The sequence below is a fragment of the Pseudomonas sp. HD6422 genome (assembly GCF_025377065.1).
Taxonomy (GTDB): Bacteria; Pseudomonadota; Gammaproteobacteria; order Pseudomonadales; family Pseudomonadaceae; genus Aquipseudomonas; species Aquipseudomonas putida_U.
The window spans coordinates 56839-158327 of record NZ_JAHWIW010000011.1 but is presented as its reverse complement, the minus strand read 5'-3'; the positions used below and the strand labels follow the sequence as shown (position 1 = coordinate 158327).

At 63.0% G+C, this 101489-nt stretch carries 98 protein-coding genes, 1 other RNA gene and 1 pseudogene (1 of these 100 running past the window's edge); 49 read left to right on the top strand and 51 right to left on the bottom strand.

The features are described from left to right. Positions 1-310: 310 nt before the first annotated feature. The 6 genes from prpD to KY379_RS10625 all read right to left on the bottom strand — a co-directional run bounded on the left by prpD (position 311) and on the right by KY379_RS10625 (position 8679). The gene (gene prpD / locus KY379_RS10650) at positions 311-1795 is read right to left on the bottom strand and encodes a 2-methylcitrate dehydratase (protein ID WP_261241665.1); all 1485 of its coding nucleotides are present in this window, start codon (positions 1793-1795) and stop codon (positions 311-313) included. A gap of 64 nt (positions 1796-1859) precedes the next feature. Next, complete coding sequence (gene prpF, locus KY379_RS10645; RefSeq protein ID WP_133328462.1) at positions 1860-3050, bottom strand: 2-methylaconitate cis-trans isomerase PrpF; 1191 nt, start codon at positions 3048-3050, stop codon at positions 1860-1862. Between the two features lie 139 nt (positions 3051-3189). Then, positions 3190-5778, bottom strand: a complete 2589-nt coding sequence (acnD, locus tag KY379_RS10640) for a Fe/S-dependent 2-methylisocitrate dehydratase AcnD (RefSeq protein WP_261241659.1) — start codon at positions 5776-5778, stop codon at positions 3190-3192. A 78-nt stretch (positions 5779-5856) separates the two neighbouring features. Beyond that, positions 5857-6984: a 2-methylcitrate synthase gene (prpC, locus tag KY379_RS10635; protein WP_261241653.1), complete on the bottom strand. Its 1128-nt coding sequence runs from the start codon at positions 6982-6984 to the stop codon at positions 5857-5859. Between the two features lie 91 nt (positions 6985-7075). After that, a complete protein-coding gene (prpB, locus tag KY379_RS10630; protein WP_261241651.1) occupies positions 7076-7966 on the bottom strand; it encodes a methylisocitrate lyase in 891 nt (296 codons plus the stop codon). Continuing rightward, on the bottom strand, positions 7963-8679 hold the full coding sequence (locus tag KY379_RS10625) for a GntR family transcriptional regulator (RefSeq protein ID WP_133328471.1): 717 nt from the start codon (positions 8677-8679) through the stop codon (positions 7963-7965). The genes prpB and KY379_RS10625 overlap by 4 nt, the downstream gene beginning before the upstream one ends. Positions 8680-8973: 294 nt before the next feature. Here KY379_RS10625 and KY379_RS10620 point away from each other — a divergent pair, with 294 nt between their 5' ends. The 5 genes from KY379_RS10620 (at position 8974) to KY379_RS10600 (ending at position 14326) form a co-directional block, all read left to right on the top strand. After that, positions 8974-9510: an ATP-dependent zinc protease gene (locus KY379_RS10620; protein ID WP_133328473.1), complete on the top strand. Its 537-nt coding sequence runs from the start codon at positions 8974-8976 to the stop codon at positions 9508-9510. A gap of 5 nt (positions 9511-9515) precedes the next feature. Beyond that, on the top strand, positions 9516-11051 hold the full coding sequence (locus KY379_RS10615; protein ID WP_133328475.1) for an inactive transglutaminase family protein: 1536 nt from the start codon (positions 9516-9518) through the stop codon (positions 11049-11051). Then, entirely contained in the window at positions 11051-12031 is a 981-nt protein-coding gene (locus KY379_RS10610; protein WP_133328477.1) for an alpha-L-glutamate ligase-like protein, read from the top strand. Before KY379_RS10615 ends, KY379_RS10610 begins: the two co-directional genes overlap by 1 nt. A 135-nt stretch (positions 12032-12166) precedes the next feature. Then, complete coding sequence (gene pabB, locus KY379_RS10605; RefSeq protein WP_261241648.1) at positions 12167-13510, top strand: aminodeoxychorismate synthase component I; 1344 nt, start codon at positions 12167-12169, stop codon at positions 13508-13510. Positions 13511-13591: 81 nt separating this feature from the next. Further along, a complete protein-coding gene (locus KY379_RS10600; RefSeq protein WP_133328481.1) occupies positions 13592-14326 on the top strand; it encodes a phosphoadenylyl-sulfate reductase in 735 nt (244 codons plus the stop codon). Between the two features lie 81 nt (positions 14327-14407). Here the strand turns inward: KY379_RS10600 and cysB are convergent, their stop codons facing one another. Together cysB and KY379_RS10590 are read right to left on the bottom strand one after the other, a co-directional pair. Next, entirely contained in the window at positions 14408-15382 is a 975-nt protein-coding gene (gene cysB / locus KY379_RS10595; protein WP_133328483.1) for an HTH-type transcriptional regulator CysB, read from the bottom strand. Positions 15383-15516: 134 nt separating this feature from the next. Next, positions 15517-16014, bottom strand: a complete 498-nt coding sequence (locus tag KY379_RS10590; protein ID WP_133328485.1) for a universal stress protein — start codon at positions 16012-16014, stop codon at positions 15517-15519. A gap of 477 nt (positions 16015-16491) precedes the next feature. Between KY379_RS10590 and KY379_RS10585 the strand changes: the two genes are divergently transcribed. Next, positions 16492-17568 (top strand): 3-deoxy-7-phosphoheptulonate synthase, encoded by a 1077-nt coding sequence (locus tag KY379_RS10585; RefSeq protein ID WP_133328487.1) that lies wholly within the window; start codon positions 16492-16494, stop codon positions 17566-17568. Positions 17569-17686: 118 nt separating this feature from the next. Here KY379_RS10585 and KY379_RS10580 read toward each other — a convergent pair whose 3' ends face one another. After that, on the bottom strand, positions 17687-17968 hold the full coding sequence (locus KY379_RS10580; RefSeq protein ID WP_023379662.1) for a GNAT family N-acetyltransferase: 282 nt from the start codon (positions 17966-17968) through the stop codon (positions 17687-17689). Between the two features lie 505 nt (positions 17969-18473). On the opposite strand from KY379_RS10580, the gene oprI reads away from it, so the two are divergent. Further along, positions 18474-18725, top strand: coding sequence for an outer membrane lipoprotei OprI (oprI, locus tag KY379_RS10575; RefSeq protein ID WP_003259780.1), 252 nt, complete (start codon positions 18474-18476; stop codon positions 18723-18725). A 126-nt stretch (positions 18726-18851) separates the two neighbouring features. Here the strand turns inward: oprI and KY379_RS10570 are convergent, their stop codons facing one another. From KY379_RS10570 to KY379_RS10560, 3 genes are all read right to left on the bottom strand, one after another. Continuing rightward, entirely contained in the window at positions 18852-19829 is a 978-nt protein-coding gene (locus tag KY379_RS10570; protein ID WP_261241647.1) for a L,D-transpeptidase family protein, read from the bottom strand. Positions 19830-19945: 116 nt separating this feature from the next. Next, the gene (locus KY379_RS10565) at positions 19946-20227 is read right to left on the bottom strand and encodes a hypothetical protein (protein ID WP_133328491.1); all 282 of its coding nucleotides are present in this window, start codon (positions 20225-20227) and stop codon (positions 19946-19948) included. 58 nt (positions 20228-20285) lie between these two features. After that, on the bottom strand, positions 20286-20891 hold the full coding sequence (locus tag KY379_RS10560) for an arylesterase (protein WP_133328493.1): 606 nt from the start codon (positions 20889-20891) through the stop codon (positions 20286-20288). 10 nt (positions 20892-20901) lie between these two features. Here KY379_RS10560 and KY379_RS10555 point away from each other — a divergent pair, with 10 nt between their 5' ends. Then, entirely contained in the window at positions 20902-21588 is a 687-nt protein-coding gene (locus tag KY379_RS10555) for an ABC transporter ATP-binding protein (RefSeq protein WP_196172091.1), read from the top strand. After that, on the top strand, positions 21585-24092 hold the full coding sequence (locus KY379_RS10550) for an ABC transporter permease (protein WP_261241646.1): 2508 nt from the start codon (positions 21585-21587) through the stop codon (positions 24090-24092). The genes KY379_RS10555 and KY379_RS10550 overlap by 4 nt, the downstream gene beginning before the upstream one ends. A 19-nt stretch (positions 24093-24111) precedes the next feature. On the opposite strand, the gene greB is transcribed toward KY379_RS10550, so the two are convergent. The 3 genes from greB to KY379_RS10535 all read right to left on the bottom strand — a co-directional run bounded on the left by greB (position 24112) and on the right by KY379_RS10535 (position 26500). After that, complete coding sequence (greB, locus tag KY379_RS10545; RefSeq protein ID WP_261241645.1) at positions 24112-24585, bottom strand: transcription elongation factor GreB; 474 nt, start codon at positions 24583-24585, stop codon at positions 24112-24114. A gap of 11 nt (positions 24586-24596) precedes the next feature. Then, positions 24597-24905: a hypothetical protein gene (locus KY379_RS10540; protein WP_133328501.1), complete on the bottom strand. Its 309-nt coding sequence runs from the start codon at positions 24903-24905 to the stop codon at positions 24597-24599. Between the two features lie 188 nt (positions 24906-25093). After that, positions 25094-26500 (bottom strand): transglycosylase SLT domain-containing protein, encoded by a 1407-nt coding sequence (locus KY379_RS10535; protein WP_133328503.1) that lies wholly within the window; start codon positions 26498-26500, stop codon positions 25094-25096. A gap of 155 nt (positions 26501-26655) precedes the next feature. Between KY379_RS10535 and KY379_RS10530 the strand changes: the two genes are divergently transcribed. The 3 genes from KY379_RS10530 (at position 26656) to KY379_RS10520 (ending at position 29493) form a co-directional block, all read left to right on the top strand. Continuing rightward, a complete protein-coding gene (locus tag KY379_RS10530; protein ID WP_133328505.1) occupies positions 26656-27459 on the top strand; it encodes a TatD family hydrolase in 804 nt (267 codons plus the stop codon). A 111-nt stretch (positions 27460-27570) separates the two neighbouring features. After that, positions 27571-29049, top strand: coding sequence for a methyl-accepting chemotaxis protein (locus KY379_RS10525; protein ID WP_196172103.1), 1479 nt, complete (start codon positions 27571-27573; stop codon positions 29047-29049). Between the two features lie 75 nt (positions 29050-29124). Further along, on the top strand, positions 29125-29493 hold the full coding sequence (locus KY379_RS10520) for an Mpo1-like protein (protein ID WP_196172104.1): 369 nt from the start codon (positions 29125-29127) through the stop codon (positions 29491-29493). Between the two features lie 20 nt (positions 29494-29513). On the opposite strand, the gene KY379_RS10515 is transcribed toward KY379_RS10520, so the two are convergent. Both KY379_RS10515 and KY379_RS10510 read right to left on the bottom strand, forming a co-directional pair. Beyond that, complete coding sequence (locus KY379_RS10515; RefSeq protein WP_261241644.1) at positions 29514-30293, bottom strand: CHAD domain-containing protein; 780 nt, start codon at positions 30291-30293, stop codon at positions 29514-29516. Between the two features lie 14 nt (positions 30294-30307). Further along, the gene (locus KY379_RS10510) at positions 30308-30586 is read right to left on the bottom strand and encodes a hypothetical protein (protein WP_023379639.1); all 279 of its coding nucleotides are present in this window, start codon (positions 30584-30586) and stop codon (positions 30308-30310) included. 178 nt (positions 30587-30764) lie between these two features. Here KY379_RS10510 and KY379_RS10505 point away from each other — a divergent pair, with 178 nt between their 5' ends. After that, positions 30765-31805: a patatin-like phospholipase family protein gene (locus KY379_RS10505; RefSeq protein ID WP_133328513.1), complete on the top strand. Its 1041-nt coding sequence runs from the start codon at positions 30765-30767 to the stop codon at positions 31803-31805. Positions 31806-31939: 134 nt separating this feature from the next. Here the strand turns inward: KY379_RS10505 and KY379_RS10500 are convergent, their stop codons facing one another. The 9 genes from KY379_RS10500 to KY379_RS10460 form a co-directional block, all read right to left on the bottom strand. Beyond that, the gene (locus tag KY379_RS10500; protein WP_133328515.1) at positions 31940-33811 is read right to left on the bottom strand and encodes a SurA N-terminal domain-containing protein; all 1872 of its coding nucleotides are present in this window, start codon (positions 33809-33811) and stop codon (positions 31940-31942) included. Positions 33812-33992: 181 nt separating this feature from the next. Next, a complete protein-coding gene (gene hupB / locus KY379_RS10495) occupies positions 33993-34265 on the bottom strand; it encodes a nucleoid-associated protein HU-beta (protein ID WP_196172107.1) in 273 nt (90 codons plus the stop codon). Between the two features lie 152 nt (positions 34266-34417). After that, positions 34418-36814, bottom strand: coding sequence for an endopeptidase La (gene lon / locus KY379_RS10490; protein WP_133328519.1), 2397 nt, complete (start codon positions 36812-36814; stop codon positions 34418-34420). 154 nt (positions 36815-36968) lie between these two features. Further along, entirely contained in the window at positions 36969-38252 is a 1284-nt protein-coding gene (gene clpX, locus KY379_RS10485; protein WP_133328521.1) for an ATP-dependent Clp protease ATP-binding subunit ClpX, read from the bottom strand. A 108-nt stretch (positions 38253-38360) separates the two neighbouring features. Beyond that, entirely contained in the window at positions 38361-39002 is a 642-nt protein-coding gene (clpP, locus tag KY379_RS10480; RefSeq protein ID WP_003259400.1) for an ATP-dependent Clp endopeptidase proteolytic subunit ClpP, read from the bottom strand. 91 nt (positions 39003-39093) lie between these two features. After that, the gene (tig, locus tag KY379_RS10475) at positions 39094-40407 is read right to left on the bottom strand and encodes a trigger factor (protein WP_133328523.1); all 1314 of its coding nucleotides are present in this window, start codon (positions 40405-40407) and stop codon (positions 39094-39096) included. A 246-nt stretch (positions 40408-40653) separates the two neighbouring features. Beyond that, positions 40654-40953 carry a DUF6388 family protein gene (locus KY379_RS10470; RefSeq protein ID WP_196172110.1) on the bottom strand — a complete coding sequence of 100 codons (300 nt, stop codon included), beginning with the start codon at positions 40951-40953 and terminating at the stop codon, positions 40654-40656. A gap of 252 nt (positions 40954-41205) precedes the next feature. Beyond that, entirely contained in the window at positions 41206-42600 is a 1395-nt protein-coding gene (locus tag KY379_RS10465; protein ID WP_196171391.1) for a VOC family protein, read from the bottom strand. 141 nt (positions 42601-42741) lie between these two features. Then, positions 42742-43632: a LysR family transcriptional regulator gene (locus KY379_RS10460; RefSeq protein ID WP_133325399.1), complete on the bottom strand. Its 891-nt coding sequence runs from the start codon at positions 43630-43632 to the stop codon at positions 42742-42744. Between the two features lie 136 nt (positions 43633-43768). Here KY379_RS10460 and KY379_RS10455 point away from each other — a divergent pair, with 136 nt between their 5' ends. Next, positions 43769-45259 carry an aldehyde dehydrogenase family protein gene (locus tag KY379_RS10455; protein WP_133325397.1) on the top strand — a complete coding sequence of 497 codons (1491 nt, stop codon included), beginning with the start codon at positions 43769-43771 and terminating at the stop codon, positions 45257-45259. Between the two features lie 158 nt (positions 45260-45417). After that, positions 45418-46704, top strand: coding sequence for an NAD(P)/FAD-dependent oxidoreductase (locus tag KY379_RS10450; RefSeq protein WP_261239248.1), 1287 nt, complete (start codon positions 45418-45420; stop codon positions 46702-46704). A 57-nt stretch (positions 46705-46761) separates the two neighbouring features. Here KY379_RS10450 and KY379_RS10445 read toward each other — a convergent pair whose 3' ends face one another. Continuing rightward, complete coding sequence (locus KY379_RS10445; protein WP_261239245.1) at positions 46762-47868, bottom strand: mechanosensitive ion channel family protein; 1107 nt, start codon at positions 47866-47868, stop codon at positions 46762-46764. A 222-nt stretch (positions 47869-48090) separates the two neighbouring features. On the opposite strand from KY379_RS10445, the gene ycaC (KY379_RS10440) reads away from it, so the two are divergent. The 4 genes from ycaC (KY379_RS10440) (at position 48091) to KY379_RS10425 (ending at position 52587) form a co-directional block, all read left to right on the top strand. Further along, on the top strand, positions 48091-48720 hold the full coding sequence (gene ycaC, locus KY379_RS10440; RefSeq protein ID WP_261239233.1) for an isochorismate family cysteine hydrolase YcaC: 630 nt from the start codon (positions 48091-48093) through the stop codon (positions 48718-48720). A 103-nt stretch (positions 48721-48823) separates the two neighbouring features. Then, positions 48824-49132: a hypothetical protein gene (locus KY379_RS10435; protein WP_133325389.1), complete on the top strand. Its 309-nt coding sequence runs from the start codon at positions 48824-48826 to the stop codon at positions 49130-49132. Between the two features lie 241 nt (positions 49133-49373). Continuing rightward, positions 49374-51215 (top strand): amidohydrolase, encoded by a 1842-nt coding sequence (locus KY379_RS10430; protein WP_165976037.1) that lies wholly within the window; start codon positions 49374-49376, stop codon positions 51213-51215. Between the two features lie 109 nt (positions 51216-51324). Then, on the top strand, positions 51325-52587 hold the full coding sequence (locus KY379_RS10425; protein WP_261239231.1) for an OprD family porin: 1263 nt from the start codon (positions 51325-51327) through the stop codon (positions 52585-52587). A 17-nt stretch (positions 52588-52604) separates the two neighbouring features. Here KY379_RS10425 and KY379_RS10420 read toward each other — a convergent pair whose 3' ends face one another. Beyond that, on the bottom strand, positions 52605-53516 hold the full coding sequence (locus KY379_RS10420) for a LysR substrate-binding domain-containing protein (RefSeq protein ID WP_133325383.1): 912 nt from the start codon (positions 53514-53516) through the stop codon (positions 52605-52607). Between the two features lie 142 nt (positions 53517-53658). Between KY379_RS10420 and ycaC (KY379_RS10415) the strand changes: the two genes are divergently transcribed. Beyond that, positions 53659-54288, top strand: coding sequence for an isochorismate family cysteine hydrolase YcaC (ycaC, locus tag KY379_RS10415; RefSeq protein ID WP_133325381.1), 630 nt, complete (start codon positions 53659-53661; stop codon positions 54286-54288). Between the two features lie 1130 nt (positions 54289-55418). On the opposite strand, the gene KY379_RS10410 is transcribed toward ycaC (KY379_RS10415), so the two are convergent. Together KY379_RS10410 and KY379_RS10405 are read right to left on the bottom strand one after the other, a co-directional pair. Then, on the bottom strand, positions 55419-57209 hold the full coding sequence (locus KY379_RS10410) for a monovalent cation:proton antiporter-2 (CPA2) family protein (RefSeq protein ID WP_196171293.1): 1791 nt from the start codon (positions 57207-57209) through the stop codon (positions 55419-55421). A gap of 150 nt (positions 57210-57359) precedes the next feature. After that, on the bottom strand, positions 57360-58331 hold the full coding sequence (locus KY379_RS10405) for a GlxA family transcriptional regulator (protein ID WP_133325377.1): 972 nt from the start codon (positions 58329-58331) through the stop codon (positions 57360-57362). Between the two features lie 159 nt (positions 58332-58490). Between KY379_RS10405 and KY379_RS10400 the strand changes: the two genes are divergently transcribed. Next, the gene (locus tag KY379_RS10400; protein ID WP_133325375.1) at positions 58491-58856 is read left to right on the top strand and encodes a helix-turn-helix domain-containing protein; all 366 of its coding nucleotides are present in this window, start codon (positions 58491-58493) and stop codon (positions 58854-58856) included. A gap of 179 nt (positions 58857-59035) precedes the next feature. Further along, a pseudogene (locus KY379_RS10395) lies at positions 59036-59404 on the top strand (transcriptional regulator); the annotation flags it as partial. Between the two features lie 67 nt (positions 59405-59471). On the opposite strand, the gene KY379_RS10390 reads toward KY379_RS10395, so the two are convergent. Next, a complete protein-coding gene (locus tag KY379_RS10390) occupies positions 59472-60959 on the bottom strand; it encodes a YifB family Mg chelatase-like AAA ATPase (RefSeq protein WP_133325371.1) in 1488 nt (495 codons plus the stop codon). 174 nt (positions 60960-61133) lie between these two features. After that, complete coding sequence (locus KY379_RS10385) at positions 61134-61397, bottom strand: accessory factor UbiK family protein (RefSeq protein WP_133325363.1); 264 nt, start codon at positions 61395-61397, stop codon at positions 61134-61136. Positions 61398-61782: 385 nt separating this feature from the next. Between KY379_RS10385 and glnK the strand changes: the two genes are divergently transcribed. The 3 genes from glnK (at position 61783) to sutA (ending at position 64258) form a co-directional block, all read left to right on the top strand. Further along, positions 61783-62121 carry a P-II family nitrogen regulator gene (gene glnK, locus KY379_RS10380; protein WP_002555808.1) on the top strand — a complete coding sequence of 113 codons (339 nt, stop codon included), beginning with the start codon at positions 61783-61785 and terminating at the stop codon, positions 62119-62121. A 47-nt stretch (positions 62122-62168) separates the two neighbouring features. Beyond that, positions 62169-63500: an ammonium transporter gene (locus tag KY379_RS10375; protein WP_261239224.1), complete on the top strand. Its 1332-nt coding sequence runs from the start codon at positions 62169-62171 to the stop codon at positions 63498-63500. Between the two features lie 428 nt (positions 63501-63928). Then, complete coding sequence (gene sutA / locus KY379_RS10370; RefSeq protein WP_133325359.1) at positions 63929-64258, top strand: transcriptional regulator SutA; 330 nt, start codon at positions 63929-63931, stop codon at positions 64256-64258. Positions 64259-64647: 389 nt separating this feature from the next. Here sutA and KY379_RS10365 read toward each other — a convergent pair whose 3' ends face one another. The 6 genes from KY379_RS10365 to lptM are packed head-to-tail and all read right to left on the bottom strand — an operon-like array spanning position 64648 to position 69273. Next, entirely contained in the window at positions 64648-65343 is a 696-nt protein-coding gene (locus KY379_RS10365) for an HAD family hydrolase (protein ID WP_133325357.1), read from the bottom strand. Beyond that, positions 65340-66239 (bottom strand): tyrosine recombinase XerC, encoded by a 900-nt coding sequence (gene xerC, locus KY379_RS10360; protein WP_133325355.1) that lies wholly within the window; start codon positions 66237-66239, stop codon positions 65340-65342. The genes KY379_RS10365 and xerC overlap by 4 nt, the downstream gene beginning before the upstream one ends. Beyond that, on the bottom strand, positions 66239-66946 hold the full coding sequence (locus KY379_RS10355; RefSeq protein ID WP_133325353.1) for a DUF484 family protein: 708 nt from the start codon (positions 66944-66946) through the stop codon (positions 66239-66241). Before KY379_RS10355 ends, xerC begins: the two co-directional genes overlap by 1 nt. Before the next feature lie 13 nt (positions 66947-66959). Further along, entirely contained in the window at positions 66960-67790 is an 831-nt protein-coding gene (gene dapF / locus KY379_RS10350) for a diaminopimelate epimerase (protein ID WP_133325350.1), read from the bottom strand. A gap of 4 nt (positions 67791-67794) precedes the next feature. Then, on the bottom strand, positions 67795-69042 hold the full coding sequence (gene lysA / locus KY379_RS10345) for a diaminopimelate decarboxylase (RefSeq protein ID WP_133325348.1): 1248 nt from the start codon (positions 69040-69042) through the stop codon (positions 67795-67797). A 9-nt stretch (positions 69043-69051) separates the two neighbouring features. After that, complete coding sequence (lptM, locus tag KY379_RS10340) at positions 69052-69273, bottom strand: LPS translocon maturation chaperone LptM (protein ID WP_133325346.1); 222 nt, start codon at positions 69271-69273, stop codon at positions 69052-69054. 252 nt (positions 69274-69525) lie between these two features. Here lptM and cyaY point away from each other — a divergent pair, with 252 nt between their 5' ends. The 3 genes from cyaY to rnk all read left to right on the top strand — a co-directional run bounded on the left by cyaY (position 69526) and on the right by rnk (position 70632). Beyond that, a complete protein-coding gene (cyaY, locus tag KY379_RS10335) occupies positions 69526-69858 on the top strand; it encodes an iron donor protein CyaY (protein ID WP_133325343.1) in 333 nt (110 codons plus the stop codon). Position 69859: 1 nt separating this feature from the next. After that, positions 69860-70078: a DUF1289 domain-containing protein gene (locus tag KY379_RS10330; protein WP_133325341.1), complete on the top strand. Its 219-nt coding sequence runs from the start codon at positions 69860-69862 to the stop codon at positions 70076-70078. 143 nt (positions 70079-70221) lie between these two features. Further along, positions 70222-70632: a nucleoside diphosphate kinase regulator gene (gene rnk / locus KY379_RS10325; RefSeq protein ID WP_133325339.1), complete on the top strand. Its 411-nt coding sequence runs from the start codon at positions 70222-70224 to the stop codon at positions 70630-70632. 15 nt (positions 70633-70647) lie between these two features. Here the strand turns inward: rnk and KY379_RS10320 are convergent, their stop codons facing one another. The 4 genes from KY379_RS10320 to KY379_RS10305 form a co-directional block, all read right to left on the bottom strand. Further along, the gene (locus KY379_RS10320) at positions 70648-71490 is read right to left on the bottom strand and encodes a hypothetical protein (protein ID WP_261239212.1); all 843 of its coding nucleotides are present in this window, start codon (positions 71488-71490) and stop codon (positions 70648-70650) included. A 78-nt stretch (positions 71491-71568) separates the two neighbouring features. After that, positions 71569-74430 (bottom strand): class I adenylate cyclase, encoded by a 2862-nt coding sequence (locus tag KY379_RS10315; protein WP_261239210.1) that lies wholly within the window; start codon positions 74428-74430, stop codon positions 71569-71571. A gap of 201 nt (positions 74431-74631) precedes the next feature. Next, positions 74632-74877 carry a TIGR02647 family protein gene (locus KY379_RS10310; RefSeq protein ID WP_133325333.1) on the bottom strand — a complete coding sequence of 82 codons (246 nt, stop codon included), beginning with the start codon at positions 74875-74877 and terminating at the stop codon, positions 74632-74634. Between the two features lie 70 nt (positions 74878-74947). Then, entirely contained in the window at positions 74948-75250 is a 303-nt protein-coding gene (locus KY379_RS10305) for a hypothetical protein (protein ID WP_261239208.1), read from the bottom strand. 141 nt (positions 75251-75391) lie between these two features. Between KY379_RS10305 and KY379_RS10300 the strand changes: the two genes are divergently transcribed. From KY379_RS10300 to KY379_RS10280, 5 genes are all read left to right on the top strand, one after another. Next, on the top strand, positions 75392-76054 hold the full coding sequence (locus tag KY379_RS10300; protein WP_196171298.1) for a glutathione S-transferase: 663 nt from the start codon (positions 75392-75394) through the stop codon (positions 76052-76054). 447 nt (positions 76055-76501) lie between these two features. Beyond that, complete coding sequence (locus tag KY379_RS10295) at positions 76502-76768, top strand: hypothetical protein (RefSeq protein WP_133325327.1); 267 nt, start codon at positions 76502-76504, stop codon at positions 76766-76768. Next, complete coding sequence (locus KY379_RS10290) at positions 76765-77028, top strand: DUF3077 domain-containing protein (protein WP_133325324.1); 264 nt, start codon at positions 76765-76767, stop codon at positions 77026-77028. The genes KY379_RS10295 and KY379_RS10290 overlap by 4 nt, the downstream gene beginning before the upstream one ends. A 149-nt stretch (positions 77029-77177) precedes the next feature. Then, complete coding sequence (locus tag KY379_RS10285; RefSeq protein WP_196171299.1) at positions 77178-79118, top strand: FTR1 family protein; 1941 nt, start codon at positions 77178-77180, stop codon at positions 79116-79118. Positions 79119-79253: 135 nt separating this feature from the next. Next, positions 79254-79706 (top strand): YaiI/YqxD family protein, encoded by a 453-nt coding sequence (locus tag KY379_RS10280; RefSeq protein ID WP_133325320.1) that lies wholly within the window; start codon positions 79254-79256, stop codon positions 79704-79706. A gap of 26 nt (positions 79707-79732) precedes the next feature. Here KY379_RS10280 and elbB read toward each other — a convergent pair whose 3' ends face one another. Beyond that, positions 79733-80401 (bottom strand): isoprenoid biosynthesis glyoxalase ElbB, encoded by a 669-nt coding sequence (elbB, locus tag KY379_RS10275; RefSeq protein WP_133325318.1) that lies wholly within the window; start codon positions 80399-80401, stop codon positions 79733-79735. Between the two features lie 56 nt (positions 80402-80457). Continuing rightward, positions 80458-81054, bottom strand: coding sequence for a DedA family protein (locus KY379_RS10270; protein WP_133325316.1), 597 nt, complete (start codon positions 81052-81054; stop codon positions 80458-80460). Positions 81055-81269: 215 nt separating this feature from the next. Between KY379_RS10270 and ppk1 the strand changes: the two genes are divergently transcribed. After that, positions 81270-83495, top strand: a complete 2226-nt coding sequence (gene ppk1, locus KY379_RS10265) for a polyphosphate kinase 1 (RefSeq protein WP_133325314.1) — start codon at positions 81270-81272, stop codon at positions 83493-83495. Here the strand turns inward: ppk1 and ppx are convergent. Beyond that, positions 83482-84984 (bottom strand): exopolyphosphatase, encoded by a 1503-nt coding sequence (gene ppx, locus KY379_RS10260; RefSeq protein WP_133325890.1) that lies wholly within the window; start codon positions 84982-84984, stop codon positions 83482-83484. The two genes, ppk1 and ppx, sit on opposite strands and share 14 nt — an antisense overlap. A 244-nt stretch (positions 84985-85228) precedes the next feature. Here ppx and trxA point away from each other — a divergent pair, with 244 nt between their 5' ends. The 5 genes from trxA to KY379_RS10235 all read left to right on the top strand — a co-directional run bounded on the left by trxA (position 85229) and on the right by KY379_RS10235 (position 90591). Further along, positions 85229-85558 carry a thioredoxin TrxA gene (gene trxA, locus KY379_RS10255; RefSeq protein WP_133325312.1) on the top strand — a complete coding sequence of 110 codons (330 nt, stop codon included), beginning with the start codon at positions 85229-85231 and terminating at the stop codon, positions 85556-85558. Between the two features lie 227 nt (positions 85559-85785). Then, positions 85786-87045, top strand: coding sequence for a transcription termination factor Rho (gene rho / locus KY379_RS10250; RefSeq protein ID WP_023382978.1), 1260 nt, complete (start codon positions 85786-85788; stop codon positions 87043-87045). Positions 87046-87247: 202 nt separating this feature from the next. Beyond that, positions 87248-88714, top strand: a complete 1467-nt coding sequence (ubiD, locus tag KY379_RS10245; RefSeq protein ID WP_261239202.1) for a 4-hydroxy-3-polyprenylbenzoate decarboxylase — start codon at positions 87248-87250, stop codon at positions 88712-88714. After that, entirely contained in the window at positions 88714-89682 is a 969-nt protein-coding gene (locus KY379_RS10240) for a CDP-6-deoxy-delta-3,4-glucoseen reductase (RefSeq protein WP_261239201.1), read from the top strand. Before ubiD ends, KY379_RS10240 begins: the two co-directional genes overlap by 1 nt. Before the next feature lie 258 nt (positions 89683-89940). Then, a complete protein-coding gene (locus KY379_RS10235) occupies positions 89941-90591 on the top strand; it encodes a gamma-glutamylcyclotransferase (protein ID WP_133325306.1) in 651 nt (216 codons plus the stop codon). A gap of 101 nt (positions 90592-90692) precedes the next feature. On the opposite strand, the gene KY379_RS10230 is transcribed toward KY379_RS10235, so the two are convergent. Next, a complete protein-coding gene (locus KY379_RS10230) occupies positions 90693-91670 on the bottom strand; it encodes an NADPH:quinone oxidoreductase family protein (RefSeq protein ID WP_261239198.1) in 978 nt (325 codons plus the stop codon). Positions 91671-91828: 158 nt separating this feature from the next. Here KY379_RS10230 and KY379_RS10225 point away from each other — a divergent pair, with 158 nt between their 5' ends. Both KY379_RS10225 and KY379_RS10220 read left to right on the top strand, forming a co-directional pair. After that, positions 91829-92233 (top strand): flagellar basal body-associated protein FliL, encoded by a 405-nt coding sequence (locus KY379_RS10225; protein WP_133325302.1) that lies wholly within the window; start codon positions 91829-91831, stop codon positions 92231-92233. Positions 92234-92423: 190 nt separating this feature from the next. Continuing rightward, the gene (locus KY379_RS10220) at positions 92424-92852 is read left to right on the top strand and encodes a type II toxin-antitoxin system PemK/MazF family toxin (RefSeq protein ID WP_306466388.1); all 429 of its coding nucleotides are present in this window, start codon (positions 92424-92426) and stop codon (positions 92850-92852) included. Positions 92853-93052: 200 nt separating this feature from the next. On the opposite strand, the gene KY379_RS10215 is transcribed toward KY379_RS10220, so the two are convergent. Continuing rightward, positions 93053-93505: an EVE domain-containing protein gene (locus KY379_RS10215; RefSeq protein ID WP_261239197.1), complete on the bottom strand. Its 453-nt coding sequence runs from the start codon at positions 93503-93505 to the stop codon at positions 93053-93055. A gap of 181 nt (positions 93506-93686) precedes the next feature. On the opposite strand from KY379_RS10215, the gene KY379_RS10210 reads away from it, so the two are divergent. Beyond that, the gene (locus KY379_RS10210; RefSeq protein WP_165976032.1) at positions 93687-93839 is read left to right on the top strand and encodes a hypothetical protein; all 153 of its coding nucleotides are present in this window, start codon (positions 93687-93689) and stop codon (positions 93837-93839) included. A 7-nt stretch (positions 93840-93846) separates the two neighbouring features. On the opposite strand, the gene KY379_RS10205 is transcribed toward KY379_RS10210, so the two are convergent. The 4 genes from KY379_RS10205 to KY379_RS10190 all read right to left on the bottom strand — a co-directional run bounded on the left by KY379_RS10205 (position 93847) and on the right by KY379_RS10190 (position 95229). Next, a complete protein-coding gene (locus tag KY379_RS10205; RefSeq protein ID WP_261239323.1) occupies positions 93847-94455 on the bottom strand; it encodes a 5-formyltetrahydrofolate cyclo-ligase in 609 nt (202 codons plus the stop codon). 80 nt (positions 94456-94535) lie between these two features. After that, positions 94536-94715: non-coding RNA, 6S RNA (ssrS, locus tag KY379_RS10200), on the bottom strand. Between the two features lie 17 nt (positions 94716-94732). Beyond that, on the bottom strand, positions 94733-95050 hold the full coding sequence (locus KY379_RS10195) for a cell division protein ZapA (protein WP_133325298.1): 318 nt from the start codon (positions 95048-95050) through the stop codon (positions 94733-94735). Next, positions 95047-95229, bottom strand: coding sequence for a TIGR02449 family protein (locus KY379_RS10190; RefSeq protein ID WP_033693939.1), 183 nt, complete (start codon positions 95227-95229; stop codon positions 95047-95049). Before KY379_RS10190 ends, KY379_RS10195 begins: the two co-directional genes overlap by 4 nt. Positions 95230-95411: 182 nt before the next feature. On the opposite strand from KY379_RS10190, the gene KY379_RS10185 reads away from it, so the two are divergent. The 7 genes from KY379_RS10185 to KY379_RS10155 all read left to right on the top strand — a co-directional run. Next, positions 95412-95966 (top strand): YecA family protein, encoded by a 555-nt coding sequence (locus KY379_RS10185; RefSeq protein ID WP_133325296.1) that lies wholly within the window; start codon positions 95412-95414, stop codon positions 95964-95966. A 23-nt stretch (positions 95967-95989) separates the two neighbouring features. Then, the gene (gene pepP, locus KY379_RS10180) at positions 95990-97324 is read left to right on the top strand and encodes a Xaa-Pro aminopeptidase (RefSeq protein ID WP_261239187.1); all 1335 of its coding nucleotides are present in this window, start codon (positions 95990-95992) and stop codon (positions 97322-97324) included. Further along, on the top strand, positions 97321-98520 hold the full coding sequence (gene ubiH / locus KY379_RS10175) for a 2-octaprenyl-6-methoxyphenyl hydroxylase (protein ID WP_133325292.1): 1200 nt from the start codon (positions 97321-97323) through the stop codon (positions 98518-98520). Before pepP ends, ubiH begins: the two co-directional genes overlap by 4 nt. Then, the gene (locus KY379_RS10170; RefSeq protein WP_133325290.1) at positions 98517-98999 is read left to right on the top strand and encodes a DUF4442 domain-containing protein; all 483 of its coding nucleotides are present in this window, start codon (positions 98517-98519) and stop codon (positions 98997-98999) included. The genes ubiH and KY379_RS10170 overlap by 4 nt, the downstream gene beginning before the upstream one ends. A 9-nt stretch (positions 99000-99008) precedes the next feature. Beyond that, positions 99009-100226 (top strand): 2-octaprenyl-3-methyl-6-methoxy-1,4-benzoquinol hydroxylase, encoded by a 1218-nt coding sequence (locus tag KY379_RS10165; protein WP_165976036.1) that lies wholly within the window; start codon positions 99009-99011, stop codon positions 100224-100226. Between the two features lie 157 nt (positions 100227-100383). Continuing rightward, positions 100384-101385: an extracellular solute-binding protein gene (locus KY379_RS10160; RefSeq protein WP_133325286.1), complete on the top strand. Its 1002-nt coding sequence runs from the start codon at positions 100384-100386 to the stop codon at positions 101383-101385. 66 nt (positions 101386-101451) lie between these two features. After that, a protein-coding gene (locus tag KY379_RS10155; protein WP_261239183.1) for an ABC transporter permease crosses the window boundary here: on the top strand, positions 101452-101489 show its 5' portion. The gene runs 1585 nt beyond the window's last position; the window shows 38 of its 1623 coding nt (coding positions 1-38); the start codon lies at positions 101452-101454; its stop codon lies beyond the right edge, outside the window.

Here is a 101489-nt window from a genome sequence, read left to right as displayed (position 1 = left end):
GCCGTATGTGGGAGCAAGCGGTTTTGCGCTCCTTTGTCCAAGAACAAAGGAGCCCGCCGTAAAGGCGGAAGGGGCCACTAGCGCCGCTACATCCCTTGGATCAGCCACACAAGCCCAAAGCCCCAACCCCCCAGAGAACCCAGAGAGCCCAGAGAGCCCAAAACCAAAACCCTGCCCCCACTAATCCGTGAAGAGCCTTTTTTTTGTTTTAGTCTGTGCCGGCCTCTTCGCGGGCAAGCCCACTCCTACAAGGACAGTGATAAAACCTGTGGGAGCGGGCTTGCCCGCGAAGAGGCCGGCACAGACAACCTCAAATCACGAACAAATCCATAAACCTGTGCACCGCCATACCTTCCAGCCGCTGCTGGTCCTTGCACACCCCAAGGATCTGCTCACACCGCTGCCGGGCAAACCGGGTCGCCAGGTTCTCTCTGAACTTCGCCTCCAGCAAAGGAATCCCCTCCCCCCGCCGCCGCCGGTGCCCTACCGGGTACTCCACCACGACCTGCTGGGTACTGCTGCCATCCTTGAAGAACACCTGCACGGCATTGGCGATCGAACGCTTGTCCGGCTCCAGATACTCCTGAGTGAAACGCGGCTCCTCGATCACCTCCATCTTCTCGCGCAGGCGGTCGATGCTCGGATGGGCAGCATGGAAGGCGTCTTCATAGTGCTCAGCCACCAGATGCCCGAAGATCAGCGGCACGGCGACCATGTATTGCAGGCAATGGTCGCGGTCTGCGGCGTTGGCCAGGGGGCCGACCTTGGAAATGATGCGGATCGCCGATTCTTGGGTGGTGATGACGATGCGATCGACCTCATGCAACCGGTTGCGTACCTGTGGGTGCAAGGTCACAGCCGCCTCGCAGGCGGTCTGGGCATGGAACTCGGCCGGGAAGCTGATCTTGAACAGGATATTCTCCATCACGTAGCTGCCCAGTGGCTGCCCGAGGCGCAACTCACGTTGTCCGGCGGGCTTGAGTGCCAGATCCTTGTTGGTGTGGCTGAACGACACCTCGTGAAAGCCCCACTGTGGCGCCGTGAGTGCACTGGGCACGCCCATCTCGCCGCGCAGGGCGATGTCGGCCAGACGCACGCCACGGCTGGAAGCATCACCCGCGGCCCAGGACTTGCGCGACCCCGCGTTAGGCGCGTGGCGGTAGGTACGCAGCGCCTGCCCGTCGACGAAAGCATGGGACAAGGCAGACAGCATCTGCTCGCGATTGGCGCCCAGCAGGCGGGCACAGATGGCCGTAGACGCCACCTTGACCAGCAGCACATGGTCCAGGCCGACCCGATTGAATGAGTTTTCCAGCGCCAGGACACCTTGGATTTCATGGGCCATGACCATGCTTTCGAGCACGTCACCCATGAGCAGCGGCGCCTCGCCAGCGGACACGCGCTTTTGCGACAGATGATCGGCCACGGCCAGGATGCCGCCGAGGTTGTCCGAGGGGTGCCCCCACTCGGCGGCCAGCCAGGTGTCGTTGTAATCCAGCCAGCGCACGCTGCAACCAATGTCCCAGGCAGCCTTTACCGGGTCTAGCCGATAGTCGGTGCCAGGCACGCGGGCGCCATTGGGCACCTGGGTGCCTTCCACCAGCGGGCCCAGCAGCTTGGTGCATTCGGGAAAGCGCAAGGCCAGCAAGGCGCATCCGAGGGAATCCATCAGACAGTTGCGCGCGGTATCCAGCGCTTCGGGCGATTCGACCCGGTAATCGAGGGCGTAATCGGCGAGGGTTTGCAGCAGCCGGTCGTAGTCCGGGCGATCGTTCAGGTCAACATTGGCGCTCATGGCAAGCTCCTGTAGGGGGGCTGCCTCGCAGCCCCATCAACTCCAACCGAGCGATCGTGGTGCCTCAGAAGCAATCGCCAGGCACCCTCACCCAGCCTTCCATCAACACCCGTGCACTGCGGCTCATGATGGCTTTGGTCACCGTCCATTCACCCTTGACCTGACGAGCCTCGGCCCCGACCCGCAAGGTGCCGGAGGGGTGACCGAAGCGCACCGCGCTGCGTTCGCCGCCGCCGGCGGCGAGATTGACCAGCGTCCCCGGAATGGCTGCCGCGGTGCCGATGGCCACCGCGGCAGTGCCCATCATCGCGTGGTGCAGCTTGCCCATGGACAACGCACGCACCACCAGGTCGATGTCACCGGCTGCGACAGCCTTGCCACTGGAGGCAGTGTAGGCGCTCGGCGGCGCGACGAACGCGACCTTGGGGGTGTGCTGACGCCCGGCAGCCTGGTCGACGTGTTCGATCAACCCCATGCGCACCGCGCCATAGGCACGAATGATTTCGAAACGCTGCAGGGCCTGGGCATCGCCATTGATCGCATCCTGCAACTCGGTACCGGTGTAGCCGATATCGGCGGCGTTGACGAAGATGGTCGGGATACCGGCATTGATCATCGTAGCCTTGAAGGTACCGACGCCCGGCACTTCGAGGTCGTCCACCAGATTGCCGGTGGGAAACATCGACCCGCCGCCAGCGTCCTCGTCGGCGGCCGGGTCGAGGAATTCAAGCTGCACCTCGGCCGCGGCGAAGGTCACGCCGTCAAGCTCGAAATCGCCTGTCTCCTGCACTTCGCCGTCGGTGATGGGCACATGGGCGATGATGGTCTTGCCAATGTTGGCCTGCCAGATCCGGACGGTGGCCAGGCCGTTGCGTGGGACGCGGGCCGGGTCGACCAGGCCGCCACTGATGGCGAACGAGCCGACCGCAGCGGAAAGATTGCCGCAGTTGCCGCTCCAGTCGACGAAGGCCTTGTCGATGGCGACCTGACCGAACAGGTAGTCGATGTCGTGCTCTGGCCGACTGCTTTTCGCCAGGATCACGGTCTTGCTGGTGCTGGAGGTGGCACCACCCATACCATCGATCTGCTTGGCGTAGGGGTCGGGGCTACCGATCACCCGTAGCAACAGGGCGTCGCGGGCCGGACCAGGCACCTGAGCGCGCTCGGGCAAATCCTGCAGGCGGAAGAACACGCCCTTGCTGGTGCCACCGCGGATGTAGGTGGCGGGGATCTTGATTTGTGGTACGTATGCCATCGTCTTGGGTGTCCTGTAGAAGAATGCGAAACCCCTGGGGCCGCTGCGCGCCCCATTCGCGGGACAAGCCCGCTCCCACAGGCTGTGTGCCTTACTCGCGGGCAGCGCTGTACCTGTGGGAGCGGGCTTGCCCCGCCACTCAGGCCGAGGCCTCGAGGAAATCCTGGGCAAAGCGCTGCAACACACCACCGGCCTCGTAGATCGACACTTCCTCCGCCGTGTCCAGACGGCAAGTCACCGGCACTTCGAAGCGGTCGCCATTCTTGCGCGTCACCACCAGCGCCAAGGTCGCACGCGGCGTGCGCGCCCCCAGGACGTCATAGGTCTCGCTGCCATCTAGGCCCAGGGTGTTGCGGTCGGTGCCCGGCTTGAACTCCAGCGGCAATACACCCATGCCCACCAGGTTGGTGCGATGGATACGCTCGAAGCCTTCGGCGACGATCGCTTCGACACCTGCCAGTCGCACGCCCTTGGCCGCCCAATCGCGCGACGAACCCTGACCGTAGTCGGCACCGGCAACGATGATCAGCGGCTGCTTGCGTTGCATGTAGGTCTCGATGGCCTCCCACATGCGCGTCACCTTGCCCTCCGGCTCGATACGCGCCAGCGACCCCTGTTGCACGCTGCCGTCTTCCTTGCGCACCATCTCGTTGAACAGCTTGGGGTTGGCGAAGGTGGCGCGCTGCGCGGTCAGATGATCGCCACGGTGGGTGGCGTAGGAGTTGAAGTCCTCTTCGGGCAGGCCCATTTTCGCCAAGTACTCGCCCGCGGCGCTGTCGAGCAGGATAGCGTTGGACGGCGACAGGTGGTCGGTGGTGATGTTGTCCGGCAGCACCGCCAGCGGACGCATGCCGCGCAGAGTCCGCTCGCCGGCCAGAGCACCTTCCCAGTAAGGCGGCCGACGAATGTAGGTGCTCATCGGGCGCCATTCATACAGCGGCGGCACCTGCGGCCCGCGGTCCTCCTCGATGGCGAACATCGGGATGTAGACCTTGCGGAACTGCTCGGGCTTGACGGCGGCGCGCACCACTTCGTCGATTTCGGCGTCGCTCGGCCAGATATCCTTGAGGCGGATCTCCTTGCCATCGACCACGCCCAGCACATCCTTCTCGATGTCGAAACGGATGGTCCCGGCGATGGCGTAGGCCACCACCAGCGGCGGCGAAGCCAGGAACGCCTGCTTGGCATACGGATGGATACGCCCGTCGAAGTTGCGATTGCCCGACAACACCGCGGCGGCGTACAGATCGCGATCGATGATCTCCTGCTGAATCACCGGATCCAGGGCACCCGACATGCCATTGCAGGTGGTGCAGGCAAAGGCGACGATGCCAAAGCCCAACTGCTCCAGCTCTTTTTCCAGCCCTGCCTCTTCCAGGTACAACTGCACGGCCTTGGAGCCCGGCGCCAACGACGACTTGACCCAAGGCTTGCGGGCCAGGCCGAGTTTGTTGGCGTTGCGCGCCAACAGACCTGCGGCGATCACGTTGCGCGGATTGCTGGTGTTGGTGCAACTGGTGATGGCGGCGATGATCACCGCGCCGTCGGGCATCTGTCCGGGTACTGCTTCCCACGCCCCGGCAATGCCCTTGGCCGCCAGATCGCTGGTGGCCACACGGGCGTGCGGGTTGGACGGGCCGGCCATGTTGCGCACCACGCTGGACAGATCGAAGTGCAGCACCCGCTCGTATTCGGCATTGATCAGGCTCTCGGCCCACAGGCCGGTCGCCTTGGCATAGGTTTCCACCAACTGCACCTGCTGCGCTTCGCGGCCGGTGAGCGTGAGGTAATCGAGGGTCTGCTGGTCGATGGCGAACATCGCGGCAGTGGCGCCGTACTCCGGGGCCATGTTGGAGATGGTCGCGCGGTCGCCCAGGGTCAGGGCACGAGCGCCTTCGCCGTAGAATTCGAGATAGGCGCCGACCACTTTCTGCTTGCGCAGGAATTCGGTCAGGGCCAGTACCAGGTCGGTGGCGGTGATGTTCGGCGCCAGTTTGCCGCTCAGTTCGACGCCTACGATTTCCGGCAGACGCATCCACGAGGCGCGGCCCAGCATCACGTTCTCGGCCTCGAGACCGCCCACCCCGATGGCGATCACACCCAAGGCATCGACGTGGGGGGTGTGGCTGTCGGTGCCGACACAAGTGTCCGGATAGGCTACGCCGCGATCGCTGTGAATCACCGGCGACATCTTCTCCAGGTTGATCTGGTGCATGATGCCGTTGCCAGGCTGGATCACGTCGACGTTCTTGAAGGCTTTCTTGGTCCAATTGATGAAATGGAAGCGGTCTTCGTTGCGACGGTCCTCGATGGCGCGGTTCTTGTCGAACGCCTGGGGATCGAAGCCACCGCATTCCACAGCCAGCGAGTGATCGACGATCAGCTGCACCGGCACCACAGGATTGACCTGGGCTGGGTCGCCGCCCTTGTCGGCGATGGCATCGCGCAGCCCGGCAAGATCGACCAGGGCGGTCTGGCCGAGGATGTCATGACACACCACCCGGGCCGGGAACCATGGGAAATCGAGATCGCGCTTGCGTTCGATGAGCTGGCCGAGCGAGGCGTCCAGAGTGGCCGGATCGCAGCGGCGCACCAGGTTCTCGGCGAGCACGCGGGAGGTGTAAGGCAAGCCGTCGTAGGCGCCAGGCTTGATCGCCTCGACTGCCGCACGGGCGTCGAAGAAGTCCAGGTCGGTGCCTGGCAGAGGTTTACGGTAGGTCGTGTTCATAGCGTTATCAGGCTCGGTCACAAGGGGCGGAAGGCGGCTCCGTCCCTGTGGGACCGGGCTTGCCTCTCAGTGTTGCTTTCAGCGCTGATCGATCGGCACGAACTGGCGCTGGTCGACGCCGGTGTACTCGGCGCTCGGGCGAATGATGCGGTTGTTGGCACGCTGTTCGTAGACGTGCGCCGCCCAGCCGGTCAGGCGCGAGCAGACGAATATCGGGGTGAACAGCTTGGTCGGAATGCCCATGAAGTGGTACGCCGAGGCATGGTAGAAGTCGGCGTTGGGGAACAGGCGCTTCTGTTCCCACATGGTCTTGTCGATGGCTTCGGAGACCGGATACAGAACGGTGTCGCCCACTGCATCGGCCAACTGCTTCGACCAGCCCTTGATCACCTCGTTGCGCGGGTCGGACTCCTTGTAGATGGCATGCCCGAAGCCCATGATCTTGTCCTTGCGCTCGAGCATGCGCAGCAGTTCGGCCGTCGCCTCCTGTGGGCTATGGAAGCGCTCGATCAACTCCATCGCCGCCTCGTTGGCGCCACCGTGCAGGGGCCCGCGCAGTGCGCCGATGGCTGCTGTGATGCAGGAATACAGGTCGGACAGGGTCGAGGCGCAGACCCGTGCGGTGAAGGTCGAGGCGTTGAATTCGTGCTCGGCGTAGAGAATCAGCGACACGTTCATGACCTTGACGTGCAGCTCGCTGGGCTTCTTGCCGTGCAACAGGTACAGGAAGTGCCCGCCCAGGGTGTCTTCGTCGCTGCTGCAGTCGATGCGCACGCCGTGGTGGGTGAAGCGATACCAATAGCACATCATCGCTGGGAACAGCGCCAGCAGTCGGTCGGTCTTGTCGCGCTGTTGCTCGAAGGTCAACTCGGGTTCGAGGGTGCCCAGCACCGAGCAGCCGGTACGCATCACATCCATCGGATGGGCGTCTCGCGGAATGCGCTCGAGCACCTCCTTCAGCGCCTGGGGCAGTTCACGCAAGCTCTTGAGCTTAACCTTGTATTCGGCAAGCTCGGCCTTGCTCGGCAACTCGCCATACAGCAGCAGATAGGCCACTTCTTCGAATTCGGCGCCTGCGGCGAGGTCACGAACGTCGTAGCCACGGTAGGTCAGGCCGGCGCCGGCCTGGCCGACCGTGGACAGTGCAGTCTGGCCGGCCACCTGGCCACGCAGGCCTGCGCCACTGAGTACTTTTGCTTCGGCCATGGTGCTTCTCCTTTCTTGAACTTGTTATGGAATTCTTCTGGCTAATCAGCTTTGCCTGTGCCAGCGAAGAGGCCGACACAGGCACGATCACTCAACCTTTCTTCTGCGCGAACAAGGCATCCAGGCTCTGCTCGAAGGCGTGATAGCCAATGGCATCGTAGAGCTCCATGCGGGTCTGCATGGTGTCGATCACGTTCTTCTGCGTACCATCACGGCGCAGCGCGGTGTAGACGTTTTCGGCGGCCTTGTTCATGGCACGGAAGGCCGACAGCGGGTACAGCGCCAGCGACACATCGGCCGAGGCCAGTTCTTCGGTGGTGTACAGCGGCGTGGCGCCGAATTCGGTGATGTTGGCCAGGATCGGCGCACCCACGCGCTCGGCGAAGGTCTTGTACATCGACAGCTCGGTGATAGCCTCGGGGAAAATCATGTCGGCCCCGGCCTCGATGCACGCTGCAGCGCGATCCAGGGCGGCGTTCAGGCCCTCGACGGCCAACGCGTCGGTGCGCGCCATGATCACGAAGCTGTCGTCGCTGCGCGCATCCACCGCAGCCTTGATGCGATCGACCATCTCCTGCTGAGTGACGATTTCCTTGTTCGGCCGGTGACCGCAACGCTTGGCTCCGACCTGGTCTTCGATGTGAATCGCGGCGGCGCCGAACTTGATCATCGACTTGACGGTACGCGCGACGTTGAAGGCCGAAGCGCCGAAGCCGGTGTCGACATCCACCAGCAGCGGCAGGTCGCACACGTCGGTGATGCGGCGCACGTCGGTGAGCACGTCATCCAGGCCAGTGATGCCAAGGTCCGGCAACCCCAGGGAGCCTGCAGCCACGCCACCACCGGACAGGTAGATGGCCTTGAACCCGGCGCGCTTGGCCAACAGGGCATGGTTGGCGTTGATGGTACCGACCACTTGCAACGGATGTTCGGCGGCGACGGCATCGCGGAAACGCTGGCCGGGCGTGCTCTTCACAGTCATGAATCACCTCGGGGGCTGTTGTTGTTGGCGTCCAGGTAATGACGCTGAATGTTGCGTTTGGAGGCGCCGATATGGCGGCGCATCAGGAGTTCGGCCAGCTCACCATCACGCTCGGCGATGGCGTCGAGGATGCGGTGATGCTCGGAAAAAGCCTGGCGCGGCCGGTTGGGCGTGGCGGAGAACTGGATGCGGTACATGCGCACCAACTGGTACAGCTCACCACAAAGCATCTTGACCAGCGTCTGGTTGCCGCTGCCCTGGATGATGCGGTAGTGGAAGTCGTAGTCGCCTTCCTGCTGGTAGTAGCCGACCCCGGCCTGGAAGGCCGCATCGCGCTCGTGGGTATCGAGAACCCGACGCAATTCGTCGATCTCGGCCTGACTCATGCGCTCGGCGGCGAGGCGACAGGCCATGCCTTCGAGCGACTCACGAATCTCGTACAGCTCGACCAGCTCGGCGGGGTCCAGCGACACCACCCGCGCTCCCACATGCGGCACCCGCACCAGCAGGCGCTGGCCTTCCAGACGGTGGATGGCCTCGCGCAGCGGGCCACGGCTGATGCCATAGGTACGCGCCAGCTCCGGTTCGGAGATCTTGCTGCCAGGGGCGATCTCACCCTTGACGATGGCCGCCTGGATGCAACGGAAGACATGCTCGGACAAGGTTTCCGTTTCGTCTGATTGCGCAAGGCTGGAGGGAGAAACGTCGAGCATATTGTCAACACCTTTTAAATCCATAAGGCGAAAATTAGCGAATCAACTCCACCTAGTCAAAGAAAAATTCAATATTGTCGACAATCGTCTAAGAGCGAACTTAACCCGTTTCGCTGCTGTCAGATCGCGAGGCGCTGGCGCCCAGGCGTTGCCGTGATAGAATGCCGCGCCTCCCACGGAGTATGGACAGTGTGTCCGTCGGCAGCCGCAGGTTGTCGACAGATGAACGAGGAAGCTTGCGCAGTACTTGCCAGTCGCCTTGCCCCGAACTTTGCACAGCACCGCGCCAGGACTATGAGACTTACACCCGTTTTATTGCTGTTATGCATGTCCCTGTTGCCGGCCCTCGGCCAAGCCGCAGGCAAGACCGTCTACGGTCTCAACGAATATGCCCGACTGGGTGGCCTCGACCTCGAAGTGGCCGCCAAGCTCGACACCGGAGCCAAGACCGCTTCGCTCAGCGCCCGCGACATCAAGCGCTTCAAGCGCGACGGGGAAAGCTGGGTGCGGTTCTACCTGGCCATCGATGCCGCCCACTCGCATCCGATCGAACGCCCCCTGGCCCGCGTCAGCAAGATCAAGCGCCGTGCCGGCGACTATGATGCAGAGTCGGGCAAGGCCTATACGGCCCGCCCGGTCATCGAACTCGAAATCTGCATGGGTCAGGCCCTGCGCACCATCGAAGTCAACCTCACCGACCGCAGCGCGTTCCAGTTCCCGCTGCTGATCGGCTCCGAGGCGCTCAAGCACTTCGACGCGCTGGTCGACCCAAGCCTTAAATACGCGGCCGGCAAACCTGCCTGTGCCACCGACGCTCCCAAAGCAGAGTAACCCCGATGCGCTCCCTTACCCTCCATTTGAAAGTCCTCATCACCGTGCTGGTGCTACTGGGCGTGGCGGTCACGGCTTATCAGATCTTCGTCCTCGGCATTCCGGTGACCGAAGACGAAACCGACGACCTGTGGAACATCGACGCCAAGGTCGAATTCGTTGCCAGCGCCAAGGACCCGGTCAAGGTGCAGATGTTCGTGCCCCCGCTGAACCGCGACTACGTGAGCCTCAACGAGAGCTTCATCTCCAACAACTACGGGGTGAGCGTCAACCGCGCCGACGGCAACCGCAAGGTGACCTGGTCGGCACGCCGCGCCAGCGGCAATCAGACCCTCTACTATCGCTTGGTGCTGACCAAGCGCTACAGCACCGAGAAGAGCACGGTCAAGGGCCCGACTTTCCGCGACAGCCTGGCCGTCGAAGGCCCCGAGAAGATTGCCGCCGAGGCTCTGATGGCGCCGATTCGCCAGCACTCGGCCGACGTCGAGACCTTCGTCAGCGAAACCATCAAGCGGGTCAACAACCTCAACGACGACAACGTCAAGTTGCTGCTGGCAGGCGATACCTCGTCGATGAAGAAGGCCCAGGTCATCGACCTGCTGCTGTCGATCGCCCATGTGCCGATGGAAAAGGTCCACACCATTCGCCTGGTGGCCGACACGCCGCAATCCCCTGAACTGTGGCTGCGCAGCTTCAACGGCAACGACTGGCTGTACTTCAACCCCGACACCGGCGAGCAAGGCCTGCCGAACGACCGCCTGCTGTGGTGGACCGGTGACGACAATCTGGTCACCATCGATGGCGGCAAGAAGGCCAACGTCACCTTCAGCATGAACAACAGCGAGATGAACGCCATCCGCCTGGCCAAGCTGACCGACGAGAATACCGACGCCGACTTCCTCGAGTACTCGCTGTACGGCCTGCCGCTGCAGACCCAGCAGACCTTCATGATCATGGTAATGATCCCGATCGGCGTCCTGGTGATCCTGGTCCTGCGCAACCTGATCGGTATCCAGACCCTGGGCACCTTCACCCCGGTGCTGATCGCCCTGGCCTTCCGCGAAACCCAGCTGGGCTTCGGCATCGTGCTGTTCACCGTGATCACCGCACTGGGCCTGTCGCTGCGCTCCTACCTCGAACACCTGAAGCTGCAGATGCTGCCGCGCCTGTCGGTAGTGCTGACCTTCGTGGTGGTACTGATCGCCGCGATCAGCCTGTTCAGCCACAAACTGGGCCTGGAGCGTGGGCTGTCGGTCGCACTGTTCCCGATGGTGATCCTGACCATGACCATCGAGCGCCTGTCGATCACCTGGGAAGAGCGTGGCGGCGGCCATGCCATGAAAGTGGCCATCGGCACCCTGTTCGCCGCATCCCTGGCGCACCTGCTGATGATGGTGCCGGAGCTGGTCTACTTCGTCTTCACCTTCCCGGCGGTACTGCTGATTCTGGTGGGCTTCATGCTGGCGATGGGTCGCTACCGTGGCTACCGCCTGACTGAGCTCGTTCGCTTCAAGGCATTCGTCAAAAAGGGCGACGTGTGATGTTTGGCCTGATCAAGACGTGGAAAGCCCTGGAGGCCCGGGGCATCATGGGTATCAACCGGCGCAATGCGGACTATGTCCTGAAGTACAACAAGCGCAACCTGTACCCGATCGTCGACGACAAGATCATCACCAAGGAGCGCGCACTCGCAGCCGGGATCCATGTGCCTGAGATGTACGGCATCATCGAGACCGAGAAGCAGATCGAGAAACTCGACGAGATCATCGGTGGGCGCAACGACTTCGTCATCAAGCCGGCCCAGGGCGCCGGCGGTGACGGCATCATGGTGATCGCCGACCGCTTCGAGGACAACTACCGCACGGTCTCGGGCAAGATCATCAGTCACGAGGAGATCGAGCACCAGATCTCCAGCATCCTCACCGGCCTCTACTCGCTGGGCGGCCATCGCGACCGGGCGCTGATCGAGTACCGGGTGACCCCGGACCAGATCTTCAAGAGCATCAGCTATGAAGGCGTACCGGATATCCGCATCATCGTGTTGATGGGCTATCCGGTGATGGCCATGCTGCGCTTACCGACCCGCCAGTCCGGAGGCAAGGCCAACCTGCACCAAGGCGCCATCGGCGTGGGTGTCGACCTGGCGACCGGGGTGACCCTGCGCGGCACCTGGCTCAACCGCATCATCAGCAAGCACCCGGACACCACCAATGCGGTGGACGGCGTGCAATTGCCGAACTGGGATGGCTTCATGAAGCTGGCTGCCAGCTGCTATGAACTGTGCGGGCTGGGCTATATCGGGGTGGACATGGTACTGGACCAGGAAAAGGGCCCATTGATCCTCGAACTCAACGCCCGCCCGGGCCTGAACATCCAGATCGCCAACGACTGCGGCCTGACCCAGCGCACCCACGCCATCGAGGCCCACCTCGAGGCACTGGCAAAGGATGGCGTGACCGAGGATGCCGAGCAGCGCGTACGGGTTGCCCAAGGGTTGTTCGGGCACGTGCAACCTCGCTAGGCCTGCAACGCCCCTTCGCGGGACATGCCCGCGAAGGGGGCGGAACACGATGGTCGTATGTCGCGCCAAAGCTAGGCGCATCTCCCTCACAGGTCTACAATCGCCCTCCTCGCTTTTACATCGCCGTCCATACTGATGCCGACCTGTACGCTCCACCCCCTGCCCTACCAACCCGACCCCGCTGCCTTCTTCGCCCGCCTGCGCCAGGCGCCCGGCGCGATCCTGCTCGACAGCGCCCGCCCCGGCGCCGAGCGCGGACGCTTCGACCTGCTCAGTGCCTGGCCGCTGCAACACCTGCAAGCCCAGCCTGACGAAGATGGCCGTGGGTTCCTCCAGCGCCTGCGCGCAGCCCTGGCGCAGCTGGGCGAGGCGCAACTACCCGAAGGCTGCGAACTGCCCTTTGCCGGCGGTTTGATCGGCTACCTCAGCTACGACTTCGGGCGTCGCCTGGAAGAGTTGCCGAGCGTTGCCAGCGACGACCTCGGCCTGCCGGATGCGCAATTGGGTGTGTACGCCTGGGCGTTGATCAGCGACCACCAGCAAGCCACCAGCCAACTGGTGCTCCACCCCAGCCTGGCCAAGCATGAGCGCCAACGCCTGATTGCCCTGTTCGGCGCCGACACAACCTCCACCACCGGCGAGTTCCGCCTGCTCGCCGCCATGCGTGGCGACTTGCAACCCGGGCAGTACCGCGCCGCTTTCGACCAGGTGCAACGCTACATCCAGGCAGGCGACTGCTACCAGATCAACCTCACGCAACGCTTCCGCGCCCCCTGCCAGGGCGACCCGTGGCGGGCCTACCAGGCTCTGCGCACAGCGTGTCCGACGCCCTTCTCCGGTTACCAGCAACTGGCCGATGGCAGCGCGTTGCTGAGCTTTTCACCCGAACGTTTCGTCCGCGTCAGCCAACGCCAGGTGGAAACCCGTCCAATCAAGGGCACCCGCCCACGCGCCAGCGACCCGGGCGAAGATGCACGTAACGCCGAGGAGCTGCGGCACAGCCCCAAGGACCGCTCGGAAAACCTGATGATCGTCGACCTGCTGCGCAACGACTTGGGGCGCACTTGTGAAATCGGCTCGGTCAAGGTGCCGGAGCTGTTCAGCCTGGAGAGCTATCCCAACGTCCACCATCTGGTCAGCAGCATCACCGGGCACTTGGCCGAAGGCCGCGACGCCCTGGACCTGATCGGCGACAGCTTCCCCGGCGGTTCGATCACCGGAGCTCCGAAGATCCGCGCCATGCAAATCATCGACGAGCTCGAACCCAGCCGCCGTGCACTGTATTGCGGCTCCTTGCTATACGTCGACGTACGCGGCGAAATGGACAGTTCAATCGCCATCCGCAGTCTGCTGATCAAGGATGGCCAGGTCAGTTGCTGGGGCGGTGGCGCGGTGGTAGCCGACTCGAACTGGGAGGACGAGTACGAAGAGTCGGTCACTAAAGTGCGAGTATTGATGGAAACGCTGCAGGGGCTGTAGCAGCGGGCCGGCCCGGCCATTTTTTGTTACCATCACTCCACTACGAGCGCACAGCGCCACAGCCAAGATGGAAACCGCCTGATGAGCCAACCCTTCGATGTCGCCGCCCTCGCCGCGACCTACGCCAACAAGTCCCCCCAGGACATCCTCAAGCTCGCCTTCGAACACTTCGGCGACGATCTCTGGATCTCCTTCAGCGGCGCCGAGGACGTGGTGCTGGTCGACATGGCCTGGAAACTGAACAAGCAGGTCAAGGTCTTCAGCCTTGACACCGGCCGTCTGCACCCGGAGACCTATCGTTTCATCGACCAGGTCCGCGAGCAGTACAACCTGCCGATCGAAATCCTCAGCCCAGACCGCGACAAACTCGATCCGTTCGTCAAGGAAAAAGGCTTGTTCAGTTTCTACAAGGATGGCCACGGCGAGTGCTGCGGCATCCGCAAGATCGAACCGTTGCGCCGCAAGCTCGCCACTGTGAGCGCCTGGGCCACCGGCCAGCGCCGCGACCAGAGCCCAGGTACCCGCAGCCAGGTGGCGGCCCTGGAGATCGACAGCGCCTTCTCCACCCCCGAGCGGACCCTGTACAAGTTCAACCCGCTGGCGCAAATGACCAGCGAGGAAGTCTGGGGCTATATCCGCATGCTCGAATTGCCCTACAACAGCCTGCACGAGCGCGGCTTTATCAGTATCGGCTGCGAGCCCTGCACCCGCCCGGTGCTGCCGAACCAGCACGAGCGCGAAGGCCGCTGGTGGTGGGAAGAGTCGACACAGAAGGAATGCGGGCTGCACGCCGGCAACCTGATCAGCAAGGCTTGAAGAGCAGCTGCAAGCTGCAAGCTGCAAGAAAAAGCAGCCCGCCGTAGCTTACGGCTTGTAGCTTATGGCTTGCAGCTGTTCTCAGTGCACCGGTAGTTCGACGCCCTCGAACAACTCTTCGAGCTCTTGCTTGTTATGGCACTGGATGGCCTTGGCCATCACTTCACGGGTCAGGTGCGGGGCGAACTTCTCGATGAAGTCGCACATGAAACCGCGCAGGAAGGTGCCACGACGGAAGCCGATCTTGGTGATGCTGGCTTCGAACAGCTCGCTGGCATCCAGGCAGACCAGATCAGGATCCAGCTTGGCATCCACCGCCATCTTGGCCACGATGCCGACCCCCAGGCCCAGACGTACATAAGTCTTGATCACGTCCGCATCGGCTGCGGTGAACACCACTTTCGGGGTCAGGCCGCGGTGATTGAATGCCTCGTCCAACTTGGAACGGCCAGTGAAGCCGAACACATAGGTGACGATCGGGTATTCGGCGACTGCCTCCAGGGTGAGTTTCGGCAGCTTGGTCAGCGGGTGCCCCTGCGGCACCACCACACAGCGATTCCACTTGTAGCACGGCATCATGATCAGGTCGCCGAACAGCTCCAGCGCCTCGGTGGCGATGGCGAAATCGACCGTGCCGTCGGCCGCCATTTCAGCAATCTGCATGGGCGAACCCTGGTGCATGTGCAGCGACACTTCTGGGTACTGCTTGATGAAGCTGCTGATCACCGGCGGCAACGCATAGCGCGCCTGGGTGTGGGTGGTGGCGATCGACAGCGTCCCTTTCTTCTCGTTGGAGAATTCCTGGGCGATCTGCTTGATGCTTTCGACCTTGCGCAGGATTTCACCAGCGGTATTGATGATCCGCTCACCAGCGGGAGTGACCCGCGTCAGGTGCTTGCCGCTGCGGGCAAAGACTTCAACACCCAGTTCATCCTCCAGCAGGCGAATCTGCTTGCTGATCCCTGGCTGGGAGGTATACAGACTCTGCGCCGTCGCGGAGACGTTGAGGTCATGGTGCGCCACTTCCCAGATGTAGCGCAGTTGTTGAAGCTTCATAGGTTTCCCTCGGGTCAGCAGTAATTCACCGGCGGCACACTGCGGGCTGCGATGAGATATAACTATATTAGTGGTAATCGCAATAAATCTAGAACTATTTTGTTACACGCCCCGGATGCGTCCTTCGAGTAGTTTCATGCCTTCCTACGGCCAAGATGCTGGGCCAACGGCACCATATAGACCGGCACCGGTGACAGCTGCAGCAGGCGCACCGCCGTGCGCCCAAGCGGCACATCTCCACCCGCTCCTGTGCTGTGGGTACCGAAGATCATCAGGTCGACCGCCAGACGCTGGGCCTGCTCGAGAATGACCTGCGCCGGATCGCCCTGACGCACGCGCACGGCCTTGATCAACGCCAGGTCGGCCTCCTCACCCAGCTCTTCACGGAAGTTCTCGAGCACGCGCTGCTCGATGTTGGCCATCACCGTATTGACCCCCTCGCTGTGCAATTCATCCAGCGTCTGCTCATCGAGATAGCTCTGCAGCAGCGATTCGGCGAACTGGCCCATCGGCTCCACGGCGTGTATCACGTAGAGTTCAGCACCGAAGGTGCGCGCCAAGGCCAAGGCATGCTGCATGACGTAGGGCGCGTACACCCCGAGGTCGGTGGCGTACAACATGGAACGGATCATTCGACCTCCTCGGCTGTCGCGACGACAGAGCAAGCTTCAGCTTAGCAGCGCGCCGCGCAGCCGCCTTGCCGTCCAGCCGCTGGAGCTGCGGGCTGGCGCGGATCAGGCGAGGCGGCTCTGGGCTCTGGGCTCTGGGCTCTGGGCTCTGGGCTTTGGGCTTTGGGCTTTGGGCTTTGGGCTTTGGGCTTTGGGCTTGGATGGTCGATCCGAGAGGTGTAGCGCCGCTACACAAAATGGATCGCCCCCCCCCAATCTCAATGCCCACCCAAGCCAAATCCGTGAAAACCCCATTTCCGCGCGCCAGCAAAGCGCAACCAGCACACAAAGACCCAGGGAAAAACCTTGCGCCGAGCAGGCCAACCCATTGTCGCCACCCCTGTAACGCGCTAAGGTTCCGCTCCCCGCTGCGAACATTCTTGCTGCTGGGCCGCACGGGGATTGCTGGCGGCCGGCACCCGTGACCTGACGAGTAACACGATGGCTGATTTACCGATCGACGACCTTAACGTTGCCTCCAACGAGACCTTGATCACCCCCGATCAGCTCAAGCACGAACTCCCTCTGAGCGCCAAGGCCCTGCAGACTGTGATGGCTGGCCGCGAAGTGGTGCGCAATATCCTCGATGGCAAGGACCATCGCCTGTTCGTGGTGGTGGGCCCGTGCTCGATCCATGACATCAAGGCGGCGCACGAGTATGCCGAACGCCTCAAGGTGCTGGCCGAGGAAGTTTCCGACACCCTGTACCTGGTGATGCGCGTGTACTTCGAGAAGCCGCGCACCACCGTGGGCTGGAAAGGCCTGATCAACGACCCCTACCTGGACGACTCCTTCAAGATCCAGGACGGTTTGCACATCGGCCGCAAGCTGTTGCTGGACCTGGCGGAAATGGGCCTGCCGACCGCAACCGAAGCGCTCGACCCGATTTCGCCGCAGTACCTGCAGGATCTGATCAGCTGGTCGGCGATCGGTGCACGTACCACCGAGTCGCAGACCCACCGCGAAATGGCCTCGGGCCTGTCGTCGGCCGTGGGCTTCAAGAATGGCACCGACGGCGGCCTGACCGTCGCCATCAACGCCCTGCAGTCGGTCTCCAAGCCGCATCGTTTCCTGGGCATCAACCAGGAAGGCGGCGTCTCGATCGTCACCACCAAGGGCAACCCCTACGGCCATGTGGTGCTGCGTGGCGGCAACGGCAAGCCGAACTACGATTCGGTCAGTGTCGCCCTGTGCGAGCAGGACCTGGCCAAAGCCAAGATCAAGGCCAACATCATGGTCGACTGCAGCCACGCCAACTCCAACAAGGATCCGGCCCTGCAGCCGTTGGTGATGGAAAACGTCGCCAACCAGATTCTCGAAGGCAACCAGTCGATCATCGGCCTGATGGTCGAGAGCCACCTGAACTGGGGCTGCCAGTCCATCCCCAAGAATCTCGACGAACTGCAATACGGCGTGTCGATCACCGACGCCTGTATCGACTGGTCGGCGACCGAGAAGACCCTGCGCAGCATGCGCGAAAAGCTCAAGGATGTTCTGCCGCAACGTAAACGCGGCTGATAAAACAGCGGGGCCGCTTGCTGCCCCAATCCCCCAAGCCGCGCCTATTCTCGAATAGGCGCCGGTTTGTTGGCGATTGGGGCAGCAAGCGGCCCCGCTGCGTTTGTCCTGGCAGAATTCAGACTTTGCTCGAGTGCCGCTGCTGACGCTCCATGTAGCGCTCCACGTACGAGCACGAAGGGATCACCGTGTAGCCCATCTGGTCGGCGTACTCCAGGGCCTTCTCGGTCAGCGCCGCAGCGATGCCGCGCCCACGCAGGGCGTTGGGAACGAAGGTGCGATAGATATCCAGCGTCTGCTTGCCCAGGTCCATGTACGTCAGGTAGGCACGATGACCGTCCACGTTGGTCTCGAACTGATGACCGGCCTGGTCATGGTGGATGGTCAGCGCTTCACTCATCACTACTCCTTGCAGGTCTTGCGGCAGACCCTGGCCTTAACCGATGGTGGTATGTCCGGCGAAGGAACCTCTACGCCACCCTTTGCCCCTTCGACCGCAGGGCCATGTCAATCGTTCTGCGGGCAGGCACCCCAAATAGTAGGCACCCTCGCCCGGATTGCTCAAGGTGGCAGCGGTTAAAAAGTGGCGCGTAGGGCTACGATTCCCCAAGACCTGCACTCACAACAGCAGCCGGATGTTCTTGGGCTTAAGACGTTGGTCGACAGTTAAAGTCACCGTTAGTTCAACAAAAAAGTTCCCGCACTACAGTCGCTTGCGGCGCCTGCACAGGTTTTTCACAAATGCCTACGCAAATCTTGTCGGCGCGCCCTCCAGCAACAAATTTTTTTGCTGTTCTTGCGCTTGGTCAGTTTACTTACTACAAGTAATGGGTACTATGTACGCCGGCCAGTTTCTCTTTTCCGAGAGATGGCTCTTTAATAGAAAGTCCTTGAAGGGGAACACGATGAACAACGTTCTGAAATTCTCTGCTCTGGCTCTGGCCGCAGTTCTGGCTACCGGTTGCAGCAGCGTATCCAAAGAAACCGAAGCTCGTCTGACTGCGACTGAAGACGCAGCAGCCCGCGCTCAAGCTCGTGCTGACGAAGCCTACCGTAAGGCTGACGACGCACTGGCAGCCGCTCAGAAGGCTCAGCAAACCGCTGACGAAGCCAACGAGCGCGCTCTGCGTATGCTGGACAAAGCCAGCCGCAAGTAATAATCCTCACGGATTGTTAAGAAGCCGACCCACTTGTGGGTCGGCTTTTTTATTGGCGTGTTAAACCGATGTGACACAAACGAAGAGGCCTGCGCAAGGCAGGCCTCCAGATTACCCATTTAACCCTTACTGCAGTTCGGCCGGGATGCTCGACACCATCGACTCACTGCCCTGGTTATTGGCAGGGACGGCGATTTCCACCGGCATGCCATCTTCGGCGGCAACCACATCGCGGACCATGTCCCAGTTCATACGCAGGTTATTGGCGAGATCTTCACGCTTGAGCAGCGCATTGATCACCGCAGTGTGCTTGTCGACCACCGACGGATCACCGTGATCATCGAGCGGCGTGTGGGCTTCGAGGTAGACCTTGCCGCCACTGACGCCGAACTTGTACGGTTCGTTGATGATCCGCACCGAGGTGCCGACCGGGACCATCTTCGACAGCGCCAGCACGTTGTTGTTGAACATGCGGAAGCAACCATGACTGGTGCGCATGCCGATGCCGAACTTCTTGTTCGAACCATGGATCAGGTACCCCGGCACGCCCAGGGTGAACTTGAACGGCCCCAACGGGTTGTCCGGCCCTGCCGGCACCACTGTGGGCAGGATGTCACCATCGGCGGCATGCTCGGCGCGAATCGAGGCGGGCGGCGTCCAGGTCGGATTCGGCGTCTTGGCGGTGATCTTGGTCTGGGCGATCGGCGACCCCCACCCTTCGCGCCCGATGCCAAGCGGATAGGTGTACACCTTGTTCTCCCCTTTGGGGTAGTAGTACAAGCGGTACTCGGCGAGGTTGATGACGATACCCTCGCGCGGCCCCGGCGGCAGGATGTACCGGGTCGGCAGGATGATCTCGGTACCGGCGCCCGGCAGCCACGGATCGACGCCTGGGTTGGCGGCGATCATTTCCAGATAACCGAGGTCGTTGGCCGTGCCGATGTCGGCGAAGGTATCTTCGTACTTGGCCTTGATGACCTGCACCTGGCCTACCACGTCTTCACCGGGCGGCGGCAACGGCAGCTCAAGTGCAGCAGCGGGGCCCGCTACCAGCAGGGCGGCCAGGGACAGGCAACGGGTGACGGCGGGAAAGCGCGGCAACATCCGGTAAATCCTTCGAAAGATGAGTCAAGACGGTCGATTGTACACCCGCCCCGATACAAGCGGGAGGCGTCGGCGGTGCACAAGCGTTTCAGATGATGAAAGGCGCCCGCTAAGCCCTACAACTGCGGCCACACCGGGCGCATGCCACGCCTCTGGGCCTCGAGTATCGCCCGGCACAGCGGGCACAGCCGGCCGTCACGGTAGACCGAGCGCGCTACCCCGGACCAGCGTGGTTGCGCGGGCAGCAGACCGCCACACAAGGTACGATCGGCCGGCACGCCCAGCTCGAGCTGACGGGCCACCAGATGGACGCGGATTTCCTGGCAGGCGAACAGGTCGAGCTGCTCATCGGGCTCGATCAGTTGATAGGCATACAAGGACCAGGCAGGGCGCGGCATTGGGGGCTCTCGAAACGGGGGGCGCAACATTAGCCGAAAGCCGCCCCCGTTTAAAGCATCAGAGCAAGGGTTTTATCACCGGCCAGGCATTTTCCAGCAGGCGCTGCTGCGCGCCCTGCGCCGGATGGATGCCATCGGCCTGCATCATTTGCGACACGCCACCGATACCTTCGAGGAAAAACGGTACCCATGCCACCTGCTTGTCCCGTTGCAGTTGTGCGTAAACCTCGGCGAAGGCAGTGGTGTAGCGCGCGCCATAGTTCGGTGGCAGACGCATGCCCAGCAACACGACCTTGGCACCCGCTGCACGTGAGCTGTCGATCATCGAAGCAAGATTTTGTTGCAATTGCGCCGGCGGCTGCCCCCGCAAGCCGTCATTGCCCCCAAGCTCCAGCACCACCACGCTCGGCTTGTGCGCCGCAAGCAGCGCCGGTAGCCGCGCGCGACCGCCCGCACTGGTATCGCCACTGATCGAGGCATTGACCACCTGGTCGTCGAAACCTTCCTCCTTGAGCCGTGTCTGCAACAGAGACACCCACCCCTGGCGGGTATCCAGGCCAAAACCTGCGCTGATACTATCGCCGACGACCAGCAGTGTTCCCGCCGCCGCGCTCTGGGCCAGGCAATACAGGGCCAGACCGGCACTCAACCACCACACTCGCATTGGATTCTCCATGGGCCCCAGCATTCTCGTTGCGCAGAACCTTAGCAAAGTGGTCCCCAGCGCGGAAGGCGACCTGACCATCCTGCATGCCCTTTCCCTCGACCTGAGCAAAGGCGACAGCCTGGCCATCGTCGGTGCTTCCGGCTCGGGCAAGTCGACCTTGCTCGGCTTGCTGGCTGGGCTCGACCGCCCAAGTGCCGGCAAGGTCATCCTCGCCGGGCACGACCTCGGCCCCCTGGATGAAGACCAGCGCGCGCGAGTGCGTGCAGAGCACGTCGGTTTCGTGTTCCAGTCGTTCCAGTTGCTCGACAGCCTCGATGCCCTGGAGAACGTCATGCTGCCCCTGGAGCTGGAGGGTCGCCGCGATGCCCGCGAACACGCCCGCACCCTGCTCGAACGGGTCGGCCTCGGCAAGCGCTTGAGCCACACGCCACGCCAGTTGTCCGGCGGCGAGCAGCAACGCGTGGCCATCGCCCGCGCCTTTGCCGCCCAGCCATCGGTGCTGTTCGCCGATGAGCCCACCGGCAATCTCGACAGCCACACCGGCGAACGCATCAGCGACCTGCTGTTCGAGCTGAACCAGGAGCGCGGCACCACCTTGGTCCTGGTGACCCATGACGAGCGCCTGGCCCGCCGCTGCCGGCGCCAGATCCGCCTTGAGGCCGGCCAGATGGTCACACCGGAACCTGCCCTATGACCGGCATGCCGCTGACCCGCCTGTGCGGCCTGGCCCTACGCCAACTGCTGCGAGACATCCGCGCCAGCGAAGTGCGCGTGCTGTTCTTTGCCCTGCTCGTGGCGGTGGCGGCAAGCACCGCCATCGGTTACTTCGGCGCGCGCCTCAATGGCGCCATGCAACTGCGGGCTAGCGAGTTCCTCGGGGCCGACCTGGTATTGCAAGGCACTTCGCCAGCCCGCGACCGACAGATCAGCGAAGGCCTCGCCCTGGGCCTGACCCACGCCCAGGTGGTGGAGTTCACCAGCGTGGTCGGCGCCGATGCCGGCATCCAACTGTCCAGCATCAAGGCGACCGATAGTGCCTACCCCTTGCGCGGACAGGTGCGCAGTGCCGCCGCCCCCTATGGCGAGGAGACCCCAGGCGGCGGCCCGGCAACCGGCGAAGCCTGGGTCGAGCCGCGTCTGCTGGCCGCGCAGGGCCTGAAGATCGGCGACAGCATCGAGGTCGGCACGAAAACCCTGCGCATGAGCCGGGTGCTGACGTACGAGCCAGACCGCGCCAACAATTTCTACAGCCTCACACCCCGGGTGATGATCAATCTCGCCGACCTGAAGGCCACCGGCGTGATCCAGCCAGGCAGCCGAGTGACCTATCGCGACCTGTGGCGCGGCGAAGCCGAGGCACTGGCCCAATACCGTCAGACCGTGGAAAAGGACCTGGCCGCCAACCAGCGCCTGCGCGACACTCGCGATGGCAACCGGCAGATCGGCGGCGCCCTGGGCAAGGCCGAACGCTACCTGAACATGGCCAGTCTGGTAGCTGTGCTGCTGGCCGGCGTGGCAGTCGCCCTTTCGGCCAATCGCTACGCTGCCCGACGCCTGGATGCCAGCGCGCTGCTGCGTTGCCTGGGCCTGTCTCGCCGGGAAACCCTTGGCCTTTATTGCGTGCAACTAGCACTGCTGGGAACGGCGGCGGCACTCAGCGGTGCGCTGCTCGGCTGGCTGGCGCAGCTGGGGCTGTTCCGTCTGCTGCACGGCCTGCTGCCCAGCGTGGTTCCGCCCGGCGGCCTCCTTCCAGCCCTGGCCGGAATCGCCACCGGCCTGGTGGCTTTGGCAGGCTTCGCCCTGCCACCCCTGGCCGCCTTGGGCAAGGTCCCACCGCTGCGGGTGCTGCGGCGCGACCTGCTGCCGGTGCCACCGAGCAGTTGGCTGGTCTACGGCGCCGCCCTGTTCGCTCTGGGCCTGATCATGTGGCGCCTGAGCCTCGACCTGCTGCTGACCTTCGCCCTGCTCGGCGGCGGCCTGGTCGCCGCACTGCTGCTGGGCGGCCTGCTGCTCCTGGGCCTGCGCAGCCTGCGGCGCCTGCTGACTGGCGCACCCTTGGCCTGGCGCCTGGGCCTCGGCCAACTGCTGCGCCATCCCACGGCCGCCGCTGGTCAGGCCCTGGCCTTCGGCCTGATCCTTCTGGCGATGGCCCTGGTGGCCTTGCTGCGCGCCGAACTGCTCGATACCTGGCAGGCGCAACTGCCCAAGGACGCACCCAATTACTTCGCCCTGAACATCCTTCCCGACGACCGCGCCCCCTTCGCCCAGCACCTGCGCAAGGTCAATGCCGCTTCTGCGCCCCTGTACCCGGTCACGCCGGGGCGGCTCATCCAGATCAACGATCACCCCGTGCAACAAATCGTCAGCAAGGACTCGGCCGGCGAACGCGCCGTGCAACGCGATCTCAGCCTGACCTGGGCCGCCGAGTTGCCCGCCGGCAACTGCCTGACCGCCGGCAGCTGGTGGCAGGCCGCCCCCACTACCCCTCAAGTGCCCGGTGTCTCGGTGGAGGCGGAGCTGGCCAGTAGCCTGAAACTGCAAGTGGGCGACCTGCTGACCTTCGACGTCGGTGGCGCACAGCACCAGGCCCGCGTCACCAGCCTGCGCAGCGTGCACTGGGACAGCTTCCAGCCGAACTTCTACATGATCTTCCAGCCCGGCACTCTGCAAGGCCTGCCGACCACGTACCTGACCAGCTTCTACCTGCCGCCAGGACACGACCTCGACGTAGTCGCCCTGTCCCGCGCGTTCCCGGCAGTGACCATCCTCCAGGTCGACGCATTGCTGGAGCAACTGCGCAGCATCCTCGCCCAAGTCACCCTGGCCGTCGAATATGTGCTGCTGTTCGTGCTCGCTGCGGGCCTGGCAGTGCTGTTCGCCGGGCTGCAGGCCACACTGGATGAGCGCATTCGCCAGGGCGCCCTGTTGCGCGCCCTTGGCGCAGCGCGCCCCCTGCTGGTCAAGGCGCGGCGCATTGAGTTCGGCTTGCTGGGTGCAGCCAGCGGCTTGCTGGCGGCGCTGGGCTGCGAGCTGATCACCCTGGTGCTCTATCGGTATGCCTTCGACCTGCCGTGGAGCCCCCACCCCTGGCTGTTGCTGTTGCCGGTGGCAGGCGCACTACTGGTCGGTGGCGCGGGGGTGCTGGGCACCCGCCGGGCGCTGAACGCCAGCCCGCCGACGGTGCTGCGCGAGGGCTGAACGAATCTGAGTGTTCACTTCATTGGCCGTAGGCAATGCTGTCGACGTACCAGACAGCCTCGCCGGTCGGCGTCTGCACCACCACCTCGTCGCCCTCCTCCTTTTTGAGCAGGGCGCGGGCCATGGGCGAGTCGATCGAAATATAGTCATTGCGGCCATAGATCTCGTCATAACCGACGATGCGAAACTTCATACGCTCGCCGTCGTCGTTCTCGATCTCGACCCAAGCGCCGAAGAACACCCTGCCTTCCTGTTGCGGCGAATAGGCCACCACCTTCACATCCTCGAGGCGTTTACGCAGGTAACGGACGCGACGGTCGATCTCGCGCAGCAGCTTCTTGTTGTACTGGTAGTCGGCATTCTCGCTACGATCCCCCAACGAAGCCGCCCAGGCGACCTTTTGGGTGATCTCAGGACGGTACACCCGCCACAGATGGTCCAGCTCTTTTTTCAGGGCTTCATGACCTTCGGTGGTGATGATGTTGGTGCTCAACGGCGCTCTCCTCAACGGCGGGTGATCAGGCCCTGACGAGCGATGCGGGTCAGCTGGCCGATGACCTGGGCCGCATCGCAGGCCAGGGGAGCCTGGATCACCGCCAGGTCGAAGCGATCGCTGGCGTATTGTTCGAGCGGGGCCACGCCGTCGATGAACTGGATCAGAAACGCCCGGGCTTGGCCCTTGCGCCGGGAAAGGCCTTCAAGGTGGCGCAACAGCGTGGGTTGATGCTGGCCGCCGAGCAGAATGCGCGGGGTGCGGGAAGCCTGGCTGGCAGGCAGGGGGGTCAGGCAGACACTGGTACGTGGACAACTCATGGTGGATTCTCTACGCCTCGCAAAACCCGCTGGGCTGCGGTGGGAGGCATCACCGAACCAGCGCTTTAGCGGTATTTCGGACGCGCATCGATGGGGCGTGTCCCGCGCCCCGCAAGTAGCTGTTTAAATCGGCGCAGGCAGTATCCTAGAGCCTAGCGTCACCGGCCGCAAGCCCACCTTCATCGTGCCTAGCGCCGCACCACCCGTTCCAGCTGCGAGCGCTGGCGATTGAAAGCCAGGAAGTACTTGTTGACGCTGTTGACGAAATTCACCGGGCCCATGCCCACCTGCTCCATGGCGATGCGCTCGGTCTGGAAGAACCACTGGTTGCCGTTCAGTCCGCGCCGGCGGGCCTCAGCGCGCATGGCCTGAACCCGCTCCGGACCGAGGTTGTAAGCCGCCAGGGTGAACGCCATGCGCTCGCGCTCGTTGATCTTGGGACTGGCGAAGAACATGCGACGGATCAAGGCCAGGTAACGGGCACTGGCCTGGACATTGCCATCGACCGTCGCAGTGTTGCTGACGCCAACGCGCTGCGCCGCCGCAGGCGTGATCTGCATCAGGCCATGGGCCCCGCCCGTGCCCCGCGCAGCCGGGTTGAGCGTCGATTCCTTGAACGCCAACGCTGCCAGATTGAGCCAGTCGATCTGCTGTGCCTGGCCATGTTTCTGCAACACCGGGCGTAACGATGCCAGACGCTGGCGATCCTTGCGCGCCAAGGGGTTGTGCACCCGGTACTGGCGCCGGTAGATGCGCTCGAAGGCAGCGTCCTGGTTGCCCGGTGCACGGTAGCCCTGGAGGAAGCGGTCGACCGCACCGAGCAGCAGTGTGGCGTCCTTGCGCACGTACCAGCGCATGGGCTGAGGCTTGCCCAACTGCACCCGAGTGTCCAAACGCAGCCGTGGCATCACCCGGGCCCAACGCTGGGCGATCGGCTGTTCGACCACGGTCAGTGGGTAGATGCCGGCCTGGACCATTTCCAGCACATCTTCGACCGCCAGCGTTGAATCGACCCACTCGATCTTGATCGGCGGACGCTTGCGCAGGGCCAAACGCTGGTTGATCTGGGCAATCGCCGCGCCCGCGGCGCTGGCCGAAGTCAATGCCACGGTGCGCCCGGACAACTGCTCAGGGCGGCTGAAACGCCGCTCGCCCTTGCGCCCGACCAGAATCAATGCAACCTGATCGCGGACCGGAGCGCTTTCGCCAACGTGTCCCACTACGCTCGGATCGAGCAGTTCGCCCGGCGCGGCCAGGTCGCCTTCGCCACGCTGCAGGGCGCCCAGCAGTTGCTCTTTGGCCCGGGGGATAATCTTGAGCTCGATCCGTTGACCGTCCTCCAGCCGGGCATTGAGGTAGTGCTCGAAACTGCGCAAACGGTAGTACTCGATACCCACCGGCTCACCCTTGACCTCCCCCGAGCTGTTACGGCTCTGGTTGACTAACACCCGAAGCACCTTGCTGCTGCGGATCTGCTCGAGGTCGCGCACCTGGGTCGCCGGTGCATGCGGCTGCGGACCGGCCAGCCCTGCCAGGGCCGGACCTGCGCCAAGCAGTGCGAACATCAGCAGCAGGGTGAGCAAAGGTCGCAGCATGAAACGTATCCGAGGTGGTGGGCGGCGCCAGCAAGGCGCGGTCATACCCTGAGAAATGAGGCTAAAAGACCGCGGCAACCGCCTGAAGTTCTTGGCTTTTTCCCGAAAATCGCGTTTTTTGCTATGCTGGCCGCCCCGCGGCACGAGGTAGCACCATGCAACTGATCGATATCGGCGTCAACCTGACCAACAGCAGCTTCCACGGCCAGCAAGCCGCCATCGTCGAACGCGCCGTCGAAGCCGGCGTGTCGCGCATGGTGCTGACCGGCACCAGCCTTGAGGTCAGCGAACAGGCACTGGCGCTGTGCCACGAACTCGACGCACCGGGCCAGCACCTGTTCGCCACCGCCGGCGTGCACCCCCATGACGCCAAGTCATGGACCAGCGACAGCGAACGCCAACTGCGTCAGTTGCTGGCCGAGCAGCGGGTGGTGGCGGTCGGCGAATGCGGGCTGGACTTCAATCGCGACTTCTCCCCTCGCCCGCTCCAGGAAAAGGCCCTGGAGGCACAACTGGCACTGGCCGCCGAGTTGCAACTGCCGGTGTTCCTGCACGAGCGCGATGCCAGCGAGCGACTGCTGGGGATTCTCAAGAACCTGCGCGACCATCTGCCAGCGGCGGTCGTGCATTGTTTCACCGGCGAGCGAGCGGCGTTGTTCGCCTACCTCGATCTCGATCTGCACATCGGCATCACCGGCTGGATCTGCGACGAACGCCGCGGCACACACCTGCACCCCCTGGTGGGCAACATCCCGACCGGCCGCCTGATGCTGGAGAGCGATGCGCCCTACCTGCTGCCGCGCAGCCTGCGGCCCAAACCGAAGAACGGTCGCAACGAGCCGGCGTTTCTCCCCGAGGTCCTGCGCGAGGTGGCATTGCACCGTGGAGAAAGCCTGGAGCAGACCGCCGCCCACACAACCGCCACGGCCGAGGCATTCTTCCAATTGAGCCAAGGCTGACACTGCCTGGCCATGGTTTGTTGACTCATATCAAGGCCTCTCTGACGGGCGCGGGCACAATGATGGCACCTTGCCAACAATGTTTCCGCTCAACTCAGAGAAGACCTACCCATGGGTGCCTGGCTTAGCAATGTTTCCCTGAAGTACAAATTCTGGGCCGTCAACGCGGTGGCCTTCGTCACGACCCTGCTTCTGGTGCTCTATGCCGTGCACCTCGAGCAGCGTGCCCGCATCGATGCCGCACGTACCCAGGCCGAGGCCCAGGCGCAGTTACTGGCGGCCTGGCCGGCTGGGCAGCCGCTGCCGAGCCAGGCCGACGTGATCACCTGGCAAGCCGGACAGACGCCTACCCTGGGCGGCGAGCCACTGCCAGCCTTGCGCAACGCCCAAGGCTGGGTCGAGCTGCCTGCGGCCTGGGTGGTGGGCAAGCAGCCGCTGTACGGCGCCCAGGTGCTGCAACATGGCCCGCAGCAGGTCGCCGTGCTGGCCCACGCGCCCAGCCTGCGCCAGGTGTTCTTCGACCGGTTCGGCAACTATGCGCTGTGCGTACTGGTGCTGATGTTGGCGATGCTCGGCGCATCGCAGTTGCTCATCCGCTTTCTGCTCAGCCAGCTCAACACCCTCAAGGACGTGATGCTGCACGTCGAGAAGACCGGCGACCTGTCCGCCCGCGTACCGCTGGCCTGTGGCGATGAGGTCGGCCAGATGGCGGGCGCCTTCAACGCCATGCAGGCGACCTACCATCGGGTAGTCGGCACTGTCGCCCGCACGGCCGCGCAACTCGACGCCGGCGCGGCGCGCCTGGCGGCGAGCATGAGCGAAGTGCGTCACGGCATGCTCGGCCAACAAAGCGAAACCGACCAAGCGGCCACGGCGATCAACCAGATGTCGGCCACCGTACACCACATCGCCCAGCATGCTGGGGCCACCCGCGATCTCTCCCAAGCCGCCGACACCCTGGCCGGCGATGGTCAGCATGTGGTCAGCCGCGTGCAAACTTCCATCGCCGGACTATCCAGCGGGGTGCAGCAGACCGCACAGATGATCAATCAGCTGGCCGAGGACAGTCAGAAGATCAACGGTGTGGTCGGGGTGATCCATAGCATCGCCGAACAAACCAACCTGCTCGCTCTCAACGCCGCTATCGAGGCCGCCCGTGCCGGCGACCTGGGACGGGGTTTCGCGGTGGTCGCCGATGAAGTGCGCAGCCTGGCCAAGCGCGTGCAGACCTCCACCGACGAAATCACCCGCATGGTTGCCGACCTGCAGGCGGGCACCCGTGACGCCGTGGAGTTCATGCAGGAGAGTTCGTACAAGGCTGACGATTGTGTGCGCGAAGCACGCGAGGCAGGCGAAGCCCTGGCGCAGATCACCGGTGCGGTGGCACAGATGCGCGAAAGCAACACGCAGATCGCCGTGGCCGCCCAGCAACAGAGCCAGGTCGCCGAAGAAATGAACCGTGCCGTGGTCAGTATCCGTGATGTCACCGAACAGACCGTGCAACAGACTGTCGGCTCGGCCACCACCAGCGACGAATTGGCGACCCTGGCCGGCGAGCTGAACAAGGTCATCGGCCAGCTCAAGCTATAACCACCATAGCCAGCCTCGATTGGCCCCCGTCCGGGGGCCGCACTAAGCTTGGGGCATGATCTGGAGGAAATGCCCATGAGCAAGCGACTGCCCAATCTCCACGCCTGGCAATGGCGCGGATACCACCACAACCACCGTCACCCGACCAACCTGGTGCTGCACCTGATCGCCGTGCCGCTGTTCATCCTCGGTGCATTGCTGGTGCTCTCGGGACTGTTCGGCCTGGACCTCGGACAGATCGCCGTCGGTATCATCGCCCTCCTCGCGGGCCTGGGCATGCAACGCCAGGGCCATCGCCTGGAGACCGAGCAACCCGAACCCTTTGCCGACCGCAAGGATGCCGTGAAACGCTTGCTGACCGAGCAGTTCATCACCTTTCCGCGCTTCGTGCTCAGTGGCGCCTGGTGGCGAGCCTGGCGTGAACGGCACAAGCATCGCCACTGATACGCTGCCCAGCGGCGGAACTACTTGCCCGCCTTGACCCGCCGCAATGCCTTGAGCAAGGCTTCCAAGGTCGTATCGGCCGTCTGTTCGGCCTCGTGCAGCTCGCGCTCCCATTGCTCCAGGCACGGCTCCAGGTCGGCTTGATCGCGTCCCTGAAGCAGCCATTGCAGGCGGTCATGCCAGTCCCCTAGATCGCCTTGAGCACGCTTCAACAACTTCTGCAGCTTCTCGCCTGCATGTCCCAATTGCGGATAGGCCTCGTCACCGTAGCGGGCGCGCTTGATCAGCAACCGCAGGCGATGTCTGTCATGGGCAGGGTCGCGCAGGGCATCGTGCAGCTTGTGCAATTGCTTGACCAGGCGTCTGTCGATGCGCTGAGCCAACTTCGGCGTCAGACCTTCGCGACCCGCCGCGCGCAGGAACAGAGGAAACGCATCGAGAATCGCCAGCACCCGGGTCAGTTCCGCGCTGCCCGCGACCCTGGCGAAGGTCTGCGCACGTCCAGCCAGACGCCGCCGCCCCGCCTCCACTTGACCCCGACGCAACAGCTCGGCTGCCAATACCTCGCGGTCGCGCAGCGGCGTGGTCAGCGCTCCCAGCGACTTGCACGCCCCCTCCAGCTGCTCCACTCCTGGCAGCCCACGCAAGGGGCGTAACAGGCTGCGCAGGCGCCGTACGTTGGTGCGCAGGTCATGCAGCGCCTCGCTGTCGGTATCGGCGGCTAGGCGTTCTCTGCAGGCCAGCAGGCGCACCTGCAGGGTCAGTACCTGGGCAACCACATGATCGAGCATGGCAGCCATGGAAAGCTCCTTGGTCAGCGACCGGCACGCGACTCACGAATGTAGAAACGCGCCTTCTCGGCCTTCCTGGTGCAACCCTCGAACCCTTCGAACTGCTGCTGGGTCTTGGCACCGGTGAGCAGCGACAACGCCTTGGAATAACTGACGGTACCGGCGAAGCCCTCGGCCTTGGCCAGGTCGAGCTCTTTCCAGGCGGCATCCAGCTGGGTCGCACAGCTGTCACGGTAGGCCGTCTTGCCGGCGCAGCCAGCCAGCGCCAGAGCAATCAGAGGAAGGCAGATCCAGGCTTTCATCGGTGTTACCTCAAAGGGAAAAAGAATGGCTGTTCGACGCCCAGGCAGACGAAAAGTGCCGTGCTGGGCAGGTGCTGCCGGGCATGCTTTGCTTAGGGTAGCTCAGCCCGGCGCGCATTGAAGCACACCGCGCGAAGGTGCATTGTGGGACCATGGTTGCACAGGTGGGGGAAAAACGATGAGCAAACGCGTGGCGCTGGTACTGGGTTCGGGGGGCGCCCGAGGGTATGCCCACATCGGGGTGATAGAGGAAATCGAGCGGCGCGGCTACGAGATTGCCTGCGTCGCCGGCTGCTCCATGGGCGCGGTCATTGGCGGCATCTACGCCGCCGGCAAGCTCGAAGACTACCGCAGCTGGATCGAGAGCCTCGACTACCTGGACGTATTGCGCCTGGTCGATGTCAGCTTTCGCCTTGGCGCCATTCGCGGCGACAAGGTATTCGGGCAGATTCGCAAGATCGTTGGCGAGATCAATATCGAGCAATTGCGCATTCCCTACACGGCCGTGGCGACCGACCTCACCAACCAACAGGAAATCTGGTTCCAGGAAGGCTGCCTGCACCAGGCCATGCGCGCCTCGGCGGCGATTCCCAGCTTGTTCACCCCGGTGATGCAAGGTAACCGCATGCTGGTCGACGGTGGCATTCTCAATCCGCTGCCGATCGTGCCAGTGGTGTCCAGCCATAGCGACCTGATCATCGCAGTCAACCTCAACTCGACCAACCAGAAGCAGTATCAGTTGCCAGTGATCGAACGCCCGGCAGCGTTCAAGATGCGCTTCGATGCACTGATCAGCTCGCTCGGTTCGCGCCTGCCGTTTCGCCGCAAGCCTGCCGAGGAACTCATCCGCATCGAACAGGAAATCGTCAGCGAGGGGCTGGCCCCGCCGAGCCCCTGGCTGACCGACGAAGCCGACCCCGAGGCCCAGCAACCGGCGGCAGCGCCGGAGCACAGTGGCGCACCGAAATCGGCGACGGGCTCGTTCATCATCGACAACGTCGGACCCGCATCGCTACTGGACCTGATCAACCAGAGCTTCGAAGTGATGCAGACGTCGCTGGCCCAGTACAAGATCGCCGGATACCCACCGGACGTGCTGATCAACGTGCCGAAACGGGTATGCCGGTTCTTCGAATTCTACAAGGCACCGGAGCTGATCGCGCTGGGACGGGAAATCGCACGCGATACGTTGGACAACTACGAAGGGCAGAAGCGCTAAGGCGTTGCCTGGGAGTGCTTGTGTTGAGTGTTGAGTGTTGTGTGCGGCGCTCGATCGCATAGGCGCAACATCCTCCCGCCGAGCCCAAAAAAACAGGCCGCATATAGCGGCCTGTTTGGTCATGCATCCAGCACTCAGTAACGCGTGATATCCGCGCTGCCTTCGAGCTGCTTGCGATACGCAGCGAAGTCCTGCTGGCCGGCACGCGAAGCGAGGTAGCGGCGGATCTGCTGCTTCTCCTCGTCGGTGGCCGCAGCGCCATCGTTGACGCCCTTGAGCTGCAGCACCACCAGGCTACCGTCGGCCAGGACCACGCTGCCGTAGACAGGTTTGTCCTTGGCCTGCGGCTTGGGCAGGCGGAACAGCGCCTGCAGCTCGGCCGGGTCGATACCGTCCTGGGCACGGGTGACCGCTTCGGCTTGCTTCCAGACCTGGCCTTCATAGGCCTCGGCACCGGCGATGGAGCCGTCCCGCAGGCCGGCGATCAGCTTGTCGGCCTTGGCCTTGAGCTCGGCGGTGGCCTTTTCCTTGGCCAGGTGATCGGCGATGTTGCCGGCCACGGCTTCCAGCGGCAGCTGCTCTGGCTTACGGTGTTCCTTGACCCGCAGTACCACGGTGGTTTCCGGGTCCAGCTCGATGGCAGTGCTGTTGGCGCCCTCCTCGAGGACCTCCTCGGAGAACGCGGCCTGCACCACCTGACGGTTGGCAGTGATGCCGTCGCCACCTTCACGGCCAAACGGTGCCGAGGTCTGCACCTTGAGGTTCAGGTCCTGGGCTGGCTGGGCCAGGTCGGAAGCCTCGTAGGCGGCATCCTGAAGCTGCTTGCTGGCGTCCACGTAGCGCTGTTCGACCAGAGGTGTCTTCAGGTCGCGGATCAGTTTGTCCTTCAGGCTGGCGAAGCTCGGCACCTCGGGCGCCTCGACACCCAGCAACTTGATCAGGTGATAGCCGTACTCAGTCCGGACCGGTGCCGATACCTGGCCCTTGTCGAGCTTGTACAGTGCGGTCTCGAAGGCCGGGTCATACACGCCCGGGCCAGCGAAGCCGAGATCACCACCGCTGCTGGCCGAACCCGGGTCCTGGGAGAACTCCTTGGCCAGCGCGGCGAAATCCTCGCCTTTGGCCAGACGTTGCTGGATTTCCTCGATGCGAGCCTTGGCCTGGGCATCGCTGACCTTGTCGTTGACCTCGATGAGGATGTGCGCGGCGTGGCGCTGCTCGGCAAGGTTGGCGATTTCCTTCTCGTACTGCGCCTTGAGCTCGTCGTCGCTGACCTTGACCTGATCGAAGAACGCCGATTTCTTGAGCTCGACGTAGTCGATGACGACCTGGTCGGGGCTCATGAATTCCTTGGCGTGCTGGTCGTAGTGCGCCTTGATCTCCTCATCGCTGATCTTGATCGCGGCCGGGTTGGCCTTGAAGGTCAGGGAAGCGAAATCACGGGTCTGTTTTTCCAGGCGGGCGAAGGCGTCCACCTGCTGGTCGGTAACGAAGCTGCTGCCGGCGATGCCGGTGCGCAGTTGGCCGATGAGCATCTCTTCGGCCAGCATGGCGCGGAATTGCATGCGGCTGTAGCCCATCTGGCGAATGACCTGGTCAAAACGGTCGGCACTGAACTTGCCATCCACCTGGAACTCCGGCGTCTGCAGGATCACCTGATCCAGCGCGGCCTCGGAGAAGGCGAACTTGGCATCGGCAGCGCCCTGCAGCAGCAGCTTGCGGTCGATCAGCCCCTTGAGCGCTGCTTCGCGCAGCATTTTCTCGTCCAGCAAGGCCGGGTCGAAATCCTTGCCCAGCTGTTGCATGAGCTGGCGGCGCTGCATCTCAGCCGCCTGGCTCAGCTCGCTCTGGCTGATGGTCTCGCCGTTCACCTTGGCGGCGTCCTGGCTATGGGTGGCAGCCTGGAAAATGGCCTCGAAACCGGTCAATGCCATCAGCATGACGATAAGGCCGATGATGGTCTTGGCAATCCAACCTTGTGAATTGTCCCTGATATTTTGCAGCATGCGTCCCCCAGAAACGGCTGTACCACTGCGTCGACAACCGCGGAGCGTGGGTAGAATCCTGATAAAAGAAAGGCGCATCCGAGGATGCGCCTTTTCTTAGCAAACGTTTCAGGCGGGAACGTTTGCGTCCCGCCGTCACCGTGCTCGGACCTGGCCAGGCCGGGTCCGGCTGAAAGACGACTTAGTTGACGGCGTCTTTCAGGCCTTTGCCAGCCTTGAAGCCTGGAACCTTGGCAGCGGCGATCTTGATGGCCTTGCCGGTTTGTGGGTTGCGGCCGGTGCGCTCGGCGCGCTCTTTGACCGTGAAGGTACCGAAGCCAACCAATACCACGTCGTCGCCTGCTTTCAGGGCGCCGGTGACGGATTCGATGACTGCATCCAGCGCACGGCCGGCTACAGCTTTCGGGATGTCTGCAGATGCGGCGATAGCGTCAATCAGTTCCGACTTGTTCACTCTAAGTCCCCTTATATCTCTATTGAGTTTGTTTCTAAGTATGTAATGAAAAGCTTATGAAACGTGCGCTGAGTGGCTTACTGACAATAGCGTGCCGCTTTATAGCAAGGCCCCGAAAAAACTGTCAAGGAAAGCCCCCCAGCCAAAAACTACTAGTGCGTGCTGATTCTTTCCTTAGCATCGCCGTCGCGCTTTTCATCTTTCGCGACAATCTCGGGAGCCACATCTGGCAAGGGCTCCGGGGCGTATTGCAGCGCAATTTGCAGGACTTCGTCAATCCATTTAACCGGTTTGATTTGCAGATCCTGTTTGATATTTTCAGGAATTTCCTTCAAATCGCGAACATTTTCCTCCGGAATGATCACCGTCTTGATACCACCCCGGTGCGCGGCCAGCAGTTTTTCTTTCAGGCCACCAATGGCCAATACCTGCCCCCGCAGGGTGATTTCACCGGTCATGGCCACATCGGCACGCACAGGAATCTGGGTCAGCGCCGACACCAACGCGGTGCACATGCCGATACCGGCACTCGGGCCATCCTTGGGCGTGGCGCCTTCGGGCATATGGATATGCACGTCGTGTTTCTCGTGGAAATCGGCAGCGATACCCAGGCTGCGGGCTCGGCTGCGGACCACGGTCTGCGCGGCGGTGATCGATTCGACCATGACGTCGCCGAGCGAGCCGGTCTTGATCAGTTGCCCCTTGCCGGGAATCACCACGGCCTCGATGGTCAGCAGTTCGCCGCCTACCTGGGTCCAGGCCAGGCCGGTCACCTGGCCGATCTGGTCCTGTTGCTCGGCCAGACCATAGCGGAACTTGCGCACACCCAACAGGTGCTCGAGCTGCTCGCTGGTGACCTTGACCCGTACCTGTTTCTGCCCGGTGTGCTCTTTGACCACCTTGCGGCAGACCTTGGCGATCTGGCGCTCGAGGCCCCGCACCCCGGCTTCGCGGGTGTAGTAACGAATGATGTCGCGGATGGCCGAGACGTCGATCTCGAGCTCTTCCTTCTTCAAGCCGTTGGCCTTGACCTGCTTGGGCGTCAGGTATTTGACCGCGATGTTGATCTTCTCGTCCTCGGTGTAGCCCGGCAGGCGGATGATTTCCATCCGGTCCAGCAGCGCCGGCGGAATGTTCATCGAGTTCGAGGTACACAGGAACATCACATCCGAAAGGTCGTAGTCGACTTCCAGGTAGTGGTCGTTGAAATTGTGGTTCTGCTCGGGATCGAGCACCTCCAGCAAGGCCGAGGCCGGATCGCCACGCATGTCGCTGCCCATCTTGTCGATCTCGTCGAGCAGGAACAGCGGGTTGCGTACACCCACCTTGGTCATTTTCTGGATCAACCGACCCGGCATCGAGCCGATGTAGGTGCGACGATGGCCACGGATCTCGGCCTCGTCACGCACGCCACCGAGGGCCATGCGCACGAACTTGCGGTTGGTCGCCGCGGCGATCGATTCGGCCAGCGAGGTCTTGCCCACGCCAGGCGGGCCGACCAGGCACAGCACCGGACCACGAATTTTCTTCACGCGCTTCTGCACGGCGAGGTACTCGAGGATCCGCTCCTTGACCTCTTCCAGACCATAGTGATCGGCATCGAGGATTTCCTCGGCCTTGGTCAGGTCCAGGCGCACCTTGCTCTGAGCCTTCCAAGGCACTTGCACGAGCCAATCCAGGTAAGTACGGACCACGGTGGCTTCGGCCGACATCGGCGACATCTGCTTGAGCTTGTTCAGCTCAGCCTGAGCCTTGGCCAGGGCATCCTTGGGCAGCCCCGCGGCGTCGATACGCTTTTTCAGCTCCTCGACTTCGTTGTGGCCTTCATCGCCATCGCCGAGCTCTTTCTGAATGGCCTTCATCTGCTCATTCAGGTAGTACTCGCGCTGGCTGCGCTCCATCTGTTTCTTGACTCGGCCGCGGATGCGCTTCTCGACCTGCAGCAGATCGATTTCGGCATCCAGCAGCGCCAGCACGTGCTCGACACGCGCGGCCAGGTCGACGATTTCGAGGATTTCCTGCTTCTGCTCGATCTTCAGGGCCATGTGCGCGGCCATGGTATCGACCAGGCGGCCAGGTTCTTCGATGCTGTTGAGCGACGACAGGACTTCAGCCGGCACTTTTTTGCCCAGCTGAACGTACTGCTCGAACTGGGACAGCAAGGTGCGCACGAAGACTTCCGACTCGCGCTCGGCGGCGTCGGTTTCATCGATCAGGGAGACTTCGGCACGGATGTGCCCGTCCACTTCGTTGAAGCGCTCGACCGCGCCGCGCTGCTCGCCTTCGACCAGTACCTTGACGGTACCATCGGGCAGCTTGAGCAGTTGCAGCACGGTGGCGACGGTGCCGACCCGATACAGGGCGTCTTCGCCCGGATCGTCGTCGGCTGGGTTCTTCTGGGCCAGCAGGAGAATCTGCTTCTCGCCCGTCATCGCTGCCTCGAGGGCTTCGATGGACTTTTCACGCCCCACGAACAGCGGGATGACCATATGCGGATAGACGACGACGTCACGCAATGGCAAAAGAGGCAAGTCGAGGGTGGTCTTCATGATTTCGCCTCTACAGCGGCCTTGTGGCCGGAAACCGTTGGAAATGTTGCTTGGAGCTAATGTGGGGGCATGCCTGGGAAATTACAAGCGCTAGTGCAGGAAAAGCAAAAAGGGGCCCGCAGGCCCCTTGTTTGCTCGCCACCACAGCTCCGACTCAGGCGTCGGGAGCAGCCTTGGCTTGCGGCTCGCTGTTTTCATAGATCAACAGCGGCTGCGACGTGCCATCGATGACACTCTCGTCGATCACCACCTTGCTGACTTCCTTCTGCGAAGGAATCTCATACATGGTGTCGAGCAGCACGCCTTCGAGGATCGAACGCAGGCCACGGGCGCCAGTCTTGCGCTCCAGGGCCTTGCGCGCAACGGCCTTGAGTGCATCGCTGCGGAACTCGAGGTCGACGCTCTCCATCTCGAACAGCTTGGCATACTGCTTGGTGAGGGCGTTCTTCGGCTCGGTGAGGATCTGCATCAGAGCAGCCTCATCCAGCTCGTCGAGGGTCGCCAAGACCGGGAGACGGCCCACGAACTCAGGGATCAGGCCGAATTTGACCAGATCGTCCGGCTCGACCTCACGCAGGGATTCCCCGACCTTCTTGCCCTCTTCCTTGCTGCGCACTTCGGCGCCAAAACCGATGCCACCCTTGGTGGAGCGGTTCTGGATGACCTTTTCCAGGCCCGAGAACGCGCCACCGCAAATGAACAGGATGTTGCGGGTATCGACCTGCAGGAATTCCTGTTGCGGGTGCTTGCGCCCCCCTTGCGGCGGAACGGAGGCCACGGTGCCTTCGATCAGCTTCAGCAACGCCTGCTGCACGCCTTCGCCCGAGACATCGCGGGTGATGGACGGGTTGTCCGACTTGCGCGAGATCTTGTCGATCTCGTCGATGTAGACGATGCCCATCTGGGCCTTTTCCACATCGTAGTCGCACTTCTGCAGCAGCTTCTGAATGATGTTCTCGACGTCCTCACCCACGTAACCGGCTTCGGTCAGGGTGGTGGCATCGGCGATGGTGAACGGTACGTTCAACAGGCGTGCAAGGGTTTCGGCGAGCAGGGTCTTGCCCGAGCCGGTCGGCCCGATGAGCAGGATGTTGCTCTTGCCGAGTTCGACTTCGTCACCCTTCTTGTCACGCTGGTTCAGGCGCTTGTAGTGGTTGTACACCGCTACGGACAGCACCTTCTTGGCACGCTCCTGACCAATGACGTACTGGTCAAGGATGCCGCTGATTTCTTTCGGCGAAGGTAATTTGTGCGCGTTGCTCTCGGCCTGGGCTTCCTGCACCTCCTCGCGGATGATGTCATTGCACAGGTCGACGCACTCGTCGCAGATAAATACCGAGGGCCCGGCAATCAATTTGCGCACTTCGTGCTGGCTTTTGCCGCAGAAGGAGCAATAGAGCAATTTGCCGCTGTCCTCGCCGTTACGGGTGTCAGTCATTCGATCGATCCAATCCGGTAGGCTTGCAACACAAGATGAAGGCAATTGCGGGCTTTTTCAAGTCCGCAGGTAGGCGCTTTCGACGCCTACCTGCTCTGGCGCCTGGGTTCAGGAGGCCAGTTGCCGCTTGTCGTAGACCGAGTCGATCAGGCCGTACTCGGCCGCGCGCGAGGCGCTCATGAAGTTGTCACGTTCGGTGTCGCGCTTGATGGTCTCGAGGTCCTGGCCAGTGTGGTAGGCCAGCAGCTCGTTCAGGCGTGCCTTGATATTGAGGATTTCCTGGGCATGGATCTCGATATCGGTAGCCTGCCCCTGGAAACCGCCCAACGGCTGGTGAATCATCACCCGCGAGTTCGGCAGGCAGTGACGCTTGCCCTTGGCCCCGGCAGCGAGCAGGAACGCGCCCATGCTGCAGGCTTGGCCGATGCAGATGGTCGACACGTCCGGCTTGATGAACTGCATGGTGTCGTAGATCGACATACCAGCAGTGACCGAGCCACCAGGGGAGTTGATGTACAGATGGATATCCTTGTCCGGGTTTTCCGCTTCAAGGAACAAGAGCTGCGCCACGACCAGGTTGGCCATGTAGTCCTCTACGGGACCCACCAGGAAGATTACGCGCTCCTTCAAAAGGCGCGAGTAAATGTCATAGGCGCGTTCGCCACGGGCGGACTGCTCGATAACCATCGGGACCAGGCCGCCTGCAGCCTGGATGTCAGAGCTCTGCTGAATATAAGAATTGCGGGACATGTCCTGCGCTCACTCCCAAATAGTCATGGCTTGATAACGCACAAGCCAGCGCGAAGGCTGGCTTGTGGGGGTTTCCTACGAGAGAAACGTATTACTCAGCTTCGGCAGGAGCCTGTGCTGGTTTTACGGCTTCTTCGTACGAGACCGATTTGTCGGTCACAGTCGCTTTCTGCAGAACAGTATCTACAACTTGTTCTTCCAGCACAACCGAACGCACTTCGTTCAGCTGCTGGTCGTTTTTGTAGTACCAGGCGATGACCTGCTCAGGCTCCTGGTAGGCGGAAGCCATTTCCTCGATCATCTCGCGGACCTTGGCGTCGTCCGGCTTGAGTTCGAACTGCTTGACCACTTCGGCGACGATCAGGCCCAGCACAACGCGGCGCTTGGCTTGCTCTTCGAACAGCTCGGCTGGCAGTTGCTCGGGCTTGATGTTGCCACCGAACTGCTGAACGGCCTGCACGCGCAGACGGTTGACTTCGTTTTCCAGCAGGGCCTTCGGCACTTCGATCGGGTTGGCGGCCAGCAGACCGTCCATGACCTGGTTCTTGACCTTGGTCTTGATGGCCTGGCGCAGTTCACGCTCCATGTTCTTGCGAACTTCGGCGCGGAAGCCTTCCAGGGTCGACTCCTTGATGCCGAACTGGGCGAAGAAGGCTTCGTTCAGCTCCGGCAGCTCAGGGGCAGCAACGCTGTTGACGGTGATGGTGAACTCGGCGGCTTTACCAGCCAGGTCCAGGTTCTGGTAGTCCTCTGGGAAGGTCACGTTGACAACGCGCTCTTCGCCAGCCTTGGCGCCTACCAGGCCGTCTTCGAAGCCAGGGATCATGCGACCCGAGCCCAGCACCAGCTGGGTGCCCTTGGCCGAACCACCGGCGAAGGCTTCACCGTCGATCTTGCCGACGAAGTCGATGTTGACCTGATCGTCGTTCTGCGCAGCGCGCTCGACGTTCTCGAAACGTACGTTCTGCTTGCGCAGCACTTCCAGCATGTTGTCCAGGTCGGCGTCGGCCACTTCGGCGCTCAGACGCTCGACGCTGATCGACTCCAGGCCGGCAACGGTGAACTCAGGGAAGACTTCGAAGATCGCGACGAACTCCAGGTCCTTGCCCTTTTCGAAGGACTTCGGCTCTACGGCCGGAGCGCCAGCCGGGTTCAGCTTCTGCTCGACGATGGCTTCGTAGAAGGAAGCCTGAACCAGGTCACCGAAGGCTTCTTGGCGGGCGTCGGCTTCGAAACGCTGACGGATCACGCTCATCGGCACCTTGCCTGGGCGGAAGCCCGCGACCTTGGCACGCTTGGCAGTCTGTTGCAGACGCTTGTTGACTTCGTTCTCGACGCGCTCGGCCGGAACGGCGATGGTCATGCGGCGCTCGAGAGCGGAAGTGTTTTCAACAGAAACTTGCATGGATATTCCTCGTTGCACAGACGTTAGCCGGCGATAGCCCGACTCCAGAATCAAGGGCGAACATTCTAGTGAGTCACGCACCAGAAGTCACCCCACCCGGGACGACGGGAAACCACGCCGGTCGATTAACTTTGCAAGGCCCGTGCACCAAGGCAACGGGCTTCTTTATATACAGTGGCCGCGCACCCTCGCTCGAGCACGCAACCGAAATAACTTGTCAAACAACTGCAAGCGACGAAATCGCCCCTACTGCGGGTCGATTTCGTTGAACTGGCAGTACTCTTCCCACTCCATACCCAACGCCTCGGCCACCTCGCGGTGCGTCTCCAGGCGCATGGCATGCAGTTGCTCAGGGCTCTCGGCGATCAGTTGCAGTGCCAACTCCCAGGGCTGCAGGCCCTGCTCCTCGGCAGCATCCTCGAATGCCCACTGAATCTGCTGCTCCTGCTCACGGGCATCGAGCTCGCGGATCTCCTCGAGCAGCTGCGGATTGGCTTCGGCGAAGCGCTGCAGCGCCAAGACCTGGCGGGCTTCTTTTGCAATCATCGGCTCGCTCCTCTGCCAGCCCATTGGGCCGGTGTTTCAACCGGCTGAAATCTAACAGCTTTTATTGGGGTGCCACCAGAGGATTACAAGGCGAAACCGAGCAAAGGCGGCAAGGTTTTGAGCGTTGGGGTTGTGGGGGGGGGGGGGGGGGGGGGGGGGGGGGGGGGGGGGGGGGGGGGGGGGCGGGGGGGGGGGGGGGGGGGGGGGGGGGGCGGGCCCCCCCCCGCGAAGAGGGCAGCGTGGTAGTCCTGGTTAAATACCTGGCAGCCCCAGCGCCTGCGCACAGGCTTGCACCGACCGCTGCTCGCTCTGCGCATACAATGTCAGCTCATCCTGCACCTGCAGTCCCAATGCCGCCTCGAAGGCCTCGCGGTTGGCATTGCTGCCGTATTCGGCCTGGGCGTCATCGCCCAGATTGGACTGGAAGATCCCCGCTGCACTGACCGGCAGGAAGTCTTCGTACACCAACGCTTCGAAATGCACGTGGCCGGCTTCGATCAGGCCTTCCAGGGTTGCCGGACGGTCTTGCTGACCACGGGCCGCCAGGCCTTTGTCGGTGGGGAAGTAGCGGAAGTACGCCAGGCCCTGTTCACGCATCTGCGCGAGGTCGTCGGGGAAGGTGGCGAAGCTTTCCTGCAGCAGTGCCATGTAGCGCTCGGCATTGGCCTCGGCGGGTGCGCCACCGAGGGCGGCGCGGGTAGCGTCCAGCAGCTGGTCGTAGAGCTGACGGCCCTTGGGCGTCAGCGCTGCGCCGCGTTGCTCGATCTCGCCGAAGCGTGCTGTGTGGCTGCCTTCGTTACCGTGCTGGCCGCTGAAGGCGACCTTTTCCTGCAGGGCCTTGAAGCTGGTCTGGCGTAACAGGATCGGGTGACGGCGGGTGGGGGGGCCTTCGACTACCGCTTTGGGTGGAATGCCCTTGGCCGGCATGCCGCGCTGAATGGCGTCGATGTCCAGGGTGCGCGGGGTCAGATGGTTGATATGCGGGCCTTTGAAGGCTACCACGTCGGCGATCAGACGGTGCTGGTCGTGCAGTTGTTGGTACTGCTCGGCGGTGACCGTGGCGTCCTGGTGCCAGCGGAAGGTGTGCAGGGCCTCCTGCACGAATGCGTCGGCATCTTCGGCGTTCAGGCCACCGTCACGTTCGGCTTGGGCGATCAGCTCGAGCGCACGGGGGGTGAAGATCTTGCGTTTGGCCAGAATGTCCTCGGCCAGGGCTCGCAATTGCGGGCTGTCGATCAGTTCCAGGCGCAACAACGAGGTGAACACGCGGAACGGGCTGACATGCAGCGATTGCTCGTGCACGGCGCGGAAGGCGGTGGAGTGCACTGGCACGCCGGCCGAGCTCAAGTCGTAGTAGCCGACCGGCTGCATGCCCATGACCGCGAACAGACGGGCGATGGTCGCCAGTTCTTCGGGTGTGCCGACGCGGATGGCGCCGTGGCGTTCCTGGTCGAGGCGTTCTATTTCGCCGGTCCAGCGCAGGGCCTGGGCAACCTGGGGTTGCTCGGCCATGACCTGCTGGTTGATTTCGCTCACCAACTCCAGCAGCGTGCCGTACAGCGGCACTTCCTGTTTGTACATGAGCGACATGGCGGCAGAGAACTGCGCGCGGATGCTGTCGGGGCTGACGAAATCGTGGGCGGGCATCGCTAGCTTCCTGGTTGGGTTCGGACACTTACATGAAAGCTGGGAATGCACTCTGGCCACAAGCGAAAAAAAGTGCGTGAGTCATTCCTTTTATGATCGACCTTGATGGCCTCTTCGCGGGCTTGTCCCGCGAAGAGGCCATCAAGCCGGGAACTGCTCGCGAATCCACTCCACCAATGCCCGAACCTTCGGCACCTCGGCCGCATGCTCGGCATACGCCAGGTAATGAGCCCCCGCGCTGCGCATCGGATGATTCCAGGGAATGACCAGGCTGCCTTCTGCCAGCTCCTTGGCTGCCAGATAGCGCGGCACCAAGGCCACCCCGCAGCCGGACTGCGCCGCGCTCAAGGCCATGTAGAAGGTGTCGAAGCGCGGCCCGTGGTAAGCGCTGACGCTGTGCAGCTCCAGCTCCAGAAACCACTCGTGCCAGGCCTCGGGCCGTGAGGTGCTCTGCAGCAGCACCAGCTCGGCCAGCTCTGCGGCGCTGCCAAGCTCACGCCCGGCCAGCAGTTCTGGCGCGCACACCGGCACCACTTCTTCACCGAACAGTTCCACGCAGGTGGCGCCCGGCCAGGTGCCCTGGCCATAGAAGAACACCACGTCCGCCGAGCCCTGCAACAACGCGAACGGCTCCATCTCGTTGCGGATGTCCAGATGAATGTTCGGGTGGCGCTTGCCGAAGCCCTTCAGGTGCGGGATCAACCAGCGCACGCCGAAACTCGGCTGGGTGGCTACCTTCAATATCTCGGTCTGCTCGCCATACGTCAGCACATAGCGACTGGACATGTCGACCTGGGTGAGGATCTTGTTGACCTCGGCCAGGTACAGGCTGCCGGCCGGGGTCAGTTGCAGGCGCCGACGGATGCGCAGGAACAGGTGATGGCGCAGCATCTCTTCAAGCTGCGCCACCTGTTTGCTGACTGCGCTCTGGGTCAGGTGCAGTTCTTCGGCGGCACGGGTAAAACTCAGGTGGCGGGCTGCGGCCTCGAAGCATTGCAGCGCGGTCATGGAGGGCACCAGGCGTTTGGACATAGCGGTCTCTGTGGCTCGAATCATTACCTGACGGAATGATATGCGGAATAAAGGTCGTTTGTTGCACCAGAGTGATCGGATTAATACTGATCCCCATCAATTTTCCACCCCATCACCCGATGTAGGAGATGCACAAATGGTTGCTGGATTGCTCGAGCGCCTTGGCGTTGCCGCCGAGGCTTACACCCAGGGCGACTACCCTGTTCACACGCCGATCGACGGCAGCCAGATCGCCTCGGTGAAACTGCTTGGCAAGGCCGAGACCACTGCTTGCATCGATCAGGCCCACAGCGCTTTCGAAGCCTGGCGCAGCGTGCCGGCTCCGCGCCGGGGCGAACTGGTGCGCCTGTTCGGTGAAGTGCTGCGCGCCCACAAGGCCGATCTTGGCGAGCTGGTCTCGATCGAAGCCGGCAAGATCACCCAGGAAGGCCTGGGTGAAGTGCAGGAAATGATCGACATCTGCGACTTCGCCGTCGGCCTGTCACGTCAGCTCTATGGTCTGACGATCGCCTCCGAGCGCCCGGGCCACCACATGCGTGAAACCTGGCACCCGCTGGGCGTGGTCGGTGTGATCAGCGCGTTCAACTTCCCGGTGGCCGTATGGGCCTGGAACACCGCCCTGGCGCTGGTGGCCGGCAACGCGGTGGTGTGGAAACCGTCGGAAAAGACGCCATTGACCGCGTTGGCTTGCCAGGCGCTGTTCGAAAAGGCCCTGAAGGCCTTCGGCGATGCTCCTGCAGGCTTGGCGCAGTTGGTGATCGGTGGCCGTGAGGCCGGCGAAGCCCTGGTCGACGACCCGCGTGTTCCGCTGGTCAGCGCCACCGGCAGCACCCGCATGGGCCGTGAAGTCGGCCCACGGGTGGCAGCACGCTTCGGCCGCAGCATCCTCGAATTGGGCGGCAACAACGCCATGATCCTGGCGCCGAGCGCCGACCTTGACCTGGCCGTGCGTGGCATCCTGTTCTCCGCCGTCGGCACCGCCGGTCAGCGCTGTACCACCCTGCGTCGTCTCATCGTGCACCGCTCGATCAAAGACGAGGTAGTGGCTCGGGTCAAAGCCGCCTACGGCAAGGTACGCATCGGCGACCCACGCAAGGACAACTTGGTCGGCCCGCTGATCGACAAGCAGTCGTTCGACGCCATGCAAGGCGCACTGGCCAAGGCCCGTGACGAAGGTGGCCAGGTGTTCGGCGGCGAGCGCCAACTGGCCGAGCAATACCCGAACGCCTATTACGTGTCGCCGGCCATCGCCGAGATGCCCGGGCAGAGCGACGTGGTACGCCACGAGACGTTTGCGCCGATCCTCTACGTGCTGGCCTACGACGATTTCGAAGAGGCCCTGCGCCTGAACAACGAGGTGCCCCAAGGCCTGTCGTCGTGCATCTTCACCACCGACATTCGCGAGGCCGAGCGCTTCCAGAGCGCCTCGGGCAGTGACTGCGGTATCGCCAACGTCAACATCGGCACCAGCGGTGCCGAGATCGGTGGTGCGTTCGGTGGCGAGAAGGAAACCGGCGGTGGGCGTGAGTCCGGCTCCGATGCCTGGAAAGGTTACATGCGTCGTCAGACCAACACCGTGAACTACTCGCGTGAGTTGCCGCTGGCGCAGGGGATCGTGTTCGACTGATGCTGCATGGCCGGGGGCATTGCCCCCGGTTCGCGGGTAAGCCCGCTCCCACAGGCGCCACACAGGCCTCAAGGGCAGTGGAGGTCCTGTGGGAGCGGGCTTGCCCGCGAATGGGCTGCAAAGCAGCCCCAACAAGAACAAATTGCTGGAGCCGGGCCATGGCCGAACTGCGTCAACAATGCTTGTGGGAATTCGTCAGTAAACCTGCCGTCGCCGTTCAGGCCCTGGCCGGTGAACACAAAACCGACGTATGCGTCATCGGCGGGGGCATCACTGGCCTGTCGGCGGCCATCCACCTGCTCGAACAGGGCAAGTCGGTGATCCTGCTGGAGGCCTGGCAGATTGGCCATGGCGGCTCCGGGCGCAACGTCGGGCTGGTCAATGCCGGTACCTGGATCCGTCCCGACGATGTCGAGGCGACCCTGGGCCACAAGCAAGGCGGTCGTCTGAACAAGGTGCTTGGCGAAGCCCCTGGTGAAGTGTTCGCCATGATCGAGCGTCTTGGCATCGACTGCCAGGCGCAGAACAAGGGCACCCTGCACATGGCGCACAACGCCACTGGCATCGCCGACCTCGAGGCGCGTCACACCCAGTGGAGCCGTCGCGGTGCCGACGTCGAGCTGCTGACTGGCGCCCAGTGCCAGGAATACTGCGGCACCGACAAGATCTCCGCCGCGCTGCTCGACCGCCGCGCCGGTACCATCAACCCCATGGGTTATAGCCAAGGCCTGGCGGCTGCCGTGGTACGCCTGGGCGGCAAGCTGTTCCAGCAGTCCTCGGTCGAAGGCCTTTCACGTGAAGGCGATGCCTGGCGAGTGAAGACCGCTCACGGCTCGGTGCGTGCCGAGAAGGTGGTGATTTCCACGGGGGCCTACACCGAAGGCGACTGGAGCAACCTGCAAAAGCAGTTCTTCCGAGGTTACTACTACCAAGTGGCCTCCAAGCCGCTGCAAGGCGCCGCCGCCGACAAGGTCCTGCCCCATGGGCAAGGTTCGTGGGACACGCGCACGGTGCTCAGCAGCATCCGCCGCGATGACCAAGGGCGCTTGCTGCTCGGCAGCCTCGGCCGGGTCGACAACAAGCCGGCGTGGTTCGTGCGTAGCTGGGCTGACCGGATCCAGCGCCATTACTATCCTGAATTGGGCAAGGTCGAGTGGGAAATGCACTGGACCGGCTGCATCGACTTCACGCCGGATCACCTGATGCGCTTGTTCGAGCCGGCGCCGGGGCTGGTGGCGGTGACTGGCTACAATGGTCGTGGCAATACCACCGGGACCGTGATCGGGCGAGCATTCGCCGAGTTTCTGCTCAAGGATCAGCCGGACAGTCTGCCGATCCCGTTCTCGCCGATGAAGGGTGTGAGTGCGCCTTCGCTGCGCACTGCGTTCTATGAATCGGGGTTCTCGCTGTATCACGCGGGGCAGTGTTTGCGGGTGGTGTTGTAGCGGCGGGCGTCATCGCCGGCAAGCCGGCTTCTGCAGATCCGCGTTGGCCGGTCCAGGCTATCTATGCAACCAGCTGAGAAAGCCGCCTTTCTTGATTGAAGGCGGCTTCTGCAACAGCAACGACTCCCGGCTCTGTCGGCGAAACCGTTGCAGCTTGGTCAGCGCCACCTGCACCTCGCCTCGCTGCTCCAGGCAGCTCTTTACCTGGGCCTTGTCGATGCGGTACAGCACGCAGCTGGTCAGTGTCCTGAATTCGGCCAGCGAGTCGTCCTCGTCGACGATGCCCTCGATCCCCAGCACCTCCCCCGGCCCCATGCGCCCCGCTTCGAGCAGTTTGTCGCCATCGCGCACCGAGGCTGATACCACGCCGCTACCGATCACCAGCAGATAGTCGGAGTGCGCTCCCACTTCGAGGATCACCTGGTCGGCCAGGTATTCCACGGTGGTCATGCGCTGGCTCAAGGCATCGCGCTCGTCCTCGCTCAGCGAGCGGAACACCCGCACCTCGTCCAGCACGTCGCGTTGGCGGCTGCGCGGCGGCATCGCCAGGTCGGCGTTCCACACCACGCCGCTGGCCTCCAGGTGGCGGTGCGCCAGGTCGAACAGCTGATTGCGTGCCTCGCCCTTGCCGGCCATGTCGGCGATGAAACCGCTGGCCTCGTATTCCACCGCGCCGAGGGATGACGTCTTCACCGAGACTCTGGGCGGCGGAGAGGGGAGGATCGCCCGGGTGCCCTGCAGAGCCTTTTCCAGGGCATCGAACACCCGCCGGGGGCGTACCTTGGCCGGCACCACCACGCTGATCGACACCCCGTGCACATCCGGCGGGCGGCTGTGGTTGAGCAACCGCGCCTTGGCCGCCACCGAGTTGGGGATCACCGCCAGACTGCCGGTGCCGGTGAGCAGGCGCGTGGCGAACAACCACCAGCCGATGGCCAGCACCGTGGCCATGAGATTGCGCGCCAGGTCGTCTGGCCAGGGGGGTGGCTGCAGCGGGCTCATCCCGGCAGCCAGCAGCACCGCGCTGAACAGCAGGAAGATCGCTAGCCGTGCGCCGATGCGCCAGAGCCTTCGGTGGATGGGGATCAGCTGCCAGAGGATGAGGTCGAGCAGGATCAAGGTAGCGCCGAGCAACAACGGGGAAGACTGGATGAACGCCAGCATGATCGTCTCGGTACAGGGGAGGGCTGTGGGTAGTAATAGAGCAGGTTCGTGCGCCAGGCAATGGGCTTGCTCGCGAAAAAACCGCCGCCGATCTATCGTTCACAAAATAGAACGCTAAAGCCAAAAAAAGCAGTCTACCGCTCCAAAGGTCCCGGTTTTAATCTTCTCCCATCAACGCGAAACACCCAACTACTGAAAATCGACACCTTAGGAGCTACGACCATGAGCAACTTCAAATACAACCGCCTGAACAAAGACGACGCCGCTGTTCTGCTGGTCGACCACCAGGCTGGCCTGCTGTCGCTGGTCCGTGACATCGAGCCGGACAAATTCAAGAACAACGTGCTGGCCCTGGCCGATCTTGCCAAGTTCTTCAACCTGCCGACCATCCTCACCACCAGCTTCGAGCAAGGCCCCAACGGCCCGCTGGTGCCCGAACTGAAAGCGCTGTTCCCGGATGCCCCGTACATCGCCCGCCCAGGCCAGATCAACGCCTGGGACAACGAAGACTTCGTCAAGGCGGTGAAGGCCACCGGCAAGAAGCAGCTGATCATCGCTGGTGTAGTGACTGAAGTGTGCGTGGCCTTCCCGGCCCTGGCGGCCCTGGAAGAAGAGTTCGATGTGTTCGTGGTCACCGATGCTTCCGGCACCTTCAACGAAATGACCCGCGACGCCGCGCACAACCGCATGAGCCAGGCCGGTGCGCAACTGATGACCTGGTTCGGCGTGGCCTGTGAGCTGCACCGCGACTGGCGCAACGACATCGAAGGGCTGGCAACGCTGTGCTCGAATCACATCCCGGATTACCGGAATCTGATGACCAGCTACAACGCCTTCAACGCCGGCAAGTGAGCCGACCCTGCCCCGGGCTCGTCCGGGGCAGCATTTTCCATTGATCACTACGCCCGTCTGCCGTTGCACAGTGGGTGCGGGCACGCTCATCCAAGGAACACCGATGAACACCGCACTCCAGAACAACCGCGAAGTGGTAACCGTCTGTCTGCAACAGCAGATCCTTGAAAGCCCGCCCGGCACCACGGCCACGCAGCCCCCACGCTGGAAGCAGGCGCTGCTGACCTACCTGGTGATCTGCCCGATGACCATGATCATCCCGCAACTGCTGGCGCCGTTGTTCGCCCGCTTTCCACAGCTCGGGGGCCTGATTGTCGGCAACCTGATCGTCAACTTGTTCGTCATCTTGCCCGTGGTCTTCTACATCATGCCCTGGGTGACCCGACGCAGCGCCAAGTGGTTGCAGGGCTAAGCTTCCTCCACCTGCACCGCACATCCATTCAATCCATGGCTGCACCGCAACCGGCATGATCCGCGGATGCAGCAGCCGCCGGCGCCACACGGAGATGACCATGACCCAGGACCCCAACGACAAGAGCCGTCGCCAGTTCCTCGCCACCAGCACCGTGCTCGGTGCCGCCGGCGCGCTCTGGTCCGCTTTGCCCTTCGCCGGCGCTGCCGGTTCCGCCCATGCATCCACCCAAGGAGGCTCCATGACCGCCGACCTCATCCTGTTCAACGGTAAACTGCACACCGTCGACCGCGAAAAGCCCACCGCCACCGCCGCTGCCATCAAGGACGGGCGTTTCATCGCCGTGGGCAACGATGCCGAGGCCATGGCCCACAAGGGTGCGGCTACGCAGATCATCGATCTCAAGCAGCGCACGGTCATTCCTGGCCTCAACGATTCGCACCTGCACTTGATCCGCGGCGGCCTCAACTACAACCTGGAGCTGCGCTGGGAAGGCGTGCCATCGGTGGCCGATGCCCTGCGCATGCTCAAGGACCAGGCGGCACGTACGCCAACCCCGCAGTGGGTCCGTGTGGTGGGTGGCTGGAACGAGTTCCAGTTCGCCGAAAAGCGCATGCCGACCCTGGAAGAAATCAACCAGGCCGCCCCCGACACCCCGGTGTTTCTGCTGCACCTGTATGACCGCGCGTTGCTCAATCGCGCCGCTCTCAAGGCCGTGGGCTATGACAAGAGCACCCCGAACCCACCGGGGGGCGAGATCCAGCGTGACAAGTTCGGCAATCCGACCGGCATGCTGATCGCCCGTCCCAACGCGATGATCCTCTACGCCACCTTGGCCAAAGGGCCGAAACTGCCGCTGGAATATCAGGTCAACTCCACCCGCCAGTTCATGCGTGAACTCAATCGTCTGGGTTTGACCAGCGCCATCGATGCTGGCGGCGGCTACCAGAACTTCCCTGACGATTACTCGGTGATCCAGGAACTGGCCGACAAGGACCAGCTGACCGTGCGCATCGCTTACAACCTGTTCACCCAGAAGCCAAAGGAAGAGCTGGACGATTTCCGCAAGTGGACCGCCAGCGTCAAGCTGCACAGCGGTACCGACTTCCTGCGCCACAATGGCGCTGGCGAGATGCTGGTGTTCTCTGCCGCTGACTTCGAAGACTTCCTCGAACCGCGTCCGGACCTGCCGCAGACCATGGAGCAGGAACTGGAGCCGGTAGTGCGCCACTTGGTCGAGCAGCGCTGGCCGTTCCGCCTGCATGCCACCTACAACGAATCGATCACGCGCATGCTCGACGTGTTCGAGAAGGTCAACCGCGACATTCCGTTCAATGGCCTGCCGTGGTTCTTCGATCACGCCGAAACCATCAGCCCAGAGAACATCGAGCGCGTACGTGCCTTGGGCGGCGGTATCGCCATCCAGGACCGTATGGCCTTCCAGGGTGAATACTTCGTCGACCGTTACGGCGCCAAGGCTGCCGAGCAAACGCCGCCGATCAAGCGCATGCTCGAGATGGGCGTACCGGTGGGCGCCGGTACCGATGCTACCCGCGTGTCGAGCTACAACCCCTGGACTTCGCTGTACTGGTTGGTCAGCGGCAAGACCGTGGGTGGCATGGAGCTGTACCCGGAAGGCTTGGACCGTGCTACCGCGCTGCAGTTGTTCACCCAGGGCAGTGCCTGGTTCTCCAGCGAGCAGGGCAAGAAAGGCCAGATCAAGGTAGGTCAGTTGGCCGACCTGGCGGCGCTGTCGCTGGACTTCTTCAGCGTCGAGGAAGAAGCGATCAAGGGCATCGAGTCGGTGCTGACCATCGTCGATGGCAAGGTGGTGTATGCAGCAGCCGAGTTCGACCGCCTCGGCCCACCCCAGGTGCCGGTGCTGCCCGAGTGGTCGCCGGTGACCAAGGTGCCAGGGCACTGGCGTGTGGGCACGCCGTCGCTGGCGGCAGTGGCGCACCAGTGCGTCGGGCCTTGCGGGGTGCATGCACACAGCCATGAGAAGGCGCGGCATTCGAGCGTGCCGGTGAACGACTTCCAGGGCTTCTGGGGCGCGTTGGGTTGTTCGTGCTTCGCCTTCTGACCTGAGCTGTCAGTCGTCTGTGCGGGTCTCTTCGCGGCGGTTCGGCGCGAAGAGGCCAGCATAGCCACCCCAAGCCTTCTGGAAACACCTCTAAAACCGGACGCCCGCCATGACCCCCACCCTACAAGGCCCAGGTCGTGCCCTGTTGGCCACCGTGGCCCTATGTCCGGTGCTTGGCCATGCACAGGATGCCGAATGGTCTCTGCTCAGCCGTAACTACTTCCTGCACAGCGACTTCCGTTCCCCGGCGGGTGCCCGGCAGAACTACCGCCAGGAATGGGCCCAGGGCTTCATCGGCGAAATCCGCTCCGGCTTCACCCAAGGCACCGTGGGCCTGGGGCTGGATGCCCATGGCTTCATCGGCATCAAGCTCGATGGTGGCCGCGGCCATGCAGGCGCTGGTCTGCTGCCGCGTGACAGCGAGGGGCGGGCCGAGTCGAATTATTCAAGTGCAGGCGCTGCGCTGAAGCTGCGCTTGGGTGAGACCCAGTTGCGCTTGGGCGAAATGACCGTGGAAACACCCGTGTTCGACACTGGTGACAAGCGCCTGCATCCCGAATACGCCACCGGCTGGCTGCTGGAGAACACCAGCCTGCCTGGCTGGCGCTTGCAGGCCGGGCGATTCACTGCCTTCAACAACCAGGACAACAGCGCCACCCACGGCGATTTCAGCGGCTACGGCGCCACCACCGAAGGTCGCGCCATGAGCCTGGTCGGAGCCACCTTCGCACCTGGGGGCCGGTTCGGCGGGGCGCTGTACGCCGGGCAGTTGCAGGACACCTGGCGCCAGGCCTATCTCAACTTGAACTGGACCCAGGGGCCCTGGCGTCTCGATGGCAACCTGTACCAGACCCGCGACACCGGCGCCGCCCGCGCTGGTGCCATCGACACCTTGGCCTACAGCGTCGCCGCCAAATACCTGGCCGGTGCTCAGGCATTTACCCTGGCCTACCAGAAGATCGAAGGCGATACGCCGTTCGACTTCGTCGGTGGCGACTCCATCTACCTGGCCAACTCCATCAAGTATGCCGACTTCAACGGCCCCGGCGAGCGCTCGTGGCAACTGCGCTATGACCTCGACTTCGCCACTCTGGGCGTGCCCGGCCTCAGTCTGATGGGGCGTTACGTCAGCGGCAGTGGCATCGACGGCACCCATGCCCCGGCCAGTGGGGCGTACGTAGGGCAGCAAGGGCAGGGTGGGCGGCATTGGGAGCGTGATATCGACCTCAAGTACGTGGTCCAGGCTGGTGCCGCCAAGGACCTCAGCCTGTCGTTCTCCCACGTCAGCCACCGTGCCAACCAGGCTCAGGCGGGTGACGATATCGACCGTATCTACCTGATCGTCGAATACCCGCTCAAGGGGCGCTTTTGAGCAGCGCCCGGGCCTGGTCAGGCCATGTCGCTGACGACGAACTCCTCGGCGAGATGGTCGATCAGCGAACGTACCGAGGGCAACAAGCCGCGGCGCGATGGGAAGATCGCATGGACGATGCCACAGCGCGGATGCCAGTCGGGCAGCAATTCGACCAACCGGCCTGCCGCCAGGTCGTCGCGTACCGCGACCCGCGGCAAGTGGGCGATGCCCAGGCCGGCGACCACGAAGTGGCGCAGCGCGAACAGATCGTCGGTCACCACGCGCGGCGTGTGCGCGATGACGATGCTGCGGCTGGTGTCCTCGCCTTGGAACAGCTCCCACTGATACTCACGCTGAGCGCCGCCCCAATGCAGGCTGGGCAGTTGGCCGAGCTGCTGCGGGTCGAAGCCCTCGGGCAACTGCTCCAGGTACTGCGGGTGGCCGACCAGGCACTGGGTACTGTTGCTCAGCACCTTCATCACCATGTCGGTGTTTTCCAAGGGTGGAAAGCGCACACGCAAGGCCACGTCGAAGCCTTCATGGAGCAAGTCGACGCGGCGGTTGGTACTTTCGATGAACAGCTCGACCTGAGGGTACTTGGCCATGTAACGCGCCAGCATGGGGCCGACCCAGGCATTGAGCAGCGTGGTCGGGCAACTGATGCGCACCAACCCACGCGGTTCGCTGCGATTGCGTTCGATGATTTCCGCGGCGCCTTCGGCTTCGACGCGCATGGCCAGGCAGCGGTTGTAGTAGGCCTGACCGATCTCGGTGAGCGAACACAGCCGACTGGTGCGGTGCAGCAAACGGACGCCGAGACGTTCCTCGAGGTCGGCGATACGCCGACTAAGCTTCGACTTGGGCATGTTCAGGGCCCGACCCGCAGGGGCGAAGCCCCCGTGTTCTACCACTTGGGTGAAGTAGTACAGGGAGTTGAGGTCTTCCAATGATCGCTCTCCGGATCGTTCACGAAATAGAACGCTAAGGACAAATTCTGCCGTCTACCGCCCAAATGTTCCAGGTTTTAATCTTCTCCCATCAACGCGAAACACCAACTTACTGAAAATCGACACCTGAGGAGCTACGACCATGAGCAACTTCAAATACAACCGCCTGAACAAAGACGACGCCGCTGTTCTGCTGGTTGACCACCAGGCTGGCCTGCTGTCGCTGGTCCGTGACATCGAGCCGGATGCATTCAAGAACAACGTGCTGGCCCTGGCCGATCTTGCCAAGTTCTTCAACCTGCCGACCATCCTCACCACCAGCTTCGAGCAAGGCCCCAACGGCCCGCTGGTGCCTGAACTGAAAGCACTGTTCCCGGATGCCCCGTACATCGCCCGCCCAGGCCAGATCAACGCCTGGGACAACGAAGACTTCGTCAAGGCGGTGAAGGCCACCGGCAAGAAGCAGCTGATCATCGCTGGTGTAGTGACCGAAGTGTGCGTGGCCTTCCCGGCCCTGGCGGCCCTGGAAGAAGAGTTCGATGTGTTCGTGGTCACCGATGCTTCCGGCACCTTCAACGAAATGACCCGCGACGCCGCGCACAACCGCATGAGCCAGGCCGGCGCGCAACTGATGACCTGGTTCGGCGTGGCCTGTGAGCTGCACCGCGACTGGCGCAACGACATCGAAGGGCTGGCAACGCTGTGCTCGAATCACATCCCGGATTACCGGAATCTGATGACCAGCTACAACGCGCTGACGGCTGGGAAGTAACACTCTGTAAAGCGATGGGCGTTTTAACTGAGCGCGAAACCAGCAGCCATTCAGCGGCGATTGCTGGTGGAGGAACCCCGTCGATGGCTGAATCATCAGCATAGGGTGAGACCTCCACACCCCGGCTTGAGGGTGTGTATACGAATATCAAGCGTGTTTTCGGGGCCACTGGTGACAGTGGCCCATTTCTTTGCTTGGCAAAAATGTGGGATTTATATGGGGTTCAGCAAGCCTTTTCCCACGAGATTTTACCCCTGGCATGGCTAATGCAGTACCTGTGGAGGATCGCCCAGCCCTTCTGGGCTGAGCTGTCACGCAGAGAACCGTGGTCACTGTGGGAGCGGCCAGTTAAATCGATGAGTCATGTTTTGTTCTATGAGGCCGGCTTGCCCGCTATGCGCCGCGCGGGCGGCGCTCTATGGCATGCGCCTGGAGGCCTCGAATAGGATTCACGTCATACATCAAACCGAGCAGGCCGGTCTGCACGCCCTGCCCAGCGAACCTGTGTCACAAACTCACATTAGGGGTTGTGACTCAATGCCATCCAACAGCACCTCGACCTATATCTGCCAATTCCACTGCGTGCGGATTGACCTGCATCGCAGCGGTCGAGAGCGTGTTGGGTGGTTGGGCGAAGCGGGGGATCTGGAACAATCTTCTTCATTTCAACACCTTCTTTGGTTAGGACTGCAACCATTCGTTTTCCAAGCGAAAGGCGGCAGTTGTACGCGGGTGGAAAACCGGGAAGAAGGTGACCCGGTAGGTCTGACGACCTCACGCGCACAACTGCCATCACGGCAGGCCTCCCAACCATCCGGGTTTCCACACCCGATCGCTGAACCAACAGCGACCGGGTCAGCCTAGAGATCAGGCTTCCCCTGGACAATCAGACGGGCGTCGACACGGTTTGTAGGGTAAATCGCGGGGCAAATCGATTCCGTAAGAAGTGGTGCGTGGTTATGTAGGATGCTGCTGAACTAGTCGCGAATTGGACCGATGCGGATGGGCCTAATTGGAAATCGGGCTGGGCGGGTAGGTGCATGACTCAGGTGATGTGGGTGGGCAGACATCGAGCGCCGCGCGGGCGGCGCTCGATCTTGAGGCCGCTAAAAATCTACCGCCATGCCCCGTCAATCCACATCCGCCTCGAACAACCGCTCCAACTCCACCCGCGCCTCCTTGGCCGTCTGCATCACCTTGGCGCGGTCATCGCGCACCTGCCCCTGGGCCGCCAGCACTTCTTCATCGTGCTGGGTGAAGCGCGCGATGCGATCAGCCGCCTGCTCATCGCTCAAGCCCAATCCAACCAAGGCACGGCGGGTCAGCTCCAGGCTGGAATAGAACGTCTCGCGAATCGGCTCGGCGCCGACGTCCACCAGTTTGTGCACATGCTGGCGGTTGCGCGCACGGGCCAGCACCTTCAGGTGTGGGTACTGGCGCTTGACCTGCCCGGCGGTGCGCGTGGTCAGCTCAGGGTCGTCGGTGGTGATGATGAAATACTCCGCTTCGCCGACCTTGGCCGCATGCAGCACCTCCGGGCGCAACGGGTCGCCGTAGAACACCGGCACCTGCTCGAACATGCGCGTCATCTCGATGTTGTCGACCGAGGTTTCCAGGGCGATGAACGGAATTTTCTGCGCCCGCAGGATCCGCGCGACGATCTGGCCCATGCGGCCCATGCCGACGATCACCACCCGCGGCGTATCGGTCTGGATCTGCTTGTACTGCTCGGGTACTTCACGCGGCGCCGGCTGCGGGCGTTTGAGGGCGCGGGCGCAACCGAGCATCAGCAACGGCGTGATGGCCATCGACAAGGTGATGGTCATCAGCAGCAGGTCATAGGTCTCGGTGTCGAACAGCCCCTGGTCCTTGCCCAGCTTGAACACCACGAAGGCAAACTCACCTCCTGCCGCCAACACCATGCCCAGGCGCAGCGCGCTGGCCTTGTTCAGGCCTCCGGCCAGGCGCCCCACCAGAATCAGCAGGGTCAGCTTGACCAGGATCAGCAGCAGCGTCAGGCCCAGCAATACCAGTGGCATTTCCAGCAGCAGACGCAGGTTGGCGCCCATGCCGACACTGATGAAGAACAACCCCAGCAGCAGCCCCTTGAATGGCTCGATCTGCGATTCGAGCTCGTGGCGGTACTCCGAATCGGCCAACAGCAAACCAGCCAGAAACGCCCCCAGCGCCATGGAAATACCAGCCTCTTCCATCAGCCAGGCCGTGCCGATCACCACCAGCAGCGCGGTGGCGGTGGACACCTCCGGCAGGCCAGTGCGGGCCACGGTGCGGAATACCGGACGCAGCAGATAACGACCGCCGACGATCACCACGGCGATGCTGGCGAAGACCTTCAGGCCATGTTGCAGGCCGTCGCCATGGCTGGTGTCCGGACCGTTCGCCGCCAACAGAGGCACCAGGGCGATCAGCGGAATCGCGGCGATGTCCTGAAACAACAGGATGGCGAAGGCCAGGCGGCCATGGGGCGCATTGAGCTGCTTGCCTTCGGCCAGGCTCTGCAAGCCCAGGGCGGTGGACGATAGCGCCAGGCCCAGGCCCAGCACGAGGGCTGCTGGTAGGGACTGGGCGAAGCCGAATAAAGCGATGGCGCCGATGACCGCACCGGTCAGCAACACCTGCGCGCTACCGACGCCGAACACCGACTTGCGCATCAGCCACAGGCGCTTGGGCGACAACTCCAGGCCGATGATGAACAGCAGCAGGACCACCCCCAGCTCGGAGATATGCGCGACGCTTTCGGTATCGCGAATCAGGCCCAGGGCCTGGGGGCCGATGGCGACGCCCGCCAACAGGTAGCCGATCACGGCACCCAACTGAAGGCGCTTGGCCAGAGGGACGGCAAGGACCGCGGCGACCAGAAAGATCACCGCGGTTTGCAGAAGGCTGCCTTCGTGTGGCATTGGCTCTTACTCCATGAGCTGCCGGGGCAGCGGTTGAAAAATGGGGAGGACCATTCTGGGGATGGCGGCAGTCTTAGACAATCTGTTGGTCGGTAGACACATTGTCCTAGCAGAGGTGACAGTCAGTGCCGACCTGCTCGCCAACGTCGATCAGCTGGTTCCACCGAATTGAGCTCGGTATTGGGCAGGCGTCATACCGATCCGCTCACAGAATACCTTGCGCATGTGCCGGTCACTGCCGAATCCACATTGCGCCGCCACCACCTTCAAGGGCAAGTCACTGCTCTCGAGTAGCTTGCGTGCCTGGTCTATGCGTGCGTTCTGCAAGTACTGCAACGGTGTGATGCCAACCTCACGTTGGAAGATCCGTGCAAAGTTGCGGCTGCTCATCGCCACCAGCCCGGCCATTTTCTGCACGGTGAAGGCCTGGTCGATGTGATCGACGATGTAGGCCTGGACCCGCGCCACCGGCGAGCCATCGCGTGGCACCGCGGCCAGCAGCGGGCCGTACGGCGTCTGGCCACCCTGGCGGTGGCGGGCGACCAGCAATACCTTGGCGACTTCCAGGGCGAGGGACTTGCCGTGATCTTCGGCAATCACCGCCAAGGCCAAGTCGATGCCTGCAGTGATGCCGCCGGAGGTGATCAGATTGCGGTCGATCACGTAGATGTGCTCGGTCTCGACCTTCGCTTGCGGAAAGCTGCTCGCCAGGCGCTGCACGTAATTCCAGTGGGTGGTGCAACGGTAACCGTCCAACAGCCCGGCCCGACCCAGCAGGAACACCCCGGTACAAATGGCTCCGAACCGTTTCGCCGAGCGCGCCGCCGGGCCGAGCCAGCTTTCCAGTGCGGGCAGGGCGACGTTATAGGCCCCTGGCCCGCCCGGTACCAGCAGCAGGTCGACAGCCGCAGGCAAGTTGTCCAGGCATTGGTCGGCCAAGACTCTCAGCCCGCATGAACTGCGGATCGCCTTGGCTTCTTCGGCGAAAGTCAGCAGCTGGTACTGCCGTTCGGGGGGCAAAAAGCGGTTGGCGATGGTGAAGGCGTCCATCGGCCCGGTCACATCCAGCAACAGCACATCGTTGAACAGCACCATGGCCACGGTGCGGTGTGCGCGACTCATATTTCTCTCGCCTTGGCGTTGGCCGTTTCAGCGGCACGAAGCGGAACACGTCGGACATCTTACGGCACAGCGCGTCGCAATTAAGAACTTTTCAGCTTTCGCTCAGGACTTCGTCACTGCCCGCGCGGCAGACTGCGGGCATTCGACAGGAGGACCGCGATGACTACAGGTATGGCCCTGGAGCGCTCGCCCGTACCTGGTGGGCTTACCTCTGTGCGACTGCGGCGGGCCAAGGCATTGATGCTTCATGGCAGCTTTTCGATCATCGAAATCGCCGCCATGTGCAACCTCACACGCAGTCATTTCTCGCGCGCGTTCAAGGTCGCGACGGGTTTGTCGCCGCAAGCGTGGCGACTATTGGCGCGCATGGAAAAGGCCAAGCGGTTGCTGACAACCGATACGCCGCTCACCGACATCGGACTCGAATGCGGGTTCTGCGACCAGGCCCACTTCACCCGGGCTTTCAGCCGACTGGTCGGCCAGCCACCCAAGGCTTGGCGTCTGGCAGCACGCGCCAGCGCTTGAGCGCTTGCGGGATCGGCGCCAGGGCTAGGTGTCGAGAACGGTCAAGATGGTTCCCGTTTCTGCCAAGCCGCCGGTGCCTGAGCCGGGTATGGAGTGTCGCTGCTTATACTGACAGGCCATGAAGCCCGCGGCAGAGCAGCCCGACGCTGCGGGGTGCCAACCTGGAAGGTGTGAGAAGCATGATCGAATCAGGCAATGTCCGGGTGTCGCTGGAGCGCCGAGAAGCCTTTCTCGATGGCCGGCCGGTGGCGTTGGGGGGAAGGGCATTCGAAGTGTTGGCGGCGTTGATTCGGGCCAACGGCCAGGTGGTCGGCAAGGAGCAGTTGTTGCGCGAAGTCTGGGCCGGCACGGTGGTGGAGGACAACAACCTGCAGGTGCAGGTGTCGTCGCTGCGCAAGGCCTTCGGTGATCGTGGTTTCATCCAGACCGTGGCGCGGCGCGGTTATCGACTGGCAGGCGCGGTATCGCTGGAGCCCCCTGGCCATGGCCTGGCAGTTGAAAGTGAGGCCAAGGTGGAAGTCACGATCAAGGTACGCGATCGGGAGCTCGTCACCACGTTGCAGGCGCGCGTGCTGCTGGAGCTGCTGGCTCACTGTCAGGTCGAGTAACCGTCGTTCAGCTCCCGGGCCGATACTGCAGGGCCTCAGCCAGATGCGCCCGGGTGATCGATTCAGTGCGCTCCAGGTCAGCAAGCGTGCGCGCTACCTTGAGTAGCCTGTGGGCAGCACGCAGGGACAGGGTCAGGCGCTCGCAGGCGTTTTCCAGCCAGGTTTGGTCCGCTTGCGTGAGTGCGCAATGCTTGCGCAGCCCGTGCAGGTCGAGAAAGGCATTGGCGCAGCCCTGGCGGCGCTGCTGCAGCTCCCGGGCCTCGGCAACACGGGCACCGACGGCGGCGCTGGTATCGCCGCTGGGATCGCTGGTCAAGGTGGTGCTTTCGCGGGCGACGGTCAGGTGCAAGTCGATGCGGTCGAGCAACGGACCAGACAGCTTGTTGCGGTAGCGCTGGATCTGTTCGGTGCTGCAGCGGCAACGCCCGGAGGGATCGCCCAGGTAGCCACAGGGGCAGGGGTTCATCGCTGCTACCAGTTGGAAGCGGGCCGGGAAGCGCACCTTGTCACGAGCCCTCGCGATAACGATCTCACCCGATTCCATGGGTTCGCGCAGCACCTCAAGCACCCGCCTCTCGAACTCGGGCAGTTCGTCGAGAAACAGTACGCCATGGTGGGCGAGGGTGATTTCGCCGGGTTGCGGTCGGCTGCTGCCGCCCACCAGTGCAGGCCCCGAAGCCGAATGATGCGGGTGACGAAACGGTCGCTGGGGCCAGCTGCGCAATGGCGCGCCACCGCACACCGAGCGGATGGCCGCTACTTCCAACGCCTCGTTCTCGTCCAGCGGCGGCAACAGCCCTGGCAACCGGCTGGCCAGCAAGGTCTTGCCGGTGCCCGGTGGTCCGGTGAACAACAGGTTATGTGCTCCAGCTGCCGCCAGCAGCAGCGCACGCTTGGCGGCTACCTGGCCCTGGACCTCGCTGAGATCGGGATAGGGCCGTTGTTGCAGCAGCAGGCCGTTGGCCGCATAAGGTGCCAACGGCACCTGGCCGTTGAGGTGGGCCACCAGTTCCAGCAAGTGGCCCACGGCGTAGACCACCAGCCCTCCGGCCAGACTCGCTTCCTCGGCGTTTTCTGTGGGCACCACCAAGGCGCGTCCGGCCTCCCGTGCTGCCAGTGCCGCCGGAAGCACGCCCTGCACGGGTCGTAACTTCCCGGACAGCGCCAGTTCACCGAGGCATTCGAGGTCGTTCAGCCCGGCCACCGGGACCTGTCCGCTGGCAGCGAGAATGCCCAGGGCAATGGCCAGGTCGTAGCGTCCGCCGTCTTTCGGCAGGTCGGCGGGGGCGAGGTTCTGGGTGATGCGCCGGGCAGGGTAGTCCAGCTTCGAGTTGACGATGGCACTGCGTACCCGGTCTTTGCTTTCTTTGACCGTGGTTTCCGGCAAGCCGACCAGGGTGAGATTGGGCAGGCCGTTGGCCAGGTGAGTTTCGACGCTGACAGCCGGCGCCTGCACGCCTACCTGGGCGCGGCTGTGGACGAGGGCGAGGGACATGGACGCTCCGTTGTCGCTGTTGGGGGACCGCTTCCTGCGGCTTGCTCCCAAGCTTAGTTGCCGGCTGCTGGAGGGCCGGCAGAAGAGTGCGTCAACGTTTTGCAGGCATACGGGGGATGCTTGTCGTAAGGTGTTTGGCGCCTGTGAGATCGAGCGCCGCACGCGTGGTTGTGGTTATTCCTCGGTGCTCGGCCGCAACCGGGCTTCCAGCTCGGCGACCTGCTTTTCCAGCGCTTCGAGGCGTGCCCGGGTACGGGCCAGTACGACCATCTGGCTGTCGAATTCTTCCCGGCTGACCAGGTCCAGCTTGCTGAAGGCCCCTTGCATCAGCACCTTGAACTGGCTCTCCAGTTCGGCGCGAGGCTGGGCGGTGTCGTTGCTGAACAGGCGCGAGGCCTGGTCGCTGAGGGCGTCGAGTAGGGCTTTTGGCGCGAGCATGTTCGGCGGTCCAGGGCAAATGAGAAATGGCCCGCAGTGTAGCACGGACGCCCTTTGGCTTCGTGGCGCCCGGGTCGGACCACCGTTGCACATTTTTCGAGCAGTGCAGCGGCTGGGTACGCACCGAAATCGTGCATCTTTTCAATGCTGGCGACTGGCCAATGCCGACAAATGCGCTCAACTAGTTGTTTTTTCGGGGCTTCACCAACCTGGCAAGGTTTCTGCAATGACCTTAGCGAGCCATGCACTGATGCAGTTCCTTGTGACCAGGCAGTGCGCACGCGGAGCCGGATGCCGACGACGCGTTACAAAGCCAACCGCTGCGCTTAGACTTGAGACGGGTTTGTTTTCCTGGGGCAAGTCCACCAAATCGGGAGAGAGTTTCATGAAGCTAGTCACAGCCATCATCAAGCCGTTCAAGCTGGACGACGTGCGCGAGTCGCTGTCGGAAATCGGCGTGCAGGGCATCACCGTTACCGAAGTCAAAGGCTTCGGCCGGCAGAAGGGCCATACCGAGCTGTATCGCGGCGCGGAATACGTGGTCGACTTCCTGCCAAAGGTCAAGATCGATGTCGCCATCGATGACAAGGACCTCGATCGGGTGATCGAAGCCATTACCAAAGCGGCCAACACCGGCAAGATCGGTGACGGCAAGATCTTCGTGGTGAATCTGGAGCAGGCGATCCGCATCCGTACCGGCGAGACCGATACCGACGCGATCTAAGCGACAACCAAAGCCTCACCAAACCCAACGCCCCAGGAGAAAACAACATGACTCTGCGTCAGATCGCAGGGCTAGGAGCCCTATTGTCCCTCGTAACGCCTGGGCTCGCCCTGGCAGAGGAAGCTGCCCCAGCGCTGAACTCCGGCGACACCGCCTGGATGCTGACTTCTACGGCGCTCGTGCTGTTCATGACCATCCCCGGTCTTGCCTTGTTCTACGGCGGCATGGTGCGTTCCAAGAACGTACTGTCGGTGATGATGCAATGCTTCGCCATTACCGGCCTGATGAGCATCCTGTGGATGGTCTACGGCTACAGCATGGCCTTCGATACCACGGGTATGGAGAAAGGCGTGCTGAACTTCAATTCCTTCGTCGGTGGCTTCTCCAAAGCCTTCCTCAGCGGTGTCACGCCTGACAGCCTGACCTCGGCCGCCGCGCTGTTCCCCGAGGCGGTGTTCATCACCTTCCAGATGACCTTCGCCATCATCACGCCGGCGCTGATCGTCGGTGCTTTCGCCGAGCGCATGAAGTTCTCCGCGATGCTGGTGTTCATGGGCATCTGGTTCACCCTGGTCTACGCGCCGATCGCACACATGGTCTGGAGCGGTGACGGTGCTCTGATGTGGGACTGGGGCGTGCTGGACTTCGCTGGCGGCACCGTGGTGCACATCAACGCCGGTATCGCGGGTCTGGTCTGCTGCCTGGTGCTGGGCAAGCGCAAGGGCTACCCGACCACCCCGATGGCGCCGCACAACCTGGGCTACACCCTGATGGGCGCCGCCATGCTGTGGGTCGGCTGGTTCGGCTTCAACGCCGGTTCCGCCGCCGCGGCCAACGGCACTGCCGGCATGGCCATGCTGGTCACCCAGATCGCCACCGCTGCCGCCGCCCTGGGTTGGATGTTCGCCGAGTGGATCGGTCACGGTAAGCCGAGCGCTCTGGGCATCGCCTCCGGTGTGGTCGCCGGCCTGGTCGCCATCACCCCGGCAGCCGGCACCGTCGGCCCGATGGGCGCGCTGGTGATTGGCCTGGTCTCGGGTGTGGTCTGCTACTTCTGCGCCACTACCCTCAAGCGCAAGCTCGGCTATGACGACTCGCTGGACGCCTTCGGCGTGCACGGCATCGGCGGCATCATCGGTGCGATCCTCACCGGCGTGTTCGCAGCCCCGGCCCTGGGTGGCTTCGGCGCAGTCACCGACATCGGTGCACAGGTCTGGATCCAGGCCAAGGGCGTGATCTTCACCGTGGTCTACACCGCCATCGCCACCTACGTGATCCTCAAGGTGCTGGACGTGGTGATGGGCCTGCGGGTCAACGAAGAAGAAGAGTCGGTCGGCCTCGACCTGGCTCAACACAACGAACGCGGCTACAACCTGTAACTGCGACGCTGGAAAAACTTGCCCGGTTCGCCGGGCATTTTTTTGCCTGAAATTCGCCTTTTGCCGACGCGCAAACGGTTGATCACATCTGTTCGTGACGTAGGTTGAAAACTTACAACTATTGGCGCGTTTATGGAGCTTTGCTTTTTCTGCAAGCGCGCTAGAATGCGCGCCGAAGGTGTTTTAGAAGCAGTCCACACGCTTCGCCAGCCTTTGCTAGGCTTGCCAATGGCGCGTGGCCAGCAAGGTATCAAGGATTTCGTCAGGCTCTGCCAGGAGCAGGGCCTGCAGGGCGGCAGCTCCCACCAGGAGCGCGGCTCAAGGGCAGTGGCCTAACCCACGGCCAGTTGAATTTTCACTGGTGGTCGCCGGTCTACGGCACCACTGGTCTATAACTAACCTGCTTTTCGCAAGTCATGAGGTAGAACATGAGCGACGACGATCTGGAAAATGATGACCTCGAAGTAGGCGACGAAGACGAGGGTGATGAAGGCCTCGAAGCCGCCGCTGACGACAGCGTCGAAGACGCCGGCGATGACGACAGCAGTCCTGCTCCGGCTGCCAAGGGCAAATCCAAGGCGGCAGTCTCGGTAGACGAGATGCCGAGCATGGAAGCCAAGCAGAAGGAGCGTGACGCCCTGGCCAAGGCCATGGAAGAGTTCCTGGCCCGTGGCGGCAAGGTTCAGGAAGTCGAGGCCAACGTGGTCGCCGACCCGCCCAAGAAACCGGACAACAAGTACGGTAGCCGCCCTATCTGAGGGGTGGCATGCAAAGAAGCCCGCCGTCGCTGCGGGCTTTTTTGTGCCTGGCGTTATCGCTGTGGGAGCGGGCTTGCCCGCGAAGCCGACACCGTGGTGGATGGCACGGGCTTCGCCCGTGTTCGCGGGGCAAGCCCGCTCCCACAGAATAAAACATAACTCATTGATTTAGCGGGGATCTGTGGGAGCGGGCTTGTCCCGCGAACACCGGCGAAGCCGGTGCCATCCACCGCGTCCCCCCATTCGCGGGACAAGTCGGGGCGCCGAACCGCCGCTCCCACAGTGGCCACAGTTCTCTGCGCGACAGCGCAGCCCAGAAGGGCTGGGTGATCTCCCACAGAGGTCGCGCCAGCTTTTAGAAATTGAGCAAGACCGTTGCTCCCACACTGTCAGCGCCAGCGCGCAATCACCTCGGGCAATTGCGACAGCCTTTGGATCTCGGCATCCGGGGCCTGCTCGCCGTTCCAGTCCTTGCCCTGGGGGTTGAACCACACTGCGCGCAGGCCAGCGCGCTGCGCCCCGGCGATGTCGTCGCCGGGGTGGTCGCCAATGTGCACGGCCGCGCTGGCCTCGGCCTCGCCGCGCTTGAGCGCTTCCATGAACGGCGCCGGGTCTGGCTTGCCGATGCCGAGGTCTTCGGCGCACAGGGCGAACTTGAAATAGTCCGCCAGTCCCAGGCGACTCACATCTGCGTTGCCATTGGTGACCACGCCCAAGGTGTAGCGATGGCGCAAGATCTCCAATACTGGCTGCACCTCAGGGAACACCTCGACCTGATGTCGGGCATGGAGAAACACTTCGAAGCCCTCGTTGGCCAGCTCCTGCGCGTGTTTCTCGCTGTAGCCGACCTCTTCCAGGGCGTGGAACAACACCCGTCGGCGCAGGGCGCTGATGCGATGCTTGAGGCCAGGCTCGTCCTGTACCAGACGCTCGCGGATGGCGAACAGGTGCTCGACCGGTACGCCGCCGAGTAGGGGGGCGTTGGCCTCGAGCCAGTCGCGCAGGACGACCTCGGCACTGGCGATGACCGGCGCGGTATCCCACAGGGTGTCGTCGAGGTCGAAGGTGATCAGCTTGATGCTCATGATTCTGTGCCTTTGCTGCGTTTGGCCCGAGGATGGGCGCTGTCGTACACCTTGGCCAGGTGCTGGAAGTCCAGGTGGGTGTAGATCTGCGTGGTGCCGATGTCGGCATGGCCGAGCATCTCCTGCACGGCGCGCAGGTCCTGGGATGATTCCAGCACATGGCTGGCGAAGGAGTGGCGAAGCATGTGCGGGTGCAGGTGTTGCCCCAGCTCCCGCTCGCCGGCGGTCTTGACCCGCAGTTGGATGGCCCGTGGGCTCATGCGCTTGCCCTGGCGGGTGATGAACACCGCGCCATCACGCGGGCTACCGATGCCGCGCAGCTTGAACCACGCCTGCAGTGCCTCGCGGGCCTTGCGTCCGACCGGCAGCACCCGAGCCTTGCCGCCTTTGCCGAGCACCTGGACCAGGCCGGCAGTGAGGTCGAGCTGCTCGATGTCGAGGTTGTTCAGCTCGGAAAGGCGCAGGCCGGAGGAATAGAACAGCTCGAGGATGGCCTGGTCGCGACGGGCGATGAAGTCGTCGTCGACGCCGCCATCGAGCAGTTGCAAGGCGCGGTCGGTGTCCAGCACCTTGGGCAGCCTGCGTTCGCCCCGTGGAGCGCTCAGGCCGGTAGCGGGGTCGTGCTGACAGAGACCTTCACGATTGAGGTAGCGGTACAGGCCGCGCACCGCCGACAGCAGGCGGGCCAGGCTGCGTGGCGATTGGCCGTGGTGATGCTGCCGGGCGACCAACTGGCGCAGTTGCTGGATTTGCAGCTCGCTCCAGCCGGCGATGCCCTGGCTGTCACAGTATTCGATGACTTTGGTCAGGTCGCGTCGGTACGCCAGCAGGGTGTGTTCGGACACCTGGCGCTCGTTGCGCAGGTGCGCGCAATAAGCGTCCAGTTGGCGCTCCATCAGCGGACCGGGCGCAGGGTCTGGGTCACCCGCGGGACGACACGCCCGAGCACTTCGGCAATGTAGCCGAGGAACAACGTACCGACGCTGCTCTTATAGTGCTGCGGGTCGCGGCTGCCGATCGCCAGCACACCGTGCAGTCCCTGGTGTTCCAGGGCGGCAACGGCGCTGGAGCCGACCTCGTGGCGCTCCTGCTCGCCGAACAGGAAGGCCAGCTCGTGCTCGCGCAGGTTGCCACTGACCGTCTTGCCGCCACCGAGCAACCCGCCGATGGCTTGTTGCGCCTCGGCGCCGCTGACCCAGCGACCCACTGGCGCCGCGTTGTCGCCAAACAGGATCAGGCTGACGAAAGGCACCTGGAACTCCTGGCGCAGGCTGTCTTCGACGGCCATCACCACTTCTTCCAAGGTAGCGGCATCGAGCAGGTCGAGGATCAGCCGGCGGGTCTTGTCGAATAGCCGGTCATTGTCCCGGGCCACGTCCATCAGCTGCGACAGACGATGGCGCATCTCGATATTTCGCTCACGCAGCAGCGTGAGCTGGCGCTCCACCAGCGACACACTGTCGCCGCGCTGGTGGGGGATGCGTTGTTCGACGAGCAGTTCGTCGTGCTCGGCGAAGAAGGTCGGGTGGGCGCGCAGGTAGGCGACCACCGCCTCGTCATCGAGGGCATCGGTCTGCGGTACAACCTTTGGCTGATCGGTCATGGCGGATACTCGCTTAGAGACGAACCTGTCCTTCGTAGACGCGCACGGCTGGGCCGGTCATCAGCACGGGCTTGCCGGGGCCGGCCCATTCGATGTTCAGGCGCCCGCCAGGCAGGTCGAGGGAAACCGGGGAATCCATCCAGCCCTGGCTGATTGCCGCCACGGCCGCGGCGCAGGCACCGGTGCCGCAAGCCTGGGTCTCGCCCGCGCCGCGCTCCCACACCCGCAGGTTGGCGCGGTGGCGGTCGATGACCTGAAGGAAACCGGCGTTAACCCGCTGTGGGAAGCGTGGGTGGTTTTCGATTTTCGGGCCGAGGGTGTGTACCGGAGCGCTGTGCACGTCATCGACGCGCAGCACCGCATGGGGGTTGCCCATGGACAAGGCGGCGATCGGGTAGACCTGGCCGTCGACCTCCAGCGGATAACTGGTGGCCTGGGCGTCGGCGACGAACGGGATGTCGGCCGGGACGAAGCGCGGCGGGCCCATGTCGACACACACCTGGCCGTCGTTCTGCACGTCCAGCTCGATGATGCCGCCCTTGGTTTCGACGCGGATACGCTTCTTTGCGGTCAGGCGCTTGTCGAGCACGAACCGGGCGAAGCAGCGTGCGCCATTGCCGCACTGTTCCACTTCGGATCCGTCAGCGTTGAAGATCCGGTAGCGGAAGTCCACTTCCGGATTGCTCGGTGCCTCGACGATCAGCAGTTGGTCGAAACCGATGCCGGTATGCCGGTCGCCCCATTGCTTGGCGTGCTTGGGCTGGATATGCGCGTGCTGGCTGACCAGGTCGAGGACCATGAAGTCGTTGCCCAGCCCATGCATCTTGGTAAAGCGCAGCAGCATGGGTTCACTCCGGCAGCAGGCTTTCGCCGGCGAACAGTTCGGCAATGGTCTCGCGGCGGCGTACTTCGAAGGCCTGGTCGCCGTCGACCAGCACCTCGGCGCAGCGGCCACGGGTGTTGTAGTTCGAGCTCATGACGAAACCATAGGCGCCAGCGGACTGCACGGCCAGCAGATCGCCTTCGGCCAGGTTCAGTTGACGGTCCTTGGCCAGGAAGTCGCCGGTCTCGCAGATCGGCCCGACCAGGTCGTAGGGACGGCCTTCACCTTCGCGCGGGGTAACGGCGCTGACGCCCATCCAGGCTTGGTACAGGGCCGGGCGGATCAGGTCGTTCATCGCCGCATCGACGATGGCGAAGTCCTTGTGTTCGGTGTGCTTGAGGTATTCCACGCGGGTCAGCAGCACGCCGCCGTTGGCCACGATGTAACGGCCTGGCTCGAACACCAGGGCCAAGTCGCGCTCGCCGACGCGCTCACGAATGGCCTGAATGTAGTCGGCCACCAGGGGCGGTTCTTCGTCGCGGTAGCGCACGCCGACTCCGCCGCCCAGGTCCAGGTGGCGCAGGTGGATGCCGCATTCGGCGAGGCGGTCGACCAGGGCCAGCAGGCGGTCGAGGGCATCGAGGAACGGCGCGACGGTGGTCAGCTGCGAACCGATGTGGCAGTCGACGCCGACCACGTCCAGGTTAGGCAGTTGCGCGGCACGCACGTAGATGGCCTCGGCGTCGGCGATGGCGATGCCGAACTTGTTTTCCTTGAGGCCGGTGGAGATGTACGGGTGGGTACCGGCATCGACGTCCGGGTTGACCCGCAGCGAGACCGGCGCGACCTTGCCCATCTCGGCAGCCACGACTTGCAGGCGCTCCAGCTCGTCGGTGGACTCGACGTTGAAGCAGTGCACGCCCACTTCCAGAGCACGGCGCATGTCTTCGCGGGTCTTGCCGACGCCGGAGAAGACCACGCGATCGGCACGCCCGCCGGCGGCCAGCACACGCTCCAGCTCACCGCCGGAGACGATGTCGAAGCCCGCCCCCAGGCGTGCCAGCAGGTTCAGCACGCCGAGGTTGGAGTTGGCCTTGACCGCGAAGCACACCAGGTGCTCGGTGCCTTGCAGGGCGTCGGTGTAGCTGCGGTACTGGGCTTCGATGTGTGCGCGCGAGTACACGTAGGTCGGGGTGCCGAAGCGTTCGGCGATGGCCGACAGGGCCACGCCTTCCGCGAACAGTTGGCCGTCGCGGTAGTTGAAAGCGTTCATCTGATTTCCTTACTGCGCTGGCGACTGCTCGGGCTCGGCATCGAGCTCAGGCTGCTGGTCTTGCGGCTCGGCCTGTTGTACAGGTTGGGCGTGCTGATGCTGGTGCGACGAATGGCTGCCTTTGCCGTCCTTGCCGTCTTCAGGCAGGTACAGCGGGCCTTTCTGGCCGCAGGCCGAGACGAGGCAGGCAACAGCGACCAGCGCCGCGAAGGAGGAAATCAGGCGCTTCATTGGTGAAATCCTTTGAAATAAGCAGTATTGCGCCCGAGTATACCGAGCGGCCGGCGGATTGCCTACGCAAGAGCCGGTCCGTCGGGCGGGGTAGCCGGGAGCGCAAGTTGCAAGCTACAAGCGGCAAGCAAAAGCTGAGCGGTGTACGCTGGGCTTTTTCTAGCCGCTTGTAGCTCGCGGCTTGCGGCGGGTGCCTTGCGCCCGTATCTTGCCCGGCTTGCCAGTCACGCAGTCAATATCGAGGTTCTTGCAATGAGTTTGAGCGAAGCGCGTTTTCATGACTTGGTCGACGCTACCCAGCAGGCACTGGAAGACCTGTTCGACGAAAGCGACCTGGACCTGGATATGGAGAACTCCGCCGGTGTCCTGACCGTCAAGTTCGATAACGGTGCTCAGCTGATCTTCAGCCGCCAGGAACCCCTGCGTCAGCTGTGGTTGGCCGACCGCTCCGGTGGCTTCCACTTCGATTACGACGAAGAAAGCGGCAAGTGGGTCTGCGAGAAAAGCGAGGAACTGCTCGGCGAGATGCTCGAGCGGATCGTCTGGGAGCGGGCCGGCGAGAAGCTGGACTTCGACGAGATCTGACATGAGCACCCAGGCGCGGCCACCCAAGCCGCTTTACAGCAACGTCAGCCCGGCAGTGCCGTCGCCGTGCATCAGTGTCTGCCGGCTGGACGAGCAGCGGGTCTGCACCGGTTGCCACCGCCACGTCGAGCACATTCGCGAGTGGCGCTCGGCGGACGACCAGCGCCGCCGGCAGATCTGCGCCGAGGCTCGGGCATTGCGCGACAAGGCATCTGGTTGACGGCACAGGCTTGAGTATTTGCCTGGCTGTGTTAGTGTCGGGTTATGCGTCGGTGACGCCAAAAGCATTCACAAACCCCGCCCTTGGGCGGGGTTTTGCTTTATCTGCCCATAGAAAACCTTTCGAAGGAGCCTGACAGGATCATGAGCACCAAGCCTTCCCTCATCCTCACCCGCTTGGACGTGCAGCGTCTGGAGCGCCTGATCGACAGTCTCGACGAATCGACGCCGGGCGTGCTCGCCTTGCAGGAGGAGCTGGACCGCGCCGAGCAGGTGGTCGGCCATGAGGAAGTACCGGCGGGTGTGGTGACCATGAACTCCCGGGTGCACTGCCGCGAAGAAGCCAGTGGCAAGGACTACCACCTGACCCTGGTGTATCCGAAGGATGCCGGCGGCGACGGCAAGGTCTCGATCCTGGCGCCGATCGGCTGCGCGCTGCTGGGCCTGTCGGTGGGCGAGCAGATCGACTGGCCGGCGCCTGGGGGCAAGACCTTGAAGCTGAAGTTGCTCGAGGTGGAGTACCAGCCAGAAGCGGCGGGCGATTTCGATCTCTGACCGCCCGCACGGTGCTCAAGGAATGCTCAGCGACCTGACGTGGCAGGCGTGGATGCAATTGTCGACGATCCGGCTGCGCAGCGACCAGTCGGTATTGATGATGTGAAAGCCCTGGATGTAGCTCTGCAGATCCACTGATGCGAACCACTCATCGATCTTGTCGGAGAAATCGTCCGGGGTGAAGACGATCCTGTTGTACTTGGCGCACTGGATGGACCGCAGGACGTAGTCTGGTTTGTAGCTGCCGGCCAGCGTGTCCATGAAGGCCTTCAGCGCCTCGGTGGACGGCGTGTCCTCTCCGATCCAGTTTTGTCTCACCCCATCCCAGTGTTGGCCCCGCGCTGCGTTGTTGTACGCCACCACCACGGTTTTGCCGGGGTGGTCATGCCACAGTTGGTCCAAGGTCAGGCGGCGCAGCGCCCAGGGGATGATGCGCTGCCCCAGATGCCTTTCCACCAACTCGAGCAACCAGTGATGTTCCTGGTGGCTGAAATTGTCGAATTGATGGAAGTCGAGAATGACGATTTCCCGCGCATGGTCAGGTTCGTCATAGAAGCGCTGCAGCTCCAGTAGCACGTCACCCAGGACGGTGCGGCCGGATGTGCTCATGTGGTAGAGCTTGTATCTGTAGGGCGAGGCGGGTGGGTATTCGCGGTTGGCCCGCACGCGCAGATCGAGCACGCGGATGCCACCGCGGATCTGCTCGATGCAGGAGACGTCCTGGGTGACTTCCTGCGGCGGGACGATATTGTCTGCCTGTTTATCCATGCCGGAGTCGTGGCTGCCCGGAAGGACCAACTGATCGATGCGTAGGCGACCCAGTGCAGGCAGGGCGCCCATCCAGTTCTGCTTGTTCATGATGCGCTCCAAGGGTGGGTGGAGTGCAGAGCATGTTCGCGCGTCGACCGGAGGGGCAGGGGGAAGCGCCGGCCTGGGTCAGTGGGGGCGTAGGGCCTGCAGCCGCTCCAGCCCCAGGTTCAGGGCATGTTCGAGCTCGCGCTTGTAGCGCAGGTAGAGCAGGGTCGACCCCTGTTCGTCATCGAGCAGTTCGGACAGGTCCAGGTCGGTGATGTAGCAGCGGTAGTGACCGGCGCTGCGCCGCCGACCGAGGATCTGCCGGGCAACCGCTTCGTATAGCTGGTCGCCATGGTCCAGCTCGGAAAACTCCTGCTGGTCGCAGTACAGCGTGACGTGCACCTCGCCCTGCGCTCCGGCCTGCAGGATTGCCTGCACTTCGTAGTAGGGCTGATCGACGCCAGCGTTGGGGACCACCCGTGGCTCGATGCTGCGCGCCTTGCCTGGCCCCGAGGGGAGCAACTGGGCGTAGTGGATTTCCAATGACGCCTGCGGACTGTCCAGCGCCAGCCTGGCGTCGTGGCGCATCACCACCGAGCGCAGGAAGCGCTGCAGCGGCAGCAGCAGGTGGTTCTCGTCGTGCAGCGGCAGGCGTTGTTGCCACAGGGCATTGTGCTCGTCCAGCACGTACAGGTCGGCCCAGCCATCGAGCAGGCGATAGAACACCTGGATGCACTCGGGCAGCCCCTGCTCCAGCAGCAGCGGCAGGTCGTGGTCCTGCAGCGCCTGAGGGTCCAGGTGCAGGGGGCTGTAGCAGGTGCGCGGTAGACCCAGATGATCGAGCAGGGCATCGTGGTCGCCCAGGGTGGTCAGCGTGACCTGGCCGGGCAGCAGTTCCAGCACATGGGTGTGCTGCGCGACCTGTACCAGGTATCGGTGGCCGGCCCCCTGGTCGAGCAACTGCCGGGCGGTGACGAACAGCTCCTCGACCCGCTGGCTGATGGCCTGTGCACGGTTATGGCAGAAGCAGCGAACCCGCAGCCGAGGTCGATGGCTGCGCTGGCCGAGGCTGTTGAGGTAGTCGCGCAGGCAACGCAACAACGCGTGCTCGCCGTCGAACCGCTGTACCAGGACCTCGTTCCAGCTGTTGAGGGTGACCTGGTCCACGGTCAGCACCAGGTTTTCCCGGACCCCGGCGTAGCTGAGCGAGTCGGTGCGCTCAGTGGTCATCAGGATGTTCAGGTCGCGGTGGTGGTGCAGAGGGTCGACCCCGACGTTGACCAGCAGCAGGATCTCGTCAGCCGCGCTCGGTTGCAGCAGGCGCGCCTCGCTGACCGGCTGCAAGGGCAGTGGGATACCTTGCTGCAGGCAGCCGAGCAGGCTGAACAACTCGAACTCGCTCAGATCGCTGGTGCCTGGGTGCAGGGCCAGTCGGGTGCTGCTGTCGATCACGCCGTTGCGGTGGGCCCAGGTCAGCAATTCGAGCAGCTCACGGCAGCGCTTGATCGGGCTGAAGTGCTCCCATTCGTGCACGCCCAGATTGCCGTGGTACAGGCCCCAGTGATGGCTGCCCGGCTCCTTGCGATTGGGCGACTGGACCAGGGTCAGGGTGTCTTCAGCGAGGTCGGGGGCGATGCCGGGATTGATCACTTCTATCTTGCCGGCGCGCCGCTCGAATGCGGCATACAAGCGCCGGCCCAGCACGTTGAGGTCGCGCTGGTCGGCGCAACTGCTGGCGCCCTGGTGCTGGGCGAACTGACCGAGAAAACGGTAGCTGTGGTTGAGTTCGGCAACCAACTCGCGGCGCTCGGCTGCCACCTGGGCGACCTTCCACTGGCTGCGGCTGTCGAGCAGGGCCAGTTGCCGTTCGTCCCAGCCCCACTCATCGGCCAGGCGCTGCAGCAACTGGCGCTGCCAACCGCTGGCGCGGGCATTGCCCCACTCGCTGAGCTTCTTGTTGACCTTCAGGTACAGGCTGCGCCGCACCAGCTCCAGTCGTGCGGTCTCGCCGCGTTGCTGCAGGTAGCGCTCGATGCGTCGGTACACCATCACGTAGGGGTCCAGCTCGTCGAGGTCGAGCCGGTTGGCGAACACTGCCTGCTTGTAGTCCAGGCTCAGGCAGCGCACCCCAGGATGCTCGCTGGCGTAGACCTCGGTCAGCAACAACTTGAGCAGCGACTTGTAGGGCGAATCGATACCCTTGAACAATTGCCACAACCCCGCGCCCACATATTCGCCAGGCGGAATGTGCGCCAAGTGGCCCAGGTCCAGGTCGTCCTGGCTGCGGATGAAGCGCTTGGACAACAAGGTCTGGGTGTAAGCCTGGTAGTTGTGCTCCTGGTAGTCCGGCACCAGCCACCACAGCGGCGTGCGTCCGGCGAGCCAGATGGCGGTGCGGTAGAACTCGTCCAGCAGCAGGTAATGCTGGGTGGTGCCGCAGTCGTCGGAGCTGAGCTGGCTGTCGCGTTCGCCCTGGGCGAAGCCCTCGGTGTCGATCAGGAAGAAGTGCGCTTCGGCGCCCATGCTGTCGGCCCAGGCCTCGAGCAGTTGGCACTTGCGTCGTAGCTCGGCGAGCGGGCCTTCGCCCAGGCCTGGGCTGTGGCAGACCCACAGGTCCATGTCGCTTTGTTCGGCTTGGGCCAGCGAGCCCAGGCTGCCCATCAGAAATAGGCCATGGATCGGCCTTGGCGGGTTGCCCAGGCGGGTCTTGCAGGTAAACGAGCGGGCCAGTCGCTGGCCTTCAGCGATCAGCGCAGCGTCTGGCTCGAAGTTCGAAACCCCGGCTGGCGTGCTGCCCGAAACATAGCCGGGCAGCAGCGGGTGATTGACGTGGAACAGTAGCGGCAACAGGGTCAGTACCTGCTGCTGGCGTGTCGAAAGCCCTTCCATCGCCCGCTGCCGACGGCCTTGGTTGAGCTGCATGAAGCGCGCCCGCAGCTTGGTCAGCTCCTTGCGGTCGATGCCTTGGTCCAGGTCGGGGCGGATTTCATGGGGGTGGTTCATTACGCGCTCAGGTTGGCCACGGGGGAGCTGCGGCGAGTTTAGCCTGAGTGGGGCAGTCGGATAAGCACTATATGGCTTTTTGACGTCATTTTTTTAGCGCTGCGGACGGCCCTTTCGCGGGGCAAGCCCGCTCCCACAGGACATGCATTGTCATCAGAACCTGTGGGAGCGGGCTTGTCCCGCGAAACGGACAGTGCAAACTCACGCCGGCTGCGGTTCGCGCAGAATGCTCAGCAACAGCTGCACGCTTTCCACCGCATCATGGCCGAGGCTGGTCAGATAACCCCCGTCGGGCTGGTCGGTAAGCTGTTTGTCGTACAGGCGTTGTGCGGCGGCAACGAGGGCGGGCGAGGCGTTTTTGTGGATCTTGATGCCTTCCTGGCTGCTGTCCAGGTTGAACAGGGCAAGCACTTCAAGTTCGGCGATCAACTCGGGGGTGAAGGACATGGCGACTCCTGACGTCTGGACAAGGATGGCGGCACCGCCAAGGGTGCCTGATCCTGGAGTGTAGTCAGGCTTATTCGTTGTCGCCTTGATCTGCCTCAGGCGGCAGCTCGGGCAGGGCGCGCAGGGCGGCCTCGTACCACGCGCCGTCGAATGGGCGGTCCTCGTCGAGCATGTTGTCGATCTCGATGGCCAGCACGTGGGCCATCAGGTTGAGGATGTCCTCGCGTTCGTAGCCGACCAGCGTCAGCTTGTTGAAAACGGCTTTGGCCGCAGCGGGCTCGCCGCTCTCGATCTGGTTCTCGATGGCCTGGGTCAGCGTCGCCTCGGCGAAGGCTTCGTCGTCGTCGTTGTCGATGTCGGTGGGCTCGCTCATGGCGGTGCTCCTGAAAGGGGGCTCACAGTGTGCCACGCTGGCAATGGCGGGTCATCGACCGGGTGCATGAAGCTGGTCAGGGGCCTGGGATCGGTCTATAAAAGGGCGGCCATTCCTACACGGCCTGGAGGCTGTAACCCCATGCTCAAGCTTCACGGTTTTTCGGTCAGTAACTACTACAACATGGTCAAGCTGGCGCTGCTGGAAAAGGGCCTGCCGTTCGAGGAAGTGACTTTCTATGGCGGCCAGACGCCGAACGCACTGGAAGTCAGCCCGCGGGGCAAGGTGCCGGTGCTGGAGACCGAGCAGGGCTTTCTCAGCGAGACCAGCGTGATCCTCGACTACATCGAGCAGACCCAGGGCGGCAAGGCGTTGCTGCCGCCTGATGCCTTCGGCCAGGCCAAGGTCCGCGAGCTACTCAAGGAAATCGAGCTGTACATCGAACTGCCGGCGCGCACCTGCTACGCCGAGTCGTTCTTTGGCGCTGCGGTGGAGCCGCTGATCAAGGAACGTGCCCGCGCCGAATTGCTGGCCGGTTTCGCCACGCTCAAGCGCAACGGCCGATTCGCGCCGTATGTGGCCGGCGAGGAATTGACCCTGGCTGACCTGATGTTCTGCTTCTCGGTCGACCTGGCCTGTGCGGTAGGCAAGAAGGTGCTGAACATCGACTTCCTGGCGGACTTCCCCCAGGCCAAGGCCTTGCTCGACCTGATGGCGGAAAACCCGCACATGGCGCGCATCCGGGCAGACAGGGAGGCCGCGATGCCGGTGTTCATGGAGCTGATTCGCAGCGGCAAGCGCTGACACTGTGGGAGCGGGCTTGCCCGCGAACACCGGCGAAGCCGGTGCCATGCACCGAGGTGTCTGCTTCGCGGGCAAGCCCGCTCCTACAGGGGATCTTTGCGGGGTCGGGAACCTATAGGGTTCTGGAATCGTGGGGCTTTTCTGATCTTGAGACCAAATGCTTCAGCTCAGATTAGCAATCGAATTATCCTACGGCCCATGTCGAATGCTGCTGGCTATCTAGGCCAGTGCCTCGGGACTACTGTCGTCGGGTCGCCTTGAAGGGCGATCGGGCGTGAGACACCCGGTTAACATTCGGTAAGCGTCGCCTCATGGCGGTCGTGTGCGGACAGGCTTCGGCCTGGCCGGGGTTACCGTATGTCCCGGGTCTCACACCGTGCACGACTGCCACCCTAATCCGTGAGACGAAACGGATGGCAGCTCCCAGCCTTCATACGGAGTTTCGCCATGAAAAAGATAGTCCCCGATCCACCCGACCTTCTCCTGACCGACGCCCCCACGGTCACCCTCGCATTCCCCGACTCCATCACCGATGGCCCAGTTTTGCAAGACGCCCTGCTTCTGACCATCACCCAGACCGGCGAGGTGCTTCGCGAAACCGGGCCAGGCTTACGTCATGACGCCCTCTGCATGGCCATCCGCGTGATGTGCGCGGTGCTCGATGCCGTGACCGACCACTGCACCGCGATGCGCAGGAAGGAGCTGGCACCATGAGAGAGCCCAACCACGGCGTCACCGCCGGCAAGGAAACCTTCGACCTGTTCCGCCTGCAATCAGGCGTCCCCTTCGATCACGCCTTCTCGCAGCTATCGACGTTGCTCGGCTGCATCCGCCACCTGACCACCGAAGCGGAAATGGAAAACGACCGCATGGCCGGCAGCGCGGCGCGGATCCTCAGCGAGATGGCCAAGGCGCTGATCGATGACATGGAGCGGGGGATGGGTGTTGAAATCGAGTGCCGCCTGCGACCGTGAGGCGTGCGCTCGATATATGCGGCACCACAATCCTCCAGCGCACACTTCCCGCCGCACTGCATTCCCCCGGTCACCTCCTGCAAATTCATTTCAAAATTTTTCATGAAACCATCCCGCCCCCCTTGAGGGAAAGCAAGTGGAAGTGAACAATGTTCTCTTTCGCATTCCCTCCGAGACCGGCCATGAACTCCCATCCCCGTCCGTTCGCCTGGTTGCCGGCATTGTTGCTGGCCCAGGTACTGGCGCTGTGCAGCACCTTCGCCCAGGCCGAAGCACCCGCTGAGGCCGCCAAGGCCCTGCATCTGCTCGACTACATCGGCGCTGACTACCCACCGACCGTCCAGGGCGGCAAGGTCATCGACGAGGGTGAATACCGCGAGCAACTGGAGTTCAGCGCGGTCTTGGCCGACCTGGTCAAGCACCTGCCGGCGCACGCCGAGCAGGGCGCTCTGAGCCGGGGCGTCGAAGCCCTGCGTCAAGCCATCGATCAGCGCCAGGACGGTGCCAGCGTGGCCAAGCAGGCGCGCCAGCTGGGCGCTCGCCTGGCCGTGGCCTACGAGGTCAGCCAGGCTCCGGTGATTACCCCCGACCCTGCGCGCGGCGCCTCGCTGTATGCCCAGAACTGCGCCATCTGCCACGGCGACAGCGGTGCTGGCGATGGCCCGGCAGGTGTCGGCCTGGAGCCTGCGCCTGCCAACCTGCGCAACACCGAGCGCCTCGATCAGTTGAGTCTGTTCGACCTCTACAACACCTTGGGCCTGGGCATCGATGGCACCGAGATGCCGTCGTTCGCCGACCAGCTCGACGAACGCCAGCGCTGGGACGTGGCTGCCTATGTGGCGAGTTTCACCGCTAAGCCTGAAGCGGCCAAGGGCGAAAAGACCTGGAACATCGCCGACCTGGCCCGGCAGACGCCGGCCGAGGTGAGCGCCAGCGAGGGCGAGGCAGCGGTCGAGGCCTTCCGGGCCCAGCGTGCCCAACCGCCGCAGGTCAAGCGTGGCCCTGCGCAGTTGCTCGAATACACCGCAACTACCCTCGACAAGAGCCTGGCGGCCTACCGCCAGGGCGACCACGATCAGGCCTATGACCTGTCGGTTGCGGCCTATCTGGAAGGCTTCGAGCTGGTAGAAAGTTCGCTGGACAACATCGACACCGTGACCCGCAAGGACACCGAGAAAGCCCTCATGGCCTACCGCCAAGCGCTGCAGGATGGCCTGCCGACAGCGCAGGCCGAACAGCGTCTGGCCGATGCCAAGGCCAAGCTGGACCAGGCCGCCAAGCTGCTGGGCAGCGACGGCCTGAGCTGGTCGCTGAGCTATATCTCCGGGCTGTTGATCCTGCTCCGCGAAGGCCTCGAGGCGATCCTGGTGCTGGCAGCGATCCTCGCCTTCCTGCGCAACACTGGCCAGCAGTCGGCAGTGCGCAGCGTCAACATCGGTTGGGGCCTGGCCCTGGTCGCCGGTTTCGCCACCTGGGCGCTGGCGGCCTATGTGGTCGATGTCGGCGGTGCCCAGCGTGAACTGCTAGAGGGCTGCACCGCACTGTTCGCTGCGGTGATGGTGCTGTGGCTGGGGGTGTGGATGCACGATCGCCGCCATGCTGCGGCTTGGCAGGACTACATCAAGAGCAGCCTGGTCAGCGGCGGCGGGCGCTTTGGCTTTGCCGTGCTGGCGTTCTTCTCGGTGTACCGCGAGCTGTTCGAGGTAATCCTGTTCTACGAGACCCTGTGGCTGCAGGCCGGCCCAGCCGGGCACCAGGCTGTGCTGGCCGGCGGCGCCACCGCACTGGTGCTGCTGGTGGGCCTGGCCTGGGTGATCCTGCGCGGCTCGGCGAAACTGCCGTTGGCGTTGTTCTTCAGTATCAACGCGGGCTTACTGTGTGCCCTGTCGGTGGTGTTCGCCGGACATGGCGTCAAGGCGCTGCAGGAGGCTGGAGTGCTGGGTACGCGGCCGCTGGCGTTCTTCGAGTTCGACTGGCTGGGGATTCATGCCGATGCCTACTCGCTCGGCGCGCAAGCGGTGGCATTGTTGGCGATTGTGGTGTTGTATGGGCGCAGTCGCCTGGCCGAAAGACGCCGGGCCGCGATTTAAAGATTGAGGCTACCGGCCTCTTCGCGGGTAAACCCGCTCCTACAGAGACACCGCTAGATCCCAAACCAGCGTAAATCCTGTGGGAGCGGGCTTGCCCGCGAAAGGGCCGGTGCAGAAAAAAGAGAGAATTGCGACATGCGCATCTGGATCGACGCCGACGCCTGCCCCAAGGCCGCCAAGGATCTGATCGTCAAGTTCGCCCTCAAGCGCAAGCTGGAGGTGGTGATGGTCGCCGGTCAGGCCGTGGCCAAGCCGGCGTTCGCCATCGTACGCCTGATCGTGGTGCCTAGCGGCATGGACGCGGCTGACGATTACCTGGTCGAGCACGCCGAACCGGGCGAATTGGTGATCTGCAGCGATGTGCCATTGGCCGACCGTCTGATCAAAAAAGGTGTGGCTGCCCTCGACCCGCGTGGCAGAGAGTTCGATGAACGCAACATGGGCGAGCGGCTGGCGGTGCGCAACCTGTTCACCGAATTGCGCGAACAGGGTCAGGTCGGGGGAGGGCAGGCGCCTTATGGCGAACGCGAGAAGCAGGCATTCGCCAATGCGCTGGACCGGATCCTGACGCGCTTGTCGAAAGGATGACGGGCCTGGGTTACAGGCCCTGAAGCTTACTGTTCGCCTTCGTGGGTCAGTTCGAGCACACGGTCCACCAGCTTGTAGATACCGCTGGCTGCTTCGCTGATCGACTTGGCTTCCATGTAGGCCGGGGTGGTCACCAGCTTGCGCTGGGTATCCTCGACGATGTCGTGCACGTCGCAGTCTTCATGCTTGCCACCCATTTCGGTCACTGCCGCTGCGGTCGCGGCGTCGGTGCCGATGGTGCAGACCACTTCCGGGCCATAGATCTTGGCCGCCAATGCGGGCGAAATGCAGATCAGGCCGACCGGTTTGCAGGCCTCCGCGAAGGCTTCGGCCAAGGCCAGGACATCGGCTTGCACACTGCACTTGGCGCCTTCGGTGGCAAAGTTGGACAGGTTCTTGGCCGCGCCGAAGCCACCGGGAACGATCAGGGCGTCGAAATCCTCGACCTTGGCTTCCCGGATATCCTTGACCTCGCCGCGGGCGATGCGGGCCGACTCGACCAGCACGTTGCGCGACTCGGGCATTTCCTGGCCGGTCAGGTGGTCGATCACATGCATCTGGGCGATGTTCGGTGCAAAGCATTGCACCTGCGCACCGCGCTGATCGAGGCGCAGGAGGGTGATCACGCTTTCATGAATTTCCGCGCCGTCGTAAACGCCGCAGCCCGAAAGAATCACCGCTACTTTTTTGCTCATGCTCGTTACTCCTGTGTCGAGGCGCTAAAGCTTGGAACACAGCCAGGGCGGGGTGTTCACTTATCGGCCGTCTGGTCTGCCGCGGAAGCGGCCTTTCGTTCGGCGCGCAGGGCACGGAAGCGGCGGCGCAACCAGAGCAGGCCGCCCAGCACCAACAGGCCCCCTAGTACCCATAGCTCATAGCGCTTCACGTTGCCCAACAAGCCTTCGAGGATGGCGCCGAAATGGTAGGCCGCAGCACCCAGGGCAATCGCCCAGATAGCCGCGCCGATGCCGTTGAGCAGCAGATAGCGGCGCGGCGGGTAGCCGGACAGGCCGATCGCGACCGGCATCACGGTGCGCAGACCATAGACGAAACGGAAGCTCAGCACCCAGATGTCGGGGTGGCGTCGAATGTGCCCCAGGGCCTTGTCGCCCATGGCCTGCCAGCGCGGTTTGCGGGCGAGGATACGGCGTCCGTGACGACGACCCATGAAATACCACAACTGATCACCCGCGTAGCTACCGAAAAAGGCCACCAAACACACCAGGTTGATGTCCATATAGCCGCGAAACGCGAGGAAGCCTGCAAGCACCAGGATGGTCTCGCCTTCAAAAAAGGTGCCTAGAAAAAGGGCGAAGTAGCCGAAATCCTGCAGGAATTGTTGGAGCATTTTCTGAGATGCTGGCGAAATGAACGCGCAGCCTACCCCTTCGCGCGCATTCGTGAAAGTGTCCAAATGTGTCTCAGCATGAACAACGGCAGTCATGACAATAGCAACGGCTGTCAGGCGCAGGCTTGCCACGGGGTGTAACACAGTCGTCATAATGGCCGCTTATCGTGCCGCTCAATTGTACAGAGAGCGTATCCGCCCTCCAGGAACGTCAGATGAATAATGAAGTGCTAACCCCTGTCGCGATCAAGGAAGCCCAGGCCATCCCCGAAGAAATGGTGCAGACTCCGCCGGATCTGCCGCCAGAGCCCGAGCCGGTAGCCGAGACACCTGCTCCCGCTCCGGCGCCGGCCATCGCCGTGCCGAGCCTGGACGACAGCAGCCTGTACATTCATCGCGAGCTTTCGCAGCTGCAGTTCAACATCCGCGTGCTGGAACAGGCGTTGGACGAATCCTATCCGCTGCTGGAGCGTTTGAAGTTCCTGCTGATCTTCTCCAGCAACCTCGACGAGTTCTTCGAGATCCGCGTCGCGGGGCTGAAGAAACAGATCAACTTCGCCCGCGAACAGGCCGGTGCCGACGGCCTGCAGCCGCATCAGGCGCTTGCACGCATCAGCGAGCTGGTGCACATCGAGGTGGAGCGTCAGTACGCCATCCTCAACGACGTGCTGCTGCCGGAGCTGGAAAAGCACGCCATCCGCTTCATCCGTCGGCGCTACTGGACGCCCAAGCTCAAGACCTGGGTACGCCGCTACTTCCGTGACGAGATCGCCCCGATCATCACCCCGATCGGTCTCGACCCGACCCACCCGTTCCCCTTGCTGGTGAACAAGAGCCTCAACTTCATCGTCGAGCTCGAGGGTGTCGATGCCTTCGGCCGCGACTCGGGTCTGGCGATCATTCCGGCGCCGCGTCTTTTGCCAAGGGTGATTCGCGTGCCGGAGGAGGTGGGGGGTGCCGGTGACAACTACGTCTTCCTGTCTTCGATGATCCATGCCCATGCCGACGATCTGTTCCAAGGCATGAAGGTCAAGGGTTGCTACCAGTTCCGGCTGACCCGCAACGCCGACCTGGCGCTGGACTCCGAGGAGGTCGACGACCTTGCCCGCGCTCTGCGTGGCGAGCTGTTCTCGCGTCGCTACGGCGATGCCGTACGTCTGGAAGTCGCCGATACCTGTCCCAAGCACCTTTCGGATTACCTGCTCAAGCAGTTCAGCCTGAGCGAGAGCGAGCTCTACCAGGTCAATGGCCCGGTCAACCTGACCCGTCTGTTCAGCATCACCGGCTTGGACAGTCATCCGGAGCTGCAGTACACGCCATTCACCCCGGCGATTCCCAAGCTGCTGCAGAATGCCGATAACATCTTCAGTGTGGTCAGCAAGCAGGATGTGCTGCTGATGCACCCGTTCGAATCCTTCACCCCGGTCGTCGACCTGTTGCGTCAGGCCGCCAAGGATCCGCACGTGCTCGCCGTGCGTCAGACGCTGTACCGCTCCGGGGCCAACTCGGAGATCGTCGACGCCTTGGTGGACGCTGCGCGTAACGGCAAGGAGGTCACCGCGGTGATCGAACTGCGTGCGCGTTTCGACGAAGAGTCCAACTTGCAGATGGCCAGCCGCTTGCAGGCAGCCGGTGCGGTTGTGATCTATGGCGTGGTCGGCTTCAAGACCCACGCCAAGATGATGCTGATCCTGCGCCGCGAGCAGGGCGAGATAGTCCGTTACGCACACCTGGGTACCGGCAACTACCACGCCGGCAACGCACGTCTGTACACCGACTACAGCCTGCTGACCTCCGACGATGCCCTCACCGAGGATGTCGGCAAGCTGTTCAGCCAGTTGATCGGCATGGGCAAGACGCTGCGCATGAAGAAGTTGCTGCATGCGCCATTCACTCTGAAGAAAGGCATGCTCGACATGATTGCCCGCGAGACCCAGTTCGCCCTGGAGGGCAAGCCGGCGCACATCATTGCCAAGTTCAACTCGCTGACCGATGCCAAGGTGATCAAGGCGCTGTACAAGGCCAGCCAATCGGGCGTGAAGATCGATCTGGTGGTGCGTGGCATGTGCTGCCTGCGTCCAGGCATCCCGGGGGTCTCGCACAACATCCAGGTGCGCTCGATCATCGGCCGCTTCCTGGAGCACACCCGGGTGTTCTACTTCCTCAATGGTGGTGAAGAACAGATCTACCTGTCCAGCGCTGACTGGATGGAGCGCAACCTCGACAAGCGCGTCGAGACCTGCTTCCCGGTAGAAGGCAAGAAGCTGCTGCTGCGGGTGAAGAAAGAGCTCGAAAGCTACCTGACCGACAATACCCACGCCTGGACCCTGCAGCCGGACGGGCGCTACGTGCGCAGCACGCCGACCGGCAACCAGAACCCTCGCAGTGCCCAGGCGACCCTGCTGGAGCGCCTGAGCAACCCGGTCCTCAACGTACGCTGAGGACGAAGCCGACCCGGGTCAGCCACTCCGCCTCGTTGGCGAAGTCGGCCTGGGTCAGCTGGTTCTGCTCCAACCACCCGTCAGGAAACACGACGTGCAGGCTGTCTTCGCCGGCCTGCAGTTCCACCTTGGGCATCTGCTGAGTGCCGCGGATGTGATGGAACAGGATGGCGAAGCGCAGCAATACGCACAGACGGATCAGCTGGCGACCCTCTGCACCGAACTCGGCAAAGCGGTCCTTGGGAATATTGCGGCGATGGCCGCGCACCAGTAGGGCCAGCATCTGCTGGTCTTCGCGGGAGAAGCCGGACAGATCGGAGTGTTCGACCAGGTAGGCGCCATGCTTGTGGTAGTGGTAATGCGCGATATCCAGGCCGATTTCATGAATTTTCGCTGCCCATCCTAGAAGGTCGCGCCAGTTGCCTTCGTTCAGTCCCCACGCATCGGCCACTTGGTCGAAGGCGTGCAGGGCCTTGCGTTCGACCCGTGCCGCCTGGCCCTGATCGACGTGGTAGCGCTCCATCAACGAGTTCAGGGTGCGCTCACGTACGTCCTCATGGTGGTGGCGACCGAGCAGGTCGAACAGCACGCCTTCGCGCAGGGCGCCGTCGCAGTGGTCCATGCGCTGCAGCTCGAGGGCATCGAAAATCGCTTCGAGGATCGCCAGACCGGCTGGGAAGATGGTGCGGCGGTCGGCTTTGACGCCTTCGAAATCGATCTTGTCGACTTCACCCAGCTTGAACAGCTTGCGCTTGATCGTGGCCAGACCTTCGGCGTTGACCTCGCCATTGCCCAGGCCACAGGCCTTGATGGCGGCACCGATGGCGCGGATGGTGCCCGACGAGCCGATGGCTTCGTCCCAGGTCAGGCGGTGCAGGGCATGCTCGATGCTCATCAGTTCCAGACGTGCGGCGGTATAGGCCTGGGCGTAGCGCGCCGGGGTGATCTTGCCGTCGCGGAAATACCGCTGGGTGAAGCTCACGCAGCCCATCTGCAGGCTTTCGCGCAGCAGCGGCTCGAAGCGTTGGCCGATGATGAACTCGGTGCTGCCGCCGCCGATGTCGGCGACCAGGCGCTTGCCGGGGTTGTCGGCCAGGGTGTGCGAGACGCCGAGGTAGATCAGACGTGCTTCTTCACGGCCGGAGATGACCTCGACCGGGTGACCGAGGATGGCTTCGGCACGCTGGATGAATTCGTTACGGTTGCGCGCTTCACGCAAGGCGTTGGTGCCGACGATGCGCACGGCGCCTGCGGGCATGCCGTTGATCAGCTGGGCAAAGCGCTTGAGGCACTCCAGGCCCCGTTCCATGGCCTCTTCGCTGAGCATGCGGGCTTCGTCGATGCCGGCTGCCAGCTGCACCTTTTCCCCCAGTCGTTCGAGAATGCGGATCTCGGTATGATGGGCTTTGGCGACGACCATGTGGAAGCTGTTGGAGCCAAGGTCGATGGCAGCGATCAGAGACAGGTTCTTCGCGGTGGTTTGCGGCATGATCTGAGTGTTCTCGGTCGTTAACCCGGCAATCGTGCCACGATCCATGGCTGCCGCCAACGCGTGGCACTCCGGGGCTTGATGCAGGGCAATGTGCCATTCGATGCTATGACACTCGTGTGACACTTTCGATTCGCGGCGTCTTGCACAACTATAGTTACACTCAATCGTTCGTGACTTCCTGTAGGACGTAGGTGCGGCTATCATGGGCCACGTTTTTTTGCTTACGACCCTGGAGATATCCATGAGCAGCGATCTGATCAAACACGTCACCGACGCCACCTTCGACGCCGAAGTTCTTCAGGCTCAAGGCCCGGTGCTGGTCGACTACTGGGCTGAATGGTGCGGTCCATGCAAGATGATCGCTCCGGTTCTGGACGACATCGCTTCCACCTACGAAGGCAAACTGACCGTCGCCAAGCTGAACATCGACGAGAACCAGGAAACTCCGGCCAAGCACGGCGTGCGTGGTATCCCGACCCTCATGCTGTTCAAGAATGGCAACGTCGAAGCCACCAAGGTCGGCGCCCTGTCCAAATCGCAGTTGGCCGCCTTCCTCGACGCCAACCTGTGATGTGAAAAAGCCCCGCAAATGCGGGGCTTTTCTTTTTCAGAGCACTAGACGCAGAAAAAAGCAAGTGTTACATTCGGCCTCGCACTGCTTCTCCAGTGCCCTCTACACGCCGTCGCCGAAGCATCCCCAATTCGAATCAGTACGCGATCCTGTCGCCATCTAGCGGCGCGGCCTCATTAAGCCAGATGCTTAATTCTCCCTTCTTACATGATTACGTCACTCCCCTTATGAACCTGACTGAACTCAAGCAAAAGCCGATTACCGATCTGCTGGAAATGGCCGAACAGATGGGCATCGAAAACATGGCCCGTTCGCGCAAGCAGGACGTGATTTTCGCCCTGTTGAAGAAGCACGCGAAAAGCGGCGAAGAGATCTCGGGTGACGGCGTGCTGGAGATTCTCCAGGATGGATTCGGTTTCCTGCGTTCGGCTGATGCGTCCTACCTGGCCGGCCCCGACGACATCTACGTCTCGCCCAGCCAGATCCGCCGTTTCAACCTGCGTACCGGCGACACCATCGTCGGCAAGATTCGCCCGCCGAAGGAAGGGGAGCGTTACTTTGCCCTGCTGAAGGTCGATACCATCAACTTCGACCGTCCGGAAAACGCCAAGAACAAGATTCTGTTCGAGAACCTGACGCCGCTGTTCCCCAACGAGCGCCTGAAGATGGAAGCCGGTAACGGCTCCACCGAAGACCTCACCGGTCGCGTCATCGACCTGTGCGCTCCGATCGGCAAGGGCCAGCGTGGCCTGATCGTCGCTCCGCCGAAAGCGGGCAAGACCATCATGCTGCAGAACATCGCGGCCAACATCACCCGCAACAATCCCGAGTGCCACCTGATCGTCCTGTTGATCGACGAGCGCCCGGAAGAAGTGACCGAGATGCAGCGCACCGTGCGCGGCGAAGTGGTCGCCTCGACCTTCGACGAGCCGCCGACCCGTCACGTACAGGTCGCCGAGATGGTCATCGAAAAGGCCAAACGCCTGGTCGAGCACAAGAAGGACGTCGTCATCCTGCTCGACTCCATCACTCGTCTGGCCCGTGCCTACAACACCGTGATCCCGAGCTCCGGCAAGGTGCTGACCGGTGGTGTCGACGCCCATGCCCTGGAGAAGCCGAAGCGTTTCTTCGGTGCTGCGCGTAACATCGAGGAAGGCGGTTCGCTGACCATCATCGCTACCGCGCTGGTCGAAACCGGCTCGAAGATGGATGAAGTGATCTACGAAGAGTTCAAGGGCACCGGCAACATGGAGCTGCCCCTGGACCGTCGCATCGCCGAGAAACGTGTGTTCCCGGCCATCAACATCAACCGTTCCGGTACTCGCCGCGAAGAGCTGCTGACCGCCGATGACGAACTGCAGCGCATGTGGATCCTGCGCAAGTTGCTGCACCCGATGGATGAAGTCGCGGCCATCGAGTTCCTGGTCGACAAGCTCAAGCAGACCAAGACCAACGACGAGTTCTTCCTGTCGATGAAGCGTAAGTAAGCTTTCGGACAGGTCGTAATTGGGGCCGCTTCGCGTCCCTTCGCGGGCAAGCCCGCTCCCACAGGGATCACGCTGAACCTGTGGGAGCGGGCTTGCCCGCGAAGGGGTGCGAAGCGGCCCCAACGCATTTTTGCCCCCAACGACGCCCTGAACGGCGCTACACTCTGCATCCCGACCGATACGGCCAACACGAGGCTTTTGCATGCAGTATCGCGATTTGCGCGACTTCATCCGTGGCCTGGAGCAGCGCGGCGAACTCAAGCGCATCCAGGTTCCGATCTCCCCCATTCTGGAAATGACCGAGGTCTGCGACCGCACTCTGCGCGCCAAGGGCCCTGCGCTGCTGTTCGAAAAGCCCACGGGCTTCGACATCCCGGTGCTGGGCAACCTCTTCGGCACCCCGGAGCGGGTGGCCATGGGCATGGGCGCCGAGTCGGTCGATGAGCTGCGTGAAATCGGCAAGCTGCTGGCCTTCCTCAAGGAGCCCGAGCCTCCGAAAGGTCTGAAGGATGCCTGGTCGAAGCTGCCGATCTTCAAGAAGGTCGTGTCGATGGCGCCCAAGGTGGTCAAGGACGCGGTGTGTCAAGAAGTCGTGGTCGAGGGTGAGGATGTCGACCTCAGCCAACTGCCGATCCAGCACTGCTGGCCGGGTGACGTCGCTCCGCTGATCACCTGGGGCCTGACCGTCACCCGTGGTCCGAACAAGGACCGCCAGAATCTGGGGATCTATCGCCAACAGGTGATTGGCCGCAACAAGGTCATCATGCGTTGGCTCAGCCACCGCGGCGGCGCGCTGGACTATCGCGAATGGTGCGAAAAGCATCCTGGCCAACCGTTCCCGGTCGCCGTGGCGCTCGGCGCCGATCCTGCGACCATCCTCGGAGCCGTGACCCCGGTGCCCGACACCCTGTCCGAATATGCCTTCGCCGGCCTGCTGCGCGGCAACCGCACCGAGCTGGTCAAGTGCCGTGGCAGCGACCTGCAGGTGCCGGCTACCGCCGAAATCATCCTCGAGGGCGTCATCCATCCGGGCGAGATGGCGCCGGAAGGGCCGTATGGCGACCACACCGGCTACTACAACGAGGTGGACAGTTTCTCGGTGTTCACCATCGAGCGCATCACCCACCGGCAAAAGCCGATCTACCACAGCACCTACACCGGCCGTCCGCCGGATGAGCCGGCGATTCTGGGCGTTGCGCTGAACGAGGTGTTCGTACCCATCCTGCAAAAGCAGTTCCCCGAGATCGTCGACTTCTACCTGCCGCCGGAAGGTTGCTCCTACCGCATGGCGGTAGTGACCATGAAGAAGCAGTATCCAGGCCACGCCAAGCGCGTAATGCTTGGGGTGTGGTCGTTCCTGCGACAGTTCATGTACACCAAGTTCGTTATCGTCACCGACGACGATATCAACGCCCGTGACTGGAACGACGTGATCTGGGCCATCACCACGCGCATGGACCCCAAGCGTGATACCGTGATGATCGACAACACGCCGATCGATTACCTGGATTTCGCGTCTCCAGTATCGGGCCTGGGGTCGAAGATGGGCCTGGATGCCACGCACAAGTGGCCGGGCGAGACTACACGCGAATGGGGTCGTGCCATCGTCAAGGACGAGGCCGTCACCCGCCGTATCGATGAGTTGTGGGATCAGTTGGGAATAGATTGATGCAGGTAACGTTGCAGCCGTCCGGGGCAGTGCTGGCGCTTCAACCCGGGGAACGGATCCTCGATGGCGCCCGGCGCCTGGGTTATGACTGTCCCAATAGCTGCCGCAATGGCAACTGCCATGTTTGCGCTGCCTTGCTGGTCGAGGGACGCGTGCGCCAGGATGGCGAGGTGCGGGACCATGGTGAACTGTTCACTTGCATCGCCGAACCGCTGGAGGACTGCGTGTTGCTCTGGGACGGTGTGCTGGCGCTCGGCGAACTGCCGGTGCGCAAGCTGACGTGCACGGTAAGCGAGTGCGTCGAGGTCGGTGGCGATGTCTGGCGCGTGCGCTTGTGCGCGCCGGCCGGCAAGCCCCTGCGGTATCACGCAGGGCAGTATCTGATGATCGAGCGCGAAGGCGGCAAGCCGGCGGCATTTTCGCTTGCGTCGGCGCCGCACAGCGGGCGTGACCTGGAACTGCACGTACTGGCCCGCGAACCCAGCGCACTGCAACTGATCGAGCAGTTGCGCCGGGATGGTCTGGCGCGTATCGAAATGCCTTTTGGCGATACCCATCTGGCCGAGCTGCCCGACGGCCCGCTGGTGCTGATCGCCGCAGGCACCGGCATGGGGCAGATGCACAGCCTGGTCGAGCACTGCCGTGCCCAGGGGTTCAAGCATCCGGTGCACCTCTACTGGGGCGTGCGGCGTCCGGAAGACTTCTACGCCATCGAGCATTGGGATCAATGGCAGCGTCTGCCGAATCTGTTCCTGCACCAGGTGGTCAGTGACCTGTGTGGCTGGGAAGGGCGTTGCGGTCTGCTGCACGAAGCGGTCTGCGAGGATGTGGCCGATCTCAATGCGGTGCACGTCTATGCCAGCGGCTCGCCGAACATGGTCTACGCCACGCTCGATGCGCTGGTCGAAGCGGGTATGGACGCGCACCGGATGCGCGCCGATGTATTCGCGTATGCGCCACGAGGCTAATTACGCAAGTTGTCGGAAGTGGTGTTAGGACGGTCATTGTTACCGTCTCGACTAATAACTTTATCCGTCCCTGGCATAATCACTTCCAATCGTCGGAAGGCATTGTCTGATTCTGCGCATATACTTGTGATAAGTGTGCCGCTTGGCTTACGGTAGGCACCCATAGCCGCCTGCTGATGGCGGCACAGACAGCCTGGCACGGTTGTCTCTGGCGGTTTGAGCCACGTTCGTAGTTCATGGGAATAATGGCGGCAGCGTATGTCGGCAGTTGAAAATCTTTCCTTCGAAGTTTGCTATCCCCCCACGCTGGACTTCGGTCAGCAGCACACGCGTGAACAACTGTTGAGTTCGATGCAGATGACCATGTCGCGCCATCGAGGCGGGCCTGTGTGGTTGTTTGCTTATGGTTCGTTGATCTGGCGGCCTGAGTGCAACTCGGTCGAGCGCCAGCGGGCCCGTGTGCACGGTTATCACCGGGGGTTGTACCTGTGGTCGCACGAGCATCGCGGCACGCCGGAGACCCCTGGCCTGGTATTCGGCCTCGACCGCGGTGGTTCCTGCAGCGGCTTTGCCTACCGGCTCGATGACAGCGACCTCGAAGGGTCGTTGCTGGCATTGTGGCAGCGTGAGATGCCGTACCCGGCCTATCGGCCGCATTGGCTGAGTTGCAAGCTGGACGATGGCAGCCGTGTGCAGGCGCTGGGCTTCGTGCTGGAGCGCCACCTGCCGTGCTATGCCGGCAATCTGCCGGACCGGCTGCTCAGTCAGATCCTGGCCAGTGCCAAGGGCCGCTATGGCACTACACGCGATTACGTGGAACAGACCCTCAATGCCTTGCGCAGCCACCAGATGCCGGATCGCAACCTGGAGGCGCGCTTCAAACGCTGCCATAACCTGCGCGAGGTCTGAGCCATCGGTTGTGGCCTCTTCGCGGGCAAGCCCGCTCCCACAGGGTTTCTGCACCTCTTGATGACCGCAGAGTGCCCGCGAAGAGGTCGGAACAGCCGCGTTTATTTCACCAGCACCACCAACTTACCCACAGCCCGCCGTTGCCCCAGCGCCTCGATCGCCGCTCCGGCCTCGGCCAGTGGATACGTCTGCGATACCAATGGCTTGAGTTTCCCTTCGGCATGCCAGGCGAACAGTTGCTGGAAATTGGCCGCATTTTCCTGTGGCTGGCGCTGGGCAAATGCGCCCCAGAACACGCCCATCACTGCGGCGCCCTTGAGCAACACCAGGTTCGCTGCCATTTGCGGTATGTTGCCGCTGGCGAAGCCTACTACCAACAACCGGCCGTTCCAGGCCAGCCCGCGCACCGCCTGATCGAACAGTTCGCCACCGACCGGATCGAAGATCACGTCCACGCCTTGGCCATCGGTCAGGCGCTTGATCTCATCCTTGAGGCTCGCCTGACTGTAGTCGATGAGTTCGTCGGCCCCGGCGGCCTTGGCCACCGCCAGTTTGTCGGCATTGCTGGCCGCAGCGATCACCCGTGCGCCCATCGCCTTGCCGATTTCCACTGCCGCCAGGCCCACGCCACCAGAGGCGCCCAGTACCAGCAAGGTTTCCCCTGGCTGCAACTGGGCGCGTTGGCGCAGCGCATGCATTGAAGTGCCGTAGGTCATGGAGAAGGCGGCGGCGGTGGTGAAGTCCATGGTCGCGGGTATGGGCAGCACGTTGTAGCCAGGCACTGCCACCTGCTCGGCGAAAGCCCCCCAGCCGGTCAGGGCCATGACCCGGTCACCTACCTTGAATGACCCCGCCTTGTCGCCGACGGCTGCCACCACGCCGGCTGCCTCGCCGCCGGGCGAGAACGGCATGGGCGGCTTGAACTGGTACTTGCCTTCGATGATCAGGGTGTCGGGGAAGTTGACCCCTGCGGCGTGCACGTCGAGCAACAGTTCATTGATCTTCGGTACCGGACGGGTAACTTCGTCCAGCACCAGGTCGCGGGCCGGACCGAGGGTTTTGCACAACACAGCTTTCATCGGGGCTATTCCTTTGCGTGTAGTGGCCGATAAGTGTAGGAGGGTGGCCTGCCGGGTCAATCAGCATGGCCTGCCCTGATGGGGCGGCATAAGCCTGGGCTTGGGTTTGCACTACGCGCTGGTTAAGCTGGCGCCAATTCGTGTTGAGGAGTGAGTTCGTGAAAGCGTGGATCTTGATGGTGCTGGCCCTGATGTTGCCAGGCGTGGCGGCGGCCGAGGAAGGCAAGGAAGGCGAGCCGAAGGTGGCCTACATCAGCCTGAGCCCACCCTTCGTTGGCAACTACGCCCTCGACGGCAGCCCCAAGCTGCGCGTTTACAAGGCCGATGTGGCGCTGCGCGTGACCGGTGATGCTGCTGCCGCTGCGGTGAAGCACCACGAGCCGTTGATCCGCAACCAACTGGTGGCGCTCTTCGCTCAGCAGGGTGTGGATAACCTGAGCAACGTCGAGGCCAAGGAAAAGCTGCGCCAGGAAGCATTGAAGCAGGTACAGCAGGTGCTGGAAGCCGAAGAGGGAAAGCCGATCGTCGAGGATCTGCTGTTTAACAATCTGATTGTGCAGTGAGTCGAGCCCTTTCTACAGGCACGCATCGAGTCTGTAGAAAGGGCAACCGCCAATGCAGAGATATTGATGGACAAGCTCGTTCCCGCTCGCAAGTCTCCGTTGCACAATGATCCAGATGTAGGTTTTTTCTCTCTTTCAAGTAAGCCCGCCAAATAGCGAGTTTTTGATGTGTAGACCGGGTTAGATTCCCATGGTCTTCAAGCATCAAAGAGAGTTAGTAATGCCTTTGCGGTTTCAACCAAAGGAGGCGACGGTGCTAATGTGCGATTTCTCAGGTTTTCAGGTGCCTGAGATGGTCAAGGTTCGGCCTGTGGTCGTCATTCGCAAGCACAGTCACAATCATCAATTGGTAACGATAGTGCCGCTGAGCACGACGCGGCCGGAGCGATTGGCCGATCACCATGTTCAGTTGCCCAGCTATCTGCCAGGGTCGGCAGTATATTGCTGGGCTAAGTGCGACATGATCTATACCGTGGCAATATCCAGGCTCGACAGGTGTCGCATCAAATCGCGAGGCGTCGGTCGTGAATACTTGACGCTCACCATGGAGCCTCAACACTTTGCTGCGGTAAAGGGCGCAGTAGGTAGCTCTTTGGGCTTCAAACATCCTGCAACATAGCAGGAGGTTGCCACACGGAGGACCGATGTTAGATACTGACCCAGTTCCCGAAAGGGGCTTGTGAGACTCTGCAGATCCTGGTGCAACCAGCAATCACAGAGCTGGGCGGGTCGATAGCGATGACAAGCTGACCTGTCTGTGAGTGGGCGCCGCAAGGCGCCCTTTGTCATTATTGCGATAATTCCCCTGGATTTCTTGCCTCAGCGCACCAGCGCCACGATCGCCGTCCATTGCTCCGGCGTCACCGGCATCACCGACAACCGGCTGCCTTTCTGAACCAGCGGCAATTCCTCCAGGGCACTCTGCTGTTTCAACAAACCCAACCCCAGCACCTGGCCAAAGGTCTTCACATGGGCCACGTCCACCGCGCTCCAGGGATTTTTTTCGCTGCTGGCCTTGGCGTCGAAGTAATGGCTCTGCGGGTCCAGCGCAGTCGGGTCCGGATAGGCTGCTCGAATGATCTTCGCGACACCGGCAATGCCCGGTTGTGGGCAGCTGGAGTGGTAGAAAAAGAATTCGTCGCCTACGCTCATAGCCCTTAGGAAGTTACGCGCCTGATAATTGCGTACGCCATCCCAGCGGGCTTCGCCCAGCCGGTCCAATCCTTCGATCGAAAGCTCGTCTGGCTCGGATTTCATCAGCCAATAGGCCATGGAAAGGTGCTCCTGACAAAGTCTGAAATAACTAGTTGCATGAAACCGACATACGGCTGACGTCAACGTTTGCGTGTCGTCTCAGGTTGTCGGAAAATGCGCGCGTTTTGAAGCTTGATGCTCCGGCGACACCCTAAGAAGGTCACCGAGCCTGAACCATTGCCTAGGGGGGCAATCTTCGATGAATCAGCGCAAACCGGACCTGCTTTGGGTCCTGGTCTTCATCTTTGGTCTTGGCGTGGTCACCACCGGTTACGCCCAGGGTTTCTGGGAACGCAAGCTCGACACCGCTGCCTATCAGGCGCCGGTCGAGGCGAGCGCACAGCAGCGCTGATCCGTCTTCATTTCGGCGCCAGGTACCACCCGCGGTCCGAGACCGTACCTTGCAAGGGTACGTCCCAACTCGCCTGCGCCAGCCGCTCTACCTTCTGGCATTCATGGGCCAGTCCCAGCAGCAAAGGCTTCTTCCAAGCCTTGCGCCGCGCCTGATAGGCCAGGCTGCGATCATAGAAGCCGCCGCCCATGCCCAGCCGGCCACCGACTTCGTCGAACCCCACCAGCGGCAGCAGGATCAGGTCCAGGGCCCAGATCGGCCGTTGGCGCTTGCGTTCGATCAGCGGTTCAGGGATGCGAAAGCGATTGCGGCGCAGTTTTTCGCCTTGCTCGAAACGCTGGAACACCATGCGCGTGCGCGGCCACGCGTGCAGGACCGGCAGGTAAGTGCGTTTACCCCGGCGCTGGGCCTCGCGCAGCAGCAGGCGGGGATCTATCTCGCCATCATTGGGCAGGTACAGGGCTATGTGCCGGGCGCGACGGAACAGCGGATGCTGCGCCAGTTGCCGATACAGCCCCTGGGCGGCCCGGCGTTGCTGGGCAGGCGTGAGGGCGCGGCGGGCGTTGCGGAGCAGGCGGCGAAGCTGAGGGCGGGTGAGCGGCGCGGTGTCGGTCATGGCACGGGCGATCCCAGGTGTGCTGGCCGGTACTGCCGGCCAAACGAAATTGCCCGCCGGAAAGGCGGGCAAGAGCAATCAGGCTCCCCGATAAGACCGCTATCGGTGTAGCCCTTGAACCCGAAAGTTCAAGGTGGAGATTGCAGGGGGCGTTAAGGCTTTCCGTCGGGCGGACATGCACACCGGCCCCAGCGTGCAACCCCCGTGGTTGTGCGTATCGGCTCAGGGACATAACCGACTGGCGCATCCCCCAGGGAGTGGCGCCAGTATAACAACCTCAGCTGTTTTTGGTACCCGGATCGTCGGCCAATGCGCTATCGACTCTTTCCAGCAGGTCGCGGACCTGCTCACGGGTGGTGCCGGTGGCCGCAGTGGCCGGGGTTTCCTGGCGGTGCAGCATCTCGTGGGTGATGTTCAGCGCTGCCATCACGGCAATGCGGTCCGCGCCGATCACCTTGCCGCTGCTACGGATCTCGCGCATCTTGCCATCGAGGTAGCGCGCGGCGCTGACCAGGTTGTTGCGCTCTTCCGGCGGGCAGATGATCGAATACTCCTTGTCGAGGATCTGCACGGTGACGCTATTGCTTGAACTCATGAGTCTTGCTCCAGGGCCTTGAGGCGTAAAATCATCGACTCGACCTTGCGCCTCGCGATCTCGTTCTTTTCGATGAGGTGGGCGCGCTCCTCGCGCCAGGATTTTTCCTGAGCTACTAGGAGTGCATTTTGCCGTTTAAGTTGCTCGACGCGTTCGATCAGCAACTCGAATCGGCTCATCAGCGCTTGCAGGTCGTTCTCTTGCGTGGGTTGCACTCGATTCGCTCCGTCGTTGACTCACCCGGCAATGATGCCTGTCCCTGAACGGCAACGGCCAGTGCAGATGGTCTTGGCGCGCCTGCCGATGCTAGGATACAAGGTCTTCATTCTAGTCAAACGCGCCGTCTGGCGCCTAGCCGCCCATGCCCAATACCCAATCGCCTTACACCGCCTTCGCTGCGTTGCTCTCGAGCAATGGCCACCCTGTTTCCCCCGCCGAGCTGCATGGCCTGTTGATCGGCCGTAGCTGCGCCGGTGCCGGCTTCGATGCCGACGCCTGGCTGGCCGATGCCGCCGGGGTGCTGGAAAACGAGCCGCAGGACAACGTCCGCGCCGCCTTGGTCGGCCTGCAGGAAATGGTCAAGACCGAACTCACCGGTGAAGACATCGCCATCGTGCTGCTGCTGCCAAGCGACGACGCCCCGTTGGGCGAGCGCGCCACCGCCCTTGGCCAGTGGTGCCAGGGCTTCATCACCGGCTTCGGGCTGAACGCCGGGGGCAAGGACCTGTCCACCGAAGCGAAGGAAGTGCTGCAGGATCTGGTCGCCATCTCCCAGGTGCAAGACGCACTGGAAGAGTCCGAGGACGGCGAGAGCGACTACATGGAAGTCATGGAGTACCTGCGCGTCGCGCCGCTGTTGCTGTACACGGAGCTGGCCGCGCCGGTCGCGCCCGCGCCAAAACCATCGCTGCACTGATCAATCGGGGGTAAGTTCTGCCCATGAGCCACATACCCAAGGCCGAGTATGCCCGTCGGCGCAAGGCGCTGATGGCGCAGATGGTCCCCAACAGCATTGCCATCCTGCCGGCTGCCGCGGTTGCGATCCGCAACCGTGACGTCGAGCATGTCTATCGCCAGGACAGCGATTTCCAGTACCTCAGTGGCTTCCCCGAGCCTGAGGCTGTCATCGCGCTGATCCCGGGCCGTGAGCACGGCGAGTACGTACTGTTCTGCCGCGAACGCAATGCCGAACGCGAGCAGTGGGATGGCCTGCGTGCCGGTCAGGAAGGCGCGATCCGTGACTTCGGCGCCGACGATGCTTTTCCGATCACCGACATCGACGAGATACTGCCGGGTCTGATCGAAGGCCGCGAACGGGTCTACAGCGCCATGGGCAGCAATCCTGAGTTCGACCGGCGGCTGATGGACTGGATCAACCTGATCCGCTCCAAGGCGCGCCTGGGTGCCCAGCCGCCGAACGAATTCGTTGCCCTGGATCATCTGCTGCATGACATGCGGCTGTATAAATCGGCGGCAGAGGTCAAGGTGATGCGGGTGGCCGCGGAGATTTCCGCTCAGGCCCATGTGCGTGCCATGCAAGCCTGTCGAGCGGGGCTGCACGAGTACAGCCTGGAAGCCGAGTTGGACTATGTCTTTCGCAAAGGTGGGGCGAAGATGCCGGCCTACGGCTCGATCGTCGCGGCCGGGCGCAATGGCTGCATCCTGCACTACCAGCAGAACGACGCCGTGCTCAAGGACGGCGATCTGGTGCTGATCGACGCAGGCTGCGAGATCGACTGCTACGCCAGCGATATCACCCGCACCTTCCCGGTCAGCGGGCGTTTCTCGCCAGAGCAGAAGGCCATCTACGAACTGGTGCTCAAAGCCCAGGCCGCGGCCTTTGCCGAGATCGCACCGGGCAAGCACTGGAACCACGCCCACGAAGCGACCGTTCGGGTCATCACCGAGGGCCTGGTGGAGTTGGGGCTGCTCAAGGGCGAGGTGCAGGCGCTGATCGACAGCGAAGCCTATCGCGCTTTCTACATGCACCGTGCCGGGCACTGGCTGGGCATGGATGTGCACGATGTCGGCGAGTACAAGGTCGGCGGCCAGTGGCGGGTGCTTGAGCCGGGCATGGCGTTGACCGTGGAACCCGGCATCTACATTGCCGCCGACAACCAAGCCGTGGCCAAGAAGTGGCGCGGTATCGGCATCAGGATCGAGGACGATGTGGTGGTAACCAGGCAAGGCTGTGAAATTCTCACCTCGGGTGTGCCGCGGACCGTGGCCGAGATCGAGGCATTGATGCAGGCTGCGCGCCAGGACGCCGCATGAGTCGGGTCAACCTGGCGATCATCGGCGGCGGGCTGGTCGGTGCGAGCCTTGCCCTGGCCCTGCAGGCTGGCGCCAAGGCGCGCGGCTGGAAGATCCTGCTGATCGAACCGTTCGCACCCGGCGACAGCTTCCAGCCCAGCTACGATGCGCGTTCTTCGGCGTTGTCCTTCGGCACCCAGCAGATCTACCAGCAACTGGGTCTGTGGCAGGCCATTGGCCGCCGCGCCGAGCCTATTCGGCAGATCCACGTATCCGATCGCGGTCGTTTCGGCGCCACGCGCCTGGATGCTCTTGAAGAGGGCGTGCCGGCGCTCGGCTATGTGGTCGAGAACGCCTGGCTTGGCCAGTGCCTGTGGCAGGGCCTGGACAGCGAAGTGGTCAGCTGGCGCTGCCCGGCCGAAGTCGTGGCGATGCAGGCGATCGAAGGTGGCTACCGGCTGCAACTGGATGACGATACCCATGTGGAATGCGACCTGGCGGTGCTGGCCGACGGTGGTCGCTCGGGCCTGCGTGAGCAACTGGGCATTCACGTGCGCCGCACGCCGTACGAGCAAAGCGCGCTGATCGCCAACATCACTCCCGGCGAAGCCCACTGCGGGCAGGCCTTCGAGCGATTCACCGAACAGGGGCCGATGGCCTTGCTGCCGCTGCCTGACAATCGCTGCGCGCTGGTCTGGACCCGCCAGGGGATGGACGCCCAGCGCTTGGCGGAGATCGACGAGCGGGCCTTCCTGCGTGAGCTGCAAGCGGCCTTTGGCTATCGCCTCGGTGCGTTGCGCCAGGTCGGTGCGCGTCACCTGTACCCGCTGGCGCTGGTCGAGGCCGAAGAACAGATACGTCCGCACCTGGTGGTGCTGGGCAACGCGGCGCATAGCCTGCATCCGATTGCCGGCCAGGGTTTCAACCTGTCACTGCGGGACGTGCAGGTGCTGGCCGATGCCTTGCTTGCCGGCCCTCGGCATCCGGGCGACCTTGCGACCTTGCAGGCCTATCACCAGCGCCAGCGCCTGGACCAGGCCCTGACCATCGGCTTTTCCGACCAGGTCACCCGACTGTTCGGTAGCGCCCAACCGGTGCTGGCCGCGGGCCGCAACATCGGCCTGCTCGGGCTTGACCTGTTGCCGCCGGCAAAAAGCTGGTTCGCCCGCCAGGCCATGGGCCTGGGTACTCGCCCCGATGCGCGGGGCAGGGTATGAGCAACCCACGTCGGCTGGCACGCCGGGCCCGCATGCTGCGGTGGCTGCTGAACCTCTATCCGCCCTACCTCGGTGCCGGTATCCGCATCCAGCATATCGGCGCGGACATGCGCACTGCCCGGGTGCGGATGAAACTGACACGCTGGAACCGCAACTACGTTGGCACCCAGTTCGGTGGCAGCTTGTACTCGATGGTCGACCCGTTCTACATGCTGTTGCTGATGGAGCAGTTGGGCCGCGACTACATCGTCTGGGACAAGGCTGCGAGCATCGACTTCATCGCCCCGGGCAAGGGCCCGGTGTACGCCGAGTTCCAACTCGACGACGCCTTGCTGGACGACATCCGCCAGCAGACCGCCCATGGCAAGAAGCACTTGCCGCGATTGCAGGTCGATATCCGCGACGGCGCCGGCGAGCTGGTGGCGCGGGTCGACAAAACCCTATACGTGCGGCTCAAGCCGCAAGCGAGGCAGGCGTAAGGCATGGAAATGCGCGCAGATCTGTTGATTGTCGGTGCCGGTATGGTCGGCAGCGCCCTGGCCCTGGCCTTGCGCCACAGCGGCCTGGAAGTCCTCCTGCTCGACGGCGGCCCGCTGGCGGTCAAGCCGTTCGATGCCCAGGCACCTTTCGAGCCGCGGGTCAGCGCCTTGTCGGCGGCCAGCCAGCGCATCCTCGAGCGCCTCGGTGCCTGGGACGGCATTGCCCAGCGGCGTTGCACGCCCTATTCGGACATGCAGGTCTGGGATGGTAGCGGCACTGGGCAGATTCACTTCTCCGCCGCCAGCGTGCACGCTCAAGTGCTGGGGCATATCGTCGAAAACCGTGTGGTGCAGGACGGCTTGCTCGAGCGCTTGCACGACAGTGATGTCGGCTTGCTGGCCAATGCCCGCGTCGAGCACCTGCGTCGTTCGGGGGACGAGTGGCTGCTGACCTTGGCGGATGGCCGGCGCCTGCGTGCGCCGCTGGTGGTGGCTGCCGACGGCGCCAATTCGGCGATACGGCGCCTGGCCGGGTGCGCGACCCGCGAATGGGATTACCTGCACCACGCCATCGTCACCAGCGTGCGCTGCAGTGCGCCGCACCAGGGCACTGCCTGGCAGCGCTTCACCGACGAGGGGCCGCTGGCTTTCCTGCCGCTGTCGCGAGATGGCCGGCAGGATTGGTGCTCGATCGTCTGGTCGACCACACCGGAACACGCCGAACAGCTCATGGGCTTGGACGATGTGGCCTTCTGCACGGCCCTGGAGCGTGCCTTCGAGGGCCGCCTGGGGCAGGTACTGCAAGCCGATCCGCGGCTCAGCGTGCCGTTGCGCCAACGCCATGCCAAGCGCTACGTGGACGAAGGCCTGGCGCTGATCGGCGACGCAGCGCACACCATTCACCCATTGGCCGGGCAGGGCGTCAACCTGGGCTTTCTCGATGCCGCGGTGCTGGCCGAGGTACTGGTCAATGCCTGCGAGCGGGGAGAGCGTCTGGCCGATGTGAAGGTGCTCAGCCGATATGAGCGCAGGCGCATGCCGCATAACCTGGCATTGATGGCGGCGATGGAAGGCTTCGAGCGGTTGTTCCAGGCCAATCCGCTGCCGCTGCGTTGGTTGCGCAACAGTGGATTGAAGCTGGTGCAGCAGATGCCTGAGGCCAAGGCGTTGTTCGTACGTCAGGCGCTGGGGCTTTCCGGGGATCTGCCGGAGTTGGCCAAGGCTTGAGCTCGACGGGGCCGGTTTGCGGTCCGATCGCCGGATAAGCCGGCTCACACAGGTTCAGCGCGCGGCGTTGCAACATCCGGTAACGGCTCCGTGGGTGAGCCGGAAAATGGGATTCACTACCATTCGCACCTCTCTACGATCCCGAGGAGCGTTTCCGATGTTGCCACGCAAGCCCCTACTGGCCGCTTTGGCCCTGTCCCTGTTCGGCGGCGCTGCCCAGGCCGCTGACGAAGTGGTGGTGTATTCCTCGCGCATCGACGAGCTGATCAAGCCGGTGTTCGACGCCTACACGGCCAAGACTGGCGTCCAGATCAAGTTCATCACCGACAAAGAAGCGCCGCTGATGCAACGCATCAAGGCCGAGGGTGAAAACGGTGTGGCCGACCTGCTGCTCACCGTCGATGCCGGCAACCTCTGGCAGGCGGAGCAGATGGGCATCCTGCAACCGTTCCAGTCGAGTGTGATCGACCAGAACATTCCGCCACAGTATCGCGCCTCGTCCCACGCATGGACTGGCCTGAGCCTGCGCGCACGGACCATCATCTACGCCACCGACCGGGTCAAGCCAGAAGAACTGAGCACTTACGAAGCCCTGGCTGACAAGCAATGGGAAGGTCGTCTGTGCCTACGCACGGCGAAGAAGGTCTACAACCAGTCGCTGACCGCTACCCTGATCGAGACCCACGGCGAGGCCAAGGCCGAGCAGATCGTCAAGGGCTGGGTCAACAACCTGTCCACTGACGTGTTCTCTGACGACAACGCCGTGATCCAGGCGGTCGAGGCCGGCCAGTGCGACGTCGGGGTGGTCAACACCTATTACTATGGGCGCATGCACAAGGCCAACCCTGAACTCGCGGTGAAGCTCTTCTGGCCTAACCAGAACGACCGTGGCGTGCACGTCAATCTGTCGGGTATCGGCCTGACCAAGCATGCCCCGCACCCGGAGGCGGCCAAGGCTCTGGTCGAGTGGATGACTGGCGAGCAGGCGCAGAAGCTGTTCGCCGACATCAATCAGGAATTCCCGGCCAATCCGAAGGTAAAGCCCTCGGACGAGGTCGCGGCCTGGGGTAGCTTCAAGGCCGACAGCATCCCGGTGGAAATTGCCGGCAAGCGCCAGGCCGAGGCTATTCGCCTGATGGACCGGGCTGGCTGGAACTGAGTTAATCTTCGGGGCCTGTAAAGGCCCCATCGCCGGCGGTCGCATCCCATTACCGAGACCAAAGCATTGCCCCATACCCGCCAACGCCGCTGGTACCTCCCGGT

Excerpts from the sequence above, each read along its gene's own strand:
- KY379_RS10385 (WP_133325363.1), bottom strand. The coding sequence starts at position 61,397 with ATGCTCGCGCCAAAAGCCCTACTCGACGCCCTCAGCGACCAGGCCTCG.
- KY379_RS10215 (WP_261239197.1), bottom strand. The coding sequence starts at position 93,505 with ATGGCCTATTGGCTGATGAAATCCGAGCCAGACGAGCTTTCGATCGAA.
- tig (WP_133328523.1), bottom strand. The coding sequence starts at position 40,407 with ATGCAAGTTTCTGTTGAAAACACTTCCGCTCTCGAGCGCCGCATGACC.
- KY379_RS10220 (WP_306466388.1), top strand. The coding sequence starts at position 92,424 with ATGGTCTTCAAGCATCAAAGAGAGTTAGTAATGCCTTTGCGGTTTCAA.
- KY379_RS10190 (WP_033693939.1), bottom strand. The coding sequence starts at position 95,229 with ATGAGCCGATTCGAGTTGCTGATCGAACGCGTCGAGCAACTTAAACGG.
- KY379_RS10300 (WP_196171298.1), top strand. The coding sequence starts at position 75,392 with ATGCTCAAGCTTCACGGTTTTTCGGTCAGTAACTACTACAACATGGTC.
- prpF (WP_133328462.1), bottom strand. The coding sequence starts at position 3,050 with ATGGCATACGTACCACAAATCAAGATCCCCGCCACCTACATCCGCGGT.
- KY379_RS10465 (WP_196171391.1), bottom strand. The coding sequence starts at position 42,600 with ATGCCCGCCCACGATTTCGTCAGCCCCGACAGCATCCGCGCGCAGTTC.
- KY379_RS10165 (WP_165976036.1), top strand. The coding sequence starts at position 99,009 with ATGCGCGCAGATCTGTTGATTGTCGGTGCCGGTATGGTCGGCAGCGCC.
- KY379_RS10230 (WP_261239198.1), bottom strand. The coding sequence starts at position 91,670 with ATGAAAGCTGTGTTGTGCAAAACCCTCGGTCCGGCCCGCGACCTGGTG.
- KY379_RS10620 (WP_133328473.1), top strand. The coding sequence starts at position 8,974 with ATGAGACTTACACCCGTTTTATTGCTGTTATGCATGTCCCTGTTGCCG.
- KY379_RS10280 (WP_133325320.1), top strand. The coding sequence starts at position 79,254 with ATGCGCATCTGGATCGACGCCGACGCCTGCCCCAAGGCCGCCAAGGAT.
- trxA (WP_133325312.1), top strand. The coding sequence starts at position 85,229 with ATGAGCAGCGATCTGATCAAACACGTCACCGACGCCACCTTCGACGCC.
- KY379_RS10525 (WP_196172103.1), top strand. The coding sequence starts at position 27,571 with ATGGGTGCCTGGCTTAGCAATGTTTCCCTGAAGTACAAATTCTGGGCC.
- KY379_RS10580 (WP_023379662.1), bottom strand. The coding sequence starts at position 17,968 with ATGAGTGAAGCGCTGACCATCCACCATGACCAGGCCGGTCATCAGTTC.
- KY379_RS10610 (WP_133328477.1), top strand. The coding sequence starts at position 11,051 with ATGTTTGGCCTGATCAAGACGTGGAAAGCCCTGGAGGCCCGGGGCATC.
- cysB (WP_133328483.1), bottom strand. The coding sequence starts at position 15,382 with ATGAAGCTTCAACAACTGCGCTACATCTGGGAAGTGGCGCACCATGAC.
- KY379_RS10615 (WP_133328475.1), top strand. The coding sequence starts at position 9,516 with ATGCGCTCCCTTACCCTCCATTTGAAAGTCCTCATCACCGTGCTGGTG.
- KY379_RS10435 (WP_133325389.1), top strand. The coding sequence starts at position 48,824 with ATGAACACCGCACTCCAGAACAACCGCGAAGTGGTAACCGTCTGTCTG.
- KY379_RS10315 (WP_261239210.1), bottom strand. The coding sequence starts at position 74,430 with ATGAACCACCCCCATGAAATCCGCCCCGACCTGGACCAAGGCATCGAC.
- KY379_RS10375 (WP_261239224.1), top strand. The coding sequence starts at position 62,169 with ATGACTCTGCGTCAGATCGCAGGGCTAGGAGCCCTATTGTCCCTCGTA.
- rnk (WP_133325339.1), top strand. The coding sequence starts at position 70,222 with ATGAGCACCAAGCCTTCCCTCATCCTCACCCGCTTGGACGTGCAGCGT.
- KY379_RS10310 (WP_133325333.1), bottom strand. The coding sequence starts at position 74,877 with ATGTCCTTCACCCCCGAGTTGATCGCCGAACTTGAAGTGCTTGCCCTG.
- clpP (WP_003259400.1), bottom strand. The coding sequence starts at position 39,002 with ATGTCCCGCAATTCTTATATTCAGCAGAGCTCTGACATCCAGGCTGCA.
- KY379_RS10540 (WP_133328501.1), bottom strand. The coding sequence starts at position 24,905 with ATGAGTTGTCCACGTACCAGTGTCTGCCTGACCCCCCTGCCTGCCAGC.
- ppk1 (WP_133325314.1), top strand. The coding sequence starts at position 81,270 with ATGAATAATGAAGTGCTAACCCCTGTCGCGATCAAGGAAGCCCAGGCC.
- KY379_RS10410 (WP_196171293.1), bottom strand. The coding sequence starts at position 57,209 with ATGCCACACGAAGGCAGCCTTCTGCAAACCGCGGTGATCTTTCTGGTC.
- KY379_RS10160 (WP_133325286.1), top strand. The coding sequence starts at position 100,384 with ATGTTGCCACGCAAGCCCCTACTGGCCGCTTTGGCCCTGTCCCTGTTC.
- glnK (WP_002555808.1), top strand. The coding sequence starts at position 61,783 with ATGAAGCTAGTCACAGCCATCATCAAGCCGTTCAAGCTGGACGACGTG.
- KY379_RS10500 (WP_133328515.1), bottom strand. The coding sequence starts at position 33,811 with ATGCTGCAAAATATCAGGGACAATTCACAAGGTTGGATTGCCAAGACC.
- ppx (WP_133325890.1), bottom strand. The coding sequence starts at position 84,984 with ATGCCGCAAACCACCGCGAAGAACCTGTCTCTGATCGCTGCCATCGAC.
- pabB (WP_261241648.1), top strand. The coding sequence starts at position 12,167 with ATGCCGACCTGTACGCTCCACCCCCTGCCCTACCAACCCGACCCCGCT.
- KY379_RS10505 (WP_133328513.1), top strand. The coding sequence starts at position 30,765 with ATGAGCAAACGCGTGGCGCTGGTACTGGGTTCGGGGGGCGCCCGAGGG.
- acnD (WP_261241659.1), bottom strand. The coding sequence starts at position 5,778 with ATGAACACGACCTACCGTAAACCTCTGCCAGGCACCGACCTGGACTTC.
- ycaC (WP_261239233.1), top strand. The coding sequence starts at position 48,091 with ATGAGCAACTTCAAATACAACCGCCTGAACAAAGACGACGCCGCTGTT.
- KY379_RS10585 (WP_133328487.1), top strand. The coding sequence starts at position 16,492 with ATGGCTGATTTACCGATCGACGACCTTAACGTTGCCTCCAACGAGACC.
- lon (WP_133328519.1), bottom strand. The coding sequence starts at position 36,814 with ATGAAGACCACCCTCGACTTGCCTCTTTTGCCATTGCGTGACGTCGTC.
- sutA (WP_133325359.1), top strand. The coding sequence starts at position 63,929 with ATGAGCGACGACGATCTGGAAAATGATGACCTCGAAGTAGGCGACGAA.
- KY379_RS10450 (WP_261239248.1), top strand. The coding sequence starts at position 45,418 with ATGGCCGAACTGCGTCAACAATGCTTGTGGGAATTCGTCAGTAAACCT.
- KY379_RS10425 (WP_261239231.1), top strand. The coding sequence starts at position 51,325 with ATGACCCCCACCCTACAAGGCCCAGGTCGTGCCCTGTTGGCCACCGTG.
- xerC (WP_133325355.1), bottom strand. The coding sequence starts at position 66,239 with ATGGAGCGCCAACTGGACGCTTATTGCGCGCACCTGCGCAACGAGCGC.
- KY379_RS10460 (WP_133325399.1), bottom strand. The coding sequence starts at position 43,632 with ATGTCCAAACGCCTGGTGCCCTCCATGACCGCGCTGCAATGCTTCGAG.
- KY379_RS10210 (WP_165976032.1), top strand. The coding sequence starts at position 93,687 with ATGAATCAGCGCAAACCGGACCTGCTTTGGGTCCTGGTCTTCATCTTT.
- prpC (WP_261241653.1), bottom strand. The coding sequence starts at position 6,984 with ATGGCCGAAGCAAAAGTACTCAGTGGCGCAGGCCTGCGTGGCCAGGTG.
- KY379_RS10330 (WP_133325341.1), top strand. The coding sequence starts at position 69,860 with ATGAGCACCCAGGCGCGGCCACCCAAGCCGCTTTACAGCAACGTCAGC.
- KY379_RS10530 (WP_133328505.1), top strand. The coding sequence starts at position 26,656 with ATGCAACTGATCGATATCGGCGTCAACCTGACCAACAGCAGCTTCCAC.
- KY379_RS10430 (WP_165976037.1), top strand. The coding sequence starts at position 49,374 with ATGACCGCCGACCTCATCCTGTTCAACGGTAAACTGCACACCGTCGAC.
- prpD (WP_261241665.1), bottom strand. The coding sequence starts at position 1,795 with ATGAGCGCCAATGTTGACCTGAACGATCGCCCGGACTACGACCGGCTG.
- pepP (WP_261239187.1), top strand. The coding sequence starts at position 95,990 with ATGAGCCACATACCCAAGGCCGAGTATGCCCGTCGGCGCAAGGCGCTG.
- KY379_RS10305 (WP_261239208.1), bottom strand. The coding sequence starts at position 75,250 with ATGAGCGAGCCCACCGACATCGACAACGACGACGACGAAGCCTTCGCC.
- KY379_RS10270 (WP_133325316.1), bottom strand. The coding sequence starts at position 81,054 with ATGCTCCAACAATTCCTGCAGGATTTCGGCTACTTCGCCCTTTTTCTA.
- cyaY (WP_133325343.1), top strand. The coding sequence starts at position 69,526 with ATGAGTTTGAGCGAAGCGCGTTTTCATGACTTGGTCGACGCTACCCAG.
- KY379_RS10205 (WP_261239323.1), bottom strand. The coding sequence starts at position 94,455 with ATGACCGACACCGCGCCGCTCACCCGCCCTCAGCTTCGCCGCCTGCTC.
- prpB (WP_261241651.1), bottom strand. The coding sequence starts at position 7,966 with ATGACTGTGAAGAGCACGCCCGGCCAGCGTTTCCGCGATGCCGTCGCC.
- KY379_RS10405 (WP_133325377.1), bottom strand. The coding sequence starts at position 58,331 with ATGAGTCGCGCACACCGCACCGTGGCCATGGTGCTGTTCAACGATGTG.
- KY379_RS10600 (WP_133328481.1), top strand. The coding sequence starts at position 13,592 with ATGAGCCAACCCTTCGATGTCGCCGCCCTCGCCGCGACCTACGCCAAC.
- KY379_RS10240 (WP_261239201.1), top strand. The coding sequence starts at position 88,714 with ATGCAGGTAACGTTGCAGCCGTCCGGGGCAGTGCTGGCGCTTCAACCC.
- KY379_RS10355 (WP_133325353.1), bottom strand. The coding sequence starts at position 66,946 with ATGACCGATCAGCCAAAGGTTGTACCGCAGACCGATGCCCTCGATGAC.
- dapF (WP_133325350.1), bottom strand. The coding sequence starts at position 67,790 with ATGCTGCTGCGCTTTACCAAGATGCATGGGCTGGGCAACGACTTCATG.
- KY379_RS10365 (WP_133325357.1), bottom strand. The coding sequence starts at position 65,343 with ATGAGCATCAAGCTGATCACCTTCGACCTCGACGACACCCTGTGGGAT.
- KY379_RS10520 (WP_196172104.1), top strand. The coding sequence starts at position 29,125 with ATGAGCAAGCGACTGCCCAATCTCCACGCCTGGCAATGGCGCGGATAC.
- KY379_RS10320 (WP_261239212.1), bottom strand. The coding sequence starts at position 71,490 with ATGAACAAGCAGAACTGGATGGGCGCCCTGCCTGCACTGGGTCGCCTA.
- lptM (WP_133325346.1), bottom strand. The coding sequence starts at position 69,273 with ATGAAGCGCCTGATTTCCTCCTTCGCGGCGCTGGTCGCTGTTGCCTGC.
- elbB (WP_133325318.1), bottom strand. The coding sequence starts at position 80,401 with ATGAGCAAAAAAGTAGCGGTGATTCTTTCGGGCTGCGGCGTTTACGAC.
- KY379_RS10290 (WP_133325324.1), top strand. The coding sequence starts at position 76,765 with ATGAGAGAGCCCAACCACGGCGTCACCGCCGGCAAGGAAACCTTCGAC.
- KY379_RS10400 (WP_133325375.1), top strand. The coding sequence starts at position 58,491 with ATGACTACAGGTATGGCCCTGGAGCGCTCGCCCGTACCTGGTGGGCTT.
- KY379_RS10560 (WP_133328493.1), bottom strand. The coding sequence starts at position 20,891 with ATGCGAGTGTGGTGGTTGAGTGCCGGTCTGGCCCTGTATTGCCTGGCC.
- KY379_RS10510 (WP_023379639.1), bottom strand. The coding sequence starts at position 30,586 with ATGAAAGCCTGGATCTGCCTTCCTCTGATTGCTCTGGCGCTGGCTGGC.
- ycaC (WP_133325381.1), top strand. The coding sequence starts at position 53,659 with ATGAGCAACTTCAAATACAACCGCCTGAACAAAGACGACGCCGCTGTT.
- KY379_RS10455 (WP_133325397.1), top strand. The coding sequence starts at position 43,769 with ATGGTTGCTGGATTGCTCGAGCGCCTTGGCGTTGCCGCCGAGGCTTAC.
- KY379_RS10565 (WP_133328491.1), bottom strand. The coding sequence starts at position 20,227 with ATGCCGCGCCCTGCCTGGTCCTTGTATGCCTATCAACTGATCGAGCCC.
- KY379_RS10170 (WP_133325290.1), top strand. The coding sequence starts at position 98,517 with ATGAGCAACCCACGTCGGCTGGCACGCCGGGCCCGCATGCTGCGGTGG.
- KY379_RS10555 (WP_196172091.1), top strand. The coding sequence starts at position 20,902 with ATGGGCCCCAGCATTCTCGTTGCGCAGAACCTTAGCAAAGTGGTCCCC.
- KY379_RS10535 (WP_133328503.1), bottom strand. The coding sequence starts at position 26,500 with ATGCTGCGACCTTTGCTCACCCTGCTGCTGATGTTCGCACTGCTTGGC.
- KY379_RS10515 (WP_261241644.1), bottom strand. The coding sequence starts at position 30,293 with ATGGCTGCCATGCTCGATCATGTGGTTGCCCAGGTACTGACCCTGCAG.
- lysA (WP_133325348.1), bottom strand. The coding sequence starts at position 69,042 with ATGAACGCTTTCAACTACCGCGACGGCCAACTGTTCGCGGAAGGCGTG.
- ubiH (WP_133325292.1), top strand. The coding sequence starts at position 97,321 with ATGAGTCGGGTCAACCTGGCGATCATCGGCGGCGGGCTGGTCGGTGCG.
- KY379_RS10185 (WP_133325296.1), top strand. The coding sequence starts at position 95,412 with ATGCCCAATACCCAATCGCCTTACACCGCCTTCGCTGCGTTGCTCTCG.
- KY379_RS10470 (WP_196172110.1), bottom strand. The coding sequence starts at position 40,953 with ATGATTGCAAAAGAAGCCCGCCAGGTCTTGGCGCTGCAGCGCTTCGCC.
- KY379_RS10285 (WP_196171299.1), top strand. The coding sequence starts at position 77,178 with ATGTTCTCTTTCGCATTCCCTCCGAGACCGGCCATGAACTCCCATCCC.
- oprI (WP_003259780.1), top strand. The coding sequence starts at position 18,474 with ATGAACAACGTTCTGAAATTCTCTGCTCTGGCTCTGGCCGCAGTTCTG.
- ubiD (WP_261239202.1), top strand. The coding sequence starts at position 87,248 with ATGCAGTATCGCGATTTGCGCGACTTCATCCGTGGCCTGGAGCAGCGC.
- KY379_RS10625 (WP_133328471.1), bottom strand. The coding sequence starts at position 8,679 with ATGCTCGACGTTTCTCCCTCCAGCCTTGCGCAATCAGACGAAACGGAA.
- rho (WP_023382978.1), top strand. The coding sequence starts at position 85,786 with ATGAACCTGACTGAACTCAAGCAAAAGCCGATTACCGATCTGCTGGAA.
- KY379_RS10390 (WP_133325371.1), bottom strand. The coding sequence starts at position 60,959 with ATGTCCCTCGCCCTCGTCCACAGCCGCGCCCAGGTAGGCGTGCAGGCG.
- clpX (WP_133328521.1), bottom strand. The coding sequence starts at position 38,252 with ATGACTGACACCCGTAACGGCGAGGACAGCGGCAAATTGCTCTATTGC.
- KY379_RS10550 (WP_261241646.1), top strand. The coding sequence starts at position 21,585 with ATGACCGGCATGCCGCTGACCCGCCTGTGCGGCCTGGCCCTACGCCAA.
- KY379_RS10295 (WP_133325327.1), top strand. The coding sequence starts at position 76,502 with ATGAAAAAGATAGTCCCCGATCCACCCGACCTTCTCCTGACCGACGCC.
- KY379_RS10445 (WP_261239245.1), bottom strand. The coding sequence starts at position 47,868 with ATGCTGGCGTTCATCCAGTCTTCCCCGTTGTTGCTCGGCGCTACCTTG.
- KY379_RS10590 (WP_133328485.1), bottom strand. The coding sequence starts at position 16,014 with ATGATCCGTTCCATGTTGTACGCCACCGACCTCGGGGTGTACGCGCCC.
- KY379_RS10570 (WP_261241647.1), bottom strand. The coding sequence starts at position 19,829 with ATGTTGCCGCGCTTTCCCGCCGTCACCCGTTGCCTGTCCCTGGCCGCC.
- KY379_RS10195 (WP_133325298.1), bottom strand. The coding sequence starts at position 95,050 with ATGAGTTCAAGCAATAGCGTCACCGTGCAGATCCTCGACAAGGAGTAT.
- KY379_RS10235 (WP_133325306.1), top strand. The coding sequence starts at position 89,941 with ATGTCGGCAGTTGAAAATCTTTCCTTCGAAGTTTGCTATCCCCCCACG.